Origin of the sequence: Bradyrhizobium sp. SZCCT0148, from assembly GCF_018129985.1 — a bacterium.
Classification (GTDB): Bacteria; Pseudomonadota; Alphaproteobacteria; order Rhizobiales; family Xanthobacteraceae; genus Bradyrhizobium; species Bradyrhizobium japonicum_H.
The window spans coordinates 56,642-171,984 of sequence record NZ_JAFCKT010000004.1 but is presented as its reverse complement, the minus strand read 5'-3'; the positions used below and the strand labels follow the sequence as shown (position 1 = coordinate 171,984).

The following is a 115,343-nucleotide window of genomic DNA, read 5'->3' as shown; positions in this document are numbered from 1 at the left end:
CGAGCGGATCCGGCAAAACGATGAGCAATTGCTCAACGGCAGGGGTTACGACCACACCTACTGCCTCGCCCGTGACGGCAAGCTCGCGCTCGCGGCGCGGCTGGAGGCGCCGCGCTCCGGGCGGATCATGGAGCTGTTGACCGACCAGCCTGGTCTTCAGGTTTATTCCGGCAATTATCTCGACGGCACGATCTCGGGGAAGGGCGGCAAGCTGATCCGGCAGTCCGACGCGATGTGCCTGGAGCCGCACATCTGGCCCGACGCGCCGAACCGGCCTGATTTTCCGAGCCCGCGCCTCGATCCCGGCCAGGTCTATCGCCATCACACGGTCTATCGCTTTGCAGTGAGGACGCCCTGATGGAACAGGTCCCCACGTCAATTCTCTCGAACGATCCCTGCCATCTCGGCGAGGGGCCGACCTATGACGCGACCACCAACACCGCCTGGTGGTTCGATATTCGCGAGGGACGGCTGTTCGAGGCGCAGCTTGGCGGTGGTGCGATCCGCTTCCACGCGCTCGGCCGGATGGCGAGCGCGCTCGGGCGCATCAATGCCGAACGGCAGCTGGTCGTCGCCGAGGACGGGCTCTACGTCCGCACGCTCGCCGACGGCGCGATGACGCTGTTCCTTCCGCTCGAAGCGGACAATCCCGACACGCGCTCCAATGATTGCCGCGTGCACCAGTCCGGCACGTTCTGGATCGGGACCATGGGCAAGAAAGCCGAGCCGAACGCAGGCGCGATCTACGCGCTCCACCGCGGCAAGATCTCGACTTTGTTTTCCGGCATCAGCATCCCCAATTCGATCTGCTTCTCGCCGGATGGTGGCACAGGCTATTTCACCGACACCCCGCGCGCCGTGCTCTACGCCGTGCCGCTCAATCCCGCGACCGGGCTGCCGCGCGCCGAGCCGGAGGTGTTGCTGCGCCATACCGGTATCGGCGGCCTCGACGGTTCGGTGTGCGACGCTGACGGGAAAATCTGGAACGCGTGCTGGGGCGCGAGCCGCGTCGACGTCTACTCTCCGCGGGGCGAGCGTCTGCGCTCGCTGAGCGTGCCGGCCAAGCAGGCGAGCTGTCCGGCTTTCGTCGGTCCCGATTTGTCGCGCCTCCTCGTCACGTCGGCGTGGCAGGATATGGACGCGGCGGCACGCGCCTGCGATCCGCAAGCCGGTTACACCTTTCTTTTGGAGGCCTCCGCCCGCGGTCGCGCGGAGCCTGACGTCAAGCTCGCATAGGAGACTTTAGAGCCGTTCCACGACCAAGTTCTCGACGACAGCAAGAAACAATCTGACACCCAAGGGAGTGAAACATGCTGAAACTGAAGACGACATTCCTCGCGCTGGCCCTGGCCGGCGCCGCGACGATGGCCACAGGCCTCACCGCCTCCGCCCAGGACAAGGCGACCGTCGGCATTGCCATGCCGACCAAGTCCTCGGCGCGCTGGATCGACGACGGCAACAACATGGTCAAGGTGCTGAAGGAGCGCGGCTACAACACCGACCTGCAATATGCCGAGGACGACATCCCGAACCAGCTCTCGCAGGTCGAGAACATGGTCACCAAGGGCGCCAAAGCGCTGGTGATCGCCGCGATCGACGGCACCACGCTGTCCGACGTGCTCAAGCAAGCCAAGGCAAAAGGCATCATCGTGATCGCCTATGATCGCCTGATCCGCGGCACGCCGAACGTCGACTATTACGCGACCTTCGACAATTTCCAGGTCGGCGTCTTGCAGGCCCAGTCGATCGAGCAGGGGCTCGGGCTGAAGGAGGGCAAGGGCCCGTTCAACATCGAGCTGTTCGGCGGTTCGCCCGACGACAACAACGCCTACTTCTTCTACAACGGCGCCATGAGCGTGCTGAAGCCCTATATCGACAGCGGCAAGCTCGTCGTCGCCTCGGGCCAGATGGGCATGGACAAGGTCGCGACCTTGCGTTGGGACGGCGCCACGGCCCAGGCCCGCATGGACAATCTGCTCAGCGCCTACTACGGCAACAAGAAGCTCAACGCCGTGCTTTCGCCCTATGACGGCATCTCGATCGGAATCATATCCTCGCTGAAAGGCGTCGGCTATGGCAGCGCCGATCAGCCGATGCCGATCATTTCGGGTCAGGACGCCGAGGTGCCCTCGATCAAGGCGATGCTGCGCGGCGACCAGTACTCGACCATCTTCAAGGACACCAGGGACCTCGCCAAGGTGACCGCCGACATGGTCGACGCCGCGCTGGGGGGCAAGCAGGTCACGGTCAACGACACCAAGACCTATGAGAACGGCGTCAAGACCGTGCCGTCCTATCTGCTCAAGCCGGTCGTGGTCTACAAGGACAATTGGGAGAAGGTTCTGGTCGAGAGCGGCTACTACAAGAAGTCGCAGTTCCAGTAAGCTCTCTTTCCTTGTCCCCGCATGCGGGCAGGGAGGAGCGCTTTATGGGACGAAACGGATGTCCACATACTCGTCATGCCCGGGCTTGTCCCGGGCATCCACGTCGTTCCCTGCAGGCAGCGGCACGTGGATGGCCGGGACAGGCCCGGCCGTGACGACGTCGAAGAGACCTGGAGTCTGACACGATGACCGCCATGCTAGAGATGCGCAACGTCAGCAAAAGCTTTGCCGGCGTCCAGGCGCTGCGCGACGTCAATTTTTCGGTTCACGCCGGGCAGATCCACGCGCTCGTGGGCGAGAACGGCGCCGGCAAGTCGACGCTGATGAAGGTGCTCAGCGGGGTCTATCCGCATGGCAGCTACGAAGGCACCATCGTCTTCGACGGTGAGGAGCGGCGCTTCCGCGATATCAACGATTCCGAGGCGCTCGGCATCATCATCATCCATCAGGAGCTGGCGCTGATCCCGCTGATGTCGATCGCCGAGAACATCTTCCTGTCGCATCCGCCCTCAAAGTTCGGAGTGATCGACCGCGACGAGGTTTACCGGCGCACGCGTGAGCTGCTGGCGCAGGTCGGTCTGAAGGAATCCCCGGACACCCTGATCACCGATCTCGGTGTCGGCAAGCAGCAGCTGGTCGAAATCGCCAAGGCGCTGTCTAAGCGGGTGCGGATGCTGATCCTGGACGAGCCGACCGCGAGCCTCAACGAGGCCGACAGCGCCGCGCTGCTCGAACGCCTGATGGTGTTCCGCGAGCAGGGCATCGGTTCGATCCTGATCTCGCACAAGCTCAACGAGGTGGCCAAGGTGGCCGACCACATCACCGTGCTGCGCGACGGCCGCACCGTCGACAGCATCGATTGCCGCGCCGAGCCGATCCAGGAAGACCGCATCATCCGCAGCATGGTCAATCGCGACATGGCTCACCGTTTCCCGGAGCGCAGCGTGAAGATCGGCGAGCCCGTGCTCGAAGTCGCGAACTGGTCGGTCTATCACCCCATCCATCCCGAACGGCAGGTGATCAAGAACGTCAATTTCGGCGTCAGGCGCGGCGAGGTCGTCGGCATTGCCGGGCTGATGGGCGCCGGCCGCACCGAATTCGCCATGAGCCTGTTCGGCCGCTCCTGGGGCACCAATATCAGCGGCAGTATCCGGCTCGAGGGCAGAGACATGGTGCTGCCGAGCGTCGCGGCGGCGATCGACGCGGGCCTTGCCTATGTCACTGAGGATCGCAAGCAGCTCGGCCTGATCCTGGCCGACGACGTCCGCAAGAACATCACTCTGGCCAGCCTCGATCAGGTCGCACCGAAACGCGTGATCGACGACATCGCGGAACTGAAGATCGCCAGCGACTATCGCACGCGCATGCGTATCCGCTGCTCCGACGTCTACCAGGAGACCGGCCAGCTCTCCGGCGGCAACCAGCAGAAGGTGGTGCTGTCGAAATGGCTGATGACCGACCCCAAGGTCCTGATCCTGGACGAGCCGACGCGGGGCATCGACGTCGGTGCCAAATATGAGATTTACTGTATCATCAACGAGCTGGCGGAGGCCGGTCGAGGCGTCGTGGTGATCTCCTCGGAGATGCCGGAGCTGCTCGGCATATGTGACCGCATCTGCGTCATGAACGACGGCGCCTTTGTCGGCGAGTTCAAGGGCGCGGACGCGACGCAGGAAAAGATCATGCGCGCCATCATGCGCAACGAAAGAAACATCGGGAACGCCGCGCCCGCGGCCGCGGAAATGGGAGGAATGCAGCCATGACCGACAAGACGGTATCGCTGCCCGAGGAGCGCCGGCACGGCAGCTTCATCAAGAACAATTTGCGCAACTACGGCATGCTGATGTCGCTGGTCGCGATCATGCTGTTCTTCCAGGTCATGACCGGCGGCACGCTGCTGCAGCCACTGAACCTGACCAACCTCGTGCTCCAGAACAGCTACATCGTCATCATGGCGCTCGGCATGCTGCTGGTGATCGTCACCGGCCACATCGACCTGTCGGTCGGCTCGGTCGCCGGCTTCGTCGGTGCCGTGGCCGCCGTGCTGATGGTGACGTACAAGGTCGACTACACGCTCGCCTTCATCGCCTGCCTGGTGCTGGGAGCGGCGATCGGTGCGGCGCAGGGCTATTGGGTCGCCTATTTCAAGATCCCGTCTTTCATCGTGACGCTGGCGGGCATGCTGGTGTTCAAGGGCCTCGCGCTGGCGGTGCTGCAGGGTCAGTCACTGGGCCCGTTCCCGGCGACCTTCCAGAAGCTGTCGTCCGGCTTCATTCCGGAGCTGCTGCCCGAGGCCGGCACGCTGCATCCGACATCCATGCTGATTGGCGCCGTGCTCGCGCTCGGCCTGGTCTATGCCGGCGCCAAGGGTCGCTCGCGCGAGCAGTTGCACGGCATCGAGGTCGAGCCGTATGCGTTCTTTCTTGGGAAGAGCGTTCTGCTCGCCTGTGCGGTCCTCTATTTCACCTATCTGATCGCCTCGCATCGCGGCCTGCCGAACGTGCTTGTGATCATGACCGCGTTGATCGCACTCTATGGCTTCGTCACCCGTCGCACCGTGATCGGCCGGCAGGTCTATGCTGTCGGCGGCAATGCGAAGGCGGCAAAACTGTCGGGCATCAAGACCGAGCGGCTGACTTTCTTCACCTTCGTCAACATGGGTGTGCTCGCAGCGCTTGCCGGCCTCGTGTTCGCGGCGCGCCTCAACACGGCGACCCCGAAGGCCGGCCTCGGCTTCGAGCTCGACGTCATCGCCGCCTGCTTCATCGGCGGTGCCTCGGCCTATGGCGGGGTCGGGCGCGTCGGCGGCGCCGTGGTGGGCGCCATGATCATGGGCGTGATGAATAACGGCATGTCCATCCTCGGCATCGGCATCGACTACCAGCAGGTCATCAAGGGCCTGGTGCTGCTCGGGGCGGTTTGCATCGACGTATACAATCAGCGGCGGTAGTATCCACTCGTGACCCTGACGCACCGCGATCTATTATGTTGCGATGCAAGGCCGGGAGCCGCTTGCAACCATGGGCCCGGCTCGATAACGCACTACGCAAGAGCGGCGCGCTACGTTGCGTCCGGGCACGAGACGTCATTCCCTAAACTTATTGCGTCGTAAACAGCACTGTCGCGATCGCGACGGAGAGGCTCACGGCCGATACGGTTGCCACGGTCGACAGCACCCCCAGTCGTCGAAGCACGATGGCGAAGACGATGATGATCGGTGTCGCGGTCATCAGACCGATTTGTGCATCGCCCATCGCATCGCTCGCCGTTTCGTGGAGCCGCCGGATTGCAGCCATCCTATGAAGGTGGGCCGGGCAGAACGTTGCGACAGCACAAATTCGCTGCAGTCTGGTTGCACCATTTGTCCGGCGACAACGTCGGGAGTGCACCGGGGGGATTATCTGTACGGCGTCTTGATCAGGAAATCAGATGTCCGCGACGGATTGCGAGCAACAAGAGACCGGCTGGGGTATTCTGGAAGATCTTCCCGGCGATCCCATGATCTGGGTGCTGATCTTCAGCGAACTCGCCGCGTTCGGCCTGTTCCTCGGTGCCTTCGTCGTCGCACGCGCGCTTCAACCGGCGGTCTTCGCCGCCGGGCAGGCCACGCTTGATCCTCACTTGGCCGGAATCAACACCATCGTGCTCGTGACCAGCGGCTGGGCCGCCGCACGCGCGACAGCCTCTGCACGGGCGGGCGAAAGGGCACGTGCACGCAGCTGGCTGTTCGGCGCCATGGCCCTTGGCGGCGTCTTCATCGCGGTCAAGCTGTACGAATATGCCGGCGAGATCGCGTCGGGCAACGGCCTCGAGACCAGCCCGTTCTTCACGTTGTACTTCCTCCTCACCGGATTCCATCTCCTGCATGTCGGCCTCGGCATCGTGATCCTGGCCGTCGTTTCGCCAGGCGGCCGGGCGGCAAGCGTCGAGACCGGCACCGCGTTCTGGCACATGGTCGACCTTCTCTGGGTCGTGATGTTTCCGATCATTTATCTGGTGCACGCATGATTCAGGATCGTCTCGACATCGCCTGGATCATCTTGATCGGCCTTGCGCTTGCGATGCTTCTGGTCCCGCCGCTGGTGCCGCGCCCTTTGCTCGCCAACGCCTTGCTGCTGACGTTTGCCGCCATCAAGGGCCGCCGCATCGTGCTCGACTTCCTCGATCTTCGCTCGGCGCCGGCACTTTGGCGCGGCCTCGTCAGCGCCTGGGTCGTCACCGTGGTGCTATTCGCCTGGCTCGCGTCGGCCATCGTTGCGCTGATCTGACGTGCTCATTGCGCCCTGACAAAGAACGGACCGTGCCGAGCGGCAATAGATCGCACATCGCGATTTCGCAGGAATCAAAACCGGAAAGGATCGGCAATGGCTGAACGCCTGACCAAGTCCGCCGCTCGGAACGTCTTCTACGGCGGCTCGGCCTTCTTCTTCGCCATTTTCATAGGGCTGACGGCGCACAGCCATTACTACATGGCCACGACGTCCACGGACGCAACGACGCTGACGTCGTCGGTCGCCCGCGGCAAGCACGTCTGGGAGAAGAACTCCTGCATCAACTGCCACACGCTGCTGGGCGAGGGCGCCTATTTCGCGCCCGAGGTCGGCAACGTCTGGGATCGCTGGGGCGGCAAGGAGGATCCGGCCGCTGCACGCGAAACGCTGAAGGCCTGGATGCAATCGCAGCCCTCGGGCGCGGAAGGCCGGCGGCAGATGCCGCAGTTCAACCTGACCGACCAGGAGCTCAACGATCTCGCCGATTTCCTGCAATGGGTCAGCACGATCAAGCGTCAGAGCTGGCCGCCGAACAAGGCTGGTTGAGCGTGCTGCTTTATTCTTCTCAAGACAAAGAGAACCCGAGATGAAATATCAAACCCAGAAAGTCGCGATGCTGTATTTCTACGGCGCGCTGACCTTGTTCCTGGCCCAGGTCCTGTTCGGCCTCCTCGCCGGAACCATCTACGTCCTGCCCAATACCCTGTCGACCCTCCTGCCGTTCAACATCGTCAGGATGATCCACACCAACGCGCTGATCGTGTGGTCGCTGATCGGCTTCATGGGGGCGACCTATTACCTACTGCCGGAAGAGACCGAGACCGAGCTGTACAGCCCGCTGTTGGCGAAGATCCAGTTCTGGATGTTCTTCGGCGTAGCAGGCGTCGCCGTGGTCGGCTATCTCTTCCACTATCACGAGGGCCGCGAGTTCCTCGAACAACCCTTCATCATCAAGGTCGGCATTGTCGTCGTCTGCCTGATGTTCCTGTTCAACGTCACGATGACGGCCCTGAAGGGCCGCAAGACCACGGTCACCAACATCCTGTTGTTCGGCCTGTGGGGCGTCGCGATCTTCTTCCTGTTCGCCTTCTACAACCCGGCGAACCTTGCCGTCGACAAGATGTACTGGTGGTACGTCGTCCATCTCTGGGTCGAAGGCGTTTGGGAGCTGATCATGGCCTCCGTCCTCGCTTATCTCATGATCAAGCTCAACGGCATCGATCGTGAGGTCGTGGAAAAGTGGCTCTACGTCATCATCGGCCTTGCCTTGTTCTCGGGCATTCTCGGGACCGGCCATCATTTCTACTGGATCGGCGCGCCCGGTTACTGGCAGTGGATCGGTTCATTGTTTTCCACGCTCGAGGTTGCGCCGTTCTTCACCATGGTGATCTTCACGGTGCAGATGACATGGAAGGCCGGCCGCAAGCATCCGAACCGCGCTGCGCTGTTGTGGTCGGTCGGCTGCTCGGTGATGGCGTTTCTCGGCGCCGGCGTCTGGGGCTTCCTGCACACGCTGTCCTCTGTGAACTACTACACCCACGGCACGCAGGTCACCGCGGCGCACGGCCATCTCGCCTTCTTCGGCGCCTACGTGATGTTGAACCTGTCGGTGATGGCCTATGCAATCCCGCAACTCAAGGGACGTGCGCCCTACAACCAGTGGCTCAGCATGACGAGCTTCTGGATCATGTGCACGGCAATGATGACCATGACTTTCGCGCTGACCTTCGCCGGCGTGGTCCAGGTCCATCTCCAGCGCGTGCTCGGTCAGGGGTACATGGACGTGCAGGACCAGCTCGCGATGTTCTACTGGGTCCGACTCGGCTCCGGTGTATTCGTCGCGATCTCCGCGCTGATGTTCGTCTGGGCCGTGCTGGTGCCGGGCCGCGAGAAGCAGGCGACCGTTTCCGCCGCGCTGCAGCCGGCTGAGTGAACGAAAAGGGCGGCTGCGGTTTACCGCGGCCGCCTGCTTCCTGGAAAATCCGGAGAGATCTCATGAAAGCGGCCCTTCACACGGTGATCGCGGCGCCCGAGTTGCCGGCCTATGTTCCGTCCGGAAACGAATGCGCGCTTTTCGAACATGCCTGGCGACGTCGTCTGCCGGTTCTGCTGAAGGGGCCGACCGGCTGCGGCAAGACGCGCTTCGTTGCGCATATGGCGGAGCGGCTGGGCCTGCCGCTTCACACGGTTTCCTGTCACGACGATCTCACCGCCGCCGATCTCACCGGGCGCTATCTGCTCAGGGGCGGCGACACCGTGTGGACCGATGGTCCGCTGACGCGCGCGGTGCGCGAAGGCGGCATCTGCTATCTCGACGAGGTCGTGGAGGCCCGCAAGGACGTCACCGTGGTGCTGCATCCTCTGACCGACGATCGCCGTATCCTGCCGCTCGAGCGAACCGGCGAGGAACTGGTGGCGCCGGGCAGCTTCATGCTCGTGGTCTCCTACAATCCAGGCTACCAGACGCTGTTGAAGGCGCTGAAGCCATCGACGCGGCAGCGCTTTGTAGCCATCGAATTCGGCTTCCTACCGGCCGAGCAGGAGATCGCCGTGGTGGCCGCCGAAAGCGGGCTGTCGCCGGAACGGGTGCGGCCGCTGGTGGGCCTGGCGGGCCGGCTGCGCGCGCTCAGGGGCCACGATCTGGAGGAGGGTGTCTCGACCCGGCTCCTCGTCTATTGTGCGACCCTGATTGCCGCGGGCACGCCGGTCGCCGATGCCGTGCTGGCGGGCATGATCGAGCCGCTGACTGACGATTGCGACGTGAAGGCGGCGCTGCTGGACGTCGCCCGCGCCGTCATCGGATGAGGCGCCCCGCTCATGCGCGACTTCCTCGAACTGGAAGAGACGGTCGGTCGTGCCTGGCACAGGATGGTCGGCGGCACCGCGAGCTATCCGGTTCACGACGACCACGCCGTTGCACTGACCGAAGTAAAGGGCCGGCTCGCGGTGATGTTCCGCGCACTCGGCGGTGAGACAGGCGTGCAGCTCGCAAGCGCAGGCGCACGCCGGGCAGGCCATCGTCTCGGCTGGTGGCAGCGCATCGGCCTTGGCGACGAGCGCCTCGAACAGCCGGGGCGCGACGCTGCAACGATCTTCCTCCCCGATCGCATTGCGATCTTTCCCGACCGCGTCTTGAATGCAACGCTTTATCGCTGGCTTGCGGCGTGGTTCGCGGCCGCGCCAATCGAGGCCTTCGCGGAAACTGATCCGTTGCGGCGGGACCTTCTGGTGTTGCGCCGTGCGAGCGAGACTACGGTCTGGGTACTCTTGCAGCTTCCCGGCCTTGTCGCCGATTACGCGCAGCTTGCCGCAGCAACCGCCGAGGCAAGGCCCCGTCGTTCCATGCCGCGAATCGAGCAGGAGGTCGAGCAGATCGTGCTGGCCCTGCTCGGAGCCGGCAAGCCTCCTGCAGGCAAGCTGTGGCAGGCGATGATGGGGGCGGGCCCGCTGCCCGACAAGGCGCCGCCGGGTTATCATTCGATCCTGCCGTGCCCGCTCTGGGGGGACTGCTGGACGCGCGAGCTTTCGCCCGCACATGCCGGCGAGGATGAGTGCGCACCGGGCGCAGAAGCGGCGGCCGATGATAATCGCAAGCGCCTCGCCGTCCGCGAGCGCGAGGACGGCGCCAATCGCCGCGACCCTTTCGTGCTCAACCGCTTCGAGAAGATCCTCGCGATGGCCGAGATGGTCAATGTCGACCGCCCCGCCGATGACAGCGAGAACGAGGATGCGCAGAAGGCAGCCGACGATCTCGAGGAGATCACGCTCAGCCGCCGCAGCGGCAAGCCGGCGAGCTGGTTCAAATTCGATCTCGACCTGCCACCGGAGGCCCTCGACGCCTCGCGATTGAATATCGGACTGACGTATCCCGAATGGAACTACCGCAGCGGCTCCTATCTGCCGGATCACTGCCGCGTGCTCGCCGGCGCGGCCCCAGAACGAGGCGAGAGCTGGACGCCCGATGAGACCATGCGCCGGCACGTTCGACAGGTCCGCCGTCGCTTCGAGGCCTTGCGGCCGCGTCGCGAATTGTTGCGCGCCCAGGCCGATGGAGATGACCTCGATCTCGATGCGCTGGTTCGGGCGAGATGCGATCTGCGCGCCGGCAGCAGCGGCGGTCTCGATCGCGTCCACATGGCGATGCGGCCGCAGGGGCACGATCTCGCCGTCACGCTTCTGGTCGACGTCTCGCTCTCCACGGACGCCTGGGTCGACGGCTATCGCGTGCTCGATGTCGAGAAGGAAGCGCTGCTGGTCCTCGCCCACGGGCTGTCGGCTTGCGGAGATCATCACAGCATCCTGACCTTCACTTCGCGCCGGCGCTCCTGGGTAAGGCTCGAGACTGTAAAGGCGTTCGGCGAGCCGATGAGCGGGGCGGTGGAGCGCCGCATCGGAGCGCTCAAGCCCGGCTATTACACACGAATCGGCGCGGCGGTGCGCCATGCCTCGGCCGAGCTCGCCCGACAACCGCAACGCAAGAAGCTGCTGCTCGTTCTCACCGATGGGAAGCCGAATGACGTCGATCACTATGAAGGGCGCTTTGCGCTCGAAGACACCAGGAAATCTGTGCAGGAAGCGCGCCGGCTCGGCATGGCGGTCTTCGGCGCGACGATCGACGCGACGGCCCAATCCTACTTTCCGACGTTGTTCGGACGCGGTGGGTACGCCATCGTTGGCAACATCAAGCGATTGCCGGCGGCACTGCCGGCAATCTATCGGCAGGTGGCGCATTGAGGCTTGAAGCAATGGAGCCCGGTGTGAACTGTTGCTCAGGAACTGGGCATATGATCGAATGGCCGGATGGATCAGAAAGGCGAGCTCGATCGCGGTAGCCGCGCGACGATGCGTGACAATCGCAAGAGGTTCAGGCTGATGCTGGTAGCCTGCGGCGACGCCCTGATCGATATCGTGCCGACACGGGACGCTGAGGGACGCGAGGCCCTGATGCCTGCCGTCGGCGGTTCCTGCCTCAACGTCGCGATCGGAATGGCGCGGTTGGGCGCGCCGGCCGGCTTCGTCGGCGGAATCGCGAACGACCTGTTCGGACGTATGATTGCAGAACATGCTGCGGCTTCGCAGGTCGAGCTGGGTCTCGCCACGCGCAGCGATCAGCAGACCACACTCGCCTTCGTTCGGATCATCGGGGGCGAGTCGCATTATGCTTTCTACGATGCCGAGACCGCGGCGCGGAATTGGACTTACCGGCGCGGGACCATTCCCTTCGATGCGGTCGAAGTCGTCCATGTCGGCTCGACCACGCTCGTCGACGACCGGGGCGCGGCGGAGACCAGCGCCCTTGTCGCGGACGCGCGGGCGTCATCGACGATCTCCTTCGACCCGAACTGCCGCCCCAATCTGGTCAAGGACAAGCCGGCCTATCTGGCGCGCATGGCCGAGTTCGCTGGCCGCGCGGATCTCATCAAGATGTCCGACGTCGACTTTGCCTATCTCTTCGGCGATGAGCCTTACGAGCAGCGGGCGAATGCGCTGCTCAGGCAGGGCACCAGCCTCGTTGTCATTACCCGCGGCAGCGATGGCGCCCTCGCATGGCACGCGGGGACAGGGCGCATCGAGGTCGCCGCGCCCAAGGTCGAAGTCGCCGATACGATCGGCGCAGGCGACAGTTTTCAGGCGGCGCTGCTCTTTGCCCTGTACAAGCAGGAACGCCTCGCCCGCGCGAAACTGGGGAGCAACGGCGCAGACGAGCTCCGCCGGGCGCTGTCCTTTGCCGCCAACTGCGCGGGGCTGACCTGCACCCGTCCCGGTGCCGATCCGCCTTGGCGCCACGAAGTCGCGGCGGATTGGTAGGCCGGACGGTCGGCTCACGTCGTTTCCGGGATGTCCCGGCGGACTGCCTCCATGCGTCCACAGAAATGGACAGGGCAGGTTCGCACTGGCAAGGTCCGCGCGACTTCACGCGAGCCGGTCCTCATGAGCAACGACCTCTGCTTCCTATCCGCCACTGAGCTGCGCGAACGCATTGCCAGCAAGAAAGTCTCGCCGGTCGAAATCGTCAGCGCCGTGCTTGCGCGCGCCGAAGCGCTCCAACCGAAGCTGAACTGCTTCATAACGATCTGCGGTGACGAGGCGATGGCGGACGCGCGCGAAGCCGAACGCAGGGTGATGGCCGGCGAGCCGCTCGGCCTGCTTCACGGCATCCCCGTCACCGTGAAGGACATCGTCAACACCAGGGGCGTGAAGACAACCTTCGGCGCGGTTCCCTACAGGGACAATGTGCCGAGCGAGGACGCCGTCGCGGTGGCGCGGCTGCGCGCGCAAGGCGCGATCCTGATCGGCAAGACCACGACGCCGGAATTCGGCAGCAAGTGTTTGACGGATTCGCCATTGTTCGGCCGCACCCGCAATGCCTGGGACGCCGGACGTTCGTCCGGCGGCTCCAGCGGCGGCGCGGCGGTGGCGGTGGCCAGCGGCATCGCGCCGATCGCGGTCGCGACGGACGGCGGCGGCTCGACGCGAATTCCCGCTGCCTGCAATGGCGTGGTGGGTTTGAAGCAGAGCAACGGCGTGATCCCGCACAGCCAGGCGCTGGATGTGTTCGGCAACCAGACCTATGTCACGCCGATGACCCGCACTGTCGCCGACACCGCGCTGATGATGCAGGCGATGTCCGGGGAGGACGCCTGCGACCCCTGGTCGATCGGCGTTCCCGTGCCGGATTTCATTGGCACGGCCGCCCTCCGCGGCGATCTGCGGGGGCAACGGATCCTCTATTGCCTGACGCCGCCCGGCCGTCCGGCGTCCGCCGAGGTCGCAGCCAGCTTCAAGGCGAGCCTCGACCGGCTGGCGGGGCTCGGCGCCGAGCTCGAGGAATTCTCCGGCGACGGTTTCGACATCGAGCCGATCTGGCGCGCCATCAACCACACGGTCTGGCGTACGCGCTTTGCAAAACTCGCGGCCGAGCACGGCGACGAGCTGAGCGAGGCCTTCCTCAAGCAACTCGCGCTCGCGACCGAGGTCAGCGGCGTCGGCTACCAGGAGGCGATGTTCGCGCGCACCGCGCTGTTCCGCCGCGTGCAATCGCTGCTTGCGCACGGACACTTGCTGGCGATGCCGACGCTCACCCGCACTGCGCTGCCGATCGAGCAGGATCTGTTCGGAACCATCGAAATCGACGGAGCGGATTTCGACAGCGTCCGGCCGCACTGGTTCCCCTGGACCATGCCGTTCAACATGACCGGCCATCCCGCAATCAGCCTGCTTTCTGGCTTCGGCCCCGACGGCCTGCCGATCGGGCTTCAGCTCGTCGGCCGCTTCCGTGCCGATGCCGAATTGCTGCGCGTCAGCTCACTGTTCGAAGCCGCTAGCGATCTCCTGTCCCGCTGGCCGGAATGACGCCCCGCCCACGCAGCAAGGGGCTTGCTTCCGGCTTCCGGACGTGTTGATCGTGCCCAAAGTGAGCTTCGAGCCCGAGCGCGCATGAGCGTCTTTGTCCTTCGACGAGTGGTGACCTTGCTGGCGACGCTGGTCGGCGCTTCGCTAATCATCTTCCTCGTGCTCGATGCGCTGCCCGGCAACGCGGCGCAGATGCTGATGGGTGCCGATGCCTCGGCGGATGCGGTGCGCGCGCTCACGGTCAAGCTCGGGCTGGATCAGCCGCTGGCGGTTCGCTATCTGCAATGGATCAAGGGGCTCCTCGTCGGCGATCTCGGCAACTCCTATGTCTACGGCACGCCGGTCGCCAGCCTGATCGCGGAGCGGCTGGTGCTGACCGTTCCGCTCGCGATCATGGCGATGACGATCACTGTGACGCTGGCGCTCACGGCCGGCATCTATACCGCCGCAAACCACAACAGGCTCGGCGATGTCGGCGTGATGTCGCTGACTCAGGTCGGCATCGCGCTGCCGAATTTCTGGTTCGCGATCCTCTTGGTGCTGTTGTTCGCAGTGCGGCTGCAATGGCTCTCGGCGGGCGGATTTTCCGGCTGGGAGGACGGCATCTGGCTCGGCGTCAAGTCGCTGTTGCTGCCGGCGATCTCGCTCGCGGTGGTGCAGGCCGCGATCCTTGCGCGTGTCACACGCTCGGCGGTGCTGGAAGTGCTGCGCGAGGATTTTGTTCGAACGGCGCGCGCGAAGGGGCTCGGCAAGCGGGAGGTGCTGTGGAGCCACGTGCTCCGCAACGCCATGATCCCGGTCATGACGGTAATGGGGCTGCAATTCGCCAATTTGCTCGCCGGCACCATCGTGATCGAGAACGTGTTCTACCTGCCGGGTCTAGGTCGCCTGATCTTCCAGTCTATCGCCAACCGCGACCTGATCGTGGTGCGCAATTGCGTGATGCTGCTGGCGACCATGGTCGTCATCGTCAATTTCGTGGTCGACGTGCTCTATGCCTTCATCGATCCCCGCATCAAGGTCCACGACCTGTGAGCGCGCCGCTGACCACTCCGATTGACGCGCCGATGGCGACGCGCCGATTGCCGGCGAGGACCTTCTGGTCCCGCGCGCTGCGCCATCGCAGTTTCGTGCTCGGTGGTTCGCTGAGCCTCCTGGTGCTAGCCTCGGCGCTGCTTTCGCTGGTGTGGACGCCGTGGTCGCCCTACGAGATCGACATCGCCTCCAAGCTGCGGCCGCCCTCGGCGGCGCATTGGCTCGGCACCGATTCGTTCGGCCGCGACATCGTTTCACTGCTGCTCGCCGGTTCCCGTTCCACTATCTTGGTCGGTGTCATCGCCGTCGGCATCGGTCTCAGCTTCGGTGTGACGCTGGGCCTGATCGCCTCGGCCCGGCGCGGCTGGACGGAGGAGCTCATCATGCGCTTCTCCGACTTCACCTTCGCCTTTCCGGCCGTGCTCTCCGCGATCATGCTGGCCGCGGTGTTCGGGCCCGGCATGGTCACCTCGATCGTCGCGATCGGCATCTTCCAGATTCCAACGCTGACCCGGCTGACGCGCGGCTCGGCCAACGCGATCTGGGCGCGCGAATTCGTGCTGGCCGCGCGTGCCGCGGGGAAGGGCGCCTTCCGCATCACCATCGAGCACGTGCTGCCGAATATCCTGTCGATCCTGATCGTGCAGGTCACCATCCAGTTCGCGCTCGCCATTCTCGCCGAAGCCGCGCTGTCCTATCTCGGCCTCGGCACGCAGCCGCCGCAGCCGTCCTGGGGGCGGATGCTGAACGATGCGCAGACGCTGCTGTTCCAATCGCCGATGCTCGCGGTCTATCCGGGCGCCGCGATCGCGATTGCGGTACTCGGCCTCAATCTTCTCGGTGACGGATTGCGCGATCTGTTCGATCCCCGACTGGCGCGGGAGCGATGAGTATGGGCGAGCGAGAGGCCGTGCCGCTGCTCGAGGTCGATCGCCTCGGCGTCGGTCTCAACACCAGCCGCGGACACGCGCAGGCCGTGCGCGGTGTCAGCTTTACCCTGAAGCGCGGCGAAACGCTGGGGCTGGTCGGCGAGTCCGGCTGCGGCAAGTCAGTCACTGCGTTGTCCCTGATGGGGCTGCTGCCCGATAGCGCAGTGATGTCCGGCAGCACCAAGCTCGACGGTCACGAGCTCGTCGGGCTTGCGGACGCGGACTATTGCAAGCTGCGCGGCAACCGCATCAGCATGATCTTTCAGGAGCCGATGACCGCGCTCAACCCGATGCATACGATCGGTCATCAGGTTGCCGAGCCGCTGCGGCGCCACAGAAATCATTCGGCCGCGCAGGCACGCAGGGAGGCGATCGCGTTGCTCGACCGCGTCGGGCTGCCCGATGCTGTCAGGCGTATCGATGCCTATCCCCACCAGTTTTCCGGCGGCCAGCGTCAGCGCATCACCATCGCGATGGCGCTCGCCTGCGAGCCGGATCTGCTGATCGCGGACGAGCCGACCACCGCGCTCGACGTCACCATCCAGGGCCAGATCCTCGACCTCATCGCCGATCTCGTCGAGGAGCGCGGCATGTCGATGATCCTGATCTCGCACGATCTCGGCGTCATCGCCGAGAACGTGCAGCGCATGATGGTGATGTATGGCGGCACCGTCGTCGAGAGCGGACCGACCGATGAGGTGTTCCGCCGCATGGGCCATCCCTATACGCAGGGGCTGTTCCGCGCCCGGCCGAAGCTCGGCGCGCGCAAGGGCACGCGGCTGAAGACGATCGCGGGTACCGTGCCGGAGCTTGCCGATCTGCCGTCCGGCTGCGCCTTCTCCGACCGTTGTCCGCTCGTGATCGACCGGTGCCGCGCCGCGCTTCCGCCGATGATCGACGTCGGGCCCGGGCACTTCGTTCGCTGCATCAGGACCGATGTCTCGATGTCGGAACGCGAGGGAGCGCTGACCGCATGACGTCCGTGCCGCTTCTCGACGTGAGGGATCTCGAGCAACGCTACGGTCTGCCGCGCGAGAGCCTGTTTCGGCCGCCGGGACAGGTGCGTGCGCTCAATGGCGTCAGCGTGCAGCTCGCCGCGGGCAAGAGCCTCGGCGTCGTCGGCGAATCCGGGTCGGGCAAGTCGACCTTCGCGCGGCTGGTGATGGCGCTGGAGCGGCCGACGTCGGGGCAGGTCGCGCTGCTCGGCCGCGATCTCAATCGCATCTCCGCCGACGAGCTGCGTCGTGCCCGCCGTGACTTCCAGATGGTGTTCCAGGACCCCTACGGCTCGCTCGATCCGCGGCAGACCATCGCGCGCATCGTCGCGGAACCGTTGACGGTGCTGGAGGGGGCCGATCGCGCCACGTTCCGTGAACGTGTCGCCGCGGTGCTGCGCCAGGTCGGCTTGCGCGATGCCGACATGGACAAATATCCGCACGAATTCTCCGGCGGCCAGCGCCAGCGCATCGCCATTGCGCGCGCGCTGATCACCCAGCCGAAGCTGATCGTCGCCGACGAGCCGGTCTCGGCGCTCGACGTCTCGGTGCAGGCGCAGGTGCTGAACCTGATGCAGGATCTGCAGGAGCAGTTCGGCCTCAGCTATGTCCTGATCAGCCACGACCTCGCCGTCGTCGATTATCTCTGCGACGAGGTCGCGGTGATGTATCTCGGCCGGATTGTTGAGCAGGGACGCCCCGAAGACCTGTTCGAGCATTGCGCCCATCCCTACACGCGGGCGCTGCTGGAGGCGGTGCCGCGGGCGCGCGCCGGCGGCGGCCGGCGGCGGCGCGGGGGGCAGGCGATTGCCTCGCAATCCGTGGCCGCTGCCGGCTGCCCCTATGTGGCGCGCTGCCCGCTCGCCGACCAGCATTGCCGCGAGGTTCTGCCTGAGCTACGCAGGGTGGGCGAGGGGCACCTTGCCGCCTGCCACAGGGCCGAGACCGTGATGGCGTTGCCGCAGGCAGCCGTGGAAGGTTAGTGTCCGGAGCCGGATTGGCGTTGAGCTTAAGAATAGAACAGCCGGGGAGTTACGCATGCTGAGGAAACTATCGATCGTCGCCTTTGCCGCCGCGCTGGTGGCCGCGCCTTTGCCCGTGCTGGCGCAGAGCAAGAAAGACAGCGTCGTCATGGGAATGACGCTGGAGCCGCCGGGGCTCGACCCCACCAATGCCGCCGCCGCTGCCATCGCCGAGGTTACGCTCTACAACATCTACGAGACGCTGACCAAGATCAACGAGGACGGTTCTACCTCGCCGCTGCTGGCGGAGAGCTGGACCGCATCGCCCGACCTGAAGACCTACACCTTCAAGCTGCGCAAGGGCGTCAAATTCCAGAATGGCGAGCCGTTCGACTCCGCGGCAGTGAAGTTCTCGTTCGAACGTAACGCGGCCGCGACCAGCACCAACAAGGACAAGAGCCTGTTCCAGGCTTTCGAGAAGGTCGAGACGCCCGATGCCGACACCGTCGTCATCACGGTCAAATATTCCGAGCCCAACCTGCCGTTCCTGCTCGGACAGGCGAGCGGCTCGATCGTCGAGCCGAAGAGCGCGGCGACCAACGTCACGCAGCCGGTCGGGACCGGGCCCTATCAGCTTGGCGCCTGGGCCAAGGGCTCCTCGATCACGCTGACCAAATGGGCCGATTATCGCAACGCCTCCGCGATCAAGCTCTCGAAGGTGACGATCCGCTTCATCTCCGATCCGGCCGCCCAGGCCGCGGCGCTGCTCTCGAACGACGTCGACGCATTCCCGCGCATCGCGACCCGTGTCGTTGCCCAGTTCAAGTCCGATCCGCGCTTCACGGTGCTGATCGGCGGCTCCCGGGCCAAGACCATCGTCGGGATCAACCATCGCAAGAAGCCGCTCGACGACGTCCGCGTTCGCCGCGCCATCCTCGCCGCGATCGACCGCAAGGCGTTGATCGACGGCGCCGTCGAGGGCTTCGGTACGCCGATCGGCAGCTTCTACACGCCGGGATCGCTCGGCTATGTCGACACCACCGGCGTCAATCCCTACGACCCCGAGAAGGCCAAGAAGCTGCTCGCTGAAGCCGGCGTCACCGCGCCGCTCGAGCTGTCGCTGAAACTGCCGCCGCCGCCTTACGCGCGGCAGGGCGGCGAGATCGTCGCGGCGCAGCTCGCCAAGGTCGGCATCGTCGCCAAGATCGAGAACGTCGAATGGGCGCAGTGGCTGTCGCAGGTGTTCGCGCCCAACGGTCCGCATAATTTCGACCTGACCATCGTCAGCCATGTCGAGCCGTTCGACCTCGTCAAGCTCACCGAGCCGGACTACTATATCGGATACAACAACGAATCCTTCAACGCGCTCTACAAGCAGATCGTGTCGACGCCGGACGAAGCCTCTCGCACCAAGCTGCTCGGCGACGCCCAGCGCATGCTGGCGACCGACGCCGTCTCTGCCTACCTGTTCCAGCCGCAATGGCCGACCGTCACCAACAAGAAGCTGAAGGGCGTCTGGAAAGAAGTCCCGCAGTTCGAGAACGATTTCTCGGCCTGGTCCTGGGAATAGGGGCGCTCGAACAGAACGAAGGTTCGCATCGACAATGGCCTCTTCCATCGGGAAGGGGCCATTGGTTTGACGACGCCGAGCTAAATACGCGAAAACAACCCCATGCACAGTAGAAGGCGCCAGCTATTTCAATGGCTTGCGGGGTCGCTCGGCATCATGCGCCACAGCTGAGGCCTTGATGCGTCGGGCAAAACATCGGCATGATGGCAGCATCACAAGAACGTCGCGTCGTTTCCTTCGAGCCCAGCTCTCGGTCGGTTTCCGGACATTGAACGATCGAAATCCTCATGCGTTAGCTTGACGCAGGAGTGCCGCATGCGGCGCGATCCGCCGCCAGGGGCACACGGAGTTCGGTTCTTGCTCAAACTGCACAGATGGCCGTCCAACGACTGGCGGAGCATCAGCACGGAAATGCCCTCGGAGATCATTTGGGCCGATCTGCTGAATGCGACCGATGAGGAGAGGCAATTCGTCGAACGGCTGCTCAAGATACGCATTCGATCCGAGGATTCGCTGAGCGAGATCGAAGCATCCAGCCGGTTGGTTGTCGAGCGCGGGTCGCTCTATCTCAGCTCGCCTGCGGTCCGGCTCGACGAGGGAGGCGAGGCCGAACTCACGCCGGTGGGTTTTGTCATCGGCCCGCGCGTGCTGGTCACGGTCCGCTTCGCCGAGTTGCCGATTTTCGACGACATCGGCAAGCGCATCGGCTCCGACGACAGCCTCGAAAACGGCATGTGCGTGTTCACCAGTTTGCTTGAAGCCATGGTCGATCGTGGCGCCGATGTCCTGGAGCATCTCGGCGCCAAGCTCGACGAGCTCTCGCGGAGCGTTTTCAAAGGGGGCCTGGTTCACAGCAAGCGGCCGGTTCGCTCCAGCCGCAGGATGCGAGAGGCGCTGGAAAACATCGGCGGGCTTGCCGACCGTCTCGCCAAGGCGCGCGATGTTCTACTCGGGGTCGGTCGCATCGCGTCGTTTGCCGGCGACGTGGGAAGCGAATGGATCACGGCCGCGTCAAAGAAGCGCCTGGAGGCCGTGTCGAAAGACGTGGCTTCGCTCGGCGATTACGAGACGCGGCTGTCCGATAAGATCCAGCTTCTGCTCGACGCGGTGCTCGGCTTCATCAACATCCAGCAGAACGAGCTGTTCAAGATCTTGACGATCGTGTCCGTGGTCGGTGTGCCCCCAACCATCCTGGTCGGCATCTGGGGCATGAATTTCAAGCACATGCCTGAGCTGGACTGGACTTTCGGCTATCCGCTGGCATGCCTCGCGATCATCGCAAGCGGCGTTCTGCCGCTGATCTGGTTCAAGCGGCGCGGCTGGTTCGAGTGAAAAGAGCGGCGCATCGATCGTAACGATGCGCCGCTCGTGGTTCATGCTGCCTTGGCGTCGACCTTGCCGATCCAGTCGCGGGCGAGCGTCACGTCGGCTTGCGACAATTGATGGCCCGCCGGCAGGACCCTGTGGGTCACGCTCGCGCCTGCCTGCGACAGCAGAGCCGCAAGCTTGGCCGAATTGCCGGGCGGTACGATCGGATCGGTCTGCCCGGACAGTAGAAGGATCGGCTTGCCTGCAAGATCGGCCGCGGGCGGATCCGACAGCGGCACCATCGCGCGCAGCAGGATCGCACCGCCGAGCACGTTCGGCTGCAGCAGCAACAGCGCGGCTGCGATGTTGGCGCCGTTGGAGAAGCCGACCGCGACAGGCGAGGCGAGGCCGTAGCGTTGCCGCGCGTCGTTGACGAAGTCACCGAGTTCGTTTGCGCGGCGACGCACATCTGCCTCGTCGAAGACGCCTTCGGCGAGACGGCGGAAGAAGCGCGGCATGCCGTGCTCGAGCACGCGGCCGCGCGGCGAGAGCAGGGCGGAGCCAGGCGAGATCATCTTGCCGAGCCCGAGCAGGTCGTTCTCGTCGCCGCCGGTGCCGTGCAACAGCAGCAGCGGAGGGGAGCCCGCGCTGGTCGCGGGCTCGAAGCGATGGATGAAAGCACTCTCGGTCATGACACGCCCTCTTCCAGGCTCGGCAACACGCCCTCGATCTGCTTGCGCTGCGCTTCGAGGAAACTCGGCAGCTTCAGGTCGCGGCCCAGCGTCGCAACCGGTTCATCGACGGCGAAGCCGGGGATGTCGGTCGCGATCTCGAACAGCACGCCGCCGGGCTCGCGGAAGTAGATCGAGCGGAAGTAGTTGCGGTCCCTCTGCTCGGTCGGATGCAGGCCGTGATTGCTCACGAGCTGTTGTGCCATCCTGCCTTGCTCGGCATCGTTCGCCGCGCGGAAGGCGATATGGTGCACGGAGCCGCCGCCCTGATGGCCGCGCAAGAAGCCCTTGGCCTCGTAGATGTCGACGACGCTGCCCTCGGCATCGCCTGATACCTTGAAGCGGATCACCGAGCCTTCGCGGCCAGTCTCCTTGAAGCCGAACACGTCGGTGAGGACAGCGGCCGTCTTCGCCGCACTGTCAAGCAGCAAGGTTACGCCGTGGAAGCCGCGGATCGCATGCTCGGCCGGCACTTCGCCATTGCTCCAGCCTGGCTCGTTCTCGGCACCCGGCACGCCGACCAGCGCGAGCGCCATGCCATCAGGGTCGGTGAACGGCAGCACGGACTCGCCAAAGCGCTTCTCGAGCGCCTCATAGGCAATGCCCTTTTCGGTGAACCGCTGGGTCCAGTAGCCGAGCGAGCGCTGCGGCACGCGGAACGCGGTCTGATGGGTCTCGCCGACGCCACGGCGCCCCGAGGGAACGCCGGCCCAGGGAAAGAAGGTCAGGATGGTGCCGGGACGGCCGGTCTCGTCGCCGTAATAGAAGTGATAGGTGCCGGGATCGTCGAAATTGACCGTCTTCTTGACGAAGCGGAGGCCGAGATCCCGGGTGTAGAAGCCGAAATTGCGGATGGGGTCGCCGGCGATCGCGGTCACATGGTGCAGTCCAGACATTGTCGTCCTCCAAAGTTCGGGGAGCTGCTTGCTCTCTGGCCGGAAATATCGTTCCGCTTTGGATTGGAGACAATCCATGCAAATATGACGTCTATGTCTACGATTTGGAAACAATCGGCGGAAGCAGCCCGTGGATAAGCTCGGCAGCCTTCGGGCCTTCGTGAAGGTGGTCGAAAGCGGCAGCTTTGCCGAAGCCGGCCGGCAGCTGCGGCTGTCGCGCTCGGCGATCAGCAAGTACATCGCCGACCTCGAGGAAAGTCTCGGCGTCCAGTTGCTGAACCGGACCACGCGGCATGCGAGCCCGACCGAGAGCGGCCAGCGCTATTTCGAACGCGCGCTCGTCATCCTCTCGGAGGTCGAGGCGGCCGATCAGGCAGTGACACAGGCCCAGTCGGCGCCGCGCGGGCTGCTTCGGGTCAACGCACCGATGTCGTTCGGCACGATGCGGCTGGGTCCGGTGCTCGCCGATTTCATGGCGCGTCACGGCGAGCTTCAGCTCCAGATCGTGCTCAGCGACGACCTGCTCGATCCGGTGCAGGACGGCTTCGACGTGACCTTGCGGATCGCGGAATTGGAATCGTCGAGCTTGATCGCGCGAAAGATCATGCCGGTGCCGCGCATGATCTGTGCGTCCCCCGATTATCTCGCGCGTCACGGCACGCCAAAGCACCCGCAGGATCTGCGCGAGCATAATTCGTTGACCTACGGTTTCCTGCTGACAGGCAACCAGTGGAAGCTCTCAGGCAGCGACGGCGATCACTGGATCCAGCCGGCCTGGTCGCTCTGCGTCAACAACGCCGAGGTGCTGCGCGACGTCGCGATCAAGGGCAGGGGGCTGGCGCTGCTGCCGGAATTCATCGCCGCCGATGCCTTGAGGAAGGGCGAGCTACGCACGGTGCTGGATGATTATTCAGCGCCGCCGCTTGCGCTCTATGCAGTCTATCCGCCGACTCGACATCTGTCGGTGAAGGTGCGGCTGTTCATTGATTTTCTGGTGGAGCGGTTCGGGCGGGACGAGGAAGCGGGCGCCAGGGCGCGCTGAGAATCCAATCAATGCAATCACATGAGTGACGGTCCGTGCTGCAAAGGCATCGGCTCGGCCGCGGCAGGCGCTCGCCATTCGAATATCCCACTGCCGCTGGCGAGGGCGAAAAGGGGCGTTGTGCCCATGCAATGGGCACTGCAAGCCTGCAAATCAATCATTCAAAAGATTGATTTCAATATGCATTCCTGCACCATCGATTGCACATCTCGCCATTTCCTTTGGCGTCGGTGAGGCCAACACTTCTCCTGCTTGCGGCGGAAGGTTCGAAGCAAGCCGCGGAGCCACGAGGATGCCGATGCAACTGATCACCGAGGCGATCTCGAATCCAAAGGTCAAGCGCGCCATCGAACTCGCGATAGGGCCGCTGCTGCTGTTCGCGTTGTGGTGGATCGCTTTCAAAGGACAGCTGGTCAATAAGGATTTGCTGCCCTCGCCGGTCGACACGCTCCGCGATACCGCGGCCAGCATCGCAGCCGGCAAGATGACCGGCGATTTCGTCCACACCATCGCGCGCGTCGGCTATTCGACCTTGATCGCAGTGATCGCCGGCGTTCCGGTTGGGATCGTGCTCGGCGCCAGGGCCGCAATCTATCGCTCAGTCGAATTCCTGGTCGACTTCTTTCGCTCCACGCCGGCGACCGCACTGTTTCCGCTCTTCCTGCTGCTGTTCGGTCTCGGCGATTTCGCCAAGATCGCCGTCGCCGCCTTCGCCGCCTGGCTCGTGATCGTCTTCAACGTCGCTTACGGCGTAATGAATGCCCGTCAGACCCGCATCCTCGCAGCCCGCTCGATGGGCGCCTCGTCGCTGCGCATCTTCAAGGACGTCATTTTCTACGAGACCCTGCCGCAGACCTTCGTCGGCCTGCGTACCGCAGTGTCGCTTGCGCTGGTGGTGATCATCGTCGCCGAGATGTTCATCGGCGCGACCGACGGCATCGGTCATCGCATCATCGACGCGCAGATCTCGTATTCGCTCACTGACATGTACGGCTCCATCCTGATCGCAGGCGCGATGGGATACGGGCTCAACCTCATGCTCCTGATGATCGAACGCTCGTTCATTCACTGGTCAGGCAAATAGTCCGCCAATCCAAAAACCGAGAGGCCATCATGCAAACGAAGAGATTTCTTGCGGCGTTCGCGACGTCCACGTTCCTGCTTGGCACGGCCGGGGCGCATGCGGCCTGCGACAGGACCGAGAAGGTGACCGCAGTCTGGTTGCCGATCATGCAGACGACGGCCTATTATGTCGCTCTCGAAGAGAAGCTGTTCGAAAAAGCCTGCATCGAAATCGTTTCCACCAAGATGGAAGCGCCGAACCAGATCATCGACGCCCTGATCGCGGAGCGCGCCGATTTCGGCCCTCCGGGCGCGGCGGCCGGCATCGCGATGATCGCGGAGGCCAAATTTCCGGGCAAGCTGAAGGTCTTTGGCCTGCAGGGCGGAGGCATCGCCGTCGATCGCATCAACGACGGCCTGATCGTAAAACCGGACAGCCCGATCAAGAGCTTTGCCGATCTAAAGGGCAAGTCGCTCGGTCACGTCCCGGGTATTCAGTGGCGCACCATCTCGCGCCACATGGTGCGCTCGGCGGGGCTCGATCCCGATACCGACGTCAAGCTCGTCGACCTCGCGGTCGCCATGCAGGTCCCCGCCGTGGTCGGCGGCACCGTCGATGCGACGCTATCGCTCGAGCCGGTCGGATCGATCGCCGTCGCCTCGGGCAAGGCGGCCCGCGCCATGACCAATCCGGTCGCGCACGTGATTGCCGATCCCTTCTATTCCGGAGCATCGTTGATGACCACGAAGTTCCTGAGGGAGCGACCCGACGTTGCGCGCAAGGTCGTTGCCGTGATCGACGAGGCGACGGACCTCGTGAACGCCGACTTCAAGAAGTACAAGCCGATCCTCACCAAATATACGCCGATCAAGGAAGATCAGCTCGAACTCCTGGCCCAGCCTTATCTGCGCGGCTTCAAGGACCTCAACGATACCGACTTGAAGTCGTACCAAGCGCTTGTCGACGTCTTCATCAAGGAGGGTGTGGTGGCAGGCCCGATCAACGTCAAGGACAAGCTGCTCGCCAAATCCGACCTTGGCAACTGATTGGATCATGCGATGGGGAACGTGACCGCGATCCGCAGCGTAGACCGGCCAGCCGCCGAAGGCCCGACGCCTGTTCCGTCGCCGAAGCCGCGGCAGGCCTACCTCACCGTGCGCGGACTGAGCAAGAAATTCCAGGGCACCACCATCTACCACGACTTCTCGATCGACCTGCCGATGGGAAAGTTCATCTCGGTGTTCGGCCCGAACGGTTGCGGCAAGAGCACTTTCATCAACATGATCTCCGGCCTGATGCCGATGGATTCGGGTGAAGTGCTCTACGACGGCCAGACCATCCGGGACACCAGGATATCGTACGTCTTCCAGAACTACAGGGAAGCATTGTTTCCCTGGATGCGTGCAATCGACAACATCCACTATCCGCTGAAAGTGATCGGGGTGGATCGCAAGGAGCGACGGCGGCGCGTCGAAAAGCTGCTCGCGGATTTCGACGTTCCTTTCGACCTCAACTCCTATCCTTACACGCTGTCGGGAGGCCAGCAGCAGACGGTTTCGATCCTGCGCGCGCTGGTGACCGAGCCCGAGGTCCTGTTCCTCGACGAGCCATTCTCTGCGCTGGACTACGAGATGACGCTATTCATGCGGGAACGGCTCCAGCACATCTTCATGAAGCTGAAGACCACGATGTTGCTGGTGTCGCACGATCTCGAGGAAGCCATCCAACTCGCCGACCAGGTCGTGCTGCTGACGCGTCGTCCGACGCGGGTCGCGGAGATTGTTCCGGTGGATCTGCCCTGGCCGCGCGACCTCGACGTCACCACCGGCGAGGAATTCATCGCCCTGAAACGCCATTGCCTCGATCGCTTCTGGCGCGAGGTCAAGCGAGACTAGTTCGACCAACTTTCGAAAGATGGAGACCAAAATGACGAAGCGCCGTTTCCGCGCTGCCGCAGTCCAGACGCTTGCTCGCTTAGGGGATTTCGACCACAACATCGCGCTGGCGACGCAATACGTCGAGGACGCGGTGAGGCAGGGGGCCGAACTGGTGGTGTTCCCCGAGTGCATGGACACCGGGTATCTGTTCGATTCCGCCGACCACTGCCGCGAGCTCGCCGAAACGATGTCGGACGGGCCGTTCGTGACGGCGTTGTCCGCACTTGCCAAGAAGCACCGCATCTACATTGCCAGCGGCGTGACAGAATGGGATCCGGACAAGGAGAAGGTCTTCAACACCGGCATCATGTTCGGCCGGAACGGCGAGACCGTCTGCCACTATCACAAGCAGTTCCTCGCCACCCACGATCAGAACTGGTTTGCATTCGGCGAGCGCGGCTGCCCTGTGGTGGAGACCGACCTCGGCAAGATCGGCTTGCTGATCTGCTTCGACGGTCGCATTCCCGAGATCTTCCGCGCGATGGCGATGCAGGGCGCGGAGGTGATCGTCGACATGGCGAACTTCTTCGCCATGGACCAGGCGGACATGTGGGGCCCCGCCCGGAGCTACGAGAATGGCCTGTGGCTCGTCGCTGCGACAAAGGCCGGCTACGAGCGGTCGATCTATTATCCGGGCGGCAGCATGATCGTCGACCCAAAAGGACGGGTGCTGTCGAAGGTGCCGTACGATACGCACGGCATGGCTATTGCCGACGTCGATCTCGACGCCGCGCAAGACAAGTCGATCTACGCGGCGAACGACAAGATCGCCGACCGTCGTCCTGAGACCTACGGCCTGATGGCGCTGCCGTATGAGCGGACGCCGGTTTACCGGATCGCGGAGCAGCCGCTTATCCCTGCGAAGTCCGTTGCCAAGGTTGCGGCCGTGCAGATGCATGTGACAAGGGACAACCCGGCCGAGGACGTGTTCGACATGGTCGACCACGCTGCCAAGCTCGGCATCAAGGTTCTCACGCTGCCGGAATATGCGTTCTGCCCGTCGGCCATTCCGAACGCAGCGGAGGCCGCGGCGCTTGCCGACCAGATGGCGTCGCTGCTGGCGAAGACGGCCGCGATCGCGTCCCGCTACCAATGCCTCATCGCGCTGCCAACGGTGGAGAGGGCCGCAGCCGGCCTATACGTCACGACGTTCTTGATCGGGCCCGACGGGACGGAGGTCGGAAAATATCGCAAGACTCATCTGACGGCCGAGGAGCGCAGATGGGCGAAGGCGGGCGATGACTATCCGGTGTTCGACACCCCGTTCGGCCGGATTGGCGTCATGTCCGGCTACGACGGCGTATTCCCCGAGGTCTCGCGTTGCCTCGGCATCGCGGCGGCGGACATCATCCTGTGGCCCGCCTCGCTGCGCGAGCCGTTCGAGCGGGAATTGCTGGCGATTCCAAGGGCCGAGGACAATCGGGTGGCGGTGGTGCTGGCGAACCGCGTCGATTCGCCGTATCCCGGCGGAAGCCTCGTGATTCCGCCGACCGGCTTTCCGCTCTGGGACATCAATGTGGTTGCGCCGCGAGTCTTCAAGCTCGGCGCCGTCATGCCCAAGCACATCGATCTTGCAGTCTGCCGGCAGAAGCTGATGATCCCGAAGGTCGACATGTTCGCCAACCGGCTGGTCGAGACCTACGCCCCGATCATCGCCGCCTGACGATTGCCGTGTCTGCCGGAATGCCTGAAAGTAGCGAGTATTAGATGCCAAAGCTCGCGAACGGGCATGTCAGGACGGCCGAGATGGCAAAGGCTGCGCGAACGCTGCGCTACAATTGGGACGACGTGATCTTTTTCCTGGAGGTCGCGCGCACCCGCAATCTGGTTCGCGCCGGCCAGAAGCTGAAGGTCGACCACACCACCGTCAGCCGGCGGGTGAGGGAGCTCGAACGCAGCCTCAACACCACGCTGTTCAAGCGCAGCAAGGCCGGCTTCGCCTTAACCGAGGCGGGCCTGCGGCTGCTTCAGTTCGCCGAGGGCATGGAGGACAACGCCAACGCGATCATCGAGACGGTGGTCGGTTCCGAGAAGGCGGACGCGGCTGGCGCAGTGCGAATTGCCGCCATGGAAGGCATCGGCAGCATGTACCTGACGGGCTGCATGGCCGCGTTCAGCAAGGCGTGGCCCTCGATTCAGGTTGAGTTGATCACCGATACACGACTGCTCGACATGACGCGCCGTGAGGCCGATATCTTCATTAGCTTCTTCCGACCAAAGGGAAGGCGGCTCTCGGTCAAGAAAATCGGCGAGTTCCGAATCTATCTTTACGCGTCAAATGCCTATTTGCAGCGCGCGGGAGCCCCGGCCGATCTGAGGGACCTCGACAACCACGACTTCATCGATTTCATCGACGAGCACATTCACATCAAAGAGAATCGCTGGCTGTCCGACATCCTGCGGCCGGCCCATGTCGTTTTTCGCAGCACCAGCCTGGTCTCTCAATACATGGCGGCATCAAATGGGCTCGGCATCGCCATGCTGCCGTCCTACGTGGCGGCCCATAACAAGGATCTGCGGCCGATCCTGCCGAGCTATTTTTCGGTCCGCGACATCTGGCTTTCCGTACACGAGGACCTCCTCCACATCGCCCGCATCAAGGCGGTCATGGGCTTCCTCGAGAAACGCGTCGCAGCCGATGTCGATCACCTGTTGTCGGCGGCGCATCCGCGTTGACCAGATCGAATACTACCTGATTAGCGGCTGTCCACCGGACGGAGCAGATCGTTCAGCGCACTCGTCGAGGCCTTTTGAAGCGCAGCAAGCTCGCGGGCAGCGTCCTTGCATTCGGCAAGGGACATCAAGGAGGCCGCAAGCTCGACCTCGCGGCAACGCTCCAACAAGCGGACGAGGCCGAGCGCGCTGGCGGCGCTGCCGAGTTGATGCGCCGAGCGCGCGAGTCGCTTCCGATCGCCGGTCGCCGCGGCGTTCGCGATGTCGTCGATCAGGTTTTCGGTGGTCTCTCCGAGCAAATGATGGAGCTTTGCGATTTGAGCGGACCCCAGCAGCTCCCGCTGGTCGTCGAGGAAGTGTCTGTCGATCAGTCCGCCCGCGGAGAGTTGCACGGCTGCCGGCTCGACCTTCAAATCGTCATCGATCGCCTCGCGGAGCGCGTTGATCAGGATCGGCTTGCTGACGACCCGGACAATGCCTGCGTCCGTCAGCCGTTCGCGCGCGCCGGAAGATACGTCCGCCGTCACGGCGATGATGCGCGGCATCCTCGGCAGGTCGAGCTTGCCGATCCGCGATGCCGCCTCGACGCCGTCCATGTCGGGCATGTGCAGGTCCATCAGGATGACGTCGAACGACTGCTCACCGGCAAGAGCAACTGCGGAGGCACCATTCCTCGCGATGGTCGGATGATGGCCGAGCCGCCTCAGAATCGCTTCGCCGACCTCGCAATTGACGGGATCGTCGTCGACCAGCAGCACGCGGAGCTGCCGCGTCGGCGGCGCGACCGCACCTTGCGCGACACTGCTCGCGGCCTCGCCAAGCGGCACCTCGAACGTGAACGTGCTGCCCGCGCCCGGCGTGCTGGCAACCGTCAGCCCGCCGCCCATCAAGCGGCTGAGGCGCCGCGCGATTGCGAGTCCCAGGCCCGTGCCGCCGAACCGCCGCGCGATGCTGTCGTCCGCCTGCACGAAATCCTCAAAAATCCGCTCGTGCATGTCGGGGGCGATGCCGATGCCGGTGTCGCGGACCGTGATGCGCAGCAGGATGTGATCATCTTGCCGATCGGCGGTCGCGTTCACGGTGATCCCGCCCGCTGGCGTGAACTTGATGGCGTTGCCGATGAGGTTGAGCAGGATGCGGTTGAGACGGACGGGATCGCCGTGCACGGTGGTTTTGACCGAGACATCGCAGACAAGATCGAAGGCCAGGCCCTTGCCGAGGGCCTGCGGACGCATCAGGTCGGCGGCCGTTTCGATCAGCTGGTCGAGGCGGAAACTGCGCGGCTCCAGGGCCTCGGTGCTGGCCTCCAGCCTCGCATATTCCAGGATAGCATCGACCAGTGCGATCAGCGTCTCACCCGACGCGGCCGCGGTCGTCAGATGACGCCGCTGCGCTTCGCCGAGGCTGCCGTCGTCGAGCAGTTGCAGCACGCCCATGACGCCGTTCAGCGGCGTGCGCAGCTCGTGGCTGACGACGGCGAGGAAGCGCGATTTGGTTTCGTTGGCGGCCACCGCCACGCTGCGCGCGCGCTCGGCGGCGTCGTGCTCGGCGAGCGCCTGATCGCGCGCCTTCTCCAGCTCGGAGGTGCGCTCGATCACCTTGCGCTCGAGCGTCGCGTAGGAATGGCGCAACTGTGCGGCCATCCGGTTGAACTGGTCGCCGAGTGCCTCCAGCTCGTCGCCGGTCTTGATCGCGAGCCGCAGGCCGAGATCGCCGCTGCCGATCCGCCGTGCGCCCTGCGTCAGGAGCTGGATCGGCCCCGTCATGCGCCGGCTGAGAAAGAGAGAGACCAGCACCGCACCGGCGAGCAGGGCGACGAGGAGAAACGTCGAACGGCCGATCGACGCATAGATCGGCGCATAGGCTTCGCTGAGCGGCAGCTCGACGAACACCAGCCAGCCGAGCGAGGGGACCGTTGCATAGGTCGACAACACGCGCTGGCCGGTCAGATCCTCCTTGACCAGCCCGCCGGAGGGCGGCCCCACGCCGTCGAGCGCGGCGCGGACGTCCGCATGTCCCGAGAGATCGCTGCGCTGCAGGGCCCGCCACAGATCGGGATGCGCGATCAAGACGCCCATGCGGTCGACCACGTAGGCCTTGCCGGTGTTGCCGACCCTGATGCCGGTGACGAGGTCCCAGATGAAACGCAGATTTACTTCGGCGACGATCACGTCGGGATTGCGACCGGTGCCGCGTGTGGACAACGTCATGTACGGTTCGGTGTCGCCGAAGAAGTAGACCGGCCCGTAATAGGCCCGGCTCTCGTTGGCGCCTCGGAAGGCCGGCGACGCCGAGAGGTCGGCCTTGCTGCCGATCCTGTCCGCCACACGGCGCGACACGCGCACCCGCTCGATCCCTTGCGAATCGAGCTCGGCGATTTCCGCGATGGCCGGCGACAGGCGCAGCAGACGGATCGCGTTCAGGCGCTGGTCTTCGTTGGTCGACAGTTCCGGCGGCAGGCGCGCCAGCCATCTGATCTGGCTTTCGATCTGGCCGATGAATTGGCCGATCTGGATCGCTGCGGACGCGGCCTGTTCGCGCTGGGTGGCCGCCAGAAGCTGCTTCTGCTCGCGATAGGAGAACCAGACGTCGAAGCCGGTGTTGATGGCGAGCGCGGCAAAGGCGAGGGCGACGATCGAGTAGAGATATTTGCGGAACAGCCGGCCGGGGGGGGGCCGCGACGGTCCCTGGTCGATCGTCTCGTTCACTCGCGGATCTCGTCAGCGCGCGCGAGCAGCGTGAAGGGAATGCTCAAGCCCAGCGATCGGGCGACCGTGCGGTTGATCAGGAGCTCGTACTTCCGCGGCGATTGCACCGGAAGATCGCCGGCCTTGGTGCCGCGCAGGATCAGATCGACGTAATCGGCGGAGCGCACTTCCAGCGTCGGGCCGTAGCTCATCAATCCGCCGGCATCCATGAAGTAGTGAAACGGATAGATCGTGGGCAAGCGATACTTGGCGGCCGCCGCAACGACGGCCTGCCGGTTGACGACGAGGAAGCTATCGACCAGCGCAATCATCGCCCCCTTCGGCTGTTCGGCGAAGCGCCGGACGGCTTCGTCAATGTCGGCAGGCGCGTCGACCGGGACGGGGATGACGGACACGCCGCACTCGGCCGCCTCCTGCTCGATCGAGTCCAGGAAGAAGCGTCCCGCCCGAGGCGTGGTCGACGGGTTGTACAGGGCGCCCACGCGGGAAATATCCGGCACGGCCTCACGGACGAGCTGGAGCCATTTGCCGCCCATCTCGGCGGTGCTGCTGGTGAAGCCCGTTACGTTGCCGCCGGGATGGGCGAGGCTTTCAACGAAGCCGTTGCCGACGGGATCATTGGCGGTCGCGAACACGATCGGAATGGTTTTGGTGGTGGCAAGAACCGCTGCGGTTTCGACCGTCGACCCCGTCAGAATCACGTCCGGCTTGAGCTCCAGCAATTCCTGAATTGCCGCCTTCATCCGACCCGGTGGGCCGAAGCTCGAACGGAGCTCAAGGCGGAAGTTGACGCCCTCGACCCAGCCGCGCTGCCGCAAGCCGACGATGAGGCCGCCGAGGCGGGAGGTCGCGCTGTCGATCATGCTGCGCCGGGTCAGCTCGTCGTCGAGCGGCAAGGCGGTCAACGATGCGACGATCCGCATGCGATCCGACGTTGCGCCGAGCGCGACCCATCCTGCGGCGGCTGCGCCCGCAAGTCGAATGAAGCCGCGGCGATCCACCGCGAGAGCGGGAGGCCGTTCGGTCATGAAATTCTTCGCATGCTGGCTTGCCCCAGCGGATGCTTAGCGCGAACGGCCGGCATCCACAATTGATGAAAAAATGCGCTTATGAATGCTCATTCGCAGCGTTTGGCAGCACGATACCGTATTCCTACGCGGCCAAAGAGTCGCTGCTTCGCGTGTTGTCCCCTTCGTGACGCCTTGCCACGCCTTCGCGTTGCAACATTTTCCGTCTTGGAGACGACGACGGTGCGGGGGGAAGGGGATTTGGTAGCTGCCGATTTTTGAAGCGTTGTTTCAGGTTGTTTTCGAAGGTTCTCGATGCGCAAAATCTATCTCGTTCCGGCCGTCGTCGGCCTGCTCACCTGCATTGCAGCCGGACCGCTCGCGGCCCAGGGCGCCGTACCGAAGCAGAAGGCTGCGCCGGCTCCCAGAGCCGCTGCGGCAGGTACTCCCGCCGCAGCCGGCACCCCTGTCGCCGCCGGGGCAAATTCGGCCGAGACACCGGCCGCCGACGACAAGACCAAGGCCATCGACGGCTTCCGCTCCGCCAAGTTCGGCATGAACGAGGCCGACGTGCGCGCGGCGATGACGAAGGATTTCAACGCCAAGCCCGACGCCATCAAGTCACAGGACAACGCGTCAGAGCTGACGCACAGCCTGTTGTATTCGGCCCCCGACCTGCTGCCCAACGGTGGCACCGCCGAGCTCTCCTATGTGTTCGGCTACAAATCGAAGTCGCTGATCCAGGTCGGCGCGGTCTGGTCGAAGGGGACCGACGCGGCGATGACGCCGGAGAAGCTGTTCTCCAACGCCAACATCCTGCGCGCCCATTTCATGGGTGAAGGCTTCAAGCCCGACTCCATCGCCGTCAACATGCCCGTCGCCGGCGGCATCGTGATGTTCCGCGGCAGCGACGCCAAGGATCGTTCGGTGATCCTGCTGCTGCAGGGCACATTCGAAAACAAGGAGAACAATCAGCGTGTGCTGACGCCGACCAGCCTGCTGCTGTTCTACGTGGCCGACGCCAAGAGCCCCGACATCTTCAAGCTACCGCCCGGCCAGTTCTGATGCCCGGATCGCACATTCTCCCACCAAGTTGTGGATCGGCGCCAATGCCGATGAAGAGGATCTGACATGCCCGGACCATCTGCGGCGCGAGACGATGACGAGCGGACGACGCTGCGCGGGCTGGCGCGCTTCCGTTCGATGTCGCTGCTCTGCGCGATGCAGATGGTCTTCCTGCCGGTTTACAGCGTCCGCGTTCAGGCGCAGACGGCGAACGTCATCGTCCCGGATGGACGGACCGGAACCAGCCTCCAGACCTCCGGCAGCGTCACCAAGGTCACGACGTCGACTGTCTCGGGCAACAGCGCCTTCAACTCGTTCTCGCAGTTCAGCGTCGGACAGGGCAACACCGTCAATCTGCAACTGCCGACGGGGACGCAAAACCTCGTCAATATTGTTCGCGACGCGCCGGTCTACGTCAACGGTACGCTGAACTCCTACATGAACGGCTCGATCGGCGGCAACGTCTATTTCGCCGATCCCAAGGGATTCGTGGTCGGTCGCAGCGGCGTGGTCAATGTCGGCAGCCTCAACGTCTCGACGCCGACCCGTGAGTTCACCGATAGCCTGATCGGCCCGGGAGGCGCGATCAATGGCACGGCCGTCGGCAATCTGATGGCCGGCTCCTTCCCGGTTTCGCCGGACGGCAACATCCGCATCTACGGCCGCGTCAACGCCCAGGACGGCGTGCGGTTGACGGGCCAGAACGTCTTCGTCGGTGGCGCCACCCAGCGCGACATCGCCAATCTCGACCACGCCGCGAAGTTCGCGGCGTCCGTCAATTCCAAGGGCCTGCGCAGCGCCAGCGCGATCACCGTCAGCAACGGTTCGATCCATATCGGCGCCGTCAACAATGCCCGTGTCAACGGCCGCCTGACCGCGCGCAGCAAGACCACGACGCCGAGCGACGTTACCGTCGTGGCCGGCAACAACATCGACATCGGCAAGAATGCCAGGCTGAGCACGGCGAGCAGGACGGGAGATGCCGGCGGCGTTCTCGTCAAGGCCGTCAACGACGTCACCGTCAGGAGCGGCGCGAAGTTCAATGCCAGCTCCAAGACGGGCAATGCGGGCCTGGTCGAACTGAGCGGAAATGGCGTCATCGACGTCGGCAGCGGCGTCAACATCAACCTCAGCGCACCGGCCGGCCGGGCCGGCACGCTGCTGATCGACCCGACCGACGTGGTCATCGGTGACGCGAGCCAGGGCGACACCGGCGTGACGCTGTCGAACAGCTCGGTCGCCAACGCCATTGCGGCGCTGAGCGCCGGCGCCACCTATCTGGTCCAGGCCGACAATTCGATCACGCTGGCTGCGCATGCGCTGATCGATGCCCGACGGCTCGATGCCAATGGCCATTCGACAGGCAATGCCAACAACGTCACCATCGACGCGCCGAATATCACCATGTCGAGCGGCGCCAGGATTCTGGCCCAGGTGGTGGATTTCGGTGGCTCCCACTACACCAACGGCAATGTCACGCTGACGGCGACGGCGAGCGACACCCGGCTGTCGGGCCAGGCCACCGCGATCACAGGGATCACGGTCGACGGTCAGATCACCGGCGGCGACATTTCGATCGGCGCGACGTCGACCGCGACCTCCAGCTTCACGAGTTCGGTGCCCGGCCTCTTCACGCTGGTGGGCACCACGCTTGCGGCCTCGCTTCTCGGCATCAACGGCGGCTATGTGGCCGCGAGCGCCACGGCGACGATCAACATCAACGGCAACGCCAACATCAACGGCGCCGGCAACATCATGATCGCCTCGCATGGCTCGGAGACGGCGCAGGATCCGGCGCTGGCGAGCACCCTAGCCGGCGGCTCGCCGATCGGCGCGTCCGCGGTCGTCGGCAAGATCGATGGCAACGTTACGACCAACGTGGCCTCAGGCGCTACGATCAGTGCCAGCGGGAACCTCGCCATCCATGCCACCAACGACGCGACGCTGAACGTGACCGCCGTCGCGGCGACCTCCAGCGCCCAATTCGTCGAGACCGTTGCCTATTCGACCGGCTCGGTCTCGACCACCGCCAACGTCGCGACCGGCGCAAATCTTTCCGTCGGCAACGTGAGCGCATCCGGCAATTCGTTGACGCTGCGTGCGATCAACAACAACTCGTTCTCGACCGGTGCCACATCGGTGGCCCTGAGCACGCCGAATGCGAGTGGTGGCGTCGGCGGCGCGCTCGCCATCAGCGACGTCACCACCTCCGCGACCGCGAAGCTCGGCTCGTCGCTCGGCACCAGCGCGTCGTCGCGGATGAACGGCTCCGTTCTGGTCGAGGCGACCTCGAACACCACGAGCAACTCGACCATGGCGTCGACCATCGTCGGTACGCCGGCCCTGGTCGGCGCGATCCAGGGGGTCTTGGTCTCCAGCCCCAGCCTGACGGGGATGATGGCTCAGCAGATGGTCTCGCTGATGCCGGTGAACTTCAATTTCAAGGCCGCCGGTGCTCTGTCGCTGGCCAACAGCACTGAAAACGCGACGGCATCCATCGGCCAGAATCCGGGCGGCGGGGCGCCGGGCCTTTATGTCAGCGGCAACGTCGCGGTCGTCAGCACCGTCATCGATCGGGGCGTGCGCAGCAATGCGACGGCTTCCGCGATCACCAAGGACGTAACCAGCGGTGAGGGCGTCGCGATCAGCGCGGCGGTCGCCTGGGGCAATTTCAACCACAATTCCAACGCCTATATCGGCAGCGGCACCACCGTCAACGCGGCCAACATCGCCGTTGAGGCCACCACCTCGATGCCGATCACCAATACCTGGCTGAAGTGGGATGGATTGACCGAGGTCCTCGGCCATCTCAATGGCAATCTCGGCGTTGGCGGCAATATCCTGACGAGCTATGCCAACGCTACGGCCGACGCTGGCGACGTGATCGGCCTCGCCGGCTCGATGAACCATTTCGTCGTCAACAACAACACGACGGCCTGGGTGGCCGGCAGCGCCAGTCTGACCGCGACTTGCACCACCGCGGCCTGCGGCAGCAGCTGGTCCGCGACGGTAAACAATGGCGACGTCCACACTTACGACACCAGCATCCAGGTCGCGGCCACCACGACTATGGCGTCGATTGACGCGGCCGGCAATGTCGGCACGCTCGGCTTCCTTTTCGGCAACACCTCGGGCGGCTCGTCGGTGGGCGGTGCGCTCAATCTCGTCCAGTTCAACACCAACACCATCGCCGGCGTCTCGGACCGCGCGACGCTGCGTGCGGCAGACGACATCGCCGTCAACGCGATCACCTCCGACCAGTTCGTCGCTGTCGCACCCTCGTCCGGCAAGGCGGCGGGCGCGCTGGCGCTGAACGGCATCACCTCGCTCGGTTTCCTGAACAACACGACGCATGCGTCGATCTCGAGCCAAGCCACCGTCTATGCACCGACCGTCGGCATCCTGGCGCAGCAGGATTTGTCGGTCGTGACGCTGTCCGGCGCGATGAGCTATAATGGCAGCGGCGGTTCGGCGGTCGGCTTGTCGGTCGCCTATCTCGGCGCAAATACCGACACCTCCGCCTATATCGGCGACAACCATTCCGATATCCGGCCCGGCGTGTTCAGCGCCAACGATCCATTCGCCGGCACCAGTGGCGGGAGCGGAGCGGTCAACGTCGACAACCTGACGCTCAGCGCGACCACCTCGGGGCGCATCACCGCGGCCGCCGTCGCGGCCGCCGTCTCGGACCCGGCGTCGTCGAGTTTCTCCGACAAGGCCGACGCTGCCGGCGCAGCCTCGACCGGAGGGGCCGCCGGGGTGGCGACGGCCGCGAGCAAGATCGGTTCGACTTCGGGATCGAGCACCAGCGGCTTCAGCCTCGATCTCGCTGGCAGTTCGTCGGTGAGTGACGTCTCGCTCGGCACCAGCGCCTATATCAGGAACACGACGGTCAACAAGTACACGACGACCGGCGCGGTGGTGACCAACACGATCGTTCAGGCGCTCAACGACACCATGCTCAACAATGGTTCGGGCTCCGCGGCGCTCAATCTCGCCGGAGGCTCCGCCGCGGGGGCTGCGATCGGCGGCGCGATCGCGGCGGCGATGTCGAACAATGCGACGCTCGCCTATATCTACGGCACCACTATGAACAACCAGAGTTCGCTGACGGTGCAGGCGCTCAATGGCGGCTCGGAGACCGTCGTCGCCCTCGGCGTGGCGGGATCGAAATCCAATTCGGCGTCGCTGTCAGCCTCCGTTGGCATCATCACGGACAGCGCCAATGCCTATATCGAGAGCTCGACGATCACGGGACAAGCGAGCGGCGTCAACCGCGCGCTGGAGGTCGACGCCTATCAGACCACGAACATCGCGATCGGCGGCGGTTCGCTCTATATCTCGGGTGGCCAGGCCGGCGTCGGCATCGGGCTGACTTACGCGTCGATCGCAGATCCCACGGGCGGCAACGCCACCGACGCGCATATCCGCAGTACTTCAATTTCCAACTACGACACGCTGCTGGTGCTGGCCGATAGCGCCAGCGTCATTGCCGCCGGTGCGGCCACGGGCGGGGCAGGGTCCAACGGTCTTGCCGGCGCGGTCGTCGTCAGCGAGATCGCGCCGACCTCCACGGCCTATATCAACAGCGGCTCGACAGTGAGCATCAATGTCGGCCGCGTGACGGTGCTGGCAGACAGCGGCGCGGTGTCGGCGCTGGACACCGCGCTCGGCAACCTCGTCAAGAAGTCGAACAACAATCATCTCGCCACGGACACCTGCACGGTCGCCGGCGGCACGGGCGGACAGAATTGCATCGACTTCAGCGCGGCTGCGCTCAACGACGGCACGGGGAACGGTCCGGGAGCCAGCATCGTTTCCGTTGCGGGCCTGATCCAGGCCGGCAAGAACAATGTGGGCGCCTCGATCGTCTACAATACGATCGCAACGACGCATTCGGCCTATATCGCCAACGTCCTGATGACCGCCGGCAGTAACGGCAATGTCAGTGTGAGCGCGGTCGACTCTTCCAGGATCCAGGCGGTCACGATCGGCTTCGGTCTGGCGACGGGACAGTTTGCCGGCGTCGGCGGCACCACGATCAGCTCGATTGCCAACACCGTCTCGGCGACGATCGGCAACAACCTGTCGAGCGCGTCACAATCCTCCGTCACGGGCCGCAACATCTCGGTCTCCGCGACCGACAATTCCAGCATCACAGGGACTGCCGCGATCGCGGTCGCCTCGACGCAAGGCAGCGCCGCGGGCCTGGCGCTCGTCTACAGCAGCATCGCCAACAATGTCAGTGCCGGCGTCACCGGCTCCAAGCTGACCGCTTCAGGCAGCGTCGCCGTCAACGCGAACTCGAACGCCAACATCTCGACTGTCGCAGTCGGTGTCGCGATGTCCTCACAGGTCGGGCTGGCGGGTTCGGTCGCCACCAATCTGATGGGCACCAACGTCACCGCCAGCGTCTCGGCTGCCGGCACCGACGGTATCAACGGCGCCGACGTGATCGCTGCCAACAACGTCGGCGTGATCGCCGGCAACAACGACAAGGCGGCGGTGTTCGCCGGCGCCGTGTCCATCAGCAAGGGGGCGGCAGGCGGTGCCGGTTCGCTGGTGACCAACAAGATTACCGGAACCACGGCCGCCTATATCAGCGGGGCCAACACAAGGGTCGATGCGCGCGGGACCAGCACCACCGATACGCTGTCGGTCAACAACGGAACGCTCGTCCATGCCTTCGATCTTGGCGCAGCCCATGCGCCGAGCGACAGCACGCCCGACCTTTCCGAGAACCAGGACACCGTGCGCGGACTTGCCGTCGTAGCGAGCTCGCACCAGGCGGTCGTGGCCAATGTCGCCTCGCTCTCCGCCAGCAGCGGCATCGCCATCATGATCAACCCGATCACCAACGTGATGAGCGGGGCGACCCGGGCCTATATCGACAGCGCCGCCATCGACACCCGCCTGACCTCGTCGACGCTGGCGCCGCAGATCGAGGTCGCGGCATCGAGCTTCTCCTATTCCGGCACGCTCGGCGCGGGCATCGTTCCGCCCACCGGCAACGGCGGCGGCGGCGCCACCATCATCAGCACCACGATGTCGCGCGACACCCGCGCCTACATCACCAATGCCACGGTCGGAGGCGTCCAGTCGTCGAGCCCGACGGTCGGCGCCGTCACCGTGAAGGCCAATGCCGAGCAGGATGCGTCCTCAATCGCGATCGGGTTCAACACCGGCTCGGTCGGGTTGAACGTGTTTCAGGCGACGACGGAGGCCTATGTCGACGGCGGCGCGCTAACGGCTGCGTCGCTGACGGTGAACGCCACCAACAACACCGGCATTTTCTCCGCGAACGGCTCCGGCGCCTATGGCAGCCAGGCCGCGATCGGCGCGGCATTCCTGGTCCAGGTCTCCTCGAACCGAACCGAGGCCTATGTCGGCGACGAATTCCATTATCAGGGCAACGGCGCCGCGCACACGACCGCGCTCAATCTAAGCGGTGCGCTCGACGTCGAGGCTACCACCAAGAACCGGTTCGAGGCCTACGCGGTCGGCGGCGCGCTCTCGACCGGCACGGCGGCGATCGCGGGAATGGCGAACATCGAGATCGCCAGCAACACCACGATCGCCGGCGTCTACGATACCACGCTGCAATCGGTGACGGGCGGTGCGGCCGGCGCGGTCACCATCAATGCGACCGAGGACGTGGCGATCAAGGAGATTGCAGGTGCGCTCGCGGTCGCCGCCAGCGGGGCGGGCGTCGGTGTCGGCGCCGCCGCCAACGTCATCTCGTTCAAGAGCCAGACCATCGCCGAGAGCCGCAACAGCAACTTGAATTCGTCCGGTGCGATCAATGTCGCCGCGCTCAGCACCAAGGAAGTGCTGTCCTACGCGGTCACCGCCGGCATCGGCGGCAGCGTCGGTATCGGCGCGACCGTCGGCGTCGTCATGATCGGCACCAACACCGCCGATGCGGACACCCAGGGCCAGCAGACCGGCCAGCTCAATCAGGGTAACGACGGCACGATCGCGGCGGTGAACGCGAGAACCAGCACCACACATGGCAGCGACGCGGTCGGGAGCGGGACGGCCGGCAATCCGGGCAACGCCAATGCCACCTCGACCTACGACGTCGGCGGCGTACTGAGCGGCGGCAACGACGCCGTCGTCGCGCAGATCGCCGGTGGCAACGTCATCGGCACGCAGGTCAACGTCACCGCCACCAGCGCCAACGCGGCCAAGATGTATCTGCTCGGCGCCGGCTTTGCCAAGAACGTGGGTATCGGGGCCGGTATCGGCTACACCAGCGTCAACAGCACGGTGTTCGCCAATCTGAGTGACTACGGACGCAATGGCTCCGGCGTGCTGGAGGCTGCGGCTACGCCTCTGACGGTCTCGGCGACCGCGGTCAACGTCGCGGCGGTGGTCAAGGACGCCAGCACGGGACCTTATGCCGGCAAGACCATTGACACCGAGGCGATCGCCGGCGGCGCTGCGCTCTATTTCGGCGCCCAGGCCGCCGTGGCGGTCGGCAATGTCAACAATTCCGTGGTCGCCATGCTCGGCGGCCAGATCACCGGCACGGGCGCCGCCGCCGTCATGGCGCTGGATTCGTCGAGCCAGGTCGTCTTCACCGGCGGCGCCAGCGCCGGTGCCGTGGCGGTCGGCGCTTCGGTCGCAACGGCGAGCCGAAGCAGCTCGGTCGCAGCGCGAGTTCTGAACGGCGCCGCCGTCAATACCTCGACATTGGCGGTTGGAGCCGCGGGTGCGGGCAGAATGAGCACGACCGCAACCGCGCTCGGCGGCGGTATCGTCGCCGGCGTCGGCGCGGATGCAGAGGCCCACGAGAACTCGGGCGTGCTCGCCGAGATCGGATCCGGCGTTTCGATCACCACGTCCGCGACCGGTGCCGGCACGTTGGTGACGGCGTCGATCACGCCCAATCTTTCAAGCGAGGCGATTGGCGTCTCGGTGGGTGGCGGGGCCGTCGGTGTCGCGATCGCAAAGTCGACCGTCGGAGCCACCGCGACTGCCGATGTCGGCGACAACGCCATTTTCTCGGGCGGCGCGCTCGGCGTGACCGCGATGGCGCTCGTCCCGGTCGTCGGTACGCAGACCAATTCCGACGGAACCACGACGACAATCTATGGCACGACGACCTGGGCCAAGGCGCTCGCCGGCGGCGGCGGCTCGCTGATCGGCGCGCAGGGCAGCCTGGCCCAGGCGTCCGAGAACGCGACGGTCAGCGCCTATGGCGGGACGGGGATTGCGCTCCCCAACGCCAACGTGACCATCGCGGCTGAAAACGACAGCGCCCAATACGCCGAGGCGACGGGCCTTTCGACCGGATTCCTGGCGCTCGGCGCAACAGTGGCGCAGACATCGTCGAACGCGCACACCTATGCCTACCTGGGTGCGCTGGCGAACATGGACGCGACCCATCTGAACCACACCGACTACACCGGCATCCTCCAGATCACCGCCACCGGCACGGACACCAACGTCTCCAACGCGACGGTCGGCGCGGGCGGCACCTATGCCGGCGCCGCAGCGGTCGCCACGACGAGCTCGACCGCCGTCACCAATGCGCGGTTTGACGGCGGCGCGACGGATGACACGCTCTATTTCGGCGGCCTCAGCGTCAAGGCGACCCACACCATCAATTATGCGGCCAGCGGCGACGCCTATCAGGCGTCCACGGCCGGCGTCTCTGCCGGCAAGGCACAGAATGACGTTACCTCGACCACTACGGCTGAGATCGGCACGCACCTGATCGTCAACACGGATGGCGGCAATATCGTCGTCATCTCCAACGATATCGTCAACCAGGCTGGCGGCGGCGCGCGCTCGGGCTCCGGCGGTTCGTTCTCCGGCGCGGCCGCGTTGAGCGACTCCCATGTCACCCAGACCGTCACCACCAATATCGGCGGCGGCACGATCCTAAGCCTCAACGGCGATCCCAGGACGGGGACGGGGGTGATCGACATCGAGGCGTACAACACGCTGAACACCAACGATACGGCGAGCCTCGCCACCGCCGCCTTCTTCGCCGGCGGCGGCGCCGAGTCCAACATGACGGCGAACGCCACGCTCGCGGTCAACATCAATGCCCGGGAGCTGTTCAGCGTCGGCAAGATCTATATCGGCTCGGCTGCGAAGATGGCGGCGGCCAACAATGCCAATGCCAGCCTCTATGGCGCGATCGCGGGCGTCGGCGCCAGCACCAACACCTGGGTGCACGCCAGCCAGGCCGTCACCGTCAGCGGCAGCACGACAATCGAAGCCTGGCGCGACATCAACATCCTTGCCGGCATATCCGGCGACACCATCACCTTCAGCAGCGTGCAGGCGACCGCGACGACGGTCGTCTACAACAACACCGTAATTCCGATCTCGACGCTGTACCGCGGCACGGCCAATGCCGGCAACGACTCCAGCCTGACGCTTGCCGACAGCTCGCATGTGCTCGGCGTACGCGACATCTATCTCGGCGCCACGCAAGGGCAGGTCACGGCGTCCGGCAACGGCAGCAACTACAATCCGTATCTGGACATCTTCAGCGCCAAGAACAGCGACAACCACAGCCACACCAGCGGGACCGGGGATGTCGCGCTCAACGGCATTGTGGTCGCGGGCATCAACAACGACGTGACGATCACGATCGATCTCGGTGCAAGCGCGCCGACGTTGAGCACGACGAGTCCCTATTCGCCGCTCAAGCCCAACCTGTCGTCGCCGCCCACGCTCGAATACGTCGCCGATGTCGATCATTTCAGCCCAGTGAAGAGCTGGGACCATCAGACGATCCAGTACACCATCGTCGGCGGCTTCAATCCCTATGACAACATCGTCAACCAGCTGGCCACGCTGACGGGCCTGACCGCGACGCAGATCCGGACCCAGCTCTCGACATCGACGTCCGCACATCCCGCAACCATGGCGCCGTCCGGCGCTGATCCGACCGGCGACACCCAGCGCCAGATCAACGCCTTGATCCAGCAGGCGCCGTATACCTCCGACGCCCCCGGCAACGCCTTCGCGTTCGGCGACATCCTGGTGTCGGCCGGCAACGTCTCGATCCTGGCGCAGAAGCTGACCGGAAACAGCCTCTCCGGTCACACCGCGCCGTCCGTCGCCGCGCTGAGCTCGCCGAAGATCAAGGTCGAGAACCGCGGCCTCGACTTCATGGACTTCGCGAATCTCACCGTCACCAATGTGACCGGTGGAAACATCACTTACCGCCAGATCGACCATGTCGACCCGGATTCGCATTCCAACGTGACCTTCACGGCCACGCCGAGCGCGACGCCGATCATCGACATCTCGGCGACCTACAACCGCGTCGATCCCAGCACCGGACTCGGCGTCGACGACAACGGCAACCAGCTGACCCGCAAGCCCGACATCTATTTCGACGGCATCGTCACCAACGAGAACGGCCTGCTCAAAATCACCAGCCAGCTCGGCAGCGTCGTCGCGTCGCAATCGCTCAATGCCGCGACCATCCAGATGGTGGCGCCCAACGGCTCGTTCATCTTCCTGGGCGGCGTCGGCAGCTTCTACAACTCCAACCACGACGTCACCTCGCAATGGGCCGGTGTCGAATACAAGCCGGCCGACAACGACACGCTGACGGCGGTGATGGCGGCGGCGACCTTCCTCGGCGCCTATGGCGCCTACGATTACAGCCCGCATATCGGCGACGGTGGCAACCACCCGTATTTCTATTATTGCTGCGTCGATGGCCATAGCGGTGTTCAGCAAACGGCCGCCAACAGCACGATCTTCACCGCGCGCATGCTGATGACGTATTACGATGGCCTTTCGCTCTATTCGGCGATCTTCCTGCCGATGGGATCGGGGGCGCCGGGTAACGGTAACCCCAATGCCGGCAGCGTCGGCAGCACCACCACGCTCGCGCAAATGGAAGGGCCAACGGTCCAGACGATCTCGACCGCGCCTTGGGAGAAGACGACTTATGACGGCCAGGGCGTCTACACGGACAGCGGTCCGTACAAGACGCCGTTCAATTGCTCGGGATGTTCGGCCTATTTCCAGGTCGTCAATATCCAGAACGACGTGATCACGCCGAGGACGGCGAGCTCGAACGCGTCTTTGAACTGGAGTTCGACCACGCCATCGGGGTACCAGAACCCCGCGAACGCGCCCTTCATCCTCGGCCAGGCGATCATCATCTCGGCGGGGGTCATCAACGTCAACGGCCTCATCCAGAGCGGCACGAGCAGCAACTACTCGGTCGACATCGGCGGCGGGGTGCTGTCCGCCATCAATAGCTTGAAGACCAGCAACAACGGCGCGGACTTCGCCTGGGCCCAGGCCAATGCGCGAAACGGCAGCTATTACGACATCACGGCGGCTGCGACGACGCAGGTCTCCAGCGATATCAAGATCGGGGTGAAGTACAACGCGCTCACCGACCAGATCATGGTGAACGGCGTGGTGCAGGGCTCGGGCGGCTACGTCTATCTGAACGGCAAGATCATCTCGACCTCGACCGACGGCACCGCCCAGGGCACGATCGCGGTCAAGGGTGGCGCCGGTACGATCAATGTCACCAACTCGACCGGGCTGCAGCTCGTCACCAACACCATCAATACAGGCGTCAGCGCGCCCAGCGTGATCCAGATCGTCGATCAGCTCCAGCAGCAGACGACGTGGTACGTCTACAATCCGTCCGCGTCGGGCGGCCAGCAGGTGTCGACGTATCGGACGGCCGGCGTCAATGCGAGTGCGTACAACCCCGCGATGCTGACCGGCCTCAGCGGCACGGCGGGCATCCAGTATGCCGTGAAGCCCAACATGTACTACCAATGGGTCGACACGGCGACGCTCGATCGCCCGACCACCAGCACGCAGTTCGACTATGGCTGGCACTACACGCCGAACGGGTCCGGAGACAACTGGACCCGCGCCGTCAGCCTGGTCGAAAACGTGATGCAGGCCACGGGCGGGGGCGGCAATACCGGCCAATTGCAGACCGCGAACTTCCAAGAGGTCGTCACCGCGACCGGTTCGTATCACGGTGCCGGCGGTAACACCCATCCCGAGAAGTGTTGCGGCGCGGACGCGCAATACAATTGGTACCAGCAGATGTACGACCACCTGACGCTGACGCTGACCAACACGGTCAAGGCGTCGAACCCGATCAACATCCAGTTCAGCGGCGGCGGCGTCAGCACCGTTGCGGTGACCTCGAACTCCGGCATCGTCATCAACGGCCCGATCAACAACGTCTCGGGTGATACGACGGTCAGGGCCACCGGCGCCAATTCGGCCATCACGTCCGGTCCGAGCGCCAATAATCCGATGATCTCGGGCAGGAACGTGACGCTGCAGGGCGATGGCGGCATCGGTTCGCTCGGCGCGAACGGCGTTCCGATCCAGGTGCAGGTCTATGGCGGCAATCTGACCGCCACCTCGATTGATCGCGACATCGCGATCGCGGCCGTCGGCTCGCTCTCGATCAACCAGGTCGCCGTCGCGTCGGGTGTCTCCGGCCGTGCGCCGCAGGGCAGCGTCTCCATCTCGGCGACCGGTGACATCAACGCGGCGGGTGCTTATGACGCCGCCACCCCCGTCGTGATCGGCAAGAACATCGAGATCAACTCCAGCGCCGGTGCGATCGGTGCGACGAGCAGCGTCGTCAATGGTGCGACCACGCTGACCAACATCAAGCCGCTGGTGATCCAGGCGACGGGTACGTCGCAGTCCGACGGCGGCGTTCTCGACGGCGCTTCCGCCACCGGCACCTACATCGTCCAGTCCAAGGGCGATTTGCGGATCGGCACGATCCAGTCGGCCGGCGGTCCGGTCTTCCTGGCGGCAGCCGGTTCCGACGGCAACCCAGCCAGCATCCTGAACGGCCGTACGACCGTCGGCATCTCCGCTGCGGAAAGCGCGCATCTCCAGCAGGTCTGGGACAACCTCAACCTGCTCAACGGCAACCCGGCCACAGCCGCCGTCAACAGCTACCAGTCCATGGTGACGGCGGCCTACAACGACTACTTCCAGCTCAAGAACATCGCCTTTGCCAACGGCACCTACAATCCGACCTCGGTGGGCCTGACGGTGCTGCGGGCACAGGTGGCTGCCAAGCTCGGCATCGACCCGGCAAACGTCTCGACGACACAGATGAAGGTCGAGGCCACGACCAGATTCCTGAAGGATCAGTTCCTGCTCGGCAAAATCTCGACGGCTGAGCTCCAGAGCGGGCTGACGACGTTGCTCGGAAGCGCTCCTGCGGATGCACTGGGGTCCGTGTTCGGCAGCACGCTCTCGTCGGGCCTGTTCACCAGTCTGTTCCAGGACGTGGCGGCGACCGATCAGCGCCTGCCGACCAACGCCGCACTGCAGGCGGCGCTGAACAGCTACAGCGCGACTTACAGCTACGCGCTTGCGTCGACCGAGCGGGTCTACAGCATCATCACCGCGGGCTCGAACTGGACGCACGACCAGCTCGCCTACACGGTCTCCTCGTCTGCCATCGGCGCGACGCCGCCGCCGATCGAGGACAACGTCATGGCCAATATCAGCGCCAACCAGATCATGCTCTACGCGCCGCGCGGCTCGGTGGGCAATTCGGCAGCGCCCCAGGTGTTCTCGTTCACCAGCGCCGATTCCTCGACGCTGTCGAATGAGCAGAAGGCGTTGCTCGCATCGGCCGGCCCCGGCCAGCTCACGGTCAGCGCGACCACGGACCCGACCACCCATGTCACGACCTATACGGTCAGCCTGTCGCAGCAGAACCTCGTCGTCGTCGACAACCCGATCGCGATTTCGGCCAAAGCGCTGTCCAATGTCTATCTCGGCAGCAAGAGCAGCCTCACGCTCGGCGGCGTCACCGCGAGCTACGGGCCGATCGCGGCGGCGCAAGCCGACGGCATCGCGGTGACTGGCCGCGGCGACGTCAAGCTCCATGCGGTGAACGGCATCACCGCCGGCGTGGCCGGCGTGCCCGTGATCTCCGGCGACATCGCCCACCTGACCCTGATCGCCGAGCACGGCAATATCGGTGCCCCCTCCGGAACGGCCGGAAGCAATCCCGCGGCCAATCCGAACGCGCTCCAGATCGCCTTCGGCGATCCGGCCAACGATCAGCTCGACCAGGTCTCGTCAGGGCAGGGCATCTACATCAAGCAGGCCACCGGCGATCTCATCCTCGGCAACATCGCCGCCGGCAACGATATCCAGCTGGCCGCAACCGGCAGCATCTACGCCGAGGCCGATTTTACGGACCGGTCGGCAATCCACATTCTGGGCTCGAACCTCGACCTGCGCGCCGGCGGCAGCATCGGCTTCAACGGCTCGACGTTCCAGCCGCTGCAGGTGAACATCTCCGGCGCGGTCACGGGTTCGGCGGTCGGCGATCTCAGCATTCTCGCGGTGACCGGCGATCTCGCGGTCGGCACGAGCGGTCCCTATGGGGGGCTGACGGCGGGCGGCGCTTTGACGCTGAACGTGGCGCGCGGGGCACTTTTCATCAACACCGGCATCGCCAGTGACGGCCTCATGCAACTGCTCGCCAACCGCGGCATGACCTTCGCGGCCGGAACCAGCGCGGCGCCGGTGGTTACGACCAGCAGCTCGGGCGGCGTGACGCTGGTGGCTTCAAGCCTGTCGATGGGCGCCTATTCGACCATCAATGCAGCCGGGTTGATCTCGGTGACCACCACGGCGGATGCCACGATCGGCCAGCTGAATTCGTCGCTGTCGTATGCGGCCGCCTCGAACACGCCGTCGATCTTCGTCACCGCCGGCGGCGTCGCCTCGCTTGGTGCGATCATCGACAATGGCGACGGCCAGACCAAGTTCGTCGCTTCCGGCGCGGGCGCGGGGCTTTCGCTGAGCGCCTCGAACGGCATCGGCAGCGCGACGAGCCGGTTCACCCTCAGTGCCGCGCGTCTGTCGGCGAGCGCGAGCGCCGGGGACATCTATGTCAGGGCTCTCACCGAGACCGAGGTGAGCTTGCTCTCCGCGGTGAAGGGCAGCGTGGACATCATCGGCGCCGGCGGCTTGACGCTCGACCAGGTGCTGGCGGGCACGGCGATCGGCGCGAGCGGATCTTTCCGCGCCGTGGCGAACAATGGCAGCATCGTCATCGGCACCGCCGACAGCAGCGGCTCGCAGACGGTCCACGCGACCGAGAACGTGACGTTCAAGTCGCTGGCCGCCACCGGCAGCAGCGGCGATGACGGCAACATCAACGTCACCGCCGACACCGGCTTCATCCTGGCGCAGACGGTGATGTCGGGCGGCGTGCCGACGCTGGGTTCGGTCTCGGCCCATGGCTCGGCGAGGCTGATCGCCGCGGGCACCAATACCGGTCATCATCTCATGGCCTCGACCGGCAACGCGGTCCTCAGCGGCACCGTCGTGCATTGGGATAATCTCAACGCGGGCGGCACGCTCGATGTCACCGCGACGACCGGAGGGATCACCGTCGGAGCCGCCATCAGCGGCGGCACGCAGACCCTGCACGCCGTGAACGATATCGTCTTCGGCCAGCTCACCACCACGGGTATCCCGGGCGATGCCGGTGACCTCAACGCCCGGTCGGACACGGGCTCCCTCCGCGGCGGATCGATCTCCGCGCATGGCGAAACGCATTTCGACGTGGCCGGCTCGGTGTCGCTCGATCGGATCAGCGGCAACGTCGTGAAGATGACCTCGTCGGGCGACCTGACGATCAACTGGGTCAGCGTCGTGAGCGAGCTCGATCTCGCCGCCGACACGATCAACGTCAGGGGCGAGCAGGTCCGTTCGAACCCGTCGATCCCGCTGATCCTGAACATTACCGGTTACAACGGCGGTGTCGCCAAATATGCCAATGTCTGGATCGATCCTGACAGCATCATCGTCAACCAATTCAGGGTGGTGGACGCGAACTTCTGGACCGACGCACACGCCGTCTCGATCGTGAACGGCTACGTGCCGGGCCAGCTGATGCTCACCACAGCCACTCAGCAGGTGCTGCTCAACAACCGCACGCCGGCGCCGTCCAACTGGCCGACGCTCCAGCTTTACCAGCCTGGCGGCGTGTTCACGATGAGCCAGATCGGCAACGCCAATGTCAGCAACGCCTATGTGGTGTTCTACACCGGCGACGTCTCGGCGACTGTCACCAACTACGGGCCGACCCACACCTGCTGCAATGTCTTCACCGGCGCGAGCATGTTGCGCAACATCGCGGTCGACGGCGAGGGCAAAGAGAGCATCGAGGCATGGCTCGCGAAGAAGGACGGGGGCACGTTCTACCTGCTCGGTCTCTCCGGCCAGGCGCGTCTCGACGCGCTGCTGACACCGCGGCCGGTCGAGGCGATCGGGTCCGGTCCCGCCGTCAACATCGAAGGGATCAGCGACATGCGCAAGCTGCGCCAGAAGGGACAGCGTGCGGCTCGTCCGGGCTGGAAGGATGCGGCGGTCGAACCGGCGAAGCCGGCCGTCGGCCGTCTCGCACAGGCATGGTAGCTGGATTCGGGATGCGGATTCCGGGGGCATCGTTGGCGATCGGGCTTGCAGCTTGCTGCCTCGCCGCCGCGCACGCCCAGTCGATCAATCCCGGCGTGATCCAGAACGACGTCGACAGGCAGCGGCGGCAGCTCGAGCAGCAGAGCGCCCCGCCCAAGCTCACCGGGCCGGCGGTGATTGGCGGCGAGCGGGACAAGTCCCAGCTCCTGAAGCCGGGCGGGCCGAAATTCCGCCTGCGCAAGGTCACCTTCGACGAGTCCAAATTCATCACGCCGGCGGAGCTGGATGACATCGCGAAGAAATATGTCGGCAAGCACGTCGACATCGCCGCGCTGTTGCAGCTCGTCGCCGACATCAACGCCATCTATGCGGCGCGCGGCATCGTCACGGGCATCGCGACGCTGCCGGAGCAGGACGCCAAGGGCGGCGTCGTCCGCGTCAAGCTCACCGAAGGACGGCTGCAGAAGACCACCGTCGAGGGCAACAAGCAGACCCGCTCCGATTACATCCTCGATCGCGTGAAGAGGCCAGAAGGCGAGGTCCTCGACGTTCCCAAGCTCAATCGCGACGTAATCTGGTTCAACCGGACCAACGACGTGCAGATCAAGGCGCTGCTGCAGCCAGGCACCAGCTTCGGCCTGACCGATCTCCAATTCGCGGTGATCGAGCCGCCGGTCGACACCCTGCAGCTCTTCACCGACAACCAGGGCGCCGAGAACACCGGGCGTTGGGAGGGCGGGGCCTTCTACAAGCGCCACGGCCTGTTCGGCGTCGACGACCGCCTGACCTTCTACGGCGTCCGGTCCGATGGCAATCTCAACGGCAATGTCGCCTACAGCATCCCGGTCAATCCCTGGGGCGGCCGCGCCGGCGTCAGCTATACCGAAGGCAAGATCAAGATCATCCAAGGACCGTTCGTCGCGCTCGACGTCACCGGCCGATCGAGCCAGGCCGCGGTCAATTTCAGCCAGCCGGTCTGGGTGACCCAGGACTGGCTGGTGTTGCTCAACGCGGCCTTGACCGAGGGCAAGACCGTCAGCCGCTTTGCCACTGTCGCCGTCACCGACGATCACTACGACAAGACCACGGCCGGCGTCTCCGTGACCAAGTCCGGCAATACCTATTCGATCACGGTGTCACCGGCAGTCAACTACGTCGCGTGGCATGACTATGTGCTTGGCAACAACCGCGCGTTCAACACCTATACCGGCTCGCTGATCGCGACCAGCGCCGCAGGGCCGGCGAATTTCAGCGCCAATGTGCTGGCGAGCTGGCAGTACACGCAGGAGAAGCTGCTGCCGGGCGACCAGATCTTCTCGATCGGCGGTCCCACCACCGTGCGCGGCTATCCCTCCAATGCGGCCTCCGGAGACAGCGGCTATTATTTCAACGCCGAGCTGCACTACAACTGGTCGCAATGGCTGAGAGGTTTCGACACCTACATCTTCACCGATTGGGGGGCGGTGTATTCGACCTTCCCCGGCGTCACCGAGATGGCCTCCGTCGGCGTCGGCTTCTCCTGGACGTATGCGCAGTTCATGACCTTCGAGGCGAATTACGCGACGCCGGTGAAGATGGCGGTGTCCACGCAGAACCATTACGAGGCCTATGGCCGCGTCATCTTTCGGCCGCTGCTGATGTTCCAGAAGCTGGAAGGTGCGGCGCCGGCAGTTGTTGCGGGCAGAAGCAAATCGTAGCGGAAAGTTGCGCCTCTCTCCCCGCCGTCATCGCGAGGAGCGAAGCGACGAATCAATCCAGACTCCCTCGGCCGAGGAAGTCTGGATTGCTTCGCTGCGCTCGCAATGACGGGGGATGGAGCGGCGTCTCAACGCTTCAGTGTGAACGCGTCCGCCCCCCGCCGATGCTCCCAGTTCGCCTGCTCCAGCTCGGGCTGGTCGCATTCGACTTGCGGATAGCCGATGCAGAGATAGGCGATGAACTTCCAAGTGTCAGGCACGTCGAGAATGGCGTGGATGCGATCCGGATTGAGGATCGAGACCCAGCCGATGCCGATGCCATCGGCGCGCGCGGCGAGCCACATCGCGGTGATCGCGGCGACCACGGAATATTCGGTCGTCTCCGGCATGGTGGCGCGGCCGAGGCCGTGGCCGATGTCGCTCGCCTTGTCGGCGAACACCGCGAGGTGCCCGGGCGCATGTTCGAGGCCGGACAGTTTCAGCGTGGCGTAGCGCGCCGCGCGCTCGCCGGCATACGCGTTCAGCGCATCGGCATTGCAACCCCTGAAATCGTCAGTCACGGCGCGGCGCCGTGCAACATCGTCGACGATGACGAAGCGCCAGGGCTGGCTGAGGCCGACCGAGGGCGACAGGCAAGCAGTGTCGATCAGGCGATCTATGGCGCCGGCCGGCAGTGGGTCGGTTCGAAAGCGGCGGACGTCGCGGCGCCACACGAACAGCTCGCGCAGGTGCTGACGGAAGGTGTCGTCGAACTCGACCATGAGATCAGCCCCCCATCCGGATGGATGCGGCGACCAACAGAATCAGGATCTCGCCGATCTGCTCGAATGCACCGAGGATGTCGCCGGTCTGCCCGCCGATCTGGCGCACGGCAATCCGTGCCAGCAACAGGCCGACGAGCGACAGCAGGATCAGGCCGGCCAGCGCCTTGCCCGGCCCCAACGCGAGAGTAAGCGCGAGCGCTCCAAGAGCCAAGGCGATGGCGACGCTGCGGCCCGGCGGCGATCCTGCGCTCGCCGACAGGCCGTCGTGCCGGGCCGGCGGTACCAGTGCCATGAAGGCCGGCACGCCCGCGCGAGCGGCCGTGTGCGCGGCGCAAAGCGCAAATGCCACCAGCAAGGGATCGGCGATCGCGGCGAGCGCGCTCCAGCGCAGGCCGAACGACAGGATCAGCGCGCAGACGCCGTAAGTCCCGATCCGGCTGTCGCGCATGATCTCGAGCTTGCGCTCGCGCGTGCGGCCGCCACCGAGCCCGTCGGCGGTATCTGCGAGACCGTCTTCGTGCAGCGCGCCCGTGACGAGGGCGGTCGTGGCGAGAGCGAGCAGGCTGGCAAGGTTCGGCGTCAGTCCGAAGCGGGTGGCGACATTATAGACGAACGCGCCGGCAAGACCGACCAGCAGGCCGGCCACCGGCAGAGCCCATGTCGCACGCGCGATGGCGCCGTCAGCCGCCGGCTTCGATGATGCGACCGGGAGGATCGTGACGAACGACGCTGCCATCCTGAGATCGGCGACCACGTCCTTGAGAAGCTCGACGCGCGCCGTCATTTCAGCTTCATCGGCAGGCCGGCAACGACGAACTCGACCTCGTTGGACGCCGCCGCGATGACCTGGTTCATGATCCCGGCGGCGTCGCGATAGCGCCGCGCCAGCGCGTTGTCGGGCACGATGCCGAGGCCGACCTCGTTGGTCACGAGGACGACGGGGCTTTTCAAACGGGGCAGGGCGGCGGCGAGCGCGTTCACCTCGTGCTCCCAGTTGCGCTCCGCATGCATCAGGTTGGAGAGCCACAGCGTCAGGCAGTCCACCAGCCTTGCACCGCCGCCATCTGTCGCGACCAGCGCGGGGACGAGATCAAGCGGCACCTCGCGGTCGATCCAGTCGGCTCCGCGCCGCGCGCGATGCTCGGCGATGCGCGCCTGCATTTCCGCATCGAGCGCTTCGGCCGTCGCGACGTAGACGGGCTGCCCGGGGAAGGCGCGCGTGCGCATTTCCGCACGCTTGCTCTTGCCCGATCGCGCTCCGCCTGTGATCAAGATGATGGCCATGAAGGTCTCCCGAGGGCCTGACTAATCACCAAACGCGGTCAAAGACAAAGCCGAAATCAGGCGGGCAGGGGCTTGCGCTCGGCCTTCGCTTTGCGCAACAGGGGCGGGACAGGAGGCAGCTTGGGAGCAGGTGTGGGTTTTGCGGGCGCGATGGTGGTGGCGATGGCGGTTGATGCCCTCCTGGGCTGGCCGTCGTGGCTGTTCGCACGGATAGGCCATCCCGTGACCTGGCTCGGGCGGATGATCGGCGCCATTGATTCCACGTGGAATCGCGTGTCGGACCCGCCGGCGTTTCGCCGTGGCGCGGGCATCGCCGGCGCGCTCGTGGTGATCGCCTTCTCCGTTGCGGTCGGCTGGGTGCTTCAGGTTCTGCTTCCCCAGGGTTGGATCCAGATCGCGCTGCTCGGCGTCGTGGCGTGGCCGCTGGTCGCGCTGCGCTCGCTGCATGATCACGTGGCCGCGGTCGCAAATCCATTGCTGGCCGGCGATATCGCCGCCGCGCGCGACGCGGTCTCGCGCATCGTCGGTCGCGATCCCGCAGTGCTCGACGAGGCCGGCATCGCGCGCGCGGCGATCGAGAGCCTTGCGGAGAATGCCTCCGACGGCATCGTGGCGCCGGTGTTCTGGGGCGCGCTGTTCGGCCTGCCGGGTATCCTCGGCTACAAGGCCATCAACACGCTGGACTCCATGATCGGCCATCGCAGCGAGCGGCACGAGGCGTTCGGCTGGGCTGCGGCGCGCATCGACGATGTCGCGAACTTCATTCCCGCGCGCCTGACCGGCTTTCTGTTCGTGCTGCTGGCATCGCGGCGATCCGGCGCGCTATCGTGCATGACGCGCGACGCACGCCGTCACCGCTCGCCGAATGCGGGCTGGCCGGAGGCCGCGATGGCGGGCGGGCTTGGCGTGCGGCTCAGCGGGCCACGTATCTATCACGGCAGCCTTACGAACGAGCCCTGGCTGAACGAGGGCGCGCGCGATCCGCGCGCCGCCGACATCGCCGAGGCGCTGACCGTCTACCGCCGCGCCATGCTGCTGCTCGCAGGCCTCCTTGCGATCCTTGCTTTCGCGTGAAAGAACGAGGCATGCGCGAGCACGGTGGAAATATCGATCTGGCCCAGCAGCGGTTTGGCGGACGCCCGGAAGACTGGATCGATCTGTCGACCGGGATCAACCGGCTGCCTTATCCCGTCGGCGATGTCAGCGCGCGGGCGTGGAGCACGCTGCCGTCGCGCGCCGAGATCGACGCCTTGCATCAGGCCGCGCGGCACGCCTATCGCACCACCGCGCCGATCGTCGCAACGGGCGGCGCCCAGGCCGTCATTCAAATTCTGCCGCAACTGGCGCCATCGGGGCGTGCCCGCATTCTCGCTCCGACCTACAATGAATACGCCGGTGTGCTGTCGGCTGCTGGCTGGGATGTGCAGGAGGTCGCAGAGCTCGACGCGCTGGCGAAGGCGGATCTCGCCGTCGTCGTCAATCCCAACAATCCCGATGGCCGGTGTCATACGCCGAAGGATCTGCTGGCGCTGCTGCCGCGCGTCGGCCGTCTCGTGATCGACGAGAGTTTTGCGGACCCGGTTCCGCAGCTGTCGCTCGCATCGGAAGCGAATCGGCAGGGGTTGCTGATCCTGCGATCCTTCGGAAAGTTTTATGGTCTGGCTGGCCTGCGGCTCGGGTTCGCCATCGGCAATTCGCCTGACATCGAGAAGCTCGCGGCGATGTCAGGTCCATGGCCGGTCTCGGGCGCTGCGATCTCGATCGGCTGCCGGGCGTTACGCGATGATGCCTGGGCCGAGAACACGACAGCGCGGCTTGCACGCGACTGTATTCGCCTCGACACACTCGCGCAGTTGCAGGGCTGGTGTCCCGTTGGCGGCACATCGCTGTTTCGTCTGTACGAGATTCCGGACGCACTCGCCGCGCAGGACAAGCTGGCGCGCAGCCAGATCTGGTCGCGCGTGTTCGCACAAAGGCCGGCATGGCTGCGCCTCGGGCTTCCCGGCAGCGAAGCCGAATGGACACGCGTTGCCGAGGTCCTAGCGGGCTAGCGCGAGCAGGCCTTCGACGTCGAGATGCTTTTGGATGTGATCGGCCAGCGCGTCGAGCGCGCTCTCCACCCTGGCGGAATAGGGCTCGTCGCCGGCGGGAATGTCGAGCCTGGCCAGATACGCCTTGCGGAACTCATCCGATGTGAACAGGCCGTGCAGATAGCTGCCCTGCACGCGGCCATCGCGCGAGATCGCGCCTTCCGGCTCGCCGTTCAGCTTCGCGAACGGGCGTGCACGATCAGGCCCATCGGTGCGGCCGATGTGGATTTCGTAGGCCTGGATTGGCTGGTCCGTGGCGGCATGCACGGCCGTAACCCGTGTCAGGGTCTTCTGCGAGTCCATCACCGTCTCAACCTCGAGCAACCCGAGCCCCGCGGTATCGCCGGCGGGCCCCTCGATGCCTGCGGGGTCGGCGACGCTGCGGCCCAGCATCTGATAGCCGCCGCAGAGGCCGAGCACATGGCCGCCCCTGCGGTGATGTGCGAGCAGGTCGATGTCCCAGCCCTGCGCGCGCAGGAAGGCAAGATCGCCCCGGGTGGATTTGGAGCCGGGGATAATGACAAGGCGAACATCGCCCGGGATCGCTTGGCCCGGGCGCACCATGATGAGATCGACGCCGGGCTCGAGCTTGAGCGGATCGAGATCGTCGAAATTGGCGATCCGCGACAGCGCGAGGCAGGCGATCTTGCATTGCCCCGGCTTGCGCGCGTCGCTCAGGCCGAGCGCGTCTTCAGCCGGCAGTTCGCCCGCGCGGGCAAACCACGGCAGCACACCGAGGCCGCGCCATGCGGTCTTTTGCGCGATCAGCTGGTAGCCGTCGTCGAACAGCGTGGGGTCGCCGCGGAACTTGTTGATGACGAAGCCCCGGATCATCGCGGCATCGTCGGGGTCGATCACCGTCTTGATACCGACGAGCTGGGCGATGACGCCGCCGCGGTCGATGTCGCCGACCAGCACGACCGGCACATCCGCCTTGCGCGCAAAGCCCATGTTGGCGATGTCGGACTTGCGCAAGTTGACCTCGGCCGGGCTGCCGGCGCCCTCGACCAGCACGAGATCGGCGCGCGCCTTCAGCCGCTCGAAGCTCTCCAGCACGGCGCCCATCAGCGAGGGTTTCATCGCCGCGTAGTCGCGTGCGCGCGCGGTCGCGATACGCTTGCCGTGCACGATCACCTGCGCGCCGACATCGGTCTCGGGCTTGAGCAGCACCGGGTTCATGTCGGTGTGCGGCTCGACGCCGGCGGCGAGCGCCTGCAGCGCCTGGGCGCGGCCGATCTCGCCGCCATCGACGGTGACCGCTGCGTTGTTCGACATGTTCTGCGGCTTGAAGGGGAGCACGCGCAGGCCGAGGCGCGTGAAGGCACGCGCGAGGCCTGCGACGATGAGCGATTTGCCCACGTCCGAACCGGCCCCCTGGATCATCAATGCACGTGCCATCGTCTGATCAGAACTCGACGCCGGCCTGCGCCTTGATACCGGAGCGGAAGGGGTGCTTGACCAGCGTCATCTCGGTGACGAGATCGGCGATCTCGATCAGTTCGTCCTTGGCGTTGCGCCCGGTGAGGACGACATGCGTCATCTCGGGCTTCGAGGTGGTCAGAAATTCGACGACTTCCGCGATATCGAGATAGTCGTAGCGCAGGGCGATGTTGATCTCGTCGAGCACGACCATGCGCAGGCTTTCATCGAGGATCAGCTCCTTGGCCTTTTCCCAGCCGGCGCGTGCCGCGGCGATATCGCGGGCGCGGTCCTGCGTCTCCCAGGTAAATCCTTCGCCCATGGCGTGGAACTGGCAGAGCTCGCCGAAATGACCGGTGAGCAGGCGCCGCTCGCCGGTATCCCAGGCGCCCTTGATGAATTGCACGACCGCGCAGGGGAAGCCATGGGCGACACAGCGCACGATCATGCCGAAGGCCGAGGAGGACTTGCCCTTGCCGGCGCCGGTGTGGACGATGATGAGGCCCTTTTCGCCGCTCTTGGTCGCCATGATCTTGTCGCGGGCGGCCTTCTTCTTCGCCATTTTCGTGGCGTGGCGGGCGTCGGTTTCCTCGGCCGTTTTCGTATCCGGTTCAGGCGTCATCGGTCCCGGTCCTTCGGCTTGACAAGTGGCGGCCACCGGCAAATGGTGACCCCGTGTTGGTTCCTGTCCTATGACAGGCGAAGAGGGAATGCGATAGGGTCCGAATCGGCAAGATTTGGCTCCAAAATGCAGCCGCCCCCGCGACCGTGACCGGAGAGATGCCCGAAGCCACTGATCCCCTCTGGGTTCGGGAAGGCGGGGATCGAAGGGGAAACCCTGCTCCGCAAGCCGGGAGACCTGCCAGCGCGACGATTTTTGGACCGGCGGACGGGGTGTTCCGCGACGGGGAAGCGGCCTTCGAAAGAATGGTCCGTGTGCCTCATCGCCTCCGCCGTATACTCTGGAAGAGCGATGACAGTCACACTTCACGTTTGCATCACCTGCCGCGCCGGCGAGACGCTAGGCGAGGGCGACACCGCGCCCGGCAAGCGCCTGCATGGCGCGATCGTCGAGGCCGGCGTGCCCGAGGGCGTCAACGTGGTTCCCGTCGAGTGTCTGTCGGCCTGCAATCAGGGCTGCTCGGTGGCACTGAGCGCGCCGGGCCGGTGGTCTTACGTCTACGGCCGTCTCTCTGACGCCCATGCGAAGGACGTGGTCGCGGGCGCTGCAGCCTATGCCGCCGCTCCCGACGGGCTCGTGCCGTGGCGCAGCCGACCGGAAATATTCCGCAAGCAATCGCTTGCCCGCATTCCCCCTGTTGCCGTCGTGCCGGAGGCCGCCGAATGAGCTCGCTTGCAAAAGTCCCGGTGACTGTGGTCACCGGTTTCCTCGGCTCCGGCAAGACCACGCTGATCCAGCATCTGCTCAGCAATGCCAACGGCAAGAAGCTCGCGGTGCTTGTCAACGAGTTCGGCAGCGAGGGTGTCGACGGCGAGATCCTGAAATCCTGTGCCGATGCCAATTGCCCGGAAGAGAACATCATTGAACTCGCCAATGGCTGCATCTGCTGCACCGTCGCCGACGATTTCATTCCGACCATGGAGAAATTGCTGGCGCGGCCGGTGCGGCCCGACCACATCCTGATCGAGACCTCGGGCCTGGCGCTGCCCAAGCCTTTGCTGAAGGCGTTCGACTGGCCGGAGATCCGCTCGCGCATCACGGTCGACGGCGTGATCGCGCTCGCCGATGCCGAGGCTGTCGCCGCTGGTCGCTTTGCGCCCGATCCGGCTGCGGTCGAAGCGCAGCGCGCGGCCGATGAAAATCTCGATCACGAGACGCCATTGTCGGAAGTGTTCGAGGACCAGATTGCCTGTGCCGACATCGTGCTGCTGACCAAGGCCGATCTTGCGGGGGCAGCCGGCATCGAAGCGGCCAAGGCGGCGATCACCGCCGAGATGCCGCGCCGTGTGCCGATGTTGGCCATCACCGACGGTGCGATCGATGCGCGCCTCATCCTCGGCCTCGGCGCTGCCGCCGAGAACGATCTCGCCGCGCGTCCGTCGCATCATGACGGCGAGGATGAGCACGAGCACGATGATTTCAACTCTGTGGTGATCGATCTTCCCGAGGTGACCGACATCGATGCGCTGGTCGCATCCGTTCAGCGTCTGGCGCGCGAGCAGAACGTGCTGCGCGCCAAGGGCTACATCGCGGTCGCGGGCAAGCCGATGCGGCTGCTGCTTCAGGCGGTCGGCGAGCGCGTGCGCCACCAATTCGACAAGCCCTGGGGCTCAGACGCCAGGCGGTCGAAGCTCGTCGTGATCGGCGAGCACGGCGATATCGACGAGGCCGCGATCAAGGCGGGATTGGGAGTCTGATGCACGTCGTTTTCCGCGAGAGCCGCGGTCTCGAGGAGACCGCGACGCCAAGGGACATCGGCCAGGACCCGGCCGATCTCGTGGTGCTCTCGTATTCGGATTCCGATCTTGCTGCGTTCGCGGCCGGTTGGCGGCGCGGCCGCGACAGCCTGCCGACGCTGCGGCTCGCCAATCTCGTGGAATTGCGTCATCCGCTGTCGGTCGACACCTATATCGAACGCACGTTGTCGCAGGCGCGCGGCATTCTGGTTCGCCTGATCGGCGGCGAGTCCTATTGGGCGTACGGCCTCGCGGCTCTTCAGCAACTCGCCAAAGATCGCAACATCGTGCTGGCTGTGCTGCCGGCCGACGGCCGCGACGACACGCGGCTCGATGCGTATTCGACGCTGCCGGTCTCGACGCTGCGCCGGCTGAAGGTGCTCTGCGACACCGGCGGCCCGGTGGCTGCGCAAGCGGCCATTGCGCAGCTAGCGCTGGCCTCGGGCCTCTATGCAGGGCCCGTGATCGGCGAGATGACCGTGCCCGAGATGGGCTTTTATGATCCGGCGCGCGGCGTCGTTGCTGCGCCGGCGGGCGGTGACGGCAAGCCGCGGGCGCTGGTGACGTTCTATCGCTCCTACCTCACGGCTGCGGATACCGGTCCGGTCGATGCGCTGATCGCTGCGCTGCGTGAAGAGGGATTTGACGCCTGCGGCGCCTTCGTCCCCTCATTGAAGGCTCCGGGTGTCGCCGCCTGGCTGCGGGCACATCTTGCGCAAAATTCCCCGGCCGCAATCGTCAATGCGACGGCGTTCTCAGCCCTGGGTAACGATGGTACGACGCCGTTCGACGCCGCGTCATGTCCGGTCTTCCAGGTCGCGGTCTCGTCGGCCCGGCGCGAAGACTGGGCGGAGTCGTTGCGCGGCCTGTCGCCCGGCGATCTCGCGATGCATGTGGTGCTGCCGGAAGTTGATGGCCGGCTGTTCGCGGGCGTGGTGAGTTTCAAATCGGCCACGCAGCGCGATCCCGACCTGCAGTTCACGCATCTGGCGCATCGCGCCGATAAAGAGCGCGTGAAGTCCATCGCCGCCCGCGTCGCGCTCTGGCGGCGGCTCGCGGAGACGCCGGCTGCCGAGAAGCGGCTGGCGATCGTGCTCTCGAACTATCCGGGCCGTCCGCACCAGATCGCACACGCCGTCGGGCTCGATGCGCTGGCTTCGGTCGAGGCGCTGGTGTCCGACCTGGCGGCAGCCGGCTATGGTGTCGCACCGGTCCACGCCCTTGGCGGGACGCTGCTGAAGCAGAGCTTGACCTGGAACGTCGCAGACTATCGCGCTGCGCTCGCGCGCCTGCCACAAGCCTTGCAGGACGATCTCGCGCAAGCCTGGGGTACGCCGGAGAGCGATCCGAGTTGCCGCGATGGTGAGTTCCACTTCGCGGCCATCGCATGCGGCCGGTCGATCATCGCGGTCCAGCCCGAGCGCGGCGATGCTGTCGCACGCGATAGCGACTATCACGATCTTACTCGCACGCCGCGACACGGCTATGTCGCGTTCTATCTTTGGCTCCGAGCGCAAGCCTGTGACGCCGTCGTGCATATGGGCGCGCACGGCACGCTGGAATGGCTGCCCGGCAAGTCCGTGGCGCTCTCCTCACAATGCTGGCCGGAAGCCCTGATCGGCGATCTGCCCGTCATCTATCCCTTTATCGTCAATGATCCCGGCGAGGCCGCGCAGGCCAAGCGCCGCATCGGCGCCGTTACCATCGGCCATCTGCCGCCTACGCTCGCGCAATCCGCCGTGCCCGAAAGCCTGCGGCGGCTCGAACGCCTGCTCGACGAATATTCGACCGCCGATGGTCTCGATCCCGCGCGCCGCCAGAGGCTGATTGGCGCGATCCGCGACGAGGCGCGCGCGGTGGGCCTCGAAGACGACCTCGGTCTCGATGCGTCGGCCGCGCCGGCCGAAGCGATTCCGCGGATCGATCGCTTGGTCTGCGATCTCAAGGAGAGCCAGTACGGCGACGGCCTGCACGTGTTCGGCCGTGGCGTCTGCGGCGATGCGGAGCGGGATGCGCTGCGTGCCTCACTTGCGGGGCAGCGCGTTGCGCCTGGGCCTTCGGGCTCGCCCTATCGCGGCCGTCAGGACGTGCTGCCGACGGGACGCAATCTCTTTGCCGTCGACCCGCGCGCGGTGCCGACGCCATCGGCGCACGCGCAAGGCATCAAGCTTGCGGAAGAGCTGCTGCGCCGTCACCTGCAGGATCATGGCGACTGGCCAAAGGGCCTCGTGGTCGATCTCTGGGGCTCGGCGACGATGCGCACCGCCGGCGAGGAATTTGCGATGGCGCTGCATCTGGCCGGCCTCGCGCCGCGCTGGGATCACGCGTCGGGCCGTGTGACCGGCTACGACATCGTCGCGCCGGCCGAGCTTGGCCGTCCCCGCATCGACGTCACGTTGCGGGTGTCCGGCCTGTTTCGCGACGTCTTCTCAGGCCTTGCGCAATTGTTCGAGGCCGCCTCCGAAGCGCTTGCGGCGCGCGAGGAGGAGGGCGACGAGAATCCGTATCGCCACCGCGCCTCCCGCGTGTTCGGGCCGCGTCCGGGGCAATACGGCGTTGGCCTCTCGGCGATCCCTGATGCCTTCACGCCGGAGACGCGCGAGGCCGCAGGCGAAGCCTGGTTGTCGGCCTCGTCCTGGGCGTTCTCGGCCAGCGGCGAAATGCAGCCGAATCGCGCCGGCATCGAGCAGCGCCTCGTCTCGGCGGATGCCTTCGTCCACGTCCAGGATGTGCCGGAAACCGATCTGCTGCTCGCGGCCGACTATGCCGCACATGAAGCCGGTGTTGCGGCGGCGGCTGCGCATCTCGGCGCGGCGGGGCCATCGCTCTATCACCTCGACGCGACCCGTCCCGAACAGCCGCATGCTCGCACGCTGACGGAGGAAATCTCCCGCGTCGTCCGTGCGCGCGCGGCGAATCCGGGCTGGATCGCCGGGATGATGCGTCATGGCTTTCGCGGCGCCGCCGAGATCACGGCGACGCTGGAGCACATGGCCGCTTTCGCTCATCTCGCGGACGCCGTGCCGCCGCATCTGTTCGATCTTTACTACGATGCGACGCTCGGCAATGACGACGTCCGCGCCTTCATGGCGCGTGAAAATCCATCCGCACTCGCGGCGATGGAAACCTGCTTTGTGCGTCTGCACGATGCGGCCCTTTGGCAAACGCGCCGCAATTCGATTGCTGCAGCGTTGCAGGAGGCCTCATGAACGCGGCGACGGTCAAGGGCTGGTGTCCAGGCGCGCTGCGGCCGATGCTCTCGGGCGACGGACTCGTGGTGCGCGTGCGTCCGTTTGGTGGAAGGATCGAAGCACCACAAATCACAGGACTTGCCGAGCTTGCCGGACGGTACGGCAATGGTCTGATCGACGTGACCAGCCGCGCCAATCTGCAGATCAGGGGTGTCAGCGAGGAAGGCCATCGGCCGCTGATCGACGGCCTTGCACGATTGGCGCTGCTCGATCCCGATCCGGCCACGGAGGCCCGACGCAACATTTTGGTCACGCCGTTCTGGCGCGCTGGCGACGCGACCCAATCGCTCGCCGCCGAGCTCGAGGAAGCGCTCGAGGATAGCTCGCTCGCGCTTCCAACGAAATTCGGCTTCGCAATCGACGACGGGACCTCGCGCGTGCTCGCCGGCAATTCCGCCGACATTCGCATCGAGCGCGATCGCACAGGCCATCACCTGGTGCGGGCCGACGGCGCAAAGCTCGGGCGCTCCGTCGCACGCGGAGAGGCGGTGAGCACGGCGCTTGCGCTTGCAAGCTGGTTCCTGGTCTCCGGCGGCGCGGCGGGCGGGCGAGGGCGCATGGCGGCCCATATCGCCTCCGGCGCGGCATTGCCTCAATCGCTGCGCGGCGAGACCGAACCCGCGCCGGTGATGGCCGCGTCGCGGCCCGGGCACTATCCGCAAGGCGCCATGGTCGGCGTCGCCTTCGGGCAGATGCTGCATACGACACTGCAGCAGTTCGCCGGTTGCGGACATGCGCTGCGCATGACGCCCTGGCGGATGGTGCTCAGCGAAGGCAAGCGCGAGATGCCGAGCGCGCCGGGCCTCATCACCGAGCCCTTTGATCCCGCACTGCGTGTCATTGCCTGCAGCGGCGCGCCGCGCTGCCGCGAAGCCCATGCCGATACGCGTGCGCTCGCAGCCGCGCTCGCCCCGCGCATTGGCGCCGATGCGCGGCTCCATGTCTCCGGCTGCAACAAGGGCTGTGCCCATTCCGGCACGGCCGCGGCGACGCTGGTTGCGACCCGCGCCGGATTTGACCTCGTCCGTGACGGCTCGATCCGCGACGAGCCGGTGCTGCGCGGCCTGAACGGCGCCGACATCATCAGCGATCCCTCGATCCTGGTGGGAGGGCATTGATGCCGCATACTTACGAGACAGACGGCGCGGCGATCTACCGGCAGTCCTTCGCAACGATCCGGGCCGAGGCCGATCTTGGCCGCTTCACGCCTGAGGAGGAGCAGGTCGTGGTGCGGATGATCCATGCGGCCGGTATGGTCGGCCTGGAGGCGCATATCCGTTTCACGCCCGGCATGGCGACGGCCGCGCGCGCTGCTCTCCAACGGGGCGCGCCGATCCTGTGCGACGCGCGCATGGTCTCGGAAGGGATTACGCGCGCAAGGCTTCCCGCGGCGAATGCCGTCATCTGCACGCTTGGCGACGAGACCGTGCCTGCAATGGCGCAATCCATGCGCAACACCCGCTCGGCTGCGGCGCTGGAGCTGTGGCGGCCGCATCTCGATGGTGCGATCGTTGCGATCGGCAATGCGCCGACCGCGCTGTTTCATCTGCTCAACATGCTGGAAGACCGCGATTGCCCGCGGCCCGCGGCGATCGTCGGCTGTCCGGTCGGCTTCGTCGGTGCCGCCGAATCCAAGGCCGCGCTGATAGCGGATCCGCCGGTGCCTGCTCTGACGGTGGAGGGCCGCCTCGGCGGCTCCGCGATCACGGTTGCTGCCGTGAATGCGCTGGCGAGCCGGAGCGAATAGCGATGGGACGCATCATCTGCTGCGGTCTCGGCCCCGGCGATCCCGATCTGATGAGCGTGCGCGCCGATCGCACCGTGCGCGGCGCGAAGCACGTTGCCTATTTCCGCAAGAAGGGAAGGTCGGGCCAGGCCCGGCGCATCGTCGAAGGCATGCTGGCGCCTGATGTCACCGAATATCCCATGGAATATCCTGTGACGACGGAGATCGCGTTCGACAGCCCGGAATACGTCCAGCTGCTGGCCGGATTCCACGACGAATGGGCCGAGCGGCTGGCGCGGTTGTCGCGCGCGGTCGACGTGGTCGTGCTCTGCGAGGGTGACCCCTACTTCTACGGTTCGTTCATGCATCTGCACACGCGCCTGCAAGGCCGCGTCGAGATCGAGGTGATTGCGGGCATTCCCGGCATGGTCGGTTGCTGGAATGGGGTTGGACAGCCGATCGCGCTCGGTGATGACGTCACGACCGTGCTGATGGGGACGCTGACCGAGGACGAGCTCGCGCGCCACATGCGCGATTCCGACGCGCTCGTCGTCATGAAGACCGGCCGCAATCTCGCAAAGGTGCGGCGCGCGCTCGCATCCGCGGGCCGGCTCGACGATGCCTGGTTGGTCGAGCGTGGCACCATGCCGGGCGAGCGCGTGGTGCGGCTCGCCGAGGTCGACGGCGCAGACTGTCCGTATTTCGCGATCGTGCTGGTCCACGGCAAGGGCCGCCACCTGGACGCCGCCGAATGACGGGCACATTGACCATCGCGGGGCTCGGGCCGGGCAGCGATGCGCTGGTGACGCCCGAGGTCACGGCCGCGCTTGCGTCAGCGACCGACATTCTGGGCTACGCGCCCTACGTCGCGCGCGTGCCGCCGCGTGCTGGACTGAGGCTGCATCCCTCTGACAATCGCGAGGAGCTGCAGCGCGCGAACGAGGCGCTGCGGCTTGCGGCGGAAGGCGGGCAGGTCGTCGTCGTGTCTTCCGGCGATCCCGGCGTGTTCGCGATGGCCTCCGCGGTGTTCGAGGCGCTCGAACAGGCGCCGCAATGGCGGGATCTGTCGATCCGCGTGCTGCCGGGCATCACGGCGATGCTGGCAGCGGCCGCGCGCGCGGGCGCGCCGCTCGGCCATGATTTCTGCGCGATCAATCTCTCCGACAATCTGAAGCCGTGGGCCGTGATCGAGAAGCGCCTGCGGCTGGCGGCGGAAGCGGATTTTTCCATTGCGATGTACAACCCGCGCTCGGCAACCCGGCCGGAGGGCTTTGGTCGTGCGCTCGCGATGCTGAAAGAGGCAGGCTGTGGCGAGCGCCTCGTCATCTTTGCGCGCGCGATCAGCGCCGCCGACGAGAAGACCGTGACCGTGACGCTGAATGATGCGACGCCGGAGATGGCGGACATGCGCACGCTGGTGATCGTCGGCAATTCACAGACGCGCCGGGTGGGCCGCTGGGTCTATGCGCCGAGGCGCGCCTCATGACCGAGCCACTGCATCACCTCGGTGACGCTCTCAACCCGTCGACGTTCGGGCAACTCCGGTCGCGTGATCATGATCACGGGCAGGCCGAGCAGGCGGGCCGCGTCGATCTTGGCGCGCGCGCCGTTGCCGCCGGAATTGCGAGCGACGATCCAGCCGATGCCGCGTTCCCGCAGCATCTCCAGTTCGCCGTTCAGCAAGAACGGCCCACGCGATACCACCACCTCGGCAGCGAAGGGCAGGAGTGTGTCCGGCGGATCGACGAAACGCAGCGTGTAGGTGTGCTGCGGCTTCGCCGCCAACGGTGCGATATGCTGGCGGCCGATGGCGAGAAAGACTTTTGCGGGTGCCTCGGGCAGCGCGGCGGCTGCGGCGCTGACATCGGCCACCTCGATCCAGTTGTCGCCGGGCGCTTTGGTCCAGGGCGCGCGCTCCAGCGCGATCAACGGCGTGCTGGTCTGCGTGCACGCCGCGACCGCATTGCGGCTCATCTCCGCGGCGAAAGGATGCGTAGCGTCGATCGCATGCGTGATGCCTTCACGTCGGATATACTCTGCCAGCCCGCTTACCCCGCCGAAGCCGCCAATGCGGGTCGGCAGCGGCTGATCAGCAGGCGAGCGGGTGCGGCCGCCATAGGAATAGACGGCGTCAAGCCCGGCGCGCGCGACCTCCGCTGCGAGCAGGCTCGCATCGGCCGTTCCGCCCAGTATGAGCGCGCGCGTCATGTCTGATCCCTGGCTGACCATCGTCGGTATCGGCGAAGATGGCCTCGCCGGGCTGTCCGAGGCAAGCCGGAAGGCGCTTGCTTCGGCAGAAATCGTGTTCGGCGGCGAACGTCACCTTGCGCTCGCCAATGTCGGCAGTCGCGGCCGTCGATGGCCGGTGCCGTTCGACGCCGATGTCGTTCAAAATTGCCGCGGCCGGCCTACGGTGGTGCTCGCCTCCGGTGATCCGTTCTGGCACGGCGCAGGCGCTGTTCTCGCCGAGAAGCTCAGTGGCGACGAGTGGGTCGCGCATCCCGCCCCGTCGACTTTTTCCCTCGCTGCAGCGCGCCTCGGCTGGCGCCTGGAGTCCGTGACCTGCATCGGGCTTCATGCGGCGCCGTTCGAACGGCTGATGCCGCATTTAGTGACAGACGCGCGCATCATCTGCCTGGTGCGCGACGCCGCCGCGGTCGGAGATCTCGCGAAATGGCTGGCGAAGCGCGGATGGGGCGCCTCGCTGTTGTGGACCCTCGAGGCGCTGGGCGGGCCCCGGGAATGCATTGACCAACATCGCGTCGATCTCTTTGCGGGGGATATTGCCGGAGATCTTGTTGCGGTCGCACTATTGCTGATCGGGACGCAGGGCATTCCGCGGAGCTCGGGTTTGCCCGACGATCTGTTCCTTCACGACGGCCAGATCACCAAGCGCCCGGTGCGCGCGCTCGCGCTTTCGGCGCTGGCGCCGCGTCCGGGAGAACGGCTGTGGGATATCGGCGCCGGTTCGGGCTCGATCTCGGTCGAGTGGGCGCTGTGCGGCGGGACAGCGACCGCCATCGAGGCGCGCGAGGATCGCGTCGCGAACATTCGCAGCAATGCAGCGGCGTTTGGACTTTCGCATCGGATTGCCGTCGCAACGGGGAGGGCGCCCGAAGCTGTTGCTGCACTCGAAGCACCGGATGCGGTCTTCATCGGCGGCGGCCTCGACAGCGCGATGTTCGATGCGATCTGGTCGCGGCTTCCGTCCGGCACACGGCTGGTCGCGCATTCCGTGACGCTGGAGACCGAAGCGCTGCTCGGCGAATTGCATCATAGCCATGGCGGCGAGTTGATGCGGGTCGAGATCGCGCACGCCGCGCCGCTCGGTCGTTACCGGTCGTGGGAGGCGGCGCGGCCGGTGCTGCAGTGGAGCGTGGTCCGATGAAAGTCGCGGGGTTCGGCTTCAGAAAGGACGTCACGCTGACTTCGTTGCGCGAAGCCTTGCTCGCAGCAGGTGGCCCCGAAGGCCTCACAGCGATAGCGACGGTCAGCGACAAGGCCGATGCGGAGCCGCTGATACAGCTCGCGCGTGAGTGCGGTGTGCCGATCAAGGCTGTTCCGGCCAATGTCCTTGCGGGTGTCGACACGTTGACGCAGTCGGAATTCGTCGCCGAGAAGTTCGGCACTGGATCGGTCGCCGAGGCCGCGGCACTCGCGGCCGCCGGTCCTCGCGCACGGCTGATCGCGACGCGTGTCGTCTCGCAGGATCGCAGGGCGACCGCCGCGATCGCGGAAGGGGACGGCGCATGACCGTGCACTTCATCGGTGCGGGACCGGGCGCGCCTGACTTGCTGACGTTGCGCGGTCGCGACCTCATCGCGGCCTGTCCGGTCTGCCTCTATGCCGGCTCGCTGGTGCCGGAGGGCGTGCTGGCGCATTGTCCGCCCGGTGCGCGTATCGTCAACACCGCGCCCCTGTCGCTGGACGAGATCGTCTCCGAGATCGCTGTCGCGCACGAGGCGGGCAAGGACGTGGCGCGGCTGCATTCCGGCGATCTCTCGATCTGGTCGGCGATGGGCGAGCAGCTTCGCCGCCTGCGCGCGCTCGGCATTCCCTACACAGTCACGCCCGGCGTTCCCTCCTTCTCGGCGGCGGCGGCAGCGCTTGAGCTCGAACTGACGCTGCCGGGGCTTGCCCAGACAGTGGTGCTGACGCGCACGCCCGGCCGTGCCAGTGCGATGCCTGCGGGTGAGAAGCTGGCCGCATTCGCCGCGACCGGCGCGGTGCTCGCGATCCATCTGTCGATCCATCTGCTCGCCGAGGTCGTCGCAGCGCTCACGCCGCATTACGGCGCGGATTGCCCGGTCGCGATCGTCTGGCGCGCGAGCTGGCCCGACCAGCGCATCGTTCGCGCGACGCTGGCATCACTCGATGCTGCCGTTGGCACGGAGATGGAGCGCACCGCGCTGATCCTGGTCGGCAAGACGCTGGGAGCTGCGGATTTCGACGAGAGCCGGCTTTATGCCGCCGATTACGACCGCCGCTATCGCCCCGTGGGCGCCGAGCCGCGCTTCCCGGAGACCTCATGATGGCGGCAGGCCTCGTCATCTCCGCACCGGCCTCCGGCGTCGGCAAGACCACGCTGACGCTGGCGCTCGCGCGCGCTTGGCGCAATCGCGGCTTGAACGTGCAGTGCTTCAAGAGCGGACCAGACTATATCGATCCCGCCTTCCACGCCGCCGCCACGGGCCGCGCCTCCGTCAACATCGACAGCTGGGCGATGGACCGCAAGACAATCGCCCATCTCGTCAGCCGCAGTATGGATGCCGATATCGTGCTCGCAGAGGGCTCGATGGGTCTTTTCGATGGCGTCGCCGCCCCCGGCGTTTTCGGCACCGGTGCCACCGCCGATATCGCGGAAATGCTGGGCTGGCCCGTGGTGCTGGTGATCGACCCTTCCGGACAAGCGCAGACCGCCGCGGCGATGGCCGCAGGCCTGCGCGATTACCGCCCCGCGGTGAAGCTTGCCGGCGTCGTGCTCAATCGCGTCGCCAGCCCGCGCCATGAAAATCTCGTGCGGCATGCGCTCAACGAGGCCGGCATTGCCGTGTTCGGCGCGCTGCCGCGCCATGCCGAGATCAGCCTGCCGAAGCGGCATCTCGGCCTGGTGCAGGCCGAAGAGCAGGCCGAGATCGGCAAGCTGATCGACGAGGCCGCGCGCTTCGTCGGCGAGCATGTCGACCTCGATGCGGTGTTGCGATCTGCAACCAGCTGGTCGCCGCAACCTGCCGCGAACGGCCTGAACGTGACGCCGCCGGGACAGCGCATCGCGCTCGCTCGCGATGCCGCGTTCTCCTTCGTCTATCCGCATATGCTGGAAGCCTGGCGCGCGGCGGGCGCGGAGATATCGACATTCTCGCCGCTTGCCGATGAAGCGCCTGATGCGAGCGCCGATGTGTGTTGGCTCCCCGGCGGCTACCCCGAGCTCCATGCCGGCAAAATCGCGGCCAATGCGCATTTTCGCAGCGGCCTGCGCGCCTTCGCCGAAACGCGGCCGGTGCACGGCGAATGCGGGGGCTATATGGTGCTGGGCACCGCTTTGACCGATGCGGATGGTGTCCGCCACGAGATGACGGGTTTGCTCGGCTTGGAGACGAGCTTTGCCAAGCGCCGCATGCATCTCGGTTATCGTCTGGCCGAACTCGCCGCGCCGATGCCGGGACACCGCCCCGGCGCACGTCTGCGCGGCCATGAATTCCACTATTCAACGATCGTCGCGCAGCCTGACATGCCGCTGGCCGTGGTGCATGATGCCACCGGCGCGGTCATCGCCGAGACCGGCTCGCGGCGCGGCCACGCCACCGGCACGTTCTTCCATCTGATCGCGGAGGACCGGTGAGCGGCTTTGTCTCCTTCATTTCTGCCGGGCCCGGCGACCCCGAGCTGCTCACGCTCAAGGGCGCCGCGCGGCTGCGCGAGGCCGACGTCGTGCTTTATGACGATCTTGCCTCCGGCGCGATCCTCGATCTCGCCCGGCCCGGCGCCAATCTCGTCGCGGTGGGGAAACGGGCAGGGCGTCCCTCGACCAGGCAGCACCACGTCAACCGCCTGCTGGTCGACTATGCCGCAACGGGGGTGCGCGTCGTGCGGCTCAAGTCGGGCGATGCCGGCATTTTCGGCCGGCTCGAAGAGGAGCTGGAGACGTTGCACGAAGCGGGCATCGGCTATGAGATCGTTCCCGGCGTCACCTCGGCCTGCGCCGCGGCGGCACAGGCCGGCATTCCCCTGACGCGGCGCCACACCGCCCGCCGGGTGCAGTTCGTGACCGGGGCCGATGTCACCGGAGAGCTGCCGCCGAATCTGAATTGGGCGGCGCTGGCCGATCCTGAGGCGACCACCGTGGTCTATATGGGCCGACGCACATTTCCGACGCTTGTCGAAAAATTGGTCGCGCACGGTCTCGCCGCGAATACCCCGGCGCTGGTCGCCGAATCCCTCGGCCGTCCCGACGAGCGGCTGGTGCGCACCACCATTGCCGAACTCGCGGAGCAGCTTGCCCGCGGCGGCGTCGCCTCGACCGCCGCCGTCATCCTGTTCGGCGCGCTGGCGGGGGATTATCCGTCGTGATCGGCCCGGCACTTGCGCAGGCGCGACGAAAGGGGCACACAGGAGCGGCATGGTGCTCGACACGGCGCAAAGCGCCGGAGCATAATCGGGAATGGGGGTGGGCGGACCCAGTTGCGGCGCCCAAAACCCCAGCCGCCCCCGCGACTGTAAGCGGTGAGGGACTCCGATCAGCCACTGGGCCGCAAGGTCCGGGAAGGCCGGAAATCCCGGAGAACCGCGAGCCAGGAGACCGGCCGTGCACGTTTTGAGGCCAAGGCCGTCGGGTGTGACGGCAGGAAGGAACTGAGCCATGCATATCGAACCCGGTCTGGTGACGGGCGCCAAGCTCGTGTTGAGTTACGCAACCGGCATTGCCGCAGGCGGCGTTGCGCTGAAGCTCGCGGTCGAGACCGTGCGTGAGCAGGGCATCACGTCCTTCGCGGCGCGGACGCTTGCCACAACGGTCCTCGTCTTCGTCTTCTTCGAGATCCTGCCGCACTTCCCGGTCGGTGTTTCCGAAGTGCACTTCATCCTCGGCTCGACGCTGTTCCTGCTGTTTGGTGCCGCGCCCGCGGCCTTCGGCCTTGCTTTCGGTCTCCTGCTGCAGGGCGTGTTCTTCGAGCCCGCCGACATCCCGCAATATGGCATGAACGTCACGACGCTGCTGGTGCCGCTGTTCGCGATCCAGGCGATCGCCACGCGGATCATCTCGCGCAACACCGCCTATGTCGATTTGAAATATCGACAGGCGCTGGCGCTTTCGACGACCTACCAGGCCGGCGTGATCGCCTGGGTGGCGTTCTGGGCGCTTTACGGTTCGGGCTTTGCGATGAGCAACCTCGCGAGCATCGCGACGTTTGCGGCTTCCTACGCGCTGGTCATCGTGATCGAGCCGCTCGCCGATCTCGCCGTACTGGCGCTGGCGAAGTCGTTGCGCGGCGTCACCGCGCCCGGCCTCGTCACCCCGCGCCTGCACAACGCGGCCTGAGAGACAAGCGAACGGGCGGCCAGCAAGGCCGCCCGTCGCGTTCGCGATGTTCACGCTCTCTTTGATAGGCATCGGTTGCGGCGATCCCGACCAGCTCACGCGCGCCGCTGTTCAAGCCATCAACGCCGCCGATCTCGTCCTGATCCCGCGCAAGGGAACGGCGAAGTCCGATCTCGCCGATCTCAGGCGGACGATCTGCGCGGACGTGCTCACCAGCGACAGGACAGCCATCGCTGAATTCGATCTTCCCGTACGCGACGCTGCTGAAGCCGATTACCGCAAGGGCGTGGACGATTGGCACGATGCGGTTGCAGCGACCTGGTCGCGGATGATCGCAAACCATCTCGCAAACGAAGGTAAGGTCGCGCTGCTGATCTGGGGCGATCCCTCGCTCTACGATTCCTCGCTGCGCATTGCGCGGCGGCTCGATCCCTTGCCCGACATCGAGGTCGTGCCCGGCATCACCTCGATCCAGGCGCTGTGCGCGGCGCATGCGCTGCCGCTCAACGACATCGGCGAGCCCTTTCTGGTCACGACGGGTCGGCGCCTGCGCGAAGGCGGCTGGCCCCAAGGTGTCGATACCGTGGTGGTGATGCTCGACGGTGGCACGGCGTTTCAAGCGCTCGATCCGGAAGGCTTGCAGATCTGGTGGGGTGCCTATCTCGGCATGCCCGACCAGATCGTGATGTCCGGCGCGCTCGCCGACATTGGTCCGCGCATCGTCGCGGCGCGTCAGCAGGCGCGCGGGCGGCATGGCTGGATCATGGACAATTACATTCTCAAGCGCGCGCGTTGAGCGAGGCAGCATGCTCCCCGAATGGGTTACCCGGAACTGCCCCAAAATCTCCGCCGCGCATCGCAAGGCGGCGATCGCGCGGCAGGCGCAACTGACGAAGCCGACCGGTGCACTCGGCCGGCTGGAGCAGCTTGCGATCGAACTGGCCGGTTTGCAGGCGACCGAGCAGCCCCGTGCGGCGCTTGTGCCGATCATCATCTTCGCCGGCGACCATGGCATCGTCGCGCAGGGCGTCTCGGCCTATCCGCAAGGCGTCACCATCGCGATGATGGCGAATTTTGCCTCCGGCGGTGCCGCGATCTCCGTGCTGGCGCGCGAGCTTGGCTCGAGCCTGGAAGTGGTCGACGCCGGCACGCTGGCGCAGGACGGGATGGCAGGAATCGTCACCGACAAGCCGCGCCGCGGTGCGCGCGATTTCAGCGTCGAGGCCGCGCTTGCGCCCGACGAGCTGGCGTTTGCGCTGGAGGCCGGCCAGCGCGCGGTCGCACGTGCGGCGGCCCATCAGCCTGATCTCCTGATCTTCGGCGAGATGGGGATCGGCAACACGACAAGCTCGGCGGCGATCGCCGCAAGCCTGCTTGGCGTCAGCGCCGGGGAGATCGCGGGCAGCGGTACCGGGGTCGATGCGGCCGGCCGCGCGCACAAGGCGCGGGTGATCGACGCGGCGATAGCCCGCCACGGCGTTGCAGGCGCCCCGGCCGAAAAAATTCTGTGCGCCGTCGGCGGCCTGGAGATCGCGGCGATCTCAGGTGCGATCATTGCGGCCGCGCAGCGCCGCATCCCGGTCTTGATCGACGGCTTCATCGTGTCGGTGGCGGCGCTTGCTGCAGTGCGACTCAACCCATCGTGCCAGCCGTTTCTGTTGCCGTCGCATCAATCGGCGGAGCAGGGCCACCGGCTGGTGTTGCGTGCGTTGAACGTGCAGCCGTTGATCAGCCTTGATCTCCGGCTCGGAGAGGGATCGGGCGCGGCCATTGCGCTGCCGCTGGTTCGGCTTGCCTGCGCGCTCCACAACGACATGGCGACCTTTGCGCAGGCCAATGTGCCTGACAGGCCTAGCTGATCCGCTGATTGACGGAGACGACGCGCCAGCTGCTCGCAAGGCGATCGATCCGGGTCAGCGACAGCGGATCGATCACGAAGCGCAGGGCGGCTTGCGGCGTCAGATCGAGCGCGATGCAGAGCGCGGCGCGGATGGTGCCGGAATGCACGACGAGCGTGGCCGATCCGGCGCCGATCCGCGACAGCCCGAGCCGGACACGCGCGACCTGATCCGCAAAGCTCTCCCCGCCCGGCGGACGTGCGTTCGCGGGATCGCTCCAGAACTGCGCATAGGCATCGGCGCCGGTCGCGGCGAGCTCGTCGTGTCGCTGGCCGGTCCAGTCACCGAAATCCTGCTCGCGGAATTCGCTGATCAACTCCGGCTCGAGCCCCAGCGCGCGCGCCGTCTCGACCGTGCGCCGTGAGGGGCTGGCATAGCTCGCGGCATCCGGTGGCAGACGCCGTCGCACGGCATCCAGTTGCGCGCGATCGCCGAGATCTGCCGGCGCGTCGGCGGCGTGGATGGTGCCTGTGACGCCCGCGACGGGCGCGTGCCGCATCAGCCAGAGGAAGGTCTCGCCTTCCATGCTCATCTCCAAGGAAGTTGGTCGCTGTGGCGATAACGCCGCAACTGGCACATTGACTCTGTTGTGATGGTAATCCTAGATGTTCGCGACGGTTTCCCCGAGAGGGGATGAAAAGGGAATGCGGTGCAGGGACATTGTCCCCAATGCCGTGGCTGCCCCCGCAACTGTAAGCGGCGAATCCTTCGTCAGAAGCCACTGGGCTACTCGGTCCCGGGAAGGCGACGAAGTGGTGACGACCCGCGAGCCAGGAGACCTGCCGTCAGCCGTGGTCACACGCGAAGATGTCGGTCGGGGAGTACAGACATTCGGCTTCATCGGACGGCTGAACAGCCAGAAGATGAGACCTCGTTCGCTGTGACGTGCCACTGACGTCATACCGAGGTCCCAAGACCGTGCCTTCCATCCGAATCGTACGACCGCGTCGCTTCCTGCTCGCGTCCGCCGCGTTCACATCCTTCGCCGCTCTCGACCTGCCCGCCGCGCTGGCGCAGCAGCCCCGTGAGCCCCTGCCGCCGGTCGAAGTGTCGCCGGCCCAATCCCGCAAACAGGCCAAGCCCGCCGTCCGGGAGGCGCAAGGCCCACGCCGCGCGGCGGTGCGCAGGCCGGCAACCGCAGCAGCGATGCCGAAGCCCGTCGTGCCGGTTGAGGCACCCCCGACGCCGCTCAACAGCAACGCCGTGGCCGAAAGCGCCTCGCGGCTCGGTCTGACGGTGCGCGAGACGCCCGCGACCGTCGAGGTGATCTCGGCCGAGACCATGCGCGAGCAGGGTTATCGCACCGTGTCCGACGTGGCGCAGGGTGCTGTCGGCGTCACGTCCGGCGACAATCCGGCCGAACCCGCGGCCTTCTCCATGCGCGGTTTCACCAACAGCCAGATCAACACGCTCTACAACGGCATCAAGATCGGCCCGCAGAACATGACCTCGCGGATCACCGACACCGCCAATCTGGAGGCCGTCGAATTCCTGAAAGGCCCGGCCTCGCTGATCTCGGGCGAGGGCTCTGCCGGCGGCGCGATCAATTTCGTCACCAGGCAGCCGCATACGGGACCGATCCGGAACGAAGCTGATTTCTCCTGGGACTCGCTGAATTCGTTCCGCGCGCATTACGGCTCCGGCGGTAGCACCAACATTCAAGGGCTCGATTACCGCTTCGATGTCAGCCGTTCCTCGCTCAACGGCTTTGCCGACGACACCAATACCAAGACGCTCGACGTGTCCGGCCAGCTCAACTACCGCATCTCCGACAGCCTCAAGATCTGGGGCGCGATCGAGTATCGCGAGGACCGCTCGAAGGCCTATTGGGGCGCGCCGCTGGTGCCGGTCGCCTTCAGCGGCTCGCATGCGACGACGGGGATTGTCTCCGGGAATTACGTCTCGAACTACAACAAGACCAATCTTGGCGCGGTCACCATCGACGATCGCACCTTCAACACCAACTACAACGTTCTCGACAACCGGAACGTGGCGCAGGAGGTGTGGCTACGCGGCGGCTTCGAGCTGAAGCTCGCGCCGGACCTGATGCTGAAAAGTCAGACCTATGGCTACGGCGCGGAGCGCACCTGGTTCAACAACGAGATCGAGGCCTTCAATTCCACCACGAACCTGGTCGATCGCGAGCGCTTCTATGTCGCGCACAGCCAGCGCCTCGTCGGCAACATCACCGATTTGGTCTGGGACGCTGATATCGCAGGCTTCGACAATCGCCTGGTCACGACGCTGTCATCGAGCTACCTCGATTTCGTCAGGCCGGGTGCTGCAAACTTTCCCGGCGACTCCGTCTCGCTGGTCGATCCCAATCGTGGATTTTACGGCCTGCTGACCACGCAGCAGCAGACCGCGCGCATCGACAACGAAGCGCTGTCGTTCGAGGACCGGCTGAAGCTGACGCGGACATTCGCGCTGATCGGCGGCCTGCGCGTCGAGCATATCGGGCTCGACCGCAATTCGACCGATTCCGCCGGGCTTGTGAAAGCGGGTTTTCCATTCACGAAAGACTGGGCGCCGGTGACGGGCCGCATCGGCTACACCTGGGAGGCCGTGCCCGGCCTGACTTTCTTCAGCCAGTACGCGACCGGCGCCGACGTCGCCGCCAACAATATCTTCCTGCTCGGGCCGACCCAGCCGCTCGACCTGACGACCGCGCGCACCTACGAGACCGGCGTCAAGCATCTGTTCTGGGACAACAGGGCGGAGTGGTCGTTCTCGGCCTACGACATCGTGCGCAAGAACGTCTATGCCGCGGCCGGCGGCATGGCGCTCAATATCGCCGGACGGCAGGAATCGAAGGGCGTCGAGCTTGCCGCTTCGGTCCGTCCGATCGAACCGCTGCGTCTGTGGGGTAACATCGCCTATGTCGATGCGCGCTATGCCGATTACGATTTCGCCGGCGGCTCGTTCTCCGGCAATACGCCGCCCAACGTGCCGCGCATCGTGGCGAATGCCGGTGCGTCCTGGCGATTCGTCACGCCCTGGCCGGTGGAAGTCGGCATCACCGGCCGCCATGTCGGAGACCGCTACAACACCGATGCCAATGTCGTGACGATGAAGGCGTACACGGTGGCCGACGTCTACGCTTTCGTGGACATCCCCAGGACGGTGTTCAAAGCGCTGGACCGGGCCCGCCTGACCTTCCGTGTCCGCAACATCACCGACAAGCGCTACGCGATCTGGGGCGACCCGTTCTATCCCGACCAGATCCTCCTGGGCGCGCCGCGCACCTATGAGCTTTCGGCCGCGTTCAAATGGTAGGGCGCTGACCACATGATGAGCGCGATCGTCCTGCTGCATCGCTGGCTCGGGATCGCGTTCTGCCTGCTGTTCGCGATGTGGTTCGCGACGGGGATCGTCATGCACTTCGTTTCGTTTCCGGCGCTGACGGAAACGGAACGGTTTGCCGGTCTTGCTCCGGTGGATCGCGGAGCGGCGAGGATCCCGGTTGCGGAGGCGGTCGCGGCGAGCGGGGTCGCCGACGCCGTGCGCGTCCGGTTGATCCAGCGGAGCGATGCCGCGGTCTACATCGTGTCGGGACCATCGCGCGTGCGCGCGGTCCGCGCTTCCGACGGAGGGGATGCATCGGTCGCAATTGCCGAGACTGCGCTTGCCATCGCGCGGGAGCACGCGCGCAATCGCGGCCTCGATGCCGCGCGGGCCACAGTCGTTGCGCATACGGACTATGATCAGTGGAGCGTGCCGAACGGCTTCGATCGCCACCGGCCGCTGTTTCGCGTGGCCCTCGGCGATGCGGCGGGGACCGGAGTCTATGTCTCCTCGTCCACTGGCGAGATCGTTCTGGATACAAGGCGGCGCGAACGGGGCTGGAATTGGGCCGGCAGCGTGCTGCACTGGATTTATCCGACGGTCCTGAGAAGCAACTGGTCGCTGTGGGATCGCGTCGTCTGGACGCTGTCATTGCTCGCCTTGATCGCGGCGATGCTGGGTGCGGTGCTCGGGATCGCGCGTGTGAACCTGCGCGGGCGCCGGATATCCTCGCCCTATCGTGGCTGGCACGCGTTGCATCACGTCATTGGCCTAGCGGCGACGATGTTCGTGCTGACATGGAGTTTCAGCGGCTGGCTCTCGATGGACCATGGCCGGCTGTTTTCGCGCGGACAATTGACCGCGGCAGAGTCGGGCCTGATGAACGCAGGGCCTGATTGGGCGGCTGCCGCCTTGCCTGATCGGCAGCCGATATCGCCCTCGGCTCGGGAGATCGAATGGTTTGCCTTCGACGGAGCTGTCTCCCGGCGCGATCGGGTGAGCCTTGACGGTCAGGTCTTGACCAGGGAAGGGAACGCGCCTCGCGACGGACCAGCGGGATTTCTGGATATGCGTGAGATCCAGAGTCTGGCGGCGCGCCTCGCTTCCGGCTGCGGCGTGCCCGCCGTTCTTGCCGGCAACGACGATTACCCCGCGCAATCGGCTATTCCGGGCGCGCCGGTGTACCGCTCGCGCTGCGGCGACATCTGGTTCGACATCGACGGTGCCGATGGCAGTGTGGTGCAACGGCTGGATGCCTCGCGGCGGACTTACCGCTGGGTTTATGGCGCGCTTCACACGCTCGATTTTCCGTTCCTGGTGGCGCATCCGCGCCTGCGCGATGTCCTGATCGTCGGGCTGTGCGCGCTGGGCCTGGTGTTCTCCGTCACCGGGATCGCGATTGGCTGGCGGCGTCTGCGGTCCTGAACGATGGCCGCCGTGTCGAACGGCCGGCGGTTACCCGGTTCTTCTCTTAGCCAGACCGGTATTACCGGGCGCGCGATCAGCACGATATCCTCGCTTACTGACCGTACAATAAAGAAAGGCTGAGCCGCCCGTCGTGCATAGCTCGTGGGCATCCGAGCTATGCGAAGCACCGTCCGATCGCCTGAAAATTAGACATGGGTTTCAAGTCGCCGGGATTGCAGTGCAACGGTTGTGACGGTTTACGCCGAAAATCCGTGGTGCGATGCACTCTGACGTCGTTCAGCAGTCCACCGTCTGCGTGCTCTCTGCGCGGGCAGAGCTGCACCAAAACGTGCAGCCGAATCTGCGGCCCGCGGCACCGGCCCCATGGTTTGCGACAAAGCTGGCCCTATCCCGACCTGACCGCTCTGTCGCACACTCGCGGACAATGGCATGACAAGGGATGCATGATGAGCGCTCTCGGTTCGGCAATGGATGTCGCGATGGATTGTAACAGCCCGGCGTCCGGTGCGGGCTTCATCCGTCGTTGCCCCCGCACATGAGCTCCTCTGAACATCAGTGGGAGGTCGGCACCGATATCGGCGGCACCTTCACCGATATCATCGCGATCCGGCGCGATTCATCCGAGGCGCGGATCGCGAAGGTGCCGTCGCGCCCCGACGCGCCGGTTGAGGCGATGCTGGAGGCGATCGAAGCGGTGGGCCTGCGCAAAAGCGAGGTCAGGCGCTTCGTCCACGGCACCACGCGCGTGACCAACGCCATCGTCGAGGGCCGGCTGCCGAAGGTGGCGCTGGTCGCGACCGAAGGCTTTGCCGACGTGCTGGAGATCGCGCGCTATCGCCGACGAGATCTCTACCGCCTCGATATTCCGCCGAAATCGCCGCCGCTCGTGCCGCCTGAGCGCTGCTTTGGGCTCGCTGAGCGGATCGATCACGAGGGGCAGGTCCTGAAGCCGCTGGAGCAAGCGGAGATCGAGCGCCTGGTGGCCTGGCTGAAGCAGACCGGCGTGCAGAGCGTCGGGGTGGCCCTGCTTCACGCCTACGCCAATCCTATCCACGAGAAGATGCTGGGTGAGCGGCTCAAGGACGTCGTCGCCCATGTCTCGCTGTCGCACGAGGTCAATCCCGAGGCGCGCGAATATGAACGGACATCGGCGACCGTGTTCAACGCCGCCGCGATGCCCATTGCCGTGGAGTATCTTAGCGAGCTCGAGCAGCGGCTGCCGATCGGCCCCGGTTTGCAGGTGTTTCATTCCGCCGGCGCGATGATCCCGATCTCTGCGGTGAAGCGTCGCCCGCTCGTGATGGCGATGTCGGGTCCGGCCGCCGGCGTCTCGGCGTCGGTCAGCATCGCGCGCCAGCTCGGCACGCCGCGCATGCTGACTTTCGATATGGGCGGCACCACGACGGACGTGTGCCTGATTGTCGACGGCCAGGCCGAGATGACGGACGGCCGCATGCTCGGCGACAAGCCGCTACGCCAACCGATGCTGGCAGTTCATTCCATCGGGGCGGGCGGCGGATCGATCGTGCGCAACGGCCCGGGTGGCCTGACCGTTGGCCCGGAGAGTGCCGGTTCCGAGCCGGGTCCGGCCTGCTACGGCCGCGGCGGCACCGAGCCGACCATCACCGACGCCAACGCCGTGCTGGGCTATCTCAACCCCGAAACGAAGCTTGGCGACCGCATCGGGATCGACGTCCAGGCGGCCAAGCGTGTCGTCGCGCCTATTGCACAGGCGTTGGGACTGAGCCTGACCGAAACAGCGCTCGGCATCATCAAGGTCGCCAACGCGACGATGGCCCGCGCGCTGCGCCGCGTCACCGTCGAGCGCGGCATCGACGGGCGCGACTGCGCGCTGCTCGCCTTCGGCGGCGGCGGCCCCATGCATGCCGCAGGGCTCGCCGATCTCTACGGGATTGCAGAGGTCGTCGTGCCCAGCGCGTCGAGCGCGTTCTCGGCGCTGGGCTGTCTCACCGCCGATTTCAGCTTCCTGCAGCAGCAGACCTTGCGGGCTGGTCTCGACGCTATCGACATTGCGCGCGTCTCGGCGCGGATCGGTTCGTTGATCGACGATGCCTCGGCGCCGCTGATCGCCAATGGCGTTGCGAAGGAGGAGATCCAGGTAGAACTGGTGGCCTTGATGCGCTACGCGGCGCAAAACGACGCCATTCCGGTCCCGCTCGTGCTGCCGCTGGAGATCGCAAGGCTCAAGCAGGATTTCCTGGCGCGGCACCACGAACTCTTCGGCTACGCGACCGGCGAGCCCTGTGTCATCGAATCCGTGCGTGTCCAGGCGCGCCGGCCGTCGACAACGGTGGTGAGCCGGCCGGGGACGGCGGCGAGGGCCATGTCATCAGGGATACGCACCTGCTCGTTCGACGGCTTCCACGACATCGAGACAGCGATCGTCGACCGCGCCTCGCTGACCGATCCCGTCCGCGGCCCGGCCATCATCGAAGACGCCTGGTCCACCGTGGTGGTGCCGCCAGGCTGGCACGCGAAGCCCGATGCCGCAGGCAATCTGTTCCTGATGCGGAGGGCCGCATGAAGCTCGATCCGTTCGTCGTCGAGGTCATCAGGCACGGGCTCTCGGCTGCGGCCGAGGAGATGAGCCTGGTGATGACACGCTCGGCGCGCTCTCCGCTGTTGCGCGAGGCCGGCGATTTGTCGTCCGCGATCACGGATGGTCGTGGAGACCTAGTCGGGCAGGGCCGCGACATCCCGATCCATCTGGGCGCGATGGCTTACACGGTCCCCGAACTGCTGAAGGTGGTGCCGCGCGACAGCCTGAACGACGGCGACGTGGTGATCTACAATGTCGGGGCGCTCGGCGGCAATCATCTCAATGACGTCAAGGTCGTGCGGCCCGTCTTCTTCGAGGGCGAGATCGTGGCGTTCGCGGTCAGCCTCGCGCACTGGCCCGATATCGGCGGCACCTGGCCTGGCAGCTATTTTGCGAAAGCCATCGACACGTTCCAGGAGGCGATGCGCATTCCGCCGGTGCTGATCGCGACCGCAGCCGGCGTCAACGCGCCGATCGTCCAATTGCTCAAGGCGAATGTTCGGGACGCCGAATCCTGCGAGGGCGATCTGCTCGCGCAGATCGCGGCGACCAAGGCCGGCGAGCGGCGCATCGTCGATCTCTGCCGCGAGCATGGCAAGGCGGTGTTCACGGCGACGCAGTCTCGCCTGCACGATCTGTCCGAATTCGAGATGCGCGAGGCATTGCGCGCCTTGCCGGACGGAATCTACGAAGGCGAGGACCATCTCGACGACGGCAGCGTCAACGACGCGCCCGCACGCATCCATGTCAGGATCACCATTGCCGGCGACGAGGCCATCTTCGACCTTTCGGGCAGCTGTGACCGCGTCTCGAATTTCTGCAACACGACGCCGTTCATGGCGCGCTCGGCCGTCGCCTATGCCGCGCGCATCATGAGCGGGCGCGACATGCAGCAGAATGCCGGCGCGCTCCGTCCCCTGACCATTATCACCCGCCCCGGCTCGATCCTGGAGCCGGGTTGGTCGGCCTCCGTCGCCGCCGGCAACCACGAGACGTCGATGCGCATCGTCGATGCGATCTTCCGTGCCATGCAGGACACCATTCCCGAACGCTTGTCCGCGGGCGGCGCGACCACCGCGGGCGTCCTGTTCTTTGCGCAGCCGCGGCCGAACGGCTCCTGGAAGATGCTCTACGAAGTCCACGGCGGCGGCGAAGGCGCCCGGCACGACCGGGCCGGTATCTCGGCGACCCGGGTGCATCTCTCCAACACCTCGAACACGCCGGTCGAAGTCATCGAGGCGAACTACGCGATCCGCCTCGAGCGGCAGGCCATTCGCCGGCAATCCGGCGGCGCCGGGGCCTTCCGCGGCGGCGATGGCGTCGTGCGCGCGTACCGCATTCTCGCTCCGTCGATGCATCTGACCACCTGTATCGAGCGCATGGTGATTCCGCCGTTCGGCATGCAGGGCGGCGAACCCGGCAAGGCCTGTCGCATCTCGCTCGTCAGGCAGGGCGCAAACGTCGAGATTGACGGCAAATCGAACCTCGTGCTGCAGCAAGGCGATCTCGTCACGATCGAGACCTGCGGCGGCGGCGGCTACGGCGCTGCGGCGGGGTGAGGAGGCCAGTGATGAGCAGACTGTTGCGAACCGGGCTGAACGCGGGCGACAGCGCGCCCATGGCCGTGGTCGGCGGCGAGGGCGTCTATTTTCATCTTGCCGACGGCCGCAAGCTCATCGACGGCAGCAACACCGGCGGCGGTCTCGGCCATCGGCACCCTGCGATGGTGGAAGCGATCCGCCGCGCAGCCGATACACCCGTCGTCAACGAAGGCTGGACCTGGGTTGGCCGCGAGCAGGCCGCCGACGATCTGATGGCGACCGCGTTTGGTGGCGAAGAGGAATGGGTTGGCGCGGTGCGCTTCTGCATCAGCGGCAGCGAGGCCAACGACATGGCGCTGTCGCTCTGTCAGGCCTTGACGCAGCGCTCGGCGCTGGCGACGCGCGAGCGTGCCTATCACGGCATCACGGGCCTGTCGCGCAGCATGACGGTGCAGCCGCAATGGCACGGCGGCCTCGCGGTGCACTCCGGCGGCTCGAAGCTGCCGGCGCCGATGGCGCCGGTGCGAATCCTGCCGGCGCCGGATGGCGCGATCTACGGTGGGCCGGCCAGCAACAGGCCGCCGAGTGAATATCTGGCCGACGCCGCGCGCCTGCTTTCCGATACTGCGGCGACGATCATCGACTACACCCAGGGCGGCATCTATTACGACGGCGCCTATCAGGACGAAGTGGCCCGCTCGGCGCGACAGGCGGGCTCATACTGGATCGCCGACGAGGTTGTCACCGGCGCCGGCCGCGCGGGGCGCTGGTTCGCGTTTCAGGGCGCCGAAACTCGCCCCGATATCGTGACGCTCGGGAAGTCGCTGGGCGGCGGTGCGGCGGCGGTGGCGGCGGTCGTCGTATCGAAGGAGATCGTCGAGCGATTGAAAGGCACGAGCTGGCAGAACTACGGCACCTTGCGCGGTCATCCGATCAGCATGGCCGCGGTGAGCGCCTACCTGAAGGTCATCAGCGACGAGAAGATTCTCGAACATGTGAAGAGCCTCGAACAGCTGTTCAGCCGCCGCCTGCTCGCGATCGCGCGGAAACATCATAGCGTGCGGCGCGTGGCAGGGCAGGGGCTGCACTGGACGGTGGAACTGCACGGACCGGACTGGCGCTCCTGGCATGCCGACACCACGGACGTACCGATCGCCTCGCGCGTGGCGGAGCGAGCGTTGGAAGCGGGTGCGGTGATCGGAACCAGCGGCGAGCAGGTCTCGCTGTTCCTGGCACCGCCGCTCGTTATCTCCGAGCGTGAGGCCGACCAGCTCCTCGACGCGCTCGACCATGGCCTCGATGTTGCCGACTGGGAGCACCGATGAGCGCCGGTCACGCCCTGCAAACTGCACGGTCCATCCGGCTGGAAACCTCCGGCGATGCTGCGTTATGCTGCACGCGCCGGCCATTCGTTGAAGCTTTCGCTTCGTCCAAGAGATCATCGGGAAAACGCTGATGCGTATCGTCAATGTCGCCGCCGCCCAGATGGGCCCGATCCAGAAAGCCGACAGCCGCGAGGCCGTGGTCAAGCGCATGATCGCGCTGATGGACGAGGCCAAAGCAAAAGGTGCCGACCTGATCGTCTATCCTGAGCTGGCGCTGACGACGTTTTTCCCGCGCTGGTATTCGGAAGATCGCGCCGAAGCCGACATCTGGTTCGAGCGCGAGATGCCGAGCGCGGCGACCAAGCCGCTGTTCGAGCGCGCGGCGCAGCACCAGATGGCCATGAACTTCGGCTATGCGGAGCTGACACCGGACGGTCATCACTTCAACACGGCGATCCTGACCGACAAGTCCGGCAAGATCGTCGGCAAATATCGCAAGGTCCATCTGCCCGGCCATGTCGAGTACGACACCAAGCGCTCGCACCAGCATCTGGAGAAGCGCTACTTCGAGCCCGGCGATCTCGGCTTCAATGTCTGGCGCGAGCTGGGCGGCATCATCGGCATGGCGATCTGCAACGACCGGCGCTGGCCGGAGACCTATCGCGTGATGGGCCTGCAGGGCGTCGAGATGGTGCTGATCGGCTACAACACGCCCTCGGTCAATGCGGAGCGAAGCGAGGAGGGCGTCGAGAAACGCCTGTTTCACAACCGTCTCTCGGTGCAGGCCGGCGCCTATCAGAATTCGACCTGGGTCGTCGCGGTGGCCAAGGCCGGCAACGAGGACGGGCATCCGCTGTTCGGCGGCAGCCTGATCGTCGATCCCAACGGCGAGATCGTGGCGGAAGCCAAAACGGAGGACGACGAGCTTCTGGTTCACGCATGCGATCTCGACGCCACCATTTTCGGCAAGACCACGATCTTCAATTTCGCGCAGCATCGCCGGATCGAGCATTACGGCTTGATCACCAGCCAAACCGGCGCGGTGCCGCCGCCGGAGAAATGACGCCGATGTCGGATCATGGCATTTCGTTGCGCGAGCTGGATCCGCGCGATCGCTACAAGCTGCTGTGCGGCGTGGTGGTGCCACGACCGATCGCGTTGGTGACGACACTGGACGAGAACGGGGCGGTCAATGCGGCCCCATTCAGCTTCTTCAACATATTCTCCGAGAGTCCCGCACTGATCGTGCTCGGTCTTCAACACAAGCCGGATCATTCGCCGAAGGACACCACCCGCAACATCCATCGCGACGGCGAGTTCGTCGTGCACATGGTGGACGAGGGGCTGTCGGTTGCGATGAACGACTGCGCGGTTGATTTCCCATCCGGCGACAGCGAGGTCGCCGCGACCGGGCTCGCGACGCTTCCCTCCGTCGATGTGAAAGTGCCGCGCCTCGCCGCGGCGCCGTTCGCGCTGGAATGCCGGCGCCATGTCGTGCTGAACTTCTCGCCGGATCGCGAGCTCTTGGTCGGCGAGGTGCTCAGGATTCATGCCCGCGAAGGTCTTGTCGACCAGGCCAACATGTATGTCGATCTCGACGCCTACCGCCCCATCGGCCGCATGTTCGGCAACCTCTACACGACTCAGCGGGATGTTTTTTCACTGACGCGCGAGAGCCATGCGCAATGGCGCGCACGGCAGGACGCCAAAGAGCTGAAGGACGCCTAGTGAGCGGAGAACTGCACCGTACCCAGCGCCATGGTGACGGCCGCCTGTGTCGGGTCGATCACGGGAATGCCGAGCGCGTCCTCCAGCGGACGGCGATGGCGCGCCATGCCGGCGCAGCCCATCACGATGGCGCGGGCGCCATCTTCGTCGCGCAGCGCGCGGCCAACCTCGATCATTTTTGCCAGCGTGCCTTCGCCGGACGCGGTTTCCGCGACGCTCATGTTGAGCGGGCGTTCGCCGGAGAGGCGATCGGTCAGCCCCATCTGCCGGAGATAGCGCATGTGGCGCGGGATCGAGCGCTGCGCGATGGCGATGACGCCGAAGGTTTCGGCGCGGGCGAGTGCCGTCAGCACGCCACACTCGGCGATGCCAAAGACGGGACGGTCGGTGCCCTCACGGCAGACCTGGAGGCCGGGATCGCTGTAGCAGGCGATGACGAAGGCGGCCGAGCTGTTGTCGCCTTCGACCAGCTTTCGCAGCGGCATCGCGACGCCATCGACATCGGCCTGGCTTTCAATGCCGAAGGGCCCTTCGGCCAGCGACTGGCAGACCAGTTCGGGGCCGCCCTCGAAGCCGAGCGGCTTCAAGGCGTCCTCCAGCCCTTGCGTGACCGCAGGGTTGGAGTTCGGATTGATGATGAGAATGCGCGGCCGGGACATGATGGTCTTCCTGCGACATGGAGATCATTTGCCCTAGCCTATCACGGAGTGCCTCATGACTGAACCAGTTTACGACCTGATGATCCGCGGCGGACGCGTCGCCACCACAACCGACGTGTTCGAGGCCGACGTCGCCATATCAGGCGAGGCGATCGCGGCGATCGGCAAGGGCCTGCCGGCGGCCAAGCAAGAGATCGACGCGCGCGGCAAGCTGGTGCTGCCCGGCGGCGTCGACAGCCATGCCCATATCGAGCAGCTGTCGGCTGCCGGCATCATGAACGCCGACACCTTCGAGAGCGCGACCGTTTCTGCCGCCTTCGGCGGCACCACCACGGTGATCCCGTTCGCGGCCCAGCATGTCGGCATGAAGCTGCCGCAGGTGGTGGAGGACTATCACGCGCTGGCGAAGAAGGGCGCCGTGATCGACTACGCGTTTCACATGATCATCGCGGACGCGACCAAGGAGACGGTCGAGGAGCACATTCCGGCGCTGGTGAAGCAGGGCCACGCCTCGATCAAGATCTTCATGACCTATGACCGGCTCAAGGTCGACGACGAGCCCTTGCTCGACATCCTCCTCGCCGCGCGTCAGTCCGGCGCGATGCTGTGCGCCCATGCCGAAAATCACGGTATCATCGCCTGGATGGTCAAGCGGCTGCTCGCGCGTGGCTACACCATGCCGAAATACCATGCCGTCAGCCACGCCCGCGTCTCCGAGGCGGAAGCCTTCACCAGGCTGATCGGAATGGCGGCGCTGATCGACCAGCCGATCATGATCTTCCACGTCTCGACTGCCGAAGGCGCCAAGGTGATCCGCGACGCCCGCGGGCAGGGGCTGAAGGTGTTCGCCGAGACCTGTCCGCAATACCTTTTCCTCACCGCTGATGATCTGGACAAGCCCGGCGCCGAAGGCGCCAAGTGGATGTGCAGCCCGCCGCCGCGCACGCACGCCGATCAGGAGGCGCTGTGGCAGGCGCTGTCGCTCGGCGATCTCCAGACCATCTCGTCGGATCACGCGCCCTATCGTTACGACGAGACCGGCAAGCTGCGCGCCGGACCGAATCCGAACTTCAAGCAGGTTGCGAATGGCCTGCCCGGACTTGAACTGCGGCTGCCGCTGCTGTTCGACGCGATGGTGTCGAAGGGGAGGCTCGGCCTGGAAAAGTTCGTCGAGCTGACCTCCACAGCGCCGGCCAAGATCTACAATTTGCACCCGCGCAAGGGCTCGATCGCGGTCGGCGCCGATGCCGATATCGCGATCTGGGACCCCAACCGCGAAACGGTGATCGCCGACGAGATGATGCACGATCTCACCGGCTACACGCCGTTCGCGGGCCGCACGCTGAAGGGCTGGCCGTTGCAGGTGCTGTCGCGTGGCCGGGTCATCATCGACGGCGACAAGTGCCTCGCGAGCGCCGGCAGCGGCAAATTCCTGGCGCGCGGCGGCGGCGAGGCGGCGAAGCCGACCGGCCGGCTGGTCGCCGACATGGATCCGGACCGGAATTTTGGAGCGAAGCTGCTGTGATCGTGGATCGCGCGCGATGAAGATCGTCATCTTCGGCGGCACCGGCTTTGTCGGCCTCAATGTTGCGGAGGCACTGCTCGCGCGCGGGCACGAGGTGACGCTGTATGATCGGGCACCGCTGCCGCCGACCACGCAGCGATCTCTTGCCGATTACGGAGCACGGCTCAGAACCGTGCAGGGGGACATCACGGACGCAGAGGCCATCGACGCTCTCATAGCAAAGGGCTGCGATGCGATCGTGCTGGGCGCCGCGGTCACCGCCGGTGACGACCTCGAACGGGCATCGCCGGCGCGCGTTCTCGAGATCAACGTCATGGCCCAGATTCCGGTCCTGCAAGCCGCGATCCGCCATGGCGTCCGCCGCGTCGTCAACCTGTCGTCGGCGTCGGCCTATGGCGCGGCGGGCCAGCGCGTTCCGGTTCTGGACGAGGAAACGCCCTGCGATCCCGTCTCGTTTTATGCCATCAGCAAGTTCACTTCGGAGCGCTCGGTAGCGCGCCATGCCGAACTGTTCGGCGGCGATTTTCTGAGCGTACGACTGAGCGCGGTGTTCGGTCCGTGGGAACGGGCAACGTCGGTGCGGGACACGCCGAGTCTCCAGTTTCAGATTCTCGCCGCGTTCGCACGTGGCGAACCGGCTCTTCTTCCTGCGCCAGGCATCAAGGACTGGACCTATGCTCCCGACGCTGCCGAGGCCGTCGCCGTGCTGATCGAAGCCGAACGGCCGCGCCATCGGCTCTACAACATCTCCAGCGGCGCGGCCTGGTCCGCGCTGCAATGGGGCGAAGCGTTTGCGGCCCTGCATCCCGGCTTGGAGTGTAGGCTCGCGGCTCCCGGAGAGAAGACCTTCATCAAGCTTCACGGCGGGGATCGGGCGCCGATGTCGGTCAAGCGGATGGCCGATGAGTTCGGCTGGCGCGCACGGTTCGGCTGCGCGGAATCGGCCGCTGCGATGGGCGCCTGGTGGATGCAGTACAAGGATGGGATCTGACATGCGGCTGCAAGGACGCACGGCCATCATCACCGGAGCGGGCTCGGGCATCGGCCGGGCCAGTGCCAAACTGTTCGCGGAGGAGGGCGCGCGCCTTGCTCTGGTCGATCGCGACGCCGCGGGGGTCGACGAGACGTTGCGCCTGGTGGGCGAGGGCACGACGCATATCGGCGATGTCGGCGACGCCAGCTTCGCCGAAACCGTTGTCGGCGACGTCGTGTCCCGGCACGGCCGGCTCGACATCCTGATGACCGCGGCCGGATTCTCCGTCGGCGGCACGGTGCTCACGACGAGCGTGGACGATTGGGATGCGGTGTTCCGCACCAATGTCGGCGGCACCTGGCTGTGGGCGCGGGCTGCGATCCCGCAGATGCAGCAGCAGAAGCGCGGCTCGATCATCACGCTGGCGTCGCAGCTTGCGATCGCCGGCGGCAAGGGCAACAGCGCCTACATCGCCGCCAAGGGCGCCATCGTCAGCCTGACGCGGACGATGGCGGTGGATTTCGCCACCGACGGCATTCGCGTCAATGCGATTGCGCCCGGTGCGATCGATACGCCGATGCTTCGCCGCAGCTTTGCCCGGCACAAGAATTCGGACGAGGTGCGCGAAGCCTCCCGCAACCGGCATGCCATGAAGCGGTTCGGCGTGGCCGAGGAGATTGCGCAGACCGCCTTGCATCTGGCGAGCGATGCGTCCTCGTTCACCACCGGCACGGTGATGGTGGTCGACGGAGGCTGGCTTGCGGCATGAGTGATGCGCTGACACAGCTCGAAGCGGACATTCGCGCCGATCTCGCCAGGATCGCGCATCCCGGCGCCGCCTGGCTCGAACCGAAGACGGGCCCGGACGGCAAACCTGCGCTGGATGTGCTCATCGTCGGCGCCGGCCAGTCCGGCGTGGCGATCGGCTTCGGCCTGATGCGCTCGCGCGTCGGCAACATCCTGCTGCTCGACAAGGCCGAGGAGGGGATGGAGGGTCCGTGGCGGACCTATGCCCGCATGCCCACGTTGCGCAGCCCGAAGGATTATACGGGGCCCGACCTCGATATCCCGAGCCTGACCTATCAGTCCTGGCATGAAGCTCGCTTTGGCGAGGCGAGCTGGCAGCAGCTCGGCCTGATCCTGCGAGAGCATTGGGCGGAGTATCTGCTCTGGCTGCGGCGGACGATCGGCTTGCCGGTGCGCAACGGCTGCGAACTTCAGGAGATTGCGCCCGCGGCTGACGGCCTGCTCGCCGCGCGCGTGAAGCGGGCCGACGCGATCGAGGTGCTGTATGCGCGCAAGATCGTGCTGGCGACCGGGCAGGAGGGCATGGGCGGCTGGATGATCCCTGAGCAATTGCGGGATCTGCCGGCAGGCTCGGTCGCAACTGTGGCTGACGAGATCGACTTTGAAAGCCTCCGCGGCAAGCGTGTTGCCGTGATCGGTGCCGGCGCATCCGCATTCGACAATGCCGCGACGGCGTTGGAGGCCGGGGCCGCCGAAGTGCACCTGTTGTGCCGCCGCGCGCAGATCCAGGTGATCCAGCCCTATCGCTGGCTGACGTTCCGCGGCTTCCTGCGCCATCTCAGCGATCTCGACGATGCCTGGCGCTGGCGCTTCATGCGCACCATTCTCGAAATGCGGGAAGGCTTTCCGCAAGCAACCTATGACCGCTGCGCGCGCCACACCAATTTCACGTTGCACGAGGGCGCGCCGCTCGAAGCCACGCGTCAGACCGCCGGTGGTGTTGAATTGCAGACGCCGCGTGGCGTCGTCACTGCGGATTTCGTCATCTGCGGCACCGGCATCGACATGAACTTTGCCGCGCGCGGCGAGCTCTCCAATTTCGCCGGCAACATCGCGACCTGGGCCGACTGCTACCAGCCGCCGGACAACGAGCGCAACGCGCGGCTCGGCCGCTTCCCTTATCTTGCCGACGATTACGCGTTCACCGAACGCGTGCCGGGCAAGACGCCGTGGATCTCCGACATCCATCTCTTCGCCATCGCCTCCACCATGAGCTTCGGCCCGTCAGGTTCATCGATCAACGCGATGACGACCGCCGTGCCAAAGCTGGTTCATGGCCTGACGCGCGGCCTGTTCCGCGCCGATGTTGCGCGGCACTGGGCCACGCTCAACGCCTACGACGTGCCGCAGGCCGTGGTTACGCGGCCGGCGCGAACAATGGAGGAGCGGCGATGATCATCCATGCGCCGCCGCGACCAAGGATCCGCATGGGCGCCCCATGAGACTGGCGCGCAACTTGCTTCTTTCTTGGCCTGCCTTGCTGGCGTTGTTGTCGAAATCTAGGGAAAAACCGATGCGTTTTGTGTCTTTCAGGCCGGCATCCTCCATGCTCGCCACCGTCGCGCTTCTGCTTATCGCGAACGCCCCTTCGCAAGCCCAAACCCGGGCCGAGACATTGCGCTATGTCACCGGCGCATCCGTCAACACGCTCGATCCCAACATTCCCGGCTCGACGCGCGAATCCTTCGCGCTGAGCATGAGCACCTATGACCGGCTGGTGGCATTCGGCCGCAAGCAGCTCAATGGCAAATGGGTGTTCGATCTCGACAAGATTACCGGCGAGCTCGCCGAATCCTACGATGTCAGTCCCGACGGGTTGAAGCTCACCTTCCACCTGCGCAAGGACGCCAAATTCCAGGACGGCTCGCCGGTCACGGCCGAAGACGTGAAATGGTCGCTCGATCGCTGCGTCACCGCACCGATTCTCGGCAAGGCGCAGTTGCTCACGGGCTCCCTGACCTCCGCGGATCAGTTCAAGGTGATTGATCCTCTCACGATCGAGGTGACGTTGCCCAAGCCCGACAAGCTCGCGCTGCCGAACCTCGCCACCGTCTATCCCATGATCATCAATTCGAAGCTGGCAAAGCAGCACGCCACCGCGGATGATCCCTGGGCCACCGCCTGGCTCAAGGAGAACACCGCAGGCAGTGGCGCCTATGTGCTCGAGAGCTTCAAGCCGGGTGAGCAGGCCATCATCAAGCGCAACGAGGCTTGGAACCGCGGCTCGCCCGACAAGCCGGCCTTCTTCAAGCGCGTCATCATTCAGTCGGTGCCTGAGCCGGCAACGCGCGCCAATCTGGTCGAGCGCGGCGATGCCGACCTCGTGGTCGATCTCCAGGCCAGCGACGTGCAGTCGCTGGAGGCCAAGGGCAAGCTCAAGGTGATCTCGACGCCGCAGTACAATTCGATCACCTTCGTCTCGATGAACAACCAGATCCCGCCTTTCGACAACGTCAACGTCCGCCGCGCGATCGCCTTTGCGCTGCCCTATGACGACATGTTCAAGGCCGCTCTGTTTGGTCGCGGCGCGCCGCTGTTCGGCGCGAGCTGGCCGGACGGCAAGCCGCTGAACGGCATCTATCCGTTCCAGCAGCCGGTGAAGCTCGATCTCGACAAGGCCAGGGAATATCTCAAGGCCGCCGGGCTCCCCGAAGGCTTCTCGACCACCTTCAGCTTCAACGTCGGTCAGGCCTCGACCGCTGAACCGATGGCCGCCTTGGTGAAAGAGTCGCTCGGCAAGATCGGCATCAAGGTCGACATCCAGAAACTGCCGGATGCGCAGATGTCGACGCAGATCAACGAGAAGAAGCTGCCCTTCTTCACCGAAGGCATCGTCGCCTGGCTGCCGTCCACCGACTATTTCTACCGCAACTTCTACACCGGCAACCAGCGCTGGAATTACAGCTCGATCAACAACCCTGACCTTGTCGCGATCGCGCAGGAGGCCCGCTTCGAGCCGGATAAGGCGAAATATGAGGAAGCCGGCCGCAAGCTCAACGCGATGCATGCCGACCTGATGCCGCAAATCATGCTGTGGCAGCCGAACCAGGATGCGGTGATGGCGTCGTCGATCGAGGGTTACACCTACGAGTTCCACCGCCAGGTCGACTATCGCGACGTCAGCCGCAAGTGATAGCCTCAGCCGAAGGGAGGCTCTGGAAGGTGAGGACCGGTCTTGGCGCAACGATGGTGCGGGCGGCCAGGCGGCTGTTGTCGTCGCTGCCGGCGCTGTTCGGCGTGCTGGTCTTCACCTTTCTCCTGATGCGGGTCCTGCCCGGCGACCCCGCGGTGTTCTTCGCCTCCGGGCCCAACGCCGGCAAGGAGGAGATCGAGCAGATCCGCAAGCAGATGGGGCTCGACAGATCGGTGCCGGAACAGCTCGTGTTCTATCTGTCCGACATCGGTCACGGCAATCTTGGCCGCTCGATGATGACCGGGCAGCCCGTGCTCAAGGATCTGCGCGAGCGGCTGCCCGCCTCGCTGGAACTCACCTTCACGGCGCTGTTGATCGCGCTGATTGCGGCGGTGCCGCTCGGCGTGGTCGCGGCCCTGCGACCGGGATCGGTCGTCGATCACGGCGTGCGGCTGTTCTGCGCGCTCGGCGTCTGTGTGCCGACCTTCGTGTCGGGCCTGCTGCTGATCTATGTATTCTACTATCTGCTCGGACTTGCACCCGATCCGACCGGGCGGATCGACGTCTTCACCACGCTGCCGCCGCAACGCACCGGTTTTCTCTCGATCGATTTCCTGCTCGCCGGCGATATCGAAGGCTGGTGGACAGCCTGCCGGCAGCTAATCCTGCCGGCGGTGAGCATGGCGCTGTTCGTAATCGCACCGCTGGCGCGGATCACGCGGGCTTCGATGCTGGTCTCGCTCGGCAGTGACTTCGTGCGCACCGCGCGCTCGGTTGGATTGTCCTGGCACAAGGTCGTCGTCACCTATGCGCTGCGGAACGCCATCCTTCCCGTCATCACCATCGCCGGCATCGTGTTCTCGACCATGCTGGGTGCCAACGTGCTGGTGGAGAAGGTGTTCTCCTGGCCGGGCGTCGCGTCCTACGCGCTCGATGCGCTGCTGTCCTCCGACTATGCGCCGGTGCAGGGCTTCGTGCTGCTGATGGCCAGCCTGTTCGTGCTGGTCAATCTGGTCGTGGACATCTGCTACGGCATCGCCGATCCCAGGGTGTCGATCGGATGACCAGCGCAACCCTTCGCCATTCGGTCTGGATCCTGCGCGGCAATCCGCTGACCGCGGTCGCTGCGGCCGGTGTGCTGCTCTTCGTCCTGGTCGCGATCTTCGGGCCGTGGATCGTGCCGTACGACCCCGTGGCCTCGAATGTCTCGGAGGCCTTGCAGCCGCCGAGCGCGGCGCACATCGCCGGCACGGATCAACTCGGGCGCGACGTGTTCAGCCGTCTCATCATCGCCGCGCGTCTCGATCTTGCCATCGCGGTCTCGGCCGTCGGCATCTCCTTCGCGATCGGTGCCGTGGTCGGCGCGTTCTGTGGCTATGCCGGTGGCCGGCTCGATCGCGGCGTGGGCCGCTTCGTCGACGTGATGATGGCCTTTCCGCTGTTCGTACTCGCGATGGCGATGGTCGCGGCGCTCGGCAACCGGATCGAGAACATCGTGATCGCGACCGCGATCATCAATCTTCCCTTCTACATCCGCTTCGCGCGAGCCGAGGTCAATGTCCGCCGCAATGTCGGCTGGGTAGAGGCGGCGCGCGCCTGCGGCGAGAGCCATTTCTCGGTGGTGCTGCGCTTCCTGCTGCCGAATATCCTGCCGGCGATGGCCGTGCAGATTTCGCTCAACCTCGGCTGGGCCATCCTGAACGCCGCGGGCCTGTCCTTCATCGGGCTGGGCGTCAAGCCGCCGACGCCGGAATGGGGCATCATGGTCGCGGAAGGCGCGCGCTTCATTTCGACGGGACGGTGGTGGCTGGTCGCCTTTCCGGGTTTGGCGCTGATGATGGCCGTGCTGTGCTTCAATCTCCTCGGGGACGGGATGCGGGACATTCTCGATCCCCGCATGCGCACATGAGCGAGGCACTGCTCAGGATCGACGACCTCCACGTGGCGTTCTCGACGCGGCGCGGCATGGTCGAGGCCGTGCGCGGCGTGACGCTCACGGTCGAAAAGGGCGAGATGCTCGGCCTCGTCGGCGAGAGCGGCTCGGGCAAGTCGGTAACCGGCTTTGCGACGACGCGGCTGCTCGACGCGGCGGGCCGCGTCACCGGCGGCAAGATCCTGTTTCGCGGACAGGACGTGACCAAGCTTGGGGGAGACGACCTGCGTCAGCTCCAGGGCGCCGCGATGTCGATGATCTTCCAGAACCCGCGCGCCGCGCTCAATCCCATCCGGGCCATCGGCTTGCAGATCGCGGACGCGATCCTCACCCACAAGCGTATCTCGAAGGAGGCCGCGCGGGGCGAAGCGCTGGAGCTGCTGCGCGCCGTTCAGATCCGCGAGCCCGAGGCGCGGATGAACGCCTATCCGCACGAGCTGTCCGGCGGCATGTGCCAGCGCGTCATGATCGCGATCGCGATTTCCTGCAATCCGTCGCTGCTGATCGCGGATGAGCCTACCACCGGCCTGGACGTCACCACCCAGAAGGTGGTGATGGATCTGCTCGCGGACATCGCCGCCGCGCGCGGCATGGCGACGATCCTGATCACGCACGATCTCGGGCTCGCGGCGCGCTATTGCCGCCGCATCGCCGTGATGGAGCGCGGCCGTATCGTCGAGGAAGCGAGTCCCAGGACGCTCTTCAGCACGCCGCAGCATGCCTACACCAGGCGGCTGGTTGCGGCATCGCCGACGTCGACGTCGCGGATCGAAGACCTCGTCACCGAAGAGGAAAGGGAAGGCTACGCGGCAATGCTCGGCAAGCCGAGGCAGGAGCCCGCGTACGGAACGCCGCCGCTGCTCGAGGTGCGCAAGCTCGCCAAGCGCTTCGACGAGGGCTCGGCGGCGGTCGCGGATTTCTCGATGACCATGGCCGGCGGCGAGAGCGTCGGTCTGGTCGGCGAATCCGGCTCCGGCAAGAGCACGACGTCGCGGATGATCTGCCGGCTGATCGATCCCAGTGAAGGCGATATCGTGTTCGACGGGCAGTCGATCGGCCATATCGCGTCGCGCGACTTCCACCGCTCGCCATTGCGCAAAGACATCCAGATGGTCTTCCAGGACCCCAATGAAAGCCTCAATCCGCGCTTCACGGCGTTCGATTGTATTGCCCATCCCCTGATGCGACTCGACGGCATGCGTTCGGGCGATGCGCTGCGCGCACGGGTCGAGGAATGCGCCGTGCGGGTTGGGCTGCCGCTGGATCTGCTGCCGCGCTTCCCGCACCAGCTCTCCGGGGGACAGAAGGCGCGCGTCGGCATCGCCCGCGCCATCGCCTGCCGGCCCCGGCTGCTGGTGCTGGACGAGCCCACCGCCGCACTCGATGTCTCGGTCCAGGCCGTGGTGTTGCAGCTGCTCGATCGCCTCAGGCGAGAGAACGACATCGCGCTGCTGTTCGTCAGCCACGATCTCAACGTGGTGCGCATGCTCTGCGACCGCACCATCGTGCTGCGCAATGGTGGCATCGTCGAGCAGGGCGAGAGCCGGGCGCTGTTCGACAATCCGAAGACCGACTACACGCGCAAACTGGTCGAGGCCATCCCTCATATCGAGACGGGCAAGATGCTCGCGGCCGCCCTTTGAGGTCTCAACCGGCCCAAAAAGCGATGAGATCCCGCTGGCGAAGGTTCGGTTACTGGCATACCATTTGCACGCTAATGGGCTTCGGTTTCACCTGCCATTGGCCAATAATTGGCCGGCATCACGGCACGACGGGGAGGATTTCATGGATCGCAGGACCGTATTGAAGGGACTGGCTGGCGCGGGCGGTCTGGCATTGACGGGTCTGTCGGCCCCGGCCATCGCACAAGGCGCATCGGCCCGCACCCTGCGCTTCGTGCCGCAGGCCAATCTCGCCAATTTCGATCCGATCTGGGGCACGCAATATGTCGTGCGCAATGCGGCGGCGCTGGTTTGGGACACGCTCTACGGCATCGACGCGCAGCTTCAGCCGCAGCGTCAAATGGTGGAGTCCGAGGAGACGACGGACGACGGCAAGACCTGGACGTTCAAGCTCCGCCCCGGCCTCAAGTTTCATGATGGCGAGCCGGTGCTCGCCAAGGACGTCGTTGCGAGCCTGTCGCGCTGGGCCGCGCGCGATCCGATGGGCCTGATGATCATCGCGATCCAGCAGGAGCTGACCGCCGTCGACGACCGCACCTTCAAATGGACCTTGAAGCAGCCCTTCCCGAAGATGCTCTACGCACTGGCCAAGAACAATGCGCCGTGCTCCTTCATCATGCCCGAGCGCATCGCCAAGACCGATCCGTTCAAGCAGATCAACGAATATGTCGGCTCCGGTCCGATGAAGTTCGCCAAGGGTGAATGGGTCCCGGGCGCCAAGGCCGTGTTCGAGAAATTCGCCGACTACGTTCCCCGGCAGGAGAAGTCGTCCTGGCTTGCCGGCGGCAAGCAGATGCTCATCGATCGCGTGGAGTGGATCGTGATGCCGGACCCCGCGACCGCCGCCGCCGCATTGCAGAACGGCGAGGTCGACTGGTGGGAGAACCCGATCGCCGATCTCGTGCCAGTGCTGAAGAAAAACAAGAACATCAGCGTCGACATCGGCGATCCGCTCGGCAATATCGGCTCGTTCCGCATGAACCACCTGTTCGCGCCGTTCAACGACGTGCGGGCGCGGCGCGCGGTGCTGATGGCGCTCAACCAGGAAGACTACATGCGCGCGATCGTCGGTGACGATAACGCGCTGTGGAAGCCGCTGCCCGGCTTCTTCACGCCGGACACGCCTGTCTACAACGAACTGGGCGGTGAAATCCTGAAGGGCAAGCGCGATTTCGATGCCGCCAAGAAGCTGCTCGCCGAGAGCGGCTATTCAGGCCAGCCGGTCACGTGCCTGGTCGCGCAGGATCAGCCGATCACGAAGGCGCAGGGTGACGTCACCGCGGACCTCTTGAAGCGGCTCGGCATGAATGTCGACTTCGTTGCCACCGATTGGGGCACGGTGGGCTCTCGCCGGGCGCAGAAGACACCGCCCGGGCAAGGCGGCTGGAACATGTTCCACAGCTGGCATGCCGGCGCCGATTGCATCACGCCTGCGGCCTACACTGCCATTCGCGCCAATGGCGACAAGGCCTGGTTTGGCTGGCCCAACAGCCCGAACACCGAGAAGGAGATCGCCGGCTGGTTCGACGCCAAGAGTGTCGAGGAGGAAAAGGCGGCGATCGGGCGGGTCAACAAGGCGGCGCTCGAGGATGTCGTCTACGCGCCGACCGGCTTCTTCCTGACTTACACGGCCTGGCGCAAGAACGTCTCCGGCATCGCCAAGGGGCCGTTGCCGTTCTTCTGGGGCGTGTCGAAATCCGCATGATCGACTGAAGCCAGATGCTCTCTTACATCCTCCGTCGCATCGCCGCGACCTTGCCAGTCATGGCAATCGTCGCGCTGTTCGTGTTCAGCCTGCTTTACATCGCGCCGGGTGATCCCGCCGTGGTGATCGCGGGCGACCAGGCGAGCCCGGAGGATGTGGAGCGCATCCGCCAGAGCCTCGGTCTCGATCGTCCGTTCCTGATCCAGTTCGGCAGCTGGGTCTGGCGCATCCTGCATGGCGATCTCGGCACCTCGATCTTCACCAACCTGCCGGTCTCGGCGCTGATCGGACAGCGCCTCGGACCGACGCTGTCGCTGATGACCGTCACGCTGCTGCTGACGATCGTGGTCGCGGTGCCGCTCGGCGTCGTGGCGGCGTGGAAAGCCGGCAGCCTGATCGACCGCGTCATCATGGGCTTTGCCGTGTTCGGCTTCTCGCTGCCCGTCTTCGTGGTCGGCTACATGCTCGCCTATATCTTCGCGCTCGAACTGGAATGGCTTCCGGTGCAGGGCTACACGCCACTGGCCCAGGGCTTCTGGCCCTGGTTGGAGAACTTGATTCTTCCGGCGGTCGCGCTCGGCTGCGTCTATATCGCGCTGATCGCGCGCATCACCCGCGCCACCATGCTCGAAGTGCTGCAGCAGGACTATATCCGCACCGCGCGGGCCAAGGGCCTCGGGCAGGGCGGCATCCTGTTTGTTCACGCGCTGAAGAATGCCGCGGTGCCGATCGTCACCGTGATCGGGATCGGCATCGCGCTCCTGATCGGCGGCGCGGTCGTCACCGAAAGCGTGTTTGCGATTCCTGGCCTCGGCCGGCTCACGATCGATGCGATCCTGCGCCGCGACTACCCTGTCATTCAGGGGATCGTGCTGCTGTTCAGCTTCGTCTACGTCCTCGTCAATCTGATGATCGACGTCGTCTATACGCTCGTTGACCCGAGGATCCGCTATTGACCGACACCACCGTCAATCCGCAATCGCTTCCGGCCGGATTCGTCCTCGCGCCGCAACTGCCGGAGATCCTTCGGCCGGTCAAGATCCGGCGCGGCTTCATCGGCTTCCTGCGCGGTCATCCGACGGTCGCCATCGGCGGCGCGCTGCTGCTCACGCTGGTCCTGATCGCGATCTTCGCACCCTATCTCGGAACGGTCGATCCGACGGCGCTCGCGCCGTCCAAACGCACGCGCGCGCCTTCGGCAGACTACTGGTTCGGCTCCGACGTGCTCGGCCGCGACGTCTATTCCCGCGTGCTGTATGGCGCGCGGGTCTCGCTCACGGTCGGACTGTCGGTCGCGATCTTCGCATCCGCGGCCGGCCTTGCCATCGGCATGGTCTCCGGCTTCGTCCGCTGGGCCGACGGCATCCTGATGCGCTTCATGGACGGCTTGATGTCGATCCCGCCGATCCTGCTGGCGATCGCGCTGATGGCGCTGACGCGCGGCAGCGTCGGCAACGTCATCCTGGCGATCACCGTTGCCGAGATCCCGCGCGTCTCGCGCCTCGTCCGCAGCGTCGTGCTGTCATTGCGCGAGCAGCCTTATGTGGATGCCGCGGTGGCCTGCGGCACGCGCACGCCGATGATCATTCTCCGCCACATCCTGCCCAACACGGTGGCGCCGATGCTGGTGCAGGCGACCTACATCTGCGCCAGCGCCATGATCACCGAGGCGATCCTGTCCTTCATCGGCGCGGGCACGCCGCCCACCATTCCGTCCTGGGGCAATATCATGGCCGAGGGCCGCGCGCTGTGGCAGGTCAAGCCCTACATCGTGTTCTTTCCGGCGGCGTTCCTGTCCGTCACCGTGCTAGCGGTGAATCTGCTCGGCGACGGCCTTCGCGATGCGCTCGATCCGCGCATGGCCAAGAGCCTCTGATGGTGCGGGGCTGATCACGATGGCATTGCTCGAAGTCGATAATCTGCAGACCCATTTCCGTACCCCCAGCGGCATCAATCGCGCGGTGGACGGGGTGTCGTTCCATGTCAACGAGGGCGAGACGCTGGCGATCGTCGGCGAATCCGGCTGCGGCAAGTCGGTGACCTCGATGTCGTTGATGCGGCTGATCCCGGAGCCGCCGGGCAGGATCGCAGGCGCGATCCGCTTTGCCGGCAGGGACTTGCTGCAACTCTCCGATCGCGAGATGCGCGCGATCCGCGGCAACGACATCTCGATGATCTTCCAGGAGCCGATGACGAGCCTCAATCCGGTGCTCACCGTCGGCCGCCAGATCCGCGAAACGCTGATGATCCATCAGGGTCTGGACAAGGCGGCGGCGGAGGCGCACGCAGTCGAAATGCTGACATTGGTCGGCATTCCCGAACCGGGGCGCCGGGTGCGCGAATATCCGCACCAGCTCTCCGGCGGCATGCGCCAGCGCGTGATGATCGCGATTGCGCTCGCCTGCAATCCCAAGCTTCTCATTGCCGACGAGCCGACCACAGCGCTCGACGTGACGATCCAGGCGCAGATCCTGAAGCTGATGCTGGACCTCAAGAGCCGGGTCGGTGCGGCCATCATCCTGATCACCCACGACCTCGGCGTCGTCGCCGAGATCGCCGAGCGCGTCATGGTGATGTATGCGGGCCGCAAGGTCGAGGAGGCGCCGGTCGCCGAGCTGTTCCGCTCGCCGCGCCATCCCTATACGCAAGGCCTTCTCGGCGCCGTGCCAAGGCTCGGTTCGTCGCTGACTGGCACCGCGCAGCGTCTGGCCGAAATTCCCGGACAGGTACCCGATCTGCGCAAGCCGATTATCGGCTGCGTCTTCGCCGGCCGCTGCGCGCTCGCGACCGATCTGTGCCGCCAATATGCGCCGGGCCTTGAAGAGAAAGCAGCTCGCCACGTCGCCGCCTGCCACTACTCCGCCAAGGGGGCCATCGCGGCATGAGTCCACCGTTGCTCCAGGTCAACGACCTCAAGAAGCATTTTCCAGTCAACAAGGGTTTCTTCGGCCGTAAGTCCGAATGGGTTTATGCGGTCGACGGCGTCTCGTTCGAGATTGCGCGCGGCGAAACGTTGTCGCTGGTCGGCGAATCCGGCTGCGGCAAGTCGACGGTCGGCCGCGCCATTTTGCGGCTGTTCGACATCACCTCAGGGCAGGTCATCCTCGACGGTCAGCGCATCGACGATGCTGCGCCGAGCACGATGCGCCAGATGCGACGCCGCGTGCAGGTCGTGTTCCAGGACCCGTTCTCCAGCCTCAATCCGCGCATGCGCGTGCGCGACATCCTGGGCGAGCCGATCCGGAATTTCGGCCTCGCCAAATCGGCGGAGGACCTCGAGGTGCGCGTCACCTCCCTGATGGACACCGTGCGCCTGCCGCGCGAGGCGCTGAACCGCAGGCCGCACGAGTTCTCCGGTGGCCAGCGCCAGCGCATCGGCATTGCCCGCGCGCTCGCGGCCGAACCCGAGCTGATCGTGTGCGACGAGGCCGTCTCGGCGCTCGACGTCTCGGTCAAGGCGCAGATCGTCAATTTGCTGCAGGATCTCCAGAGCGAGTTCGGCCTCGCGTTGCTGTTCATCAGCCATGACCTCGCGATCGTCGAGCACATGACCCACCGTGTCGCGGTGATGTATCTCGGCAAGATCGTCGAGGTGGCGCCGCGCCGCGAGATCTTTGCCGCGCCAAGGCATCCCTACACCAAGGCGCTGCTCTCGGCGGTCCCGCTGCCCGAGCCCGGCGCCCAGCGTAATCCAATCATCCTGAAGGGCGACGTGCCGAGCCCGATCAACCCGCCAAAGGGCTGCCGCTTCCACACCCGCTGCCCGCTCGTATTCGATCGCTGCCGGGCTGAAGAACCGGTGCTTCGCACCACCGGACCCGAGCAGTGGGTGGCCTGTCATCTCGAGGACGGCGCTGCGGCGATGAACAGCTGAGGCGCGAGATTTCGTCGGAAATTCGCCAGCAAAATCAACCCCATTCTACTGTGCATGGGGTTGTTTTCGCATTTTTGGGTGGGGCCTGCCTCAGCCCTGTCGGCGCAGGAAGCCCGTGATCGTGACCTTTTCCCAGATGCCGGCGGACGCAAAGGGGTCGGCGCGGTTGAAGGCTTCGACCTCGCTGCGGCCGGGCGCCTCGATCAGGAACAGGCTGCCGATCATCGTTTGACCATCGTCGGAGACGAGCGGGCCCGACATCACGATCTTGACGCCGAAGCGCGACGTGTCGCTCAGGAAAGCCTTGTGGGCATCGTAATTGGCGAGCCGGGTCGGCAATGCGCCGGCGCGGTCGACGGCGTGAATGGCGAACAGCATGGTGTCTCCGTTGCTTCGGCTTCGGTTGTTGGGACGGCCGCCGTGGCGACCGTCCGGACGCGATGGGGTGGACTTACTTGGCGCCGAGCTTGCCGGCTTCCTCGAAGGTCGGGCAAGTCCGCTGCTCCAGCGGCACGTCGAACGGCTGGTAATTGTCCTTGGTGATGACCGTCGGCTTCAGCACGATCTCGGCGATGACAGGCTGGTTGCGAAGGCTACGGATCGCCATCATGGTGCCGAGGCAGCCTTGCGCAAATCCGTTGTAGTCGCCACTCGCGAGCAGCTTGCCGGACTTGATCGCGTCGATCGCCTCCTTGGTGCCATTGATGCCGATCACCTGGGCCTTGCGGTTGGCACCGTCCAGCGCCTCGATCGCGCCGACCGCCATGGCGTCGTTGGCCGCGAGTACGCCGTCGATCTGGGAGTTCGACTGCATCAGGTTCTCCATGACCTGGAGCGCCTGCAGCCGCTGATAGTTGCCGGGCTGGGAGGCCAAGAGCTTGGCGCCCGGCGCTTCCTTCAGCGCGTCGTTGAACCCGCGAACGCGGTCGACATTCGTCAGCGAGCCCTTGACGCCCTCGATGATGACGATGTTGCCCTTGCCGCCGAGCGTCTTCAGGAGAAAGCGCGCGGTCTCGAGTCCCAGGCTGTAATCGTCGGCGCCGACGAAGGAGAGGAACTTGCCGCCGGCGGAGCGGTCGGTGATGTTGACGACGGGGATCTTGGCTTCGTTGATCTTCTCGACGCCCGGCACCATCGCCTTGTAGTCGACTGGCGTGAACACGATCGCGCTCGGCTTCTTCACCACCACGTCCTCGATCTGGCTCAGTTGCTCGGGGATCGAATCTGGCTTGGTCGGGATGTATTGCAGCGTCTTGGCGTTCAGCGTCTTCGCCATGTTGTCGGCGCCGACCCGCACCGTCTGGAAGAACGGGTTGGTCTGGTTCTTGGTGAAGACGGCGATGGTTTCGCCGTCCGCCCGCGCTTGCGTCGTGAATGCCGCGGCCATCAGAAGCGGCAGCGTCAGGTAACCCAGTGTATGTTTCATGTTGCCTCCATCCCTCGTTTTGCTTGTTGGTAGTCCAGGAAATTATTGCGCGCGGCGGCGGGTCTTCATGTCGAGCCAGACCGCGAGAATGACGATGACGCCTGTCACCAGCGGCTGCCAGTTGGCGCTGACCGAGAGCAAATTCATGCCGTTCAGCACCAGCGTCAGGATCAGCGCGCCGATGAAGGTGCCGAACACGGTGCCGACGCCGCCGAACAGCGAGGTGCCGCCGATCAGCACGGCCGCGATCGCGGGCAGCGTCAGGCTTTCGCCGATGTCGGCCTCGGCCGAATTGAGCCGCGACAGGAAGATGATCGAAGCGAGTCCCGCCATGGTGCCGGAGACCGCGTAGACCAGCAGCAGGCGGCGCGCGACAGGGATGCCGGAGAGCCGGGCCGCGACCGGATTGGCGCCGATCGCGTAGATCTCCTGGCCCCAGATCGTCCGCTGCGCGAAGAACGTCCCGATCCCGAGGAACACCAGCAGCAGATAGACCGGGATCGGCAGGCCGAACAGATAGCCGCTGCCGATCTGGCGGAAGCCGGCGGGGAAGCCGTGAAGCGTTTCGCCCGCCATGTACCAGTAGGTGAGGCCGTTCAGCACCCAGAGCATGCCGTAGGTGGCGATGAAGGAGGGGATGCGAAGCGCGGTGACCATGATGCCGTTGAGCAGGCCGACGAGGCCGCCGCAGGCAAGCCCGGTGAGGATGCCGAGTGCGGGCGAGCCGGTCTTGTGGATCACGGTGCCGGCAATGCAGGCCGACAGCGCGACATTGGCCCCGACGGAGAGATCCAGCCCGGCGGTCAGCACCACCAGCGTCAGGCCGGACGCGATGAAGAAGGTCAGGCTCGCCTGCCTCAGCACGTTGAGGATGTTGCCGAGGCTCAGAAAGGAATCGCTGAGCACGGCGAGCACCGCGCAGATCAGGAGGGCCGCGAGCAGGCGGTAGAACACCTGGATCGCGTCCTGCGACAGGAACGAGCGGGACGGCATCATGGCGTCTTTTGTGATGTCGGTCATGCCCGGCTCCTGAGACCATCGAGGAACAGCGCGACGATGACGAGCACGCCGACGCTGGCGACCTGCACCGAGGACGGCAGTGAGATCAGGTTCAACCCGTTGCGGAGCACACCGACCGAGAGCACGCCGAGCAGGGTGCCGAGCAGCCAGCCATTGCCGCGCTCGAACGAGGTGCCGCCGACCGCGACGGCCGCAATCGCATCGAATTCGAGGCCGAGGCCGGCGGTAGGATGGCCGGAATTCATGCGCGCCGTCATCAACAGCCCGGCGATGCCGGCCATGGCGCCGCCGAGCGCATAGACCGCAATCAGCAGCCTGTTCGGCGACAGGCCGGCATAGCGCAGCGCCTCGCGATTGCCCCCGAGCGCGAAGATGTAGGTGCCGAAGCGGGTGTGATAGAGCAGGCCGTGGAACGCCGCATAGGTCACGAGCGCCATCACGATCGGCACGGGCACGCCGAGCAGTGTCGCCGAATAGATGTCGCGCACGCTGTGGGGAATGCCGACCACGCTCTGGCCGTCGCTGACGATCAGAGACAGCCCTTGCGCCATGCCGAGCGTGCCGAGCGTCGCGACGAAAGGTGGAATGCCGAGGATGGCGACCAGCCAGCCGTTGGCAAGGCCGAAGGCGACGCCCACCAGCAGCCCGGCGCCGAGGCCCAGCAGCATCGAATGGGTTGCGAGAGAGACGAGCGCAACACAGAGCGAGGTCAGCGTCAGCACTGCGCCCATCGAGAGGTCCAGACCCTCGGTCATGATGATCAAGGTCATCGGCAGCGCGAGCATGGTCAGGATGGTCGACTGCACTAGCACGTTGGAGAGATTGGCGACCGACAGAAAGCCGGGCGCGATCGCGCTGAACAGCGCGATCAGAAGCACGAGCACGATGGCAACGCCGGGAATGCGCTGCAGCGGGTTGGATTGAGAGACGATCGCGGCTTCACGCATGATGCATCCCCAGTCGCACGATGTTCTCCTCGGTCAGTTCGTTACGGGCGAGGTGCCCGGCGATGCGGCCCTCGCGCATCACGTAGGCGCGGTCGCAGACATGGCAGATCTCGATTTGCTCGGACGAAATCATCAGCGCCGCCGCGCCTTCCGCGACCAGGCGGTCGATCAGCGCAAAGATCTCGGACTTGGCGCCGATGTCGATGCCGCGCGTCGGCTCGTCGAAGATGAAGAGCTTCGAGCCGGCCGCCAGCCATTTGCCGATCACGACCTTCTGCTGGTTGCCGCCCGAGAGCAGACCGACGGTCTGACGCGCGCTGGGCGTTGCGATGCGCAATTGCCGGATCAGGGCGTCGGAAGTCCGTTGCGCGCCTCGAGAATCGAAAAGCCCGCTCGGAAACAGCTTTCGCAGCGCCGATACCACGAGATTGTCGCTGACCGAGCGCAGCAGCGCGAGACCCTCGCTCTTACGGCTTTCCGGGATCAGCGCGATGCCGCGGCGAGCGGCAAGATCAGGCTCGCCGGAAATGGCCTTGCCGTCGAAGATGATCTCGCCTGATGTGACGGGATCGGCGCCGAAGATGGCGCGCGCGACTTCGCTGCGGCCGGAGCCGACCAGGCCGCACAGGCCGACGATCTCGCCGCGGCGCACCTCGATGTTGATGTCCGAGATGCCGGTCGGCGCGCTCAGGCCCTTGACTTCCAACAGCAGCTCGCCGGGCTTGTCGGCAAAATTGCGCGGATAGGTCATGTCCACGTTGCGGCCGACCATCATGCGCACCAGCTGGTCCGGCGTGACATCGGCCGGCTTGACGCCGTCGATGCGGCGGCCGTCGCGCAGCACGGTGATGCGGTCGCCAAGCGCGAACACCTCGGCCATGCGGTGCGAGATGTAGACGATGGACACGCCGTCGCCCTTCAGCCGCGCGATCAGCGCGAACAGCAGCTCGGTCTCTCGGTCGGATAGCGCCGCGGTCGGCTCGTCCATCACGAGGATGCGCGCGTTCTGGCTGATCGCCTTGGCAATCTCGACCATCTGCTGCTGCGCGACGCCGAGCTTGTCGACGGTCGTGGATGGATCGATGTCGAAGCCGATCGTGTCGAGCACACGCTTCGCATCAGCCAGGATCTTGCGGCGGTCGATGGTGCCGGGGATGCGTCCCCCGGGCTCGCGGCCCAGGAAGATGTTCTGGGCGATATCGAGATGGGGAACCAGCGAGAATTCCTGGAAGATCACGGCAATGCCGAGCTTCTGCGCATCCGCGGTCGACGAGATCGCGACCTTGTCGCCCTTGTAATAGAATTCGCCGGCATCGGCGCGATAGGCGCCGCACAGCACCTTCATCAGACTCGACTTGCCGGCGCCGTTTTCACCCAGCAGCATGTGGACTTCACCGGGATAGACGGCAAAGGACACGTCATCCAGCGCCTTGACGCCGGGAAATTCCTTGCTGATGCCGCGCAATTCCAGCAGCGGCGTGGGCGTGGTGACCTCGACCGGAAGCGCGTCGCTCATGCCTTGGCTCCGCTCGCGAAGATCTTTCCAGGGTTCATCAACCCATCAGGATCGAGCGCGGTCTTGATGGATCGCATCACGTCGACGGCTTCGCCGAGTTCATCAGCGAGATACTCGATCTTGCCGAGGCCGATGCCGTGCTCGCCGGTGCAGGTGCCGTCCATGGCAATGGCGCGGGCGACCATGCGGGCCTGCAGCGCCTTGGCGCCTTCGCTCTCTTCAGGTTTTGCGGGATCGATCAGGATCAGCATGTGAAAGTTGCCATCGCCGACATGACCGACGATCGGCGCTGTGAAGCCATGCTCGTCCGCATCGCGCCGTGTCTCGGTCAGGCATTCCGCCAGTCGCGAGATCGGCACGCAGACATCGGTGATCACGGCGCGCGCGCCCGCCCGCAGGCCCAGTCCGGCATAGAGGGTGTTGTCGCGGGCGTGCCAGAGCCGGCTACGGTCCTCCGCTGCCTTCGCCCAGGCAAAGCCGTGGCCGCTGTGGTCGGCCGCGATCGCCTGCGCGGCTTCGGCCTGCTCGGCAACGGAGGACTCGGAGCCGTGGAACTCGAAGAACAAGGTGGGCGCTTCGCGATAGCCGAGCTTGGCGTAGGCATTGATGCCGCGCATCATGACGTCGTCGAGCAGCTCGATGCGCGCGACGGGGATCGCCGATTGGATCACCGAGATCGCGGTGTTGACGGCATCATGCAGCGTGTCGAAGCTGCAGACGGCGGCCGAGATCGCTTGCGGTACGGGATGCACTTTCAGGGTGATCTCGGTGATCACGCCAAGCGTTCCTTCCGCACCGACGAACAGGCGAGTGAGGTCATAGCCGGCGGCCGACTTCCGCGCACGCTTCGCAGTGCGGATGATACGGCCGTCGGCCAGCACCACCTCCAGCGCCATGACATTGTCCTTCATGGTGCCGTAGCGCACGGCCATGGTGCCGGAGGCCCGCGTCGAGGTCATGCCCCCGATCGAGGCGTCGGCACCGGGGTCGATCGGAAAGAAGAGCCCGGTGTTGCGCAGCTCGGCATTGAGCTGCTTGCGGGTGATGCCGGGCTGAACGACGACGTCCATGTCGCTGTCGTGCACCGTCAGCACCTTGTTCATGCGTGCGAAGTCGAAGCAGACGCCGCCGGCAATTGCGGCCGCGTTGCCTTCCAGCGAGGTTCCCGCACCGAACGGAACGATGGGCATACCCGAGCTCGCGCAGAGCTTGACGATCTGGGCGACCTCCTGCGTCGTTTCGGGGAAGACGACGATGTCGGGCGGCAAATTACGATAGTGCGATTCGCTCTGCCCATGCTGATCGAGCACGCCGCGCGCAACGCTCGCGCGCGGGCCGATCATGCCGGTGAGGCGATCGGCCAATATGCTCGTGCTGACCCGCGGTCCCATCCTTAGCTCCCGTCTGCTCCCTGTTGGCGGACTCTTGCCGGTCCGTCGCCGTCTGATCCTAAGCGGCTCTTGCGTTGCTCGCGACCTGCTTGAGGCCGAAATCATAGTTGAGATGGAAATATTCGGTGTCCACCATGCGACCATCCGGCGCACGGCCGGCCGGATGCCTGGCGAATTCGCGGATCAGGCTGTCCTTGACGCCGAACACCACGTCCGAGTCGAGATATTGGTCTCCTGCGACGAACACGTGGGTCACCAACTGCTCGAAGCCGGGCGCGGAGATCATGAAATGCACATGCGCCGGACGCCAGGGGTGGCGGCCCTGCGCCTCCAGCATCTCGCCGACCGGGCCGTCGTGTGGAACGGGGTAGGCGGCCGGCTTGATCGACCAGAAATGGAATTTGCCGTTGGCGTCGGTGTGGAAGCGCGCGCGCATGGCGAGATCGCCGATCTGGTCGAGCTGCTGCACGTCATAGTAGCCGTCATCGTCGGAGTGCCAGACATCCACGATGGCACCCACGAGCGGCTTGCCGTCGACCGCCGAGACCGAGCCGGTGACCAGCATGGGATCGCCCTCCATCGGGCCCGAAATATCCGCGCCGTTGTCCTTCTCAGGAGCAGCCTGGACGAAGAACGGGCCAAGCACCGTGGTCTCGGTCGCGCCCTCCGGCACGGGATGGTTGATCGCATCGACCAGCATGGAGACGCCGAGCGTATCCGACAGCAGGATGAACTCCTGTCGCTTGTCGTCGCACATGTGCCCGGTGCGCGTCAGGAAGTCGATGCCGAACTCCCATTCCTTCTGGGTCGGGCGGATCTCGCGGACGAAGGCATGGAGGTGGCGCACCAACGCTTCGCTGATCTGCTTGATGCGCGGATCGCTGGCATCCTTGATCCGCTCCAGCACCGCGTCGGTGATCGTGGTCTCGTTGAAATTACGCATCTGTGCCTTCCGCCGATCAGAGTTTGGGCTCGCCGAGCCCGGACAGCCGTTCCAGGTGCTTGACCGTCGCGATGAAGTCTGCGTCGCCGTCGCCTTGCGCGACCAGGGAGCCGTAGGTCTCGCGCACCTGAGCGGCGAGCTGAAGCGGGACGCCGACGGCGTGGCCGGCGCCGAGGATGAGGTCGAGATCCTTGGCCATCTGCTTGCAGGAGAAAGTGGACTCGAAGTCGCGGTTGCGCAGAGGCGCGGTCTTGTACTTGACCATGGGCGAGGCCACCGCGCTGTCGTCGAGCACTTTCAGAATGTCCTGCCAGGCGATGCCGCCCTTGCGCGCCAGCGCCAGGCTCTCGGCCATCATCGCCGCCGACACCGCGATCATCAGATTGACCGAGAGCTTTGCGTAGCGTGCTTCCTCGGCCGGACCGAGATAGGTCTGCGCGCGGGTGAAGGCCGCAAACAGCGTCTTTGCGTTTTCGAAGGCGTCTTTCGGCCCCGAGACGAAGCAGGTCAAGGCGCCGGTATGCACGATGCTGGCGTTGCCGGAGACCGGCGAGCGCAGATAGGGAATGCCGCGCGCCTGCGCGGCGGCCGCAACCTCAGTGGACGCTTCGACGCTGACGGTGCTGGTCTCGATCAGAACGGTTCCTGGTGCCATGGCCGCCATGAGGCCGGTAGGGCCGAGCAGCGCGCCGCGCAACGCGATGTCGTCCGGCAGCGAGGTGATGACAGCGGCCTTGCCGCTCACGGCCTCAACTGGCGACGCCGCGATCAGAACGCCTTGCCCGCGTGCCTCGTTGATCCGCGCCGCGCTTTGGTCGAACGCGGTGACGGCGTAACCGGCCTTGGCGACGAGCACCGACATCGGCAAGCCCATCTTGCCGATCCCGATGAAAGCGATGTTCTTCGAAGTATCTGTCATTGTTGGTGTCCGTTGGCGCCCCTCAGGCGGCGCGTCCCTGTCGTTCGATGTCCTGCACCAGACGCCGGCCCGATTGCACCAGCAATTCCATCTTCGCCTCCAGTCCCTCGACCAGAAGTTGTCCGTTTCGCTTTTTCCAGAGGCCGCCGATCATCACGGCCTCGATATTGGCAAGGCTCGTCTGCATCACGACGGTCGCGACGGGGTCATGCACCGGGACGAGGTTGAGGTCGGAGGCATTGATAACGACGAGGTCGGCGAGCTTGCCCGGGGTCAGCGATCCGATCTGGTCCTCGCGGCCGAGCATGCGGGCGCCTTCCGTCGTGATCCAGCGCAGTGCTTCGCGAACGGGGATCGTGGTGGTCGCGGGAATGGTGCCGGTGGTCTTGCGCGCCTCCGCATTGTCGAACGCCCGCTGTGTCGCGAGCGCGACGCGCGCGACGGTCAGGAGGTCGCCGGCCAGCACGGACTCCAGATCAATGCCGATCGTCGGCCGCACTCCGCGCTTGAGCAGCCGCCCGGTGATCGGAAAGCCGTGACCTTGGATCATTTCGTTCTCCGGCGTGACCGAGAAGGACACGCCGAGATGGACCATGCGGTCGAGCAGATCGTCGGGCAGATCGTTGCCATGGACGATGTTGATGCCGGTGCCGACGAGCCCGGCCTCGATCAGCTTCTCCCAGCCACCCGGCGTCTTGGCCGGGCCGCCGCCCTGATGCATTGATGCGATCAAGTTCAGTTCGCGCGCCAGCCGGAAATCGTGCATGGCGACGTCGAGTGTCGAATAATGCGGGCCGAGAATTGCAAGGCCGAGCGTAACGAGACCGTCGCGGTCGGCGAGGGCACCCGCCAGCAGCCGTTCGATCTCGTGGCGCGGGTGCGGCACTTCCGAGAAATGGGGCTCGCCCGGCTTCGGCTCCGGCTTGGGCGAGCCGTGGAAAAAGGCGGCGCGGATGCCGCTCTCGATCAGGCCGCGCACCGCGGCGTCGGTGTGTTCCGGCGTCGGATTGTTGTGGCACCAATCGACCAGCGTGGTGGTGCCGCAATTGATCTGGTTCAGCGCGCCGACCAGCGTGGCAATATGGATGTCGTCGGGCCGGAACACGGTCGCGAGCCCTGCATGCATGCGGCGGAAATACTCCAGCAGCGTCCAGTTCGCGGCAAAGCCGCGCAGGCCGGTCTGCCAGGTGTGCATGTGCGCGTTGATCAGGCCGGGAATGACGATACGGCCTTTGCCGTCGACGATCTCCGTGTCGGCGGCGACGTCGATCGATGGACGCACATCGACGATGCGGCTGCCCTCAATCAGCACATCGCCGGTGCCGAGGTCACCGATCGCGTCATCCATGGTGATGACGGTGGCGGATTTGATCAGCGTACGCCGCATCGTTTCAGGCCGCCGCTTTGTTGAAGGCCGGGGGCTCGCCGGCCCAGGCGCGCGCGATCAGGTCGCGGATGGCGCCGCGCTCGAGCGGGCGCGGATTCCAGTAAGCGTTGGTGACGGCAAGATCAGCCGCCTTGTCGATGCCGCCCTCGGGCATGCCGATATCGCGCAGCGCCGTCTTCGCACCCAGCCGCTTCGCAAGCTCGAAAAGTCCCTGCGATGCATCGGCCGCGCCGATCGCACGGGAGATTCGCGCCATCGCGTCGGGCACCGCCGGCGCGTTGTAGGCCAGCGCGTGCGGCAGCACGATGGTGTGCGTCTCGGCGTGCGGCAGGTCAAAGGTTCCCCCGAGCGTGTGGCAGAGCTTGTGATGCAGCGCCATGCCGACGGTGCCGAGGCAGACACCGCACAGCCAGGCGCCATAGAGCGCTTCGGTGCGGGCCTCGCGGTCGTCGGTTTGGGCGGCAATGGCGGGCAGGGCGCGGGCGAGCGCGCGGATGCCTTCTTCCGCCATCAGCGACGTGACGGGATTGGAGTCGCGCGCATAAAGCGCTTCGACTGCGTGGGCGATGGCATTGATGCCCGATGTTGCGGCCAGACTTGCCGGCAACGTCAAGGTGAGGTCGACATCGTAGATCACCGTCTCGGGGAGGATCGCGGCATCGCGCACCGTGGTCTTCAGGCCGTTCTCGGTCTGGCCGACGATCGGCGTCATCTCCGAGCCGGCATAGGTGGTTGGGATACAGAGCTGGTTGATGCCGGTGCGCAAGGCGAGCGCCTTGCCGAGGCCAGTCGTCGAACCGCCGCCGAGCGAGACGACGCAGTCGGCCTCGCATGCTTTCATCGCCGCGAGCGCGCGCTCCGTGACATCGACCGGCGTGTGCATGGTGGCGTTGGCAAAGATGCCGGCATAGAGCGGGCCGAGCGCGGAACCGAGGCTCTTGCCCTGCGCTTCCTGCTGCGGCGTCGTCAGCACCAGCGCGCGCTTGCCGCCCAGCCGTTCCACCTCGGCCCTGGCAGAGCCAAGCGTTCCGCTGCCGAACACGACGCGGCAGGGCAGGTTTTCAAAGGTGAACGAACCGATCATGCGCCGGTCTCTTTGATGGGATAATCGACCTGGAAGCGTCCGATCCGCAAGTCGCCCAATGCTTCGCGGACGCGCAAATGCTCAGGATGAGTTGCGTAGGCCGAAAGCGCGGCCTGGTCGGCAAATTCGGAGAACAACACCACGTCGCAGGCATAATCGACCTCGCTGACGTCGACGCCGACTTCGATATGGGTGAGGCCGTCGATCCGGCCCTTCAGGCCCTCGAACAGGGTCTTGACCTTGGTTCGGGCAGCGGCACGCTCCTCAGGGGTCTCCCCGCGCAGCCGCCACATCACGATGTGCCTGATCGGGCCCGACATTTCCTGATTTCCTCGCCTACTGTCTTGCTTTGTTGCGGCCATTTTGACTTGCGAGATACGGAAATAAAGGTCAATAATCGCAAGTCTCTTTTCCAGAAAGTGGAAATATGGATCGGTTGCTGCAACTGGAGGTCTTCGCCAAGACGGCCGAGCTCGGCAGCCTGTCCAAGGCAGCCGAAGCCTTGAGGATGTCGAATGCGGCTGCGAGCCGCACCCTCAGCGCGCTCGAGGAGCGCCTCGCGGTCCGCCTGATCGAGCGCAACACCCGCCGGCTGTGGTTGACGGAAGCCGGGCAGGAACTTCTGAACCGCTGCGGCCCCGTGCTGAGCGAGTTGGCCGAAGCCGAGGACATCGTCAGCGATCGCGCGCTGTCACCGCAGGGTACGCTGCGCGTCACGAGTTCGCTGTCCTTTGCGGTGATCTATCTCGCGCCGATGCTGCCGGCTTTCCGCGCGCGCTATCCAAAGCTCAACATGCAGATCACGACTGCCAACCGCTACCCTGATTTCATCGAGGCCGGCATCGACGTTGCGATCCGCACGCGCGAGCAGGAGCCGGATTCGAACATCATCGTCCGCCGCATCGGCCAGATGCATCGCGTGCTCGCGGCCGCTCCGTCCTATCTGGAGAAGCATGGCCGTCCGGAGCACCCTGCCGATCTCGCCCGCCACAACATGCTGGTCTACAATCTCGCCAACGATCCCTATTCGCTGCGGCTGAGCCGGGGCAGCATGACGCAGACCGTCCGCATCACGCCGACGCTCGACAGCAACGACGGCCAGGTCATCCGAGGCGCAGCGCTGGCGGGTCTCGGCATCCTCATCCAGCCGCTCTACATCGTGCAGAGCGACATTGCGGCCGGCCGTCTCGTTCCGGTGCTGATGGACTGGGAGTTGCCGCTCCTCACCATGAATATCGCCTATCAGAACCGCGCGGGCCTGCCCGCCAAGATCAGGGTGTTTTCCGACTCCCTGGTCAGCCACATCCGCGAGCATTCGGAGCCGGGAATCTGGATCGACGCGGCGAAGTGAGCGGGAGAAGCTCAGGGGTATCGATTGCGGCGGACGAGCCAGACGGGCAGGGCCGCAGCTCAAAGCGCCGAACGCGGGCTCGGTTGCGCAGATGAAATCGCCGATGGAAATCTGCTCGCGATGGCGCGCATCTTGGGCTGCACGCGGGAGCCGTCGATCACCTCGAGCCGGCCGTAGCGGTTGAGGGTATGCAGCTTTCTGCCGGGCCATAGCGGTCCGGGCTTCAGCGTGTGGCGGACGATCTGCTTGAACGTCGTCGGCGACAATTCGACCACTTCCGCCAGCGCGAGCGCCGCGCCGTAGCCATCGTTACAGTCCTGCACCGGTCGCCATAGTTTGCCGTTCATGGTGATCAGATTCCCCGCCGGCCGCGTGCTGGCCCGGTCGATCAGCACCGGGTTGCTGGCATGGGGCACCCAGGGACCCAGGAGATGCTCGGCGTAATAGATCGCCAGCGAATCCGAATAACCGCCGGTCCCATCGCGCCAGGCGCCGAACAGATAATACAGGCCGTTGTGCCGCGTGATCGTCACGTCCGCAAGTTCGAGGCCCGACAGCAGCGTCGCATGCCGCTCCCATTTGTCCGGAAACTGAACGCATTTGTAGAGCGCGACGTCCCCATGGGTCGAACTCTCCGGGATCATCCACAACTCGCCGCCGTCTTCGATCAGAAAGGGATAGGAGAGGTGCCAAGGCTCGTCCAGCACGGGCACCACTTTTCCCATTGGGCCGGCGTTGTTGAACTCGATGG

The 115,343-nt window shown here is 65.4% G+C and carries 91 protein-coding genes and 3 riboswitches (2 of these 94 running past the window's edge); of the genes, 66 read left to right on the top strand and 25 right to left on the bottom strand.

Annotated elements, in window-relative coordinates:
- The 5 genes from JQ580_RS15585 to mmsB form a co-directional block, all read left to right on the top strand.
- Positions 1-358 carry the 3' end of an aldose epimerase family protein gene (locus JQ580_RS15585; RefSeq protein WP_212280952.1) on the top strand. It extends 719 nt beyond the left edge of the window, so the window shows 358 of its 1,077 coding nt (coding positions 720-1,077); the start codon falls outside the window, past its left edge; it ends in the stop codon at positions 356-358.
- The gene (locus JQ580_RS15580) at positions 358-1,236 is read left to right on the top strand and encodes an SMP-30/gluconolactonase/LRE family protein (protein WP_212280951.1); all 879 of its coding nucleotides are present in this window, start codon (positions 358-360) and stop codon (positions 1,234-1,236) included. The genes JQ580_RS15585 and JQ580_RS15580 overlap by 1 nt, the downstream gene beginning before the upstream one ends.
- A gap of 74 nt (positions 1,237-1,310) precedes the next feature.
- Positions 1,311-2,384 (top strand): multiple monosaccharide ABC transporter substrate-binding protein, encoded by a 1,074-nt coding sequence (chvE, locus tag JQ580_RS15575; RefSeq protein ID WP_212280950.1) that lies wholly within the window; start codon positions 1,311-1,313, stop codon positions 2,382-2,384.
- A gap of 185 nt (positions 2,385-2,569) precedes the next feature.
- Positions 2,570-4,147 carry a multiple monosaccharide ABC transporter ATP-binding protein gene (mmsA, locus tag JQ580_RS15570; RefSeq protein ID WP_212280949.1) on the top strand — a complete coding sequence of 526 codons (1,578 nt, stop codon included), beginning with the start codon at positions 2,570-2,572 and terminating at the stop codon, positions 4,145-4,147.
- On the top strand, positions 4,144-5,334 hold the full coding sequence (gene mmsB / locus JQ580_RS15565) for a multiple monosaccharide ABC transporter permease (RefSeq protein ID WP_212280948.1): 1,191 nt from the start codon (positions 4,144-4,146) through the stop codon (positions 5,332-5,334). The genes mmsA and mmsB overlap by 4 nt, the downstream gene beginning before the upstream one ends.
- A 148-nt stretch (positions 5,335-5,482) precedes the next feature.
- Here mmsB and JQ580_RS15560 read toward each other — a convergent pair whose 3' ends face one another.
- Positions 5,483-5,638: a hypothetical protein gene (locus tag JQ580_RS15560; RefSeq protein WP_212280947.1), complete on the bottom strand. Its 156-nt coding sequence runs from the start codon at positions 5,636-5,638 to the stop codon at positions 5,483-5,485.
- A gap of 175 nt (positions 5,639-5,813) precedes the next feature.
- Here JQ580_RS15560 and JQ580_RS15555 point away from each other — a divergent pair, with 175 nt between their 5' ends.
- From JQ580_RS15555 to JQ580_RS15490, 14 genes are all read left to right on the top strand, one after another.
- Positions 5,814-6,392: a cytochrome c oxidase subunit 3 family protein gene (locus JQ580_RS15555; protein WP_212280946.1), complete on the top strand. Its 579-nt coding sequence runs from the start codon at positions 5,814-5,816 to the stop codon at positions 6,390-6,392.
- Positions 6,389-6,652 carry a cytochrome C oxidase subunit IV family protein gene (locus JQ580_RS15550; RefSeq protein WP_212280945.1) on the top strand — a complete coding sequence of 88 codons (264 nt, stop codon included), beginning with the start codon at positions 6,389-6,391 and terminating at the stop codon, positions 6,650-6,652. Before JQ580_RS15555 ends, JQ580_RS15550 begins: the two co-directional genes overlap by 4 nt.
- A gap of 96 nt (positions 6,653-6,748) precedes the next feature.
- Positions 6,749-7,201, top strand: coding sequence for a c-type cytochrome (locus tag JQ580_RS15545; RefSeq protein WP_212280944.1), 453 nt, complete (start codon positions 6,749-6,751; stop codon positions 7,199-7,201).
- Positions 7,202-7,241: 40 nt separating this feature from the next.
- Entirely contained in the window at positions 7,242-8,588 is a 1,347-nt protein-coding gene (locus JQ580_RS15540) for a cbb3-type cytochrome c oxidase subunit I (protein ID WP_212280943.1), read from the top strand.
- Between the two features lie 62 nt (positions 8,589-8,650).
- Positions 8,651-9,460 (top strand): CbbQ/NirQ/NorQ/GpvN family protein, encoded by an 810-nt coding sequence (locus tag JQ580_RS15535; protein ID WP_212280942.1) that lies wholly within the window; start codon positions 8,651-8,653, stop codon positions 9,458-9,460.
- Positions 9,461-9,472: 12 nt separating this feature from the next.
- Positions 9,473-11,389 carry a nitric oxide reductase activation protein NorD gene (locus tag JQ580_RS15530; protein ID WP_212280941.1) on the top strand — a complete coding sequence of 639 codons (1,917 nt, stop codon included), beginning with the start codon at positions 9,473-9,475 and terminating at the stop codon, positions 11,387-11,389.
- Positions 11,390-11,527: 138 nt separating this feature from the next.
- Complete coding sequence (locus JQ580_RS15525) at positions 11,528-12,463, top strand: carbohydrate kinase family protein (protein ID WP_212281195.1); 936 nt, start codon at positions 11,528-11,530, stop codon at positions 12,461-12,463.
- A gap of 123 nt (positions 12,464-12,586) precedes the next feature.
- Positions 12,587-14,008, top strand: a complete 1,422-nt coding sequence (locus tag JQ580_RS15520; protein ID WP_212280940.1) for an amidase — start codon at positions 12,587-12,589, stop codon at positions 14,006-14,008.
- Positions 14,009-14,092: 84 nt separating this feature from the next.
- Positions 14,093-15,043, top strand: coding sequence for an ABC transporter permease (locus JQ580_RS15515; RefSeq protein ID WP_212280939.1), 951 nt, complete (start codon positions 14,093-14,095; stop codon positions 15,041-15,043).
- On the top strand, positions 15,040-15,933 hold the full coding sequence (locus tag JQ580_RS15510) for an ABC transporter permease (RefSeq protein ID WP_212280938.1): 894 nt from the start codon (positions 15,040-15,042) through the stop codon (positions 15,931-15,933). The genes JQ580_RS15515 and JQ580_RS15510 overlap by 4 nt, the downstream gene beginning before the upstream one ends.
- Positions 15,934-15,935: 2 nt before the next feature.
- Positions 15,936-16,949, top strand: a complete 1,014-nt coding sequence (locus tag JQ580_RS15505) for an ABC transporter ATP-binding protein (RefSeq protein WP_212280937.1) — start codon at positions 15,936-15,938, stop codon at positions 16,947-16,949.
- Complete coding sequence (locus JQ580_RS15500) at positions 16,946-17,950, top strand: ABC transporter ATP-binding protein (RefSeq protein WP_212280936.1); 1,005 nt, start codon at positions 16,946-16,948, stop codon at positions 17,948-17,950. Before JQ580_RS15505 ends, JQ580_RS15500 begins: the two co-directional genes overlap by 4 nt.
- A 55-nt stretch (positions 17,951-18,005) precedes the next feature.
- A complete protein-coding gene (locus JQ580_RS15495; RefSeq protein WP_212280935.1) occupies positions 18,006-19,499 on the top strand; it encodes an ABC transporter substrate-binding protein in 1,494 nt (497 codons plus the stop codon).
- 357 nt (positions 19,500-19,856) lie between these two features.
- Positions 19,857-20,831, top strand: coding sequence for a magnesium transporter CorA family protein (locus JQ580_RS15490; RefSeq protein ID WP_212280934.1), 975 nt, complete (start codon positions 19,857-19,859; stop codon positions 20,829-20,831).
- 41 nt (positions 20,832-20,872) lie between these two features.
- Here JQ580_RS15490 and JQ580_RS15485 read toward each other — a convergent pair whose 3' ends face one another.
- Positions 20,873-21,499, bottom strand: a complete 627-nt coding sequence (locus tag JQ580_RS15485; RefSeq protein WP_212280933.1) for an alpha/beta hydrolase — start codon at positions 21,497-21,499, stop codon at positions 20,873-20,875.
- The gene (locus JQ580_RS15480) at positions 21,496-22,434 is read right to left on the bottom strand and encodes a ring-cleaving dioxygenase (protein ID WP_212280932.1); all 939 of its coding nucleotides are present in this window, start codon (positions 22,432-22,434) and stop codon (positions 21,496-21,498) included. Before JQ580_RS15480 ends, JQ580_RS15485 begins: the two co-directional genes overlap by 4 nt.
- A gap of 130 nt (positions 22,435-22,564) precedes the next feature.
- Between JQ580_RS15480 and JQ580_RS15475 the strand changes: the two genes are divergently transcribed.
- From JQ580_RS15475 to JQ580_RS15450, 6 genes are all read left to right on the top strand, one after another.
- Entirely contained in the window at positions 22,565-23,476 is a 912-nt protein-coding gene (locus JQ580_RS15475) for a LysR family transcriptional regulator (protein WP_212280931.1), read from the top strand.
- Positions 23,477-23,768: 292 nt separating this feature from the next.
- Positions 23,769-24,560 (top strand): ABC transporter permease, encoded by a 792-nt coding sequence (locus JQ580_RS15470; RefSeq protein ID WP_249134198.1) that lies wholly within the window; start codon positions 23,769-23,771, stop codon positions 24,558-24,560.
- A 29-nt stretch (positions 24,561-24,589) separates the two neighbouring features.
- Complete coding sequence (locus JQ580_RS15465) at positions 24,590-25,585, top strand: ABC transporter substrate-binding protein (protein WP_212280930.1); 996 nt, start codon at positions 24,590-24,592, stop codon at positions 25,583-25,585.
- A 12-nt stretch (positions 25,586-25,597) separates the two neighbouring features.
- Positions 25,598-26,434: an ABC transporter ATP-binding protein gene (locus JQ580_RS15460; protein WP_212280929.1), complete on the top strand. Its 837-nt coding sequence runs from the start codon at positions 25,598-25,600 to the stop codon at positions 26,432-26,434.
- A 31-nt stretch (positions 26,435-26,465) separates the two neighbouring features.
- Complete coding sequence (locus JQ580_RS15455; protein WP_212280928.1) at positions 26,466-28,139, top strand: carbon-nitrogen hydrolase family protein; 1,674 nt, start codon at positions 26,466-26,468, stop codon at positions 28,137-28,139.
- A 44-nt stretch (positions 28,140-28,183) separates the two neighbouring features.
- On the top strand, positions 28,184-29,152 hold the full coding sequence (locus tag JQ580_RS15450) for a LysR family transcriptional regulator (protein ID WP_249134197.1): 969 nt from the start codon (positions 28,184-28,186) through the stop codon (positions 29,150-29,152).
- Positions 29,153-29,172: 20 nt separating this feature from the next.
- Here the strand turns inward: JQ580_RS15450 and JQ580_RS15445 are convergent, their stop codons facing one another.
- Both JQ580_RS15445 and JQ580_RS15440 read right to left on the bottom strand, forming a co-directional pair.
- The gene (locus JQ580_RS15445) at positions 29,173-31,857 is read right to left on the bottom strand and encodes a hybrid sensor histidine kinase/response regulator (RefSeq protein WP_212280927.1); all 2,685 of its coding nucleotides are present in this window, start codon (positions 31,855-31,857) and stop codon (positions 29,173-29,175) included.
- The gene (locus tag JQ580_RS15440) at positions 31,854-32,885 is read right to left on the bottom strand and encodes an ABC transporter substrate-binding protein (protein WP_212280926.1); all 1,032 of its coding nucleotides are present in this window, start codon (positions 32,883-32,885) and stop codon (positions 31,854-31,856) included. The genes JQ580_RS15445 and JQ580_RS15440 overlap by 4 nt, the downstream gene beginning before the upstream one ends.
- 294 nt (positions 32,886-33,179) lie before the next feature.
- On the opposite strand from JQ580_RS15440, the gene JQ580_RS15435 reads away from it, so the two are divergent.
- The 3 genes from JQ580_RS15435 (at position 33,180) to JQ580_RS15425 (ending at position 52,063) form a co-directional block, all read left to right on the top strand.
- On the top strand, positions 33,180-33,929 hold the full coding sequence (locus tag JQ580_RS15435; protein WP_212280925.1) for a hypothetical protein: 750 nt from the start codon (positions 33,180-33,182) through the stop codon (positions 33,927-33,929).
- Positions 33,930-33,995: 66 nt separating this feature from the next.
- A complete protein-coding gene (locus JQ580_RS15430; protein WP_212280924.1) occupies positions 33,996-50,366 on the top strand; it encodes a leukotoxin LktA family filamentous adhesin in 16,371 nt (5,456 codons plus the stop codon).
- An 11-nt stretch (positions 50,367-50,377) separates the two neighbouring features.
- Positions 50,378-52,063 carry a ShlB/FhaC/HecB family hemolysin secretion/activation protein gene (locus JQ580_RS15425; RefSeq protein ID WP_212280923.1) on the top strand — a complete coding sequence of 562 codons (1,686 nt, stop codon included), beginning with the start codon at positions 50,378-50,380 and terminating at the stop codon, positions 52,061-52,063.
- Between the two features lie 128 nt (positions 52,064-52,191).
- Here JQ580_RS15425 and bluB read toward each other — a convergent pair whose 3' ends face one another.
- The 3 genes from bluB to cobU are packed head-to-tail and all read right to left on the bottom strand — an operon-like array spanning position 52,192 to position 54,111.
- Positions 52,192-52,824 carry a 5,6-dimethylbenzimidazole synthase gene (bluB, locus tag JQ580_RS15420; protein WP_212280922.1) on the bottom strand — a complete coding sequence of 211 codons (633 nt, stop codon included), beginning with the start codon at positions 52,822-52,824 and terminating at the stop codon, positions 52,192-52,194.
- Between the two features lie 4 nt (positions 52,825-52,828).
- The gene (gene cobS / locus JQ580_RS15415; protein WP_212280921.1) at positions 52,829-53,611 is read right to left on the bottom strand and encodes an adenosylcobinamide-GDP ribazoletransferase; all 783 of its coding nucleotides are present in this window, start codon (positions 53,609-53,611) and stop codon (positions 52,829-52,831) included.
- On the bottom strand, positions 53,608-54,111 hold the full coding sequence (cobU, locus tag JQ580_RS15410; protein ID WP_212280920.1) for a bifunctional adenosylcobinamide kinase/adenosylcobinamide-phosphate guanylyltransferase: 504 nt from the start codon (positions 54,109-54,111) through the stop codon (positions 53,608-53,610). Before cobU ends, cobS begins: the two co-directional genes overlap by 4 nt.
- 150 nt (positions 54,112-54,261) lie before the next feature.
- Between cobU and cbiB the strand changes: the two genes are divergently transcribed.
- Positions 54,262-55,185, top strand: coding sequence for an adenosylcobinamide-phosphate synthase CbiB (gene cbiB / locus JQ580_RS15405; RefSeq protein ID WP_212281192.1), 924 nt, complete (start codon positions 54,262-54,264; stop codon positions 55,183-55,185).
- An 11-nt stretch (positions 55,186-55,196) separates the two neighbouring features.
- Positions 55,197-56,162 carry a threonine-phosphate decarboxylase CobD gene (gene cobD / locus JQ580_RS15400; RefSeq protein WP_212280919.1) on the top strand — a complete coding sequence of 322 codons (966 nt, stop codon included), beginning with the start codon at positions 55,197-55,199 and terminating at the stop codon, positions 56,160-56,162.
- Here cobD and JQ580_RS15395 read toward each other — a convergent pair.
- Positions 56,151-57,599: a cobyric acid synthase gene (locus JQ580_RS15395; protein WP_212280918.1), complete on the bottom strand. Its 1,449-nt coding sequence runs from the start codon at positions 57,597-57,599 to the stop codon at positions 56,151-56,153. The two genes, cobD and JQ580_RS15395, sit on opposite strands and share 12 nt — an antisense overlap.
- Before the next feature lie 7 nt (positions 57,600-57,606).
- A complete protein-coding gene (gene cobO / locus JQ580_RS15390; protein ID WP_212280917.1) occupies positions 57,607-58,242 on the bottom strand; it encodes a cob(I)yrinic acid a,c-diamide adenosyltransferase in 636 nt (211 codons plus the stop codon).
- A gap of 40 nt (positions 58,243-58,282) precedes the next feature.
- A riboswitch (cobalamin riboswitch) is annotated at positions 58,283-58,501 on the top strand.
- Positions 58,502-58,593: 92 nt separating this feature from the next.
- On the opposite strand from cobO, the gene JQ580_RS15385 reads away from it, so the two are divergent.
- The 7 genes from JQ580_RS15385 to cobJ are packed head-to-tail and all read left to right on the top strand — an operon-like array spanning position 58,594 to position 66,501.
- The gene (locus tag JQ580_RS15385; RefSeq protein ID WP_212280916.1) at positions 58,594-58,968 is read left to right on the top strand and encodes a DUF1636 family protein; all 375 of its coding nucleotides are present in this window, start codon (positions 58,594-58,596) and stop codon (positions 58,966-58,968) included.
- Positions 58,965-59,999: a cobalamin biosynthesis protein CobW gene (cobW, locus tag JQ580_RS15380; RefSeq protein ID WP_212280915.1), complete on the top strand. Its 1,035-nt coding sequence runs from the start codon at positions 58,965-58,967 to the stop codon at positions 59,997-59,999. Before JQ580_RS15385 ends, cobW begins: the two co-directional genes overlap by 4 nt.
- Positions 59,999-63,247 (top strand): cobaltochelatase subunit CobN, encoded by a 3,249-nt coding sequence (cobN, locus tag JQ580_RS15375; RefSeq protein WP_212280914.1) that lies wholly within the window; start codon positions 59,999-60,001, stop codon positions 63,245-63,247. Before cobW ends, cobN begins: the two co-directional genes overlap by 1 nt.
- The gene (gene cobG, locus JQ580_RS15370) at positions 63,244-64,407 is read left to right on the top strand and encodes a precorrin-3B synthase (protein ID WP_212280913.1); all 1,164 of its coding nucleotides are present in this window, start codon (positions 63,244-63,246) and stop codon (positions 64,405-64,407) included. Before cobN ends, cobG begins: the two co-directional genes overlap by 4 nt.
- On the top strand, positions 64,407-65,036 hold the full coding sequence (locus JQ580_RS15365; protein ID WP_212280912.1) for a precorrin-8X methylmutase: 630 nt from the start codon (positions 64,407-64,409) through the stop codon (positions 65,034-65,036). Before cobG ends, JQ580_RS15365 begins: the two co-directional genes overlap by 1 nt.
- Positions 65,037-65,038: 2 nt before the next feature.
- Positions 65,039-65,770, top strand: a complete 732-nt coding sequence (locus JQ580_RS15360) for a precorrin-2 C(20)-methyltransferase (RefSeq protein ID WP_212280911.1) — start codon at positions 65,039-65,041, stop codon at positions 65,768-65,770.
- Complete coding sequence (cobJ, locus tag JQ580_RS15355) at positions 65,767-66,501, top strand: precorrin-3B C(17)-methyltransferase (RefSeq protein ID WP_212280910.1); 735 nt, start codon at positions 65,767-65,769, stop codon at positions 66,499-66,501. The genes JQ580_RS15360 and cobJ overlap by 4 nt, the downstream gene beginning before the upstream one ends.
- Here the strand turns inward: cobJ and JQ580_RS15350 are convergent.
- Positions 66,477-67,223: a cobalt-precorrin-6A reductase gene (locus JQ580_RS15350; RefSeq protein ID WP_212280909.1), complete on the bottom strand. Its 747-nt coding sequence runs from the start codon at positions 67,221-67,223 to the stop codon at positions 66,477-66,479. The two genes, cobJ and JQ580_RS15350, sit on opposite strands and share 25 nt — an antisense overlap.
- Between JQ580_RS15350 and cbiE the strand changes: the two genes are divergently transcribed.
- The 8 genes from cbiE (at position 67,222) to cobT (ending at position 74,411) form a co-directional block, all read left to right on the top strand.
- Complete coding sequence (cbiE, locus tag JQ580_RS15345; RefSeq protein ID WP_212280908.1) at positions 67,222-68,403, top strand: precorrin-6y C5,15-methyltransferase (decarboxylating) subunit CbiE; 1,182 nt, start codon at positions 67,222-67,224, stop codon at positions 68,401-68,403. The genes JQ580_RS15350 and cbiE overlap by 2 nt on opposite strands.
- Positions 68,400-68,768 carry a cobalamin biosynthesis protein gene (locus tag JQ580_RS15340; RefSeq protein ID WP_212280907.1) on the top strand — a complete coding sequence of 123 codons (369 nt, stop codon included), beginning with the start codon at positions 68,400-68,402 and terminating at the stop codon, positions 68,766-68,768. Before cbiE ends, JQ580_RS15340 begins: the two co-directional genes overlap by 4 nt.
- Positions 68,765-69,547, top strand: a complete 783-nt coding sequence (cobM, locus tag JQ580_RS15335; protein ID WP_212280906.1) for a precorrin-4 C(11)-methyltransferase — start codon at positions 68,765-68,767, stop codon at positions 69,545-69,547. Before JQ580_RS15340 ends, cobM begins: the two co-directional genes overlap by 4 nt.
- Positions 69,547-70,857 carry a cobyrinic acid a,c-diamide synthase CobB gene (locus JQ580_RS15330; protein WP_212281191.1) on the top strand — a complete coding sequence of 437 codons (1,311 nt, stop codon included), beginning with the start codon at positions 69,547-69,549 and terminating at the stop codon, positions 70,855-70,857. Before cobM ends, JQ580_RS15330 begins: the two co-directional genes overlap by 1 nt.
- A complete protein-coding gene (gene cobA, locus JQ580_RS15325; RefSeq protein ID WP_212280905.1) occupies positions 70,854-71,585 on the top strand; it encodes a uroporphyrinogen-III C-methyltransferase in 732 nt (243 codons plus the stop codon). Before JQ580_RS15330 ends, cobA begins: the two co-directional genes overlap by 4 nt.
- 33 nt (positions 71,586-71,618) lie before the next feature.
- Positions 71,619-71,837, top strand: a riboswitch (cobalamin riboswitch).
- Between the two features lie 37 nt (positions 71,838-71,874).
- Positions 71,875-72,552: an energy-coupling factor ABC transporter permease gene (locus JQ580_RS15320; RefSeq protein ID WP_106950258.1), complete on the top strand. Its 678-nt coding sequence runs from the start codon at positions 71,875-71,877 to the stop codon at positions 72,550-72,552.
- A 46-nt stretch (positions 72,553-72,598) separates the two neighbouring features.
- Positions 72,599-73,348 (top strand): precorrin-6A synthase (deacetylating), encoded by a 750-nt coding sequence (gene cobF / locus JQ580_RS15315; protein WP_212280904.1) that lies wholly within the window; start codon positions 72,599-72,601, stop codon positions 73,346-73,348.
- Between the two features lie 10 nt (positions 73,349-73,358).
- Positions 73,359-74,411 carry a nicotinate-nucleotide--dimethylbenzimidazole phosphoribosyltransferase gene (gene cobT, locus JQ580_RS15310; protein ID WP_212280903.1) on the top strand — a complete coding sequence of 351 codons (1,053 nt, stop codon included), beginning with the start codon at positions 73,359-73,361 and terminating at the stop codon, positions 74,409-74,411.
- Here the strand turns inward: cobT and JQ580_RS15305 are convergent.
- On the bottom strand, positions 74,404-74,976 hold the full coding sequence (locus JQ580_RS15305) for a histidine phosphatase family protein (RefSeq protein WP_212280902.1): 573 nt from the start codon (positions 74,974-74,976) through the stop codon (positions 74,404-74,406). The two genes, cobT and JQ580_RS15305, sit on opposite strands and share 8 nt — an antisense overlap.
- 72 nt (positions 74,977-75,048) lie before the next feature.
- Positions 75,049-75,251, top strand: a riboswitch (cobalamin riboswitch).
- 117 nt (positions 75,252-75,368) lie between these two features.
- On the opposite strand from JQ580_RS15305, the gene JQ580_RS15300 reads away from it, so the two are divergent.
- The 7 genes from JQ580_RS15300 (at position 75,369) to JQ580_RS15270 (ending at position 86,317) form a co-directional block, all read left to right on the top strand.
- A complete protein-coding gene (locus tag JQ580_RS15300; protein ID WP_212280901.1) occupies positions 75,369-77,726 on the top strand; it encodes a TonB-dependent receptor in 2,358 nt (785 codons plus the stop codon).
- Between the two features lie 12 nt (positions 77,727-77,738).
- Positions 77,739-79,160, top strand: a complete 1,422-nt coding sequence (locus JQ580_RS15295) for a PepSY domain-containing protein (protein WP_212280900.1) — start codon at positions 77,739-77,741, stop codon at positions 79,158-79,160.
- Between the two features lie 538 nt (positions 79,161-79,698).
- Positions 79,699-81,708, top strand: coding sequence for a hydantoinase/oxoprolinase family protein (locus tag JQ580_RS15290; protein ID WP_212280899.1), 2,010 nt, complete (start codon positions 79,699-79,701; stop codon positions 81,706-81,708).
- Complete coding sequence (locus JQ580_RS15285; RefSeq protein ID WP_212280898.1) at positions 81,705-83,282, top strand: hydantoinase B/oxoprolinase family protein; 1,578 nt, start codon at positions 81,705-81,707, stop codon at positions 83,280-83,282. The genes JQ580_RS15290 and JQ580_RS15285 overlap by 4 nt, the downstream gene beginning before the upstream one ends.
- Positions 83,283-83,293: 11 nt before the next feature.
- On the top strand, positions 83,294-84,589 hold the full coding sequence (locus tag JQ580_RS15280) for a class-III pyridoxal-phosphate-dependent aminotransferase (RefSeq protein ID WP_212280897.1): 1,296 nt from the start codon (positions 83,294-83,296) through the stop codon (positions 84,587-84,589).
- A 130-nt stretch (positions 84,590-84,719) separates the two neighbouring features.
- The gene (locus tag JQ580_RS15275; protein ID WP_212280896.1) at positions 84,720-85,652 is read left to right on the top strand and encodes an N-carbamoyl-D-amino-acid hydrolase; all 933 of its coding nucleotides are present in this window, start codon (positions 84,720-84,722) and stop codon (positions 85,650-85,652) included.
- Positions 85,649-86,317 carry a flavin reductase family protein gene (locus tag JQ580_RS15270; RefSeq protein ID WP_212280895.1) on the top strand — a complete coding sequence of 223 codons (669 nt, stop codon included), beginning with the start codon at positions 85,649-85,651 and terminating at the stop codon, positions 86,315-86,317. Before JQ580_RS15275 ends, JQ580_RS15270 begins: the two co-directional genes overlap by 4 nt.
- Here JQ580_RS15270 and JQ580_RS15265 read toward each other — a convergent pair.
- Positions 86,314-86,976, bottom strand: coding sequence for an aspartate/glutamate racemase family protein (locus tag JQ580_RS15265; RefSeq protein WP_212280894.1), 663 nt, complete (start codon positions 86,974-86,976; stop codon positions 86,314-86,316). The genes JQ580_RS15270 and JQ580_RS15265 overlap by 4 nt on opposite strands.
- Positions 86,977-87,031: 55 nt before the next feature.
- Between JQ580_RS15265 and hydA the strand changes: the two genes are divergently transcribed.
- From hydA to JQ580_RS15200, 13 genes are all read left to right on the top strand, one after another.
- Positions 87,032-88,501, top strand: a complete 1,470-nt coding sequence (hydA, locus tag JQ580_RS15260; protein WP_212280893.1) for a dihydropyrimidinase — start codon at positions 87,032-87,034, stop codon at positions 88,499-88,501.
- A gap of 16 nt (positions 88,502-88,517) precedes the next feature.
- The gene (locus JQ580_RS15255; protein WP_212280892.1) at positions 88,518-89,492 is read left to right on the top strand and encodes an NAD-dependent epimerase/dehydratase family protein; all 975 of its coding nucleotides are present in this window, start codon (positions 88,518-88,520) and stop codon (positions 89,490-89,492) included.
- 1 nt (position 89,493) lies between these two features.
- On the top strand, positions 89,494-90,243 hold the full coding sequence (locus tag JQ580_RS15250; protein WP_212280891.1) for an SDR family oxidoreductase: 750 nt from the start codon (positions 89,494-89,496) through the stop codon (positions 90,241-90,243).
- The gene (locus JQ580_RS15245) at positions 90,240-91,676 is read left to right on the top strand and encodes an NAD(P)-binding domain-containing protein (protein ID WP_212280890.1); all 1,437 of its coding nucleotides are present in this window, start codon (positions 90,240-90,242) and stop codon (positions 91,674-91,676) included. The genes JQ580_RS15250 and JQ580_RS15245 overlap by 4 nt, the downstream gene beginning before the upstream one ends.
- 118 nt (positions 91,677-91,794) lie before the next feature.
- A complete protein-coding gene (locus tag JQ580_RS15240) occupies positions 91,795-93,414 on the top strand; it encodes an ABC transporter substrate-binding protein (protein ID WP_212280889.1) in 1,620 nt (539 codons plus the stop codon).
- A 29-nt stretch (positions 93,415-93,443) separates the two neighbouring features.
- Positions 93,444-94,478, top strand: coding sequence for an ABC transporter permease (locus JQ580_RS15235; RefSeq protein ID WP_212280888.1), 1,035 nt, complete (start codon positions 93,444-93,446; stop codon positions 94,476-94,478).
- Positions 94,475-95,323 (top strand): ABC transporter permease, encoded by an 849-nt coding sequence (locus JQ580_RS15230; RefSeq protein ID WP_212280887.1) that lies wholly within the window; start codon positions 94,475-94,477, stop codon positions 95,321-95,323. Before JQ580_RS15235 ends, JQ580_RS15230 begins: the two co-directional genes overlap by 4 nt.
- Positions 95,320-96,990 carry a nickel ABC transporter ATP-binding protein NikE gene (nikE, locus tag JQ580_RS15225; RefSeq protein WP_212280886.1) on the top strand — a complete coding sequence of 557 codons (1,671 nt, stop codon included), beginning with the start codon at positions 95,320-95,322 and terminating at the stop codon, positions 96,988-96,990. The genes JQ580_RS15230 and nikE overlap by 4 nt, the downstream gene beginning before the upstream one ends.
- 142 nt (positions 96,991-97,132) lie before the next feature.
- Positions 97,133-98,734: an ABC transporter substrate-binding protein gene (locus tag JQ580_RS15220; protein WP_212280885.1), complete on the top strand. Its 1,602-nt coding sequence runs from the start codon at positions 97,133-97,135 to the stop codon at positions 98,732-98,734.
- A 14-nt stretch (positions 98,735-98,748) separates the two neighbouring features.
- Positions 98,749-99,690: an ABC transporter permease gene (locus JQ580_RS15215; protein WP_212280884.1), complete on the top strand. Its 942-nt coding sequence runs from the start codon at positions 98,749-98,751 to the stop codon at positions 99,688-99,690.
- Positions 99,687-100,610, top strand: a complete 924-nt coding sequence (locus JQ580_RS15210) for an ABC transporter permease (protein WP_212280883.1) — start codon at positions 99,687-99,689, stop codon at positions 100,608-100,610. Before JQ580_RS15215 ends, JQ580_RS15210 begins: the two co-directional genes overlap by 4 nt.
- 19 nt (positions 100,611-100,629) lie before the next feature.
- Positions 100,630-101,619: an ABC transporter ATP-binding protein gene (locus JQ580_RS15205; protein ID WP_212280882.1), complete on the top strand. Its 990-nt coding sequence runs from the start codon at positions 100,630-100,632 to the stop codon at positions 101,617-101,619.
- Positions 101,616-102,608 carry an ABC transporter ATP-binding protein gene (locus JQ580_RS15200; RefSeq protein WP_212280881.1) on the top strand — a complete coding sequence of 331 codons (993 nt, stop codon included), beginning with the start codon at positions 101,616-101,618 and terminating at the stop codon, positions 102,606-102,608. Before JQ580_RS15205 ends, JQ580_RS15200 begins: the two co-directional genes overlap by 4 nt.
- A gap of 90 nt (positions 102,609-102,698) precedes the next feature.
- Here the strand turns inward: JQ580_RS15200 and JQ580_RS15195 are convergent, their stop codons facing one another.
- The 11 genes from JQ580_RS15195 to JQ580_RS15145 all read right to left on the bottom strand — a co-directional run bounded on the left by JQ580_RS15195 (position 102,699) and on the right by JQ580_RS15145 (position 113,561).
- Positions 102,699-102,986, bottom strand: coding sequence for a YciI family protein (locus JQ580_RS15195; RefSeq protein WP_212280880.1), 288 nt, complete (start codon positions 102,984-102,986; stop codon positions 102,699-102,701).
- A 73-nt stretch (positions 102,987-103,059) separates the two neighbouring features.
- Positions 103,060-104,034: a sugar ABC transporter substrate-binding protein gene (locus JQ580_RS15190; protein WP_212280879.1), complete on the bottom strand. Its 975-nt coding sequence runs from the start codon at positions 104,032-104,034 to the stop codon at positions 103,060-103,062.
- 42 nt (positions 104,035-104,076) lie between these two features.
- Positions 104,077-105,054 (bottom strand): ABC transporter permease, encoded by a 978-nt coding sequence (locus tag JQ580_RS15185; protein WP_212280878.1) that lies wholly within the window; start codon positions 105,052-105,054, stop codon positions 104,077-104,079.
- The gene (locus JQ580_RS15180) at positions 105,051-106,001 is read right to left on the bottom strand and encodes an ABC transporter permease (protein ID WP_212280877.1); all 951 of its coding nucleotides are present in this window, start codon (positions 105,999-106,001) and stop codon (positions 105,051-105,053) included. The genes JQ580_RS15185 and JQ580_RS15180 overlap by 4 nt, the downstream gene beginning before the upstream one ends.
- Positions 105,994-107,517 (bottom strand): sugar ABC transporter ATP-binding protein, encoded by a 1,524-nt coding sequence (locus JQ580_RS15175; RefSeq protein ID WP_212280876.1) that lies wholly within the window; start codon positions 107,515-107,517, stop codon positions 105,994-105,996. Before JQ580_RS15175 ends, JQ580_RS15180 begins: the two co-directional genes overlap by 8 nt.
- Positions 107,514-108,908, bottom strand: coding sequence for an FAD-linked oxidase C-terminal domain-containing protein (locus JQ580_RS15170; RefSeq protein WP_212280875.1), 1,395 nt, complete (start codon positions 108,906-108,908; stop codon positions 107,514-107,516). Before JQ580_RS15170 ends, JQ580_RS15175 begins: the two co-directional genes overlap by 4 nt.
- A 58-nt stretch (positions 108,909-108,966) precedes the next feature.
- A complete protein-coding gene (locus tag JQ580_RS15165) occupies positions 108,967-109,851 on the bottom strand; it encodes an intradiol ring-cleavage dioxygenase (protein WP_212280874.1) in 885 nt (294 codons plus the stop codon).
- A gap of 16 nt (positions 109,852-109,867) precedes the next feature.
- The gene (locus tag JQ580_RS15160) at positions 109,868-110,770 is read right to left on the bottom strand and encodes an NAD(P)-dependent oxidoreductase (RefSeq protein WP_212280873.1); all 903 of its coding nucleotides are present in this window, start codon (positions 110,768-110,770) and stop codon (positions 109,868-109,870) included.
- A gap of 22 nt (positions 110,771-110,792) precedes the next feature.
- A complete protein-coding gene (locus JQ580_RS15155) occupies positions 110,793-112,157 on the bottom strand; it encodes an amidohydrolase family protein (protein WP_212280872.1) in 1,365 nt (454 codons plus the stop codon).
- Between the two features lie 4 nt (positions 112,158-112,161).
- Positions 112,162-113,241: a maleylacetate reductase gene (locus tag JQ580_RS15150; protein ID WP_212280871.1), complete on the bottom strand. Its 1,080-nt coding sequence runs from the start codon at positions 113,239-113,241 to the stop codon at positions 112,162-112,164.
- Complete coding sequence (locus tag JQ580_RS15145) at positions 113,238-113,561, bottom strand: Dabb family protein (RefSeq protein ID WP_212280870.1); 324 nt, start codon at positions 113,559-113,561, stop codon at positions 113,238-113,240. The genes JQ580_RS15150 and JQ580_RS15145 overlap by 4 nt, the downstream gene beginning before the upstream one ends.
- 107 nt (positions 113,562-113,668) lie before the next feature.
- Here JQ580_RS15145 and JQ580_RS15140 point away from each other — a divergent pair, with 107 nt between their 5' ends.
- On the top strand, positions 113,669-114,592 hold the full coding sequence (locus JQ580_RS15140) for a LysR family transcriptional regulator (protein ID WP_212280869.1): 924 nt from the start codon (positions 113,669-113,671) through the stop codon (positions 114,590-114,592).
- Positions 114,593-114,651: 59 nt separating this feature from the next.
- On the opposite strand, the gene JQ580_RS15135 is transcribed toward JQ580_RS15140, so the two are convergent.
- A protein-coding gene (locus JQ580_RS15135) for a glucosamine inositolphosphorylceramide transferase family protein (protein WP_212280868.1) crosses the window boundary here: on the bottom strand, positions 114,652-115,343 show its 3' portion. Its footprint extends 844 nt past the window's final position; the window shows 692 of its 1,536 coding nt (coding positions 845-1,536); its start codon lies off the right edge, out of view; it ends in the stop codon at positions 114,652-114,654.

Bases quoted from the DNA above. Each gene is read 5' to 3' on its own strand.
- JQ580_RS15580 (WP_212280951.1), top strand. From the start codon at position 358: ATGGAACAGGTCCCCACGTCAATTCTCTCGAACGATCCCTGCCATCTC.
- chvE (WP_212280950.1), top strand. From the start codon at position 1,311: ATGCTGAAACTGAAGACGACATTCCTCGCGCTGGCCCTGGCCGGCGCC.
- mmsA (WP_212280949.1), top strand. From the start codon at position 2,570: ATGACCGCCATGCTAGAGATGCGCAACGTCAGCAAAAGCTTTGCCGGC.
- mmsB (WP_212280948.1), top strand. From the start codon at position 4,144: ATGACCGACAAGACGGTATCGCTGCCCGAGGAGCGCCGGCACGGCAGC.
- JQ580_RS15560 (WP_212280947.1), bottom strand. From the start codon at position 5,638: ATGGGCGATGCACAAATCGGTCTGATGACCGCGACACCGATCATCATC.
- JQ580_RS15555 (WP_212280946.1), top strand. From the start codon at position 5,814: ATGTCCGCGACGGATTGCGAGCAACAAGAGACCGGCTGGGGTATTCTG.
- JQ580_RS15550 (WP_212280945.1), top strand. From the start codon at position 6,389: ATGATTCAGGATCGTCTCGACATCGCCTGGATCATCTTGATCGGCCTT.
- JQ580_RS15545 (WP_212280944.1), top strand. From the start codon at position 6,749: ATGGCTGAACGCCTGACCAAGTCCGCCGCTCGGAACGTCTTCTACGGC.
- JQ580_RS15540 (WP_212280943.1), top strand. From the start codon at position 7,242: ATGAAATATCAAACCCAGAAAGTCGCGATGCTGTATTTCTACGGCGCG.
- JQ580_RS15535 (WP_212280942.1), top strand. From the start codon at position 8,651: ATGAAAGCGGCCCTTCACACGGTGATCGCGGCGCCCGAGTTGCCGGCC.
- JQ580_RS15530 (WP_212280941.1), top strand. From the start codon at position 9,473: ATGCGCGACTTCCTCGAACTGGAAGAGACGGTCGGTCGTGCCTGGCAC.
- JQ580_RS15525 (WP_212281195.1), top strand. From the start codon at position 11,528: ATGCTGGTAGCCTGCGGCGACGCCCTGATCGATATCGTGCCGACACGG.
- JQ580_RS15520 (WP_212280940.1), top strand. From the start codon at position 12,587: ATGAGCAACGACCTCTGCTTCCTATCCGCCACTGAGCTGCGCGAACGC.
- JQ580_RS15515 (WP_212280939.1), top strand. From the start codon at position 14,093: ATGAGCGTCTTTGTCCTTCGACGAGTGGTGACCTTGCTGGCGACGCTG.
- JQ580_RS15505 (WP_212280937.1), top strand. From the start codon at position 15,936: ATGGGCGAGCGAGAGGCCGTGCCGCTGCTCGAGGTCGATCGCCTCGGC.
- JQ580_RS15500 (WP_212280936.1), top strand. From the start codon at position 16,946: ATGACGTCCGTGCCGCTTCTCGACGTGAGGGATCTCGAGCAACGCTAC.
- JQ580_RS15495 (WP_212280935.1), top strand. From the start codon at position 18,006: ATGCTGAGGAAACTATCGATCGTCGCCTTTGCCGCCGCGCTGGTGGCC.
- JQ580_RS15485 (WP_212280933.1), bottom strand. From the start codon at position 21,499: ATGACCGAGAGTGCTTTCATCCATCGCTTCGAGCCCGCGACCAGCGCG.
- JQ580_RS15480 (WP_212280932.1), bottom strand. From the start codon at position 22,434: ATGTCTGGACTGCACCATGTGACCGCGATCGCCGGCGACCCCATCCGC.
- JQ580_RS15470 (WP_249134198.1), top strand. From the start codon at position 23,769: ATGCCGATGCAACTGATCACCGAGGCGATCTCGAATCCAAAGGTCAAG.
- JQ580_RS15465 (WP_212280930.1), top strand. From the start codon at position 24,590: ATGCAAACGAAGAGATTTCTTGCGGCGTTCGCGACGTCCACGTTCCTG.
- JQ580_RS15460 (WP_212280929.1), top strand. From the start codon at position 25,598: ATGGGGAACGTGACCGCGATCCGCAGCGTAGACCGGCCAGCCGCCGAA.
- JQ580_RS15455 (WP_212280928.1), top strand. From the start codon at position 26,466: ATGACGAAGCGCCGTTTCCGCGCTGCCGCAGTCCAGACGCTTGCTCGC.
- JQ580_RS15450 (WP_249134197.1), top strand. From the start codon at position 28,184: ATGCCAAAGCTCGCGAACGGGCATGTCAGGACGGCCGAGATGGCAAAG.
- JQ580_RS15440 (WP_212280926.1), bottom strand. From the start codon at position 32,885: ATGACCGAACGGCCTCCCGCTCTCGCGGTGGATCGCCGCGGCTTCATT.
- JQ580_RS15435 (WP_212280925.1), top strand. From the start codon at position 33,180: ATGCGCAAAATCTATCTCGTTCCGGCCGTCGTCGGCCTGCTCACCTGC.
- JQ580_RS15430 (WP_212280924.1), top strand. From the start codon at position 33,996: ATGCCCGGACCATCTGCGGCGCGAGACGATGACGAGCGGACGACGCTG.
- JQ580_RS15425 (WP_212280923.1), top strand. From the start codon at position 50,378: ATGCGGATTCCGGGGGCATCGTTGGCGATCGGGCTTGCAGCTTGCTGC.
- bluB (WP_212280922.1), bottom strand. From the start codon at position 52,824: ATGGTCGAGTTCGACGACACCTTCCGTCAGCACCTGCGCGAGCTGTTC.
- cobS (WP_212280921.1), bottom strand. From the start codon at position 53,611: ATGACGGCGCGCGTCGAGCTTCTCAAGGACGTGGTCGCCGATCTCAGG.
- cobU (WP_212280920.1), bottom strand. From the start codon at position 54,111: ATGGCCATCATCTTGATCACAGGCGGAGCGCGATCGGGCAAGAGCAAG.
- cbiB (WP_212281192.1), top strand. From the start codon at position 54,262: ATGGTGGTGGCGATGGCGGTTGATGCCCTCCTGGGCTGGCCGTCGTGG.
- cobD (WP_212280919.1), top strand. From the start codon at position 55,197: ATGCGCGAGCACGGTGGAAATATCGATCTGGCCCAGCAGCGGTTTGGC.
- JQ580_RS15395 (WP_212280918.1), bottom strand. From the start codon at position 57,599: ATGGCACGTGCATTGATGATCCAGGGGGCCGGTTCGGACGTGGGCAAA.
- cobO (WP_212280917.1), bottom strand. From the start codon at position 58,242: ATGACGCCTGAACCGGATACGAAAACGGCCGAGGAAACCGACGCCCGC.
- JQ580_RS15385 (WP_212280916.1), top strand. From the start codon at position 58,594: ATGACAGTCACACTTCACGTTTGCATCACCTGCCGCGCCGGCGAGACG.
- cobW (WP_212280915.1), top strand. From the start codon at position 58,965: ATGAGCTCGCTTGCAAAAGTCCCGGTGACTGTGGTCACCGGTTTCCTC.
- cobN (WP_212280914.1), top strand. From the start codon at position 59,999: ATGCACGTCGTTTTCCGCGAGAGCCGCGGTCTCGAGGAGACCGCGACG.
- cobG (WP_212280913.1), top strand. From the start codon at position 63,244: ATGAACGCGGCGACGGTCAAGGGCTGGTGTCCAGGCGCGCTGCGGCCG.
- JQ580_RS15365 (WP_212280912.1), top strand. From the start codon at position 64,407: ATGCCGCATACTTACGAGACAGACGGCGCGGCGATCTACCGGCAGTCC.
- JQ580_RS15360 (WP_212280911.1), top strand. From the start codon at position 65,039: ATGGGACGCATCATCTGCTGCGGTCTCGGCCCCGGCGATCCCGATCTG.
- cobJ (WP_212280910.1), top strand. From the start codon at position 65,767: ATGACGGGCACATTGACCATCGCGGGGCTCGGGCCGGGCAGCGATGCG.
- cbiE (WP_212280908.1), top strand. From the start codon at position 67,222: ATGTCTGATCCCTGGCTGACCATCGTCGGTATCGGCGAAGATGGCCTC.
- JQ580_RS15350 (WP_212280909.1), bottom strand. From the start codon at position 67,223: ATGACGCGCGCGCTCATACTGGGCGGAACGGCCGATGCGAGCCTGCTC.
- JQ580_RS15340 (WP_212280907.1), top strand. From the start codon at position 68,400: ATGAAAGTCGCGGGGTTCGGCTTCAGAAAGGACGTCACGCTGACTTCG.
- cobM (WP_212280906.1), top strand. From the start codon at position 68,765: ATGACCGTGCACTTCATCGGTGCGGGACCGGGCGCGCCTGACTTGCTG.
- JQ580_RS15330 (WP_212281191.1), top strand. From the start codon at position 69,547: ATGGCGGCAGGCCTCGTCATCTCCGCACCGGCCTCCGGCGTCGGCAAG.
- JQ580_RS15320 (WP_106950258.1), top strand. From the start codon at position 71,875: ATGCATATCGAACCCGGTCTGGTGACGGGCGCCAAGCTCGTGTTGAGT.
- cobF (WP_212280904.1), top strand. From the start codon at position 72,599: ATGTTCACGCTCTCTTTGATAGGCATCGGTTGCGGCGATCCCGACCAG.
- cobT (WP_212280903.1), top strand. From the start codon at position 73,359: ATGCTCCCCGAATGGGTTACCCGGAACTGCCCCAAAATCTCCGCCGCG.
- JQ580_RS15305 (WP_212280902.1), bottom strand. From the start codon at position 74,976: ATGGAAGGCGAGACCTTCCTCTGGCTGATGCGGCACGCGCCCGTCGCG.
- JQ580_RS15295 (WP_212280900.1), top strand. From the start codon at position 77,739: ATGATGAGCGCGATCGTCCTGCTGCATCGCTGGCTCGGGATCGCGTTC.
- JQ580_RS15290 (WP_212280899.1), top strand. From the start codon at position 79,699: ATGAGCTCCTCTGAACATCAGTGGGAGGTCGGCACCGATATCGGCGGC.
- JQ580_RS15285 (WP_212280898.1), top strand. From the start codon at position 81,705: ATGAAGCTCGATCCGTTCGTCGTCGAGGTCATCAGGCACGGGCTCTCG.
- JQ580_RS15280 (WP_212280897.1), top strand. From the start codon at position 83,294: ATGAGCAGACTGTTGCGAACCGGGCTGAACGCGGGCGACAGCGCGCCC.
- JQ580_RS15275 (WP_212280896.1), top strand. From the start codon at position 84,720: ATGCGTATCGTCAATGTCGCCGCCGCCCAGATGGGCCCGATCCAGAAA.
- JQ580_RS15270 (WP_212280895.1), top strand. From the start codon at position 85,649: ATGACGCCGATGTCGGATCATGGCATTTCGTTGCGCGAGCTGGATCCG.
- JQ580_RS15265 (WP_212280894.1), bottom strand. From the start codon at position 86,976: ATGTCCCGGCCGCGCATTCTCATCATCAATCCGAACTCCAACCCTGCG.
- hydA (WP_212280893.1), top strand. From the start codon at position 87,032: ATGACTGAACCAGTTTACGACCTGATGATCCGCGGCGGACGCGTCGCC.
- JQ580_RS15255 (WP_212280892.1), top strand. From the start codon at position 88,518: ATGAAGATCGTCATCTTCGGCGGCACCGGCTTTGTCGGCCTCAATGTT.
- JQ580_RS15250 (WP_212280891.1), top strand. From the start codon at position 89,494: ATGCGGCTGCAAGGACGCACGGCCATCATCACCGGAGCGGGCTCGGGC.
- JQ580_RS15245 (WP_212280890.1), top strand. From the start codon at position 90,240: ATGAGTGATGCGCTGACACAGCTCGAAGCGGACATTCGCGCCGATCTC.
- JQ580_RS15240 (WP_212280889.1), top strand. From the start codon at position 91,795: ATGCGTTTTGTGTCTTTCAGGCCGGCATCCTCCATGCTCGCCACCGTC.
- JQ580_RS15230 (WP_212280887.1), top strand. From the start codon at position 94,475: ATGACCAGCGCAACCCTTCGCCATTCGGTCTGGATCCTGCGCGGCAAT.
- nikE (WP_212280886.1), top strand. From the start codon at position 95,320: ATGAGCGAGGCACTGCTCAGGATCGACGACCTCCACGTGGCGTTCTCG.
- JQ580_RS15220 (WP_212280885.1), top strand. From the start codon at position 97,133: ATGGATCGCAGGACCGTATTGAAGGGACTGGCTGGCGCGGGCGGTCTG.
- JQ580_RS15215 (WP_212280884.1), top strand. From the start codon at position 98,749: ATGCTCTCTTACATCCTCCGTCGCATCGCCGCGACCTTGCCAGTCATG.
- JQ580_RS15205 (WP_212280882.1), top strand. From the start codon at position 100,630: ATGGCATTGCTCGAAGTCGATAATCTGCAGACCCATTTCCGTACCCCC.
- JQ580_RS15200 (WP_212280881.1), top strand. From the start codon at position 101,616: ATGAGTCCACCGTTGCTCCAGGTCAACGACCTCAAGAAGCATTTTCCA.
- JQ580_RS15195 (WP_212280880.1), bottom strand. From the start codon at position 102,986: ATGCTGTTCGCCATTCACGCCGTCGACCGCGCCGGCGCATTGCCGACC.
- JQ580_RS15190 (WP_212280879.1), bottom strand. From the start codon at position 104,034: ATGAAACATACACTGGGTTACCTGACGCTGCCGCTTCTGATGGCCGCG.
- JQ580_RS15185 (WP_212280878.1), bottom strand. From the start codon at position 105,054: ATGACCGACATCACAAAAGACGCCATGATGCCGTCCCGCTCGTTCCTG.
- JQ580_RS15180 (WP_212280877.1), bottom strand. From the start codon at position 106,001: ATGCGTGAAGCCGCGATCGTCTCTCAATCCAACCCGCTGCAGCGCATT.
- JQ580_RS15175 (WP_212280876.1), bottom strand. From the start codon at position 107,517: ATGAGCGACGCGCTTCCGGTCGAGGTCACCACGCCCACGCCGCTGCTG.
- JQ580_RS15170 (WP_212280875.1), bottom strand. From the start codon at position 108,908: ATGGGACCGCGGGTCAGCACGAGCATATTGGCCGATCGCCTCACCGGC.
- JQ580_RS15165 (WP_212280874.1), bottom strand. From the start codon at position 109,851: ATGCGTAATTTCAACGAGACCACGATCACCGACGCGGTGCTGGAGCGG.
- JQ580_RS15160 (WP_212280873.1), bottom strand. From the start codon at position 110,770: ATGACAGATACTTCGAAGAACATCGCTTTCATCGGGATCGGCAAGATG.
- JQ580_RS15155 (WP_212280872.1), bottom strand. From the start codon at position 112,157: ATGCGGCGTACGCTGATCAAATCCGCCACCGTCATCACCATGGATGAC.
- JQ580_RS15150 (WP_212280871.1), bottom strand. From the start codon at position 113,241: ATGATCGGTTCGTTCACCTTTGAAAACCTGCCCTGCCGCGTCGTGTTC.
- JQ580_RS15145 (WP_212280870.1), bottom strand. From the start codon at position 113,561: ATGTCGGGCCCGATCAGGCACATCGTGATGTGGCGGCTGCGCGGGGAG.
- JQ580_RS15140 (WP_212280869.1), top strand. From the start codon at position 113,669: ATGGATCGGTTGCTGCAACTGGAGGTCTTCGCCAAGACGGCCGAGCTC.